Here is a 93,634-nt window from a genome sequence, read left to right as displayed (position 1 = left end):
CGGGGATGTGGCGGCGTTCGTGCGGACCGCACAGTGTCTCGGCGATATTCTGGGAACAGGGCCCGTGCCGGCCGATAAAGCGGCGCCCGGAAAAAATAAAGTACGCGCGCACGGCGCGAAGGGGGATGGCGGATGAAGGATATCAAGGGTAAATATGAAGGGCGAATACCGGGCTAAAACGTTTTCCGTGGGGATCATGGCGGCCGGCGCCGATTTCTTCACACACCACTTTTTCGGCCCCGGGCGCTGGGAAGGGAAGGCGTTTTTTCCTTTCGAGAAGGCGAAGGGCTGGGGGTATAATCTTTTCAGGCTCAATGGCCGTGACGGGAAAGACTCCCTTTCGCGAACGAGGAAGATGAATACCTTCGTCGGTCCATCGCTCCTCGACGGAAAGCCCTCGTTCCACCTGGATTACGGTCCGTATAACGGCGGGGCCGTCGGATCCATGCGCGACGAAATCCGCATGATCAACCACAATCTGTATATCGGGATGGGGCACATGGCGCTTGGCGGCGGTTCGATAAATCCCGCCCCGTTTCTGCTTATCGGGCCGCCCGAAAAATGGATTGGGCTTGACAGGGTGGAATAACTTATGAGTGGTGTTTATATAAATAATACTATTCATTGAGTCCGCGGAGTGATGATGAAGGACGAGCACTGAGGAATCGTCCCTCATCTTAACATGGATGAGGCAGGGGGCGTATTATGGCAAGCAAGTACGGGGGATATACGGGCAGGCTGTTGCAGGTCGACCTCGGCACGAACCAGGTTTCGGAGTACCATGTTTCGGACGACGACCGGGAGCGATTTCTCGGCGGGCGCTTTCTTTCAACCAAAATTTTGTGGGACACGCTCGCGCCCGGGATTGACCCGCTTTCTCCGGAGAACGTGCTCGTGGTGATGACCGCTCCGCTTACGGGAACGGGGGCGCCCTGCACCAGCCGCTATGATATCTCGGCGAGAAGCCCGCTTACCGGCGCGATCGGCCATTCGAACAGCGGCGGTAATTTTGGCATATACCTCAAGCGCTGCGGCCTCGACGGCCTGATCGTCCGCGGGCGCGCCGCAAGGCCTGTGTACCTTGCGATCGACGAAAGCGGTGTTACGATAAAGGACGCTGCGGGGTTGTGGGGCATGGATACCGAAAAGGCCCAGCACGCGCTTATCGAACGTCACGGCAAGGGGGGCGCCCTGGCGATCGGACCGGCGGGGGAAAACCTCGTCAAATTCGCGGCGATCGTCTCACAGGAGCGCCTGCACGGCCGTACCGGGATGGGTGCCGTGATGGGATCGAAAAACCTAAAGGGGATGGTGGCGGTCGGGAACAAAAAGGTCGAGCTCGATCGCCCTGAGGAATACAGGGGGCTTGTCAAAAAATGGACAAGGATGCTCATGGAGCATCCCGCCACCGGGGAGGCCGCACCGCGGTATGGCACCGCGGGTTTCCTCACGGCGCTCTCCATCCGTAACGCCCTGCCGACTAAAAATTTCAGCGCGGGGAGCTACGCCGACGCCGTCATGATCGGCGGCGAGCGGCTTGCCGACGAATTTCTGGTGAAGAACACCGGTTGTCTTTCGTGCCCGATCCGCTGCGGGCGCGTAGTAATGGTCGACGGCCGCGAGGTGAAAGGTCCCGAGTACGAGATCCTCTGCCTGCTTGGCTCGAATATGCTTATAAACGACATAGAGGCCATCTTCCGCTGGAATTACGAACTCGACCTGCTCGGCATGGATTCGATAAGCACTGGTACGGTTATGGGTTTCGCCGCCGAGCTGAACGAGCGGGGCTTGTGGCAAAACGGCATCGAGTTCGGGAAAAAGGAAAACATCTCCGAAGTTTTGCGAAGCATGGCCTACCGGGAGGGGATCGGCGCCGACCTCGCCGAGGGAGTGCGCTTTCTCGCGAACAAGTACGGCGGTGAGGAATACGCGCCGCACGTAAAGGGCCTCGAGATGGCGGCGTACGAGCCGCGCGGCGCGGTGGGGCACGGGCTTGGCTATGCCACGGCGAGCCGCGGCGCCTGCCACCTGGACGGCGGCTACCTCATCTATTTCGAGGCCACGGGGCCGGTGACCCTGGACCCGTTTCACCACCGTTCCAAGCCGGGATGGGTGGTGCTCGACCAGAACCTGCTGGCGGCGATCAGCGCCGGCGGGAGCTGCCTGTTTACCTCGTGGACTTTCGTTCCCCCGATCGCCTTCAAGGTGCCCGGCAGCAAGCTTCTTTCGTCGATCATCACCGGGGTTCTCACGCATTCGTGGGCGCTGGTCGACGCGCTGCTGCGTTATCCTAAAATCCTGAAATTGCATATCCCGATGCTGCCGCACACGAGGGCGATTGAATATGCGACGGGCATGAAAATGGACTTCGGAACCTATTTCAGGGTCGGGGAGCGCGGTTATACGCTTGAGAGGCTGTATAATCTTCGCGAAGGGATAGGCGGCTCTGAGGACAGATTGCCGAAGCGGTTCACCGAAGAGCAGCTGCTTCCGGGGAATAAACACTCGGTGGTGCCGATGGGTAAAATGCTGCCGAAATATTACCGGCTGCGCGGCTGGGACCGCTCGGGCGTACCCACGAAGAAAACGCTCCGCAGGCTCGGCCTGGATGGACTTTGATTATTTTGGGGACTTTATATCCGCGATGGCATCGTAATCCGAGCTGAATGTGTTGACGAAGTCCGATATCCCGACGATGTCCATGACCTTCTGGAAATGGCCCGTAAGGCCCACAAAGCTGACCTTGCCGCCGACCTCGTTGATGTTCTGGATGATGTTGATCAGCGTGGCGATGCCGGCCGAGTTGATATAGTTGGTCTTCTCGAAATTTATGACAAGGTACTTCGGGTGATATTTATCCTTCAGCTTTCCGAAGACCCGCATTACCTCGGCATCGGCCTCGGACGTCATGTCACCCTCGATAATCAGGATGGGGACGTCTTCGGTGTATTCGAAAGTTACCTTGTGTGCGATGCCCATTGCGCTCTCCTGCAGTATGATATTTCCGGGTTCAAGTCCTCTGTGTGGTCGCGTGAAAACCGCGTAATAATCGGACCATTTCCGGGGGAATGTCAAGTATTATTCTGTGATTAAATCTTCTGAAGCGGTGTATATTTTTCGAGAAAGGTTTTCTTTTCGCCGTTTCCGAAGACTATCGTGATTTTTACGTTGTCCCCGCCGCCCTCGATGGTCAGAATCCTGCCCCTTCCGTATTTCGGATGAAGCACCGCGTCCCTCGTCCTGAAGCGGGACCCGCTATCGGCGGTCATGACTTCGGCGACGGCGTGAGTATCGGTGCCGCCGGATGGGCTTTTGAAGCGCGTGCCGTCGCGCACCGGCGCGCTGTAGCCGCCCTCGCCGTACTGGCGCATGTCAAGGGTTTCCGCCGGTATCTCGGCGATGAAGCGCGAGGGCTCTTTGTAGGAAAGGCCGCTGTAGCTTCGGCGCATCTCGGCGCTGGTGAGGAATACGCGGTCCATGGCCCGCGTTATGCCCACGTAACACAGCCGGCGCTCTTCCTCGATGCCGGCGTCGGTGTCGCTGGAGTTGAAATGAGGGAAAATGCCTTCTTCCATCCCCGTGAGGAAGACGACGGGAAACTCGAGTCCCTTGGCGTTGTGCACCGTCATGAGCGTGATCGAGTTCGCCGGGTCGGGGCCATCGGCATCGGGCGATTCCTCCGAGGTGAGCAATGAAATCTCCTGTAAAAAACGGTCAAGCGTGGCGTCGGGGTTGCGCGCTTCGTACTCGTAGACGCTGTTGATGAATTCCTCGATGTTCTCGAGCCTGGAGCGGCTCTCGATCGAGTTCTCTTCCTCGAGCGCTTCACAGTAGGAGGTTGCCACGACCAGGCCGCGCACCATGGCCGAGAGTTTGATTGTTTCGGGCACCCCCGCGGCGGAGGCCATACCGCTTTCGATCAGCCTTCTAAATGAAACAATGCCCGCGGGAACCTTCCCCTTGATGGCGATTCCCCCCGCTATGACCTCCCATTCGGAGATGTTTTCGGTATAGGCGGTGTCGCGAAGCCGCTCAACGGTCGCCGCTCCTATGCCGCGCGCCGGAACGTTGATGACGCGCATGAGCGATACGCCGTCGGAGGGGTTCGCGATGAGCCTGAGGTAGGCCAGTATGTCTTTGACCTCTTTACGGTCATAAAATTTCAGTCCCCCGAGCACGCGGTAGGGCATGTTCTCCCTGCGGAGCATCTCTTCGAATACGCGTGACTGGGCGTTGGTGCGGTAAAACACCGCGAAGTCGCGGTTGCGAAGCGCCTCCAGTTTCTTGAGGGAGAGTATCGTGCTTACGGCGTACTCCGCCTCGCCGTATTCGTTGTTGGCCCGGCACCAGGTGACCGGTTCGCCGTCGCCGCGGACGGCGCGCAGGCGTTTCTCCTTGCGGTTGACGTTGTTGCGGATGACGCGCCATGCAGCGTCGAGTATCGGCACGGTGGAACGATAGTTCTCCTCGAGCTTTACGACCTTCGTTTCGTCGAAATCGCGCTCGAAATCGAGGATGTTGCGGATATCGGCGCCGCGCCAGGAGTAGATGGACTGGTCGTCGTCGCCGACCACACAGAGGTTCCGCGTGGCGGACGAGAGGTATTTGCAGATGAGGTACTGCGCGTGGTTGGTGTCCTGGTACTCATCGATCATGAAGTAGCGCCAGCGCCGCTGCAGCTCGGCGAGCGCTTCGGGGCTCCTGCGCATCAGCACGACGGTTTTTATGAGCAGGTCGTTGAAGTCGAGCGCGCCCGAGCGGGCGAGGCGCTCCTGGTATTCCCGGTACAGGTCGGGGAAACTGAGCCCCGGATATTTCGGCATGAGATGCGTAAGATCTGCGCCGTCGATCATCTCGGAGCGGTCCTTGATCTCGGAGATCTTCGAGGCGAGCGCGGAAGGCTTTATTTTTTTCGGATCAAGCCTCATCCCCATGAGTATGTCCTTGACGAGGGTCTCCTGGTCCTTCGCGTCGTAGATCGTGAAGGCGCGCGGCACGCCTATGCGGTCGCCGTAGCGGCGCAGGATGTACACCGCGGCCGAATGAAAGGTCCGTACGAACACGTTCTCGCCGATGGGCCCGATGAGATCGATGACGCGGCGCTTCATCTCTTCGGCGGCCTTGTTGGTGAAGGTGACGGCGAATATCTCGAACGGCGGGACGCGTTTCGCCCTGATGAGATGGGCGATGCGGTAGGTTATAACGCGCGTTTTGCCGGAACCGGCCCCGGCGAGGATAAGGAGCGGGCCCTCGGTGTGGGTGACCGCCTCGCGCTGGCCGGAGTTGAGGTCATCGAGTGGGTCGCGCTGTGTCATGGTCGTTACCGGTTTCATAGGGGTAGGGTACTATTCGCCGCATAGGGGCATGCGGGCAAGCAATTTTTGGGGATGAGGGCGGACGAGATGCGCCGCCCCGGCCTCAGCGCGCGCGTGCGGCGGGTTTTAAGCAGAGGTACGTGGCGATGAAGAAATCGCCGTAGTCCGCGCGTTCAATATGGAAGCCGGCCCTGTAGAGCATTTCCTCCATTATCCAGTCGTAGGTCGAATACTCCTCGCGCACGTGACGCTCGTAGTCGAGCGCCGCCTCCTCGCCGGCGGATTCGCGCATACGCTCGACAGTCCGCCCGATCGAGGCCGCGGCCTTCCCGGGTTGTACGGCAAAGACGACATCGCACATGAAAAACCTGCCCCCCGGGGCGAGAAGATCGTGTACGCGGGAAAGCGCCACGAGCTTCCAGAAATCGGGGAGGTGGTGAAGGGCGAGCTGGGAGACGACGGCCGCGGGCGGCGTATCGTCGTGGGTGTAGCCGAGGAAGCCCGAATGAACAAAGGAGATATCGCCCGCTCCGCGGCGTTCCGCCTTCCCGCGCGCGTAATCGAGCATCGTCCTCGAGACATCCAGCGCATAGACCCTGCGGCAGCGGCGCGAGGCCTCGATGGCGAACTCGCCGGTGCCCGCGCCGAACTCCACCAGCACGTCACTGTTTTTCAGGTCGAGATCGTCGAGGATGGCGTTCGCCTCGGCGCTGACATCGCGAAGCGCGCACATCCGCTCGTCATATTCGCGCACCCTTTCGAGGCTATCGTAGTCGGTGCCGACCTGTTTCATCTCGTCGTATGTCCAGCCCACGTTGGTGTCCATGGTCCTCCTGTCCGGTCCGCGCCGGACGAATGCCTCAGGCGCGTTCGCCTTTTAGTCCGTTATTTCGATCCTGTCGCCCGGTCGCACGTAGCGTATCCTCCCAGGCCCGGTCTTTTTATTTTGTTTCAGGTGTGTACCGTAAAAGACGACATCATCGCCGCATCGCGGGAGTGCTTTTTCCGCGAGGTCCGCCTCCGACAGGTGCACCTTGTGCGCCTCGCCGGGCTCGCCGTTGAGGTCGATCAGGACGGCTTTCCCGCCGTCCTGGATATGCGGAAGGAGGTCCTCGCTCCACAGCGTGTCGGGCATGTAGGTGAAAAGCGGCGTCTGGAATCTTTTCAGGGTGAAGCCGAGGGTCTCGACGGGGTGCGCCATCGGGATGGTCCTGATCGAGAGCCCGTCCCCGAGGTCGAGTTCGCTGTCGGGGCCGGTTTCGATGAATCGCATCGCGCCTCCCAGCCATTCGCGCAGGGGATGGCCCGGGCCGAAGGCGAGCGTGCACAGTTCCAGCATCCGCGCCTTGAGTCCGCCCGGGCCGAAGGTCGTCATCACGTCATCCGTGCCGTCATAAAAAAGGCGCAGGGCGAAAAAAGGGAACCCGAAGCAGTGGTCGGCATGAAAATGGGAGATGAAGATGTTCCGGATAGAGCCGAGTTTTATCCGCTCCCTGAAGAGGCTCGACATGATGTCGGGCGGCGTTTCGGCGAGCAGCCGGTCGTCGACCAAAAACGCGTTATAGGGGAGGCCGTCGCTGATGCCGCCGCCGTTACCGAGAATCGTAAGTCGCATGATGTTCTCCCTGTGCCATCTCCATGTTCGCCGCGTAAATGAACCCGGCGGCGCGGGTGTGCGGTGCGAAATAATCATGGTTCTGTAACCGGCCGGTGCCGTCTACGGCCTCCGGGTGTGGCGGAGTTAAGCCGGTGTACCCGCGAACAACAATAAGCCTACTATACCATAGAGAAATTAATTACATCCGTTTTTTTATTGACTTTAAAGGTCCGGGAATTATATTGATAATCATTCCGAATATGATGGATATTGGGTTAGGATGCGGGATTCGACATGCCGGGACGGGGTTTTTGCCGTAACCCGGGCGGTCGCGCTGTCGGAAGGATACTGTGTTTAGGGCGATTCATTTTATGGCCAGGGAACCGATGGAGACGCGGTATAAAAAAAGCAGACAGCGCGAGAAAATACTTGAATTGCTGCAGGGTACCCAATCGCATCCGTCGGCTGACTGGATATACGAGAGGCTGAAAAAGGATTTCAAAAACCTGAGCATGGGCACCGTGTATCGCAACCTCGGTATTCTGATCGACCAGGGGTTCGTCAGGAAAATCGATTTCGGGAGCACCTTTGATAGATTCGACGCCAATATGGCGAAACACTACCACTTTCTCTGTGAGAGATGCGGGGCGATTTCGGATATTGAGATGCCCTTCGACGATTTATTGAACCGGAAGGCGGCCCGGGCGGGACGCTTAGAGGTGCGGCACCACAGGATAGAGTTTTTCGGAGTTTGCGGAAAATGCGGGAAGTGATCGTCTAAAGTCGTTTCGACCGGAACAGGTGTCATTATCATGCGATCTGAGTGTGAGGATTTATTCTCCGACGATGGCGGGATGTGGATGTGTTCGCTGTTCGTAACAAGTAAAATTTGGGTATAAGGAGGTTGTCCATGGCGCAGGCGTCACGTGAGGAACGGAAAAAAAAGGTAGTCGACGTATTGAACCAGGCCAGGTCGATGGAGCTCCAGGCGATATGCCAGTACATGAACCAGCACTACAATCTCGACAACATGGATTACGGCGAGCTGGCGAAGAACATCAAGCTGATCGCGATCGACGAAATGCGCCACGCGGAGGAGTTCGCCGAGCGCATCAAGGAGCTCGGTGGTGAACCCACGAGCGAGATGGCGGGCAAGGTTGAGAAGGGCCAGCCCGTGGAAAAGATTTACCCGTCCGACTCGAAGGCCGAGGAGGATGCAATCGAGGCTTACAACCGGTTTTTAAGCGTATGCACGGAGAATGGCGACAGTATTACGGCCAAGATTTTCGAAACGATCATCGACCAGGAGCAGAAGCACCTCAATTATTTCGACAATGTCAATGACCACCTCGAACGGCTGGGTTCCGCGTACCTCGCAAAGATAGCCGGCACCTCCGCCTCGACAGGACCCGCCACGAAGGGATTCGCTACCGGCGTCGGGGAATAGGTTTATCCGTTCACTAAACGTCGCTTTAAGCGGCGTTCGTCTTTCGGCGGGTGCATGACGTCCGGTGTGCCCGCCGCCCCGGTTTATCAGGTCAAACAATGCTTGACAAATGACGCCCTCCATGCGAATTCATATCGGTTTTGTATTACAATATTCTTGGTGTTCTGTGCAATGGCTTTAAAAGGTCCCGGATGCGCCTGATTTCATCTCCGCGGGCGCAGGGGTGGGCCGCTTTCGTTTCCGGTTGTGCCGCTGATCGTTTGCGTCAATTTTAATCCTTGGAGATACACATGAGAGAATCGAAGACCGTGCCACACACATTCCCCCGGGCGGTCCCACTTATCGGCGGAGTGCTCGGGAGCACCACCTGCGGGGCGCTGTTGTACGCGTGGAGCGTTTTCATCCGCCCCCTCAACGCCGAGTTCGGATGGAGCAGGGCCGACATCGCCCTTGCGTTCGCCATAGCCTGCCTTATATTCGGGCTTATGACCTTCCCGGCCGGGAAGCTGTCGGACAGGTTCGGTCCGCGGATCGTGGTGCTTGTCGGCGCAGTTATCCTCGGAATCGGCTTTACGATCTCCGGATTCATCACGGAGAAATGGCACCTGTACATCACCTACGGGGTGATAGCGGGTTTCGGCGGCGGGCTGATCTATCTCCCACCGATCGCAACGGCGCCGAAATGGTGGCCCGACCGGCGGGCTCTGGCTACGGGCTTCTCGGTGGTGGGGCTCGGACTCGGCTCCTTCATCATGGCGCCGCTTGCGACCTATATCATCCAGAATATCGGATGGCGTTACGTCTTCATTTACGCGGGTATCGTTATGTTCGTTATGGCGGCCATAGCCTCGCTCTGCCTGAAAAATCCCCCGGCAGGATGGAAGCCCGTCGGCTGGACCCCTGTTGAGAAGGCGGGAGCGGGATCCGCCGCCTACCGCGACTTCACCCACAGGGAAACGTACCACACTGTGCAGTTCTGGTTGATGTATCTGGCGTATTTCGGCGGTTCATTCGCGGGCCTCATGGTTATCGGGCATATCGCGGGCCACGGGATCGACAGCGGCCTCGCCCCCATGACAGCCGCCGGAGCCGCAAGCTGGCTGGCCGTCATGAACGCGGCTTCCCGTGTGCTGATAGGGCAGGTGGCGGATAAAGTCGGAACGAGGATCAGCTTTACCATCGTCTTTGCCCTGCAGGCGGTCGCGATGCTGCTGCTCTTCCCTTCGGGGGGAATGTACTGGGCCCTGTGGGCGGTGGCGGCGCTTATCGGCTGGAATTACGGTTCGATGTTTACGCTGTTTCCGGCCACCTGTCTGCAGTATTTCGGGCCAACGGCGCAGGGCTCCAATTACGGACTTCTGTTTACGGCCTGGGGTTTCGCGGGTTTTGCCGGTCCCTGGGTGGGCGGATGGCTGAAGGACGCCAGCGGAACGTATCTGGCGCCCTTCGCGGTCGCCGCCGGTATGGTGGCCATGGCCGTTGTGATCCTGGCGCTGGTAAGGCCGCCTGAACGGAAAAACAGTTGAGGGCCGGGGGCTTACCAGCCCCCTCCCCCACCTCCGCCTCCTCCTCCACCGGAAGAACCGCCGCCTCCTCCGCCGGAGCTCGAGCCCGGCGCGGTAGAGGAAGACGAGATGGCGCTGCTGAAGGAGTTTCCCAGCGACGAGGCGAATTCCCCGGCACCAATGCGTGCAAGGGACGCCCCGCCGTACCAGGAGGGCGAGTAGGCTCCGGCCGCGGCCGATGCCGCGAGTACGCCTGAAAAATATTCCGCCCATCGGTTTTCAACGCCGAGGGCGATTGCGTACGGAAGGAATCGTTCGAATGTCTCCGGCGTTTTCTCGGGCGGCGTTGCCGCGTTGAGGCGGTCGCGCTCGGCAACGTTCAGGAACAGTCTGAATCCCTCGATTTTATCCATGAGGCCGCGCCCGGTCCGGGTGGGGGCCTTCAGGAGATGATAAAACAGGAAGTTGACAAGGGACAGGCAGATCGTTGTGAGCAAAATCCACGGGCTCCCCGATTGCAGATACACCACAAGAACAACGATCTCGGCGCCTACAAACGGCAGCGCGAAGAGCGTCAGGAATACGGCCCCGCCCGAGGCGAAGATCTTTTTGATGCCCACCCTCATTCGCATTGCCCCGCGCCAGGCGGTCGCCGCCTTCCAGAGGAGAAACACAACTCCGATGCTCCAGAAAGCGAGCCAGATCAGTACGAACGTCTCCGAAGATTCGAGGAAGCCAAAGATGAGTGAGATGATGATGGCGGTGGCGGAGAGGAAAAGCCCCGGTACGAAATATCCCACATTTTTAAGGAAATACTGTTTTTCATAGTTGAGTGAAAGCGCCCGTTGCGCCGCCTTGATGGCGCCGGAGATGCGGGCGTGATTAGCGGTTTCCAGGGTGATGCTTTTATTCTTCCCGAACAGTTTTTCGAGTATCTTCTTTTCCTCCGGGGCCAGGTCAAAGCCGTCCTTGTCGGTTTTTCGGAGGGTGTATTCGCCATCGTCGTCGCTGATTGTGCAATGGCCCCTGACCGCCATCCCCACGATGGCAGCGGCAAAGGCGCGGTCATCGTAGCCCATGCACGATATGAACCGCAGGGCGGCGGGGGAGAGCCGGTCGGGCGCTTCGTAGAGCGGTATGACGACCCCCTTGCGTGGATTGCGCCCTGCGATCACCCAGGCTGTCAGATAATATAAAAGAACAAGTAGGAATCCCACCATGCCCGTGACCGCCCCCATGTTGTCACGAAGGAAGCGCTCGCGATCGTGTCGTAGATCCGGAGGCGCAATCAGGTCCGCCGGCCAGCGGACCGCGATGGTGAGCCCCTCGCGGGGAGCCAATATTTTCGAAGAAGAGAAGTAGACCGCGCCGGATGCATTGATCGCTGAGGAATAGCTCCGGCCCTTTTCGCCCTCCATGCCCGTATAGGCCTCGTGGGAGATGACCCGCCCCCGGGCGCCATGGGGCAGGATAACCTCGGCAGTCGTCGAATCGATTATGAATTCCCATTGGTTTCCGGTAACATTCCAGTACAGCTCGGTAAACTCGTCGAAAAAACCGAGCTGAAAATCGGTCGAATATGTCAGGGAGTAGGTGTAAATATTCGGCGTCAGGTAAACGTTTTCGCCGCCGATATAGACACGCTTTCCGCGATCGACGCTCTGGATGTGGAAAGGCTCGGGACTTCCGTCCCTCCGCACCTCGATGATATCGAATGGTACGGCCTTGTTGAAGCCGTATTCCCCCCTGTATATGGTCGGGAAGTCGCGGTAGATGCCGCGCTTGATGCGCTCACCCGCGCTGCGGACGGTGATGATCTCTGTCACCCTGAGGCTGCCGTCCTCGCGCACCACGATGGTGCTGTCGAAACGCAGGATTCGCTCGTGGCCCTGGCCGCGGGCGGCTGCGCCGGCAAGCGTTACCACGGCGGCAAGGAAGAGAATCAATAATACTTTTCCTCTAATAACCGGTGTCCCCGCTTCAGAACTTGACCTGTGGCGCCTGCCGCTCGACCGCCGATTCGATTTCGAAGAAAGCCGCCGGCTGGAAGGCGAACTTTTTCCCGACGAGCGAACTGGGGAAAGACTCGAGCAGGATGTTGAAGTCGCGGGCGGCGCCGTTGTAATAGCGGCGTGCCAGCTGCAAATGGTCCTCTATTTCCGAGAGAGAGTTTTGAAGGCCGCTGAAATTTTCACTTGCGCGAAGCTGCGGATAGGCCTCGGCGACGGCGAGGAGCTTCCGGAGCCCGAGCGAAAGTGCGTTTTCCGCGTCGACCTTTGCGTCCGGTCCCTCCGCGCCCATGCATCGGCTTCGAAGGGCGGCGACTTCTTCCATGAGCTTTTTCTCGTGGGAGGCATAGCCTTTCACCGTCTCGACCAGGTTGGGGATGAGGTCATAGCGACGTTTGAGCTGAACGTCGATACCGCTCCATGCCTCACGGAGCATGTTGCGAAGTGCGACGAAGCGGTTGTAGGTAATGATGATCCAGAGAACGAGGACGGCGAGAGCGCCCGCCGCTATGATGGCGTACATTGGTTTCCCCCTTGGCGATTGTATCCCAGCATGTTAGCACGGGCCGGTGCCGGGGGCAAGGTTTAATCCAAAAAATATATTGCGCGGAAGCGGCCATGGCGGCGATACTGCGCGGTGACGGTGACGATCAACGCCAATGGAAGAGCGAATCAACGAAACGGCGGTACCTCGAGAACATGAACGGGAGAGGATCGATGTCTACCTCGCCAGGCGATTCACCTACCTCAGCCGGTCGGCATGGCGCAGGGAGATAGAGCGGGGAAGCGTATTCCTGAACGCCGCCAGGGTCGAATTCCCGAATACCCGCGTACGCGGCGGCGATATCGTACGCTTCGATGGCAGAGGATACGCCGAGCCCGAAGTGGACGACCGCATAACGGTGCTTTACGAGGACGAGCACCTGGTATGCGTCGACAAGCCGGGGAACCTTCCCGTGCACCCGGCGGGAAGGTATTTTAACAACACCCTGGTGCGCATACTTGAGGAGCGGCACGGCGGAACGTATTTGCCGGCCCACCGGCTCGACCGCGAGACGTCGGGGGTGATTCTGCTCGCGAAGCGTCGCGAGGTCGCCTCGAAGATACAGCGGGCGTTCGGGAACGTGACGAAGAGCTATATCGCGATTGTTCACGGAAGACCGGCCGAGTTGGAATTCGAAATTGATGTTCCGATAGGCGACGACCCCGCGGCGGCGATTAAAAAAAAGCGCATCGCCTCCCCGGGCGCAGCCGAGAGGGCGAGCACTCGTTTCAGGACACTCTTCTCCTTCGGGAATTACACGCTGGTGCGGGCGTTTCCCGAGACGGGCAGGCTTCACCAGATTCGCGTGCATCTGCTGTACGCGGGTCATCCGATCGTCGGGGACAAGCTGTACGGCCGGGACGACCGGCTCTTCGGCCGTTTTGTGGAGGAGGGGCTGACCGATGAGCTCCTGGCCCTGCTCGAGATGCCGCGCTCGGCGCTTCATTCCCGTTCGCTCCGGTTCTATCATCCCATGCTACAAAAGGATCTCATGATTAAAGCGCCGGTGCCGCGGGATTTCAGGGAATTTCTTTTATCGAAGGGCGTGCAACCATGGCCGAGCCGGTAATACCGCACAGGGCGAAACTGTTCGCCGGTATCATCACCTCCTCGGGCGAGCTCGCGCAGTCGGCCGAGGCGGCGCTGGTGAAAAAATACGGCGAAATAGATTTCAAGACGGCGAAGATTCCCTTTACGCACACCGAATACTACGGCGGCATGGGGCGGGATCTTTTCAGGGTGTTTCTTTCGTTTAGAAAGCTCATCCGACGCGAGGACATCGTGGAGATCAAACTTTTCAGCAACCGGATGGAAAAAAAACTTTCGGGGCGGGATAAGCGAATCATCAACATCGATCCGGGATATCTCACCCTGTCGAACGTCTTTCTCGCCTCGTGCAAGGAGTATTTCCACCGGGCCTATCTTCGCGAAGGGGTCTATCTTGAAAATGAATACAGGTTCGTGGCCCGGCACTACGAGCCGTGGGACTGGACATATCCCGATTACCGGTCGCGGGAGTATCTCGAGTTTTTTCACGGCGTGCGGGGATTGTACGTTCAGCAGCTAAAGAAGTAAGAATCTTGCCGGGCCGTCATTATGACGAAAATATATATCTTGACTAAAAATCGCGGCTCCCATTTACTTTACCCTGAAAATTCCGACACCGTCCGGTGAGCGTTACAGGTGACGCTTCCGGAAAAAACGGAAAGCCGCGACGATCGGCACACGAAACTCGTACGGGCTACAACAGCAACCCATGATCCTATCTGAATATCTCAAGAAGAGCAACATCATCATCGGCTCGCGGTCGAAGACGCGCTGGGATCTGATCCAGGAGATGCTCGACTTCGCGGTCAGGAACAAGGACGTCAGGGAAGAAGACAGCGAGATCGTAAAAAAGGCCCTGGTAGAGCGCGAAAAGTCCATGAGTACCGGGATCGGCAAGGGAGTGGCGATACCGCACTGCACCTCGGCGCGGGTGGAGGACATCATCATCGTCCTCGCGCTCTGCGAGCACGGCATCGATTTCGACGCCATCGACAACCAGCCGGTGAAGATCGCGATACTGTTGCTCGTCCCCAAGAACAAGCTGACCCAGCACATCAAGACGCTCGCCAATATAGCCCGCATCATGAACAACGACGTAATACGCGATGAGCTCCTCGCCCAGAAGACCGCCGACACCGTGCTGAGGACGATCAAGAAGTACGAAACCGCCAAGAAATAGCGCCAATATGGAAAACCTTTCACGTCTCGTGAATGCGGACAGGCTCTCCGAGGACAAGGAAGAGCGGTCCCTGCGCCCGTCAAGCCTCGGTGAGTTCGTGGGCCAGCGGAAAATCGTCGACAACCTCCGCGTTTTCATACAGTCGGCCCGTATGCGTAAAACCCCGCTCGACCATGTGCTCCTCGCGGGGCCGCCGGGACTGGGGAAGACCACGCTCGCATTTATAATAGCGAAGGAACTGGGAGTCAGCCTGCGCGCTACCTCCGCTCCGGTCATCGACAAGGCGGGCGACCTCGCGTCCATCCTCACGGGACTCGAGGAGAACGACGTCCTCTTCCTCGACGAGATACACCGACTTTCGCCCGCAATAGAGGAGATACTCTATCCCGCGATGGAGGACCGCTCGCTCGATATCATTATCGGGCAGGGCGTGGGCGCGAAGACCATCAAGATCAACCTGGCGCCGTTCACGCTGGTGGGCGCGACGACCCGAACGGGTCTTCTCACCTCGGCGCTGCGCGACCGCTTCGGTATCCCGCTGCGGCTCAATTACTACGAAATCGAAGATCTTGAAAAGATCGCCGACCGTTCGGCCCGCATCCTCGGCTGTCCCATCCGGGATGACGCCGCCGCGGAACTGGCGAAGCGCTCGCGACGCACGCCGCGCATCGTAAACCGCCTTCTAAAGCGCGTGGCGGACTTTGCCGTCGTCGAGACGCGGGACACGATCGACCTCGGGATAACCAGGTTCGCGCTCGACAGGCTCGACATCGACGTGCTGGGTCTTGACGACATGGATCGGAAAATCCTCTCGGTCATCATTGACAAGTACGACGGCGGCCCGGTGGGAGTCAAAACAATCGCGATTTCCGTTGGAGAGGAAATCGATACGCTGGAGGACTTTTACGAGCCCTTCCTGGTGCAGAGCGGCCTCCTGAACCGTACGCCCAGGGGCAGGGTCGCCACTCGGGGCGCGTACGAACACCTGGGGAAAAAATACACAGGCGCATGCGGCGACGCGGCCCAGGGCGGACTGTTCCAGGAAGAGGAGGAGTGACAGTGTGATGACATACGTGTTGGCCGTTTGTATAGGTATTCTGGCGGGGATTGCCGGCGGCCTTATGGGTATCGGGGGAGGACTTATCATAATCCCGGCGCTGGCCTTCATTCTTCATTTCGACCAGCACATGGCCCAGGGGACATCGCTCGCCGCCATGGTGCCGCCGATCGGCCTGCTGGCGGCGTACGTGTATTACAAGAACGGCCATGTCAACATACCGGTCGCGGCGTTTATCGCGGGTGGGTTCATCCTGGGCGGTGTTGTCGGGGCGAAGACAGTCGTGAATATCGATGCCGGTATTCTCAGAAAGGCATTCGGAGTCATACTGTTTCTGATCTCCCTGCGGATGATCCTTGGGAAGTGATCCCTCAGTGCGGACGAACTGCGACGGTTTTTTTCGACGTCGTGCCCTTCGGCGCCACGGGAAAGGGCGCAAGCCCCCGTATGAAGTGGTCGGCCGCATAGCGATACAGTTCCTCGAAGTTTTCGTGGCGGTACATGGTGTTCTTGAGCTTCCTGAGCTGTATCAGTCCGTGAAGTGAGCCCCAGAAATAGAGCGCCGAGTTCTTGACATTCACCTCCGCGAAATCGCCGTCGGCGATGCCCTGTTTTATCGCATCTTCCACCATCACGAGAATCATGTTGCCGTGCCTGTCGATCCTGTTTTTCAAATTCGGGGGAAAGATAACGTCGGGCGACGAGATGAAATAATTGAAGATGTCGAAATACTTTTTGTGTTCGCGCGAGAAGTCGAGATATGCCTGCGCCATCCTGGCGAGTCTTTCGGCCGCGCGGTCGCCGTTTTTCCCGGCCTCTTCCACCTTCGCGTACAGAATGTCCAGCCCCTCCTCCTGCAGTGTGGCGAATATCTCCTCTTTGCTGGAAAAATACAGGTAGATCGTGCCGACCGAGAGCTCGGTGAGTTTCGCTATCTGGTGCACCGAGGTGGACGCGATTCCTTCCCGGAAAAGCAGTGTGCGCGCGGCGTCGAGGATCGCGATCCGCCGCTCCTCTTTTTCGCGGATTTTTCTTTCTTTAATTCCCATGATGGAAAAACCTTAACGGCCCTCGGCCCTCGGCCGTTGGCCGTGTTCTTTATTTATTCACATATTCTATCAGCTGTATGAACTCACCGTCCGGCCCCTGGATGAACGATGTCCAGCGATCGGGCCTTGGCTGGAGCGGATCGAAGGCGACGGTTACGCCCCGTTCCCTCAGCATGGCCACAAGCCCCTTGATGTCGTCCACCGTGAGGCTGAAGTGGTACAATCCGGTCTGGACGCTCGCATTGGCCTGGACATCGCCGGGATTGCCCGGCTCGATCTCAATGCTGAAGTCGTCGTTGCCGACAAAGTAGAATTTCTTGCCGAGGATGTCAACTTCATCTACGATCCGAAGGCCGAGCATATCGCAGTAAAACCCGAGCGATTTTGAGAGATCGGCCGTCTTTATTCCGAGGTGGTTCCAGTTCATCGTCAGCCCCCTATCTTTTTTTTCACCAGCGCGAGGCATTCGGCGGCCACGTCGATGGTCTTTTTGATGTCCGTATCGGTTATGGCCGCGCAGACGAACCAGTTGTGATGCGGATGGAAGAATATCCCCCTTCTGGCCGCCTCCCCGCAAAAGTATCGGTTGGTCTCGAAGGTCGCGTCGTTTTCAAAGGTCATATAGGGCATGGCAGGAGGACCCGAAAGGGCTACTTTGACGCCTGCGGCCGCGGCCGCCTCTTCCAGGCCCTTCATGAGCTTTTTGCCCATGGTGTCGATCCTCTCAATGGCGCCGCTCGACTTGATCTCGTCTATAGTGGCGATGGCCGCGGCAAACGGGACCCCCGAGAAGAAATGTGTGCCGGAAAAGAAGACCTTCTCGGCGGAGGGCTTGAGCTCGAAACGCCCGGACGCCACCGCTATCGGATAGCCGTTGGCCATTGCCTTGCCGAAAGTTTGCAGATCGGCGTTGAATCCGTAATGCTTCGCGCTTCCCGCCAGGTTGAGGCGGAATCCGCAGCGGATGTCGTCGATGATGATGTCGAAGCCCTCGCTCTTCGCGGTCGCATTGACGGCGTCGACGAATTCTTTCGCGGGGAGGTCCTGGTCGCGAAGGGCGTCGTGGCGGTGCGGTGTGAGGATGACGGCCGCGACCTTCCCCTTGTTCTCGTTGACGACGCGCTTGAAATCGGCGACGTCGTTGTATTCGAAATAGGCCAGGTGGGTCTTCCACTCGGCCGGGACGCCTTCCCCATGTGGCTGACACCAGAAGTGCGAGCCGTGGTAGGAGCCCTTCGCGATGAGGATGACCGTTTTCCCGGTGTGTACGCGCGCGACGGTGATCGCGTACGAGGTTACATCCGAACCGTTCTTGCCGAAAACGCACCAGTCGGCCCCCTCAATGGTATCCACCATCTTCTTCGCCAGTGGAAGCCAGAGGTCCGAGGGCAGCGTGAAGCAATCGGCGTTCTCCTGCTGTTTGCGGGCGGCCGCGTCGATTTTAGGGTGCTTGAGCCCGAGAAGGTTCGTTCCGAACGAGCACATGTAGTCGATATATTCATTGCCGTCGACGTCCCAGATGCGACATCCCTCGCCGTGTTTAACGAACGCCGGATATGAACCGAAGGTGAGGAACATCGGGCTTCTGGGGCCATAGATGCCGTTGGGAACGTATTTTTTCGCCTCCTCGAACATCTCGTACGATTTAATAAATTCATAGAGCTTCATAATGACAACCTCCACAGGGTAAACGCCCCACGCCGTGCCGTTCATGCCGCGGTGTGTGAACGGGAATACTACGGATGAGGCATTTTACTAAATGGGCACTATTTATTTAATGAATACCGTTCATGTATTGTGTCAAGAGTTTTTTCCGGACCTGTATGCCCCGGGCGTAAAGCGCTTCAGGAGGAGTGAGAAGCCCACCACGGTGACGGAGCTTGCGGCCATGGCGAGTCCGGCGAGTTCCGGCTTGAACGTGATGCCGTAAACGGGATGAAGAAGCCCGGCCGCGACAGGCACCAGGAGTATGTTATAGGCGAAGGCCCAAAAGATGTTCCGCCTGATGCGCGTCATCACGGCGCGGCTTAGCTGGAGAGCGGCGGGCACGTCGAGCAGGCGCTCCCTCATGAGTACGATTCGTCCGCTTTCCACGGCAATGTCGGTGCCGCCTCCGAGCGCGATACCGACATCGGCGGCGGCGAGGGCCGGGGCATCGTTGATGCCGTCTCCCGCGAAGGCGACCGAGCGTCCGTCCTCCTGAAGGCGCCGGACCTCTTCCGCCTTGCGCTCCGGAAGCACTCCGGCGATAACATCGTCAATACCCACCTCGCGGGCCACCGCTTCGGCGGTGCGACGGTTGTCTCCGGTGATCATGGCGACCTGTATTCCCATGCGGCGAAGCTCGTCTATGGCGGCCGACGCGTCTTCGCGCGGGGAATCGGAGATTCCGGCGATGCCGATAACGCGCCCGTCGAAGGCGCAGACGACAACGGTTCTGCCGGCTCCTTCAAGTTTTTTGATGCCCGCGTATGCCTCAGCGCCGATGGCGATGCCCTTTTCGATGAGGAAGTCCCCGCTTCCGGCCAGGACCGGTGCGCCCGAGAGAAGGCCGCTTACCCCCCTGCCGGCGTGCGTATCGAAAGAGCCGACATCGCGAGCCGCGATCCCGCGCCGGTGCGCCTCGGCGACGATTGCGGCGGCGAGGGGATGGAGCGAGTCCTTTTCGACGCCCGAGAGAATTTCGAGCAGTTCGATCTCATCCACGTCGAACGGAACCAGGTCGGTTACGGCCGGCCGGCCGCGCGTGATGGTTCCGGTTTTGTCGAGGAGGACGGTGTTGACGCGCGAGGCGGTCTCGAGCGCCTCGCCGTCGCGTATGAGGATGCCGAGTTCGGCCCCTCTGCCGATGCCCACGGTGACGGCCGTGGGGGTCGCAAGCCCGAGCGCGCAGGGGCAGGCGATAACCAGGATCGAGACCAGCGTGGTGAAGGCGAAGAGGAGCGATTCGCCCGCGATGAAATACCAGCCAGCGAAGGAAATCACCGCGATGGTGAGGATGACGGGGATGAACCATCCGACGACGACGTCGGCGATGCGCTGAACGGGCGGGTGTGAACCCTGCGCCTCCTTTACGAGGCGGATGATGCCGGCAACGACGGTGTCGCCGCCGGTCCTCGCCGCCTTTATGCGCAGTACGCTGTTCAGGTTGACCGTGCCTCCGGTAACCGGGTCGCCCTGTTTGCGGAAAACGGGAATGGATTCGCCCGTTAGCATGGATTCGTCAACGGAGCTCTCGCCCGAGAGCACCTCGCCATCCACCGGCACGCGCTCGCCGGGGCGCACAAGAAGTGTGTCATTCGGGACGATCGTGTCGAGCGGCACCTCGGTTTCGAGTCCGTCGCGGACCACGATGGCGGTATCGGGATTGAGGGCCATGAGCTTTTTTATGGTGTCCGATGTCCGGCCGCGCGCGCGCCCCTCGAGATAGCGTCCCAGCATGAGGAAGCCGGCGAGCATAAGCGCCGTTTCGTAGAACATGAAGTCGTGCGGCAGCACCCTGAAGGTGCCGAGGAGGCTTGCGCCATAGGCCGCGCCGATTCCCATGGAGTACATGACGTCCATGGTCAGGTTCCGGTTTCGCAGCGCGCGAGCGGCCGCGGAAAAAATGGGGGCGCTCACGTAGACGAAGAGCGGGGTGGCGACAACGAGCATGATCCATGAAATCGGAAGCGCGTGCAGTGCGGGCACATACATCATTCCCATCAGGATAAAACCCGAAACAAGCCCGATGATGAAGCGCGTCCGCTTGGCGGAGAGGTCCCGCTCGCGCCATTCCTCTCCGCGTTGCCGGTCCCCCCCGGAGTCCGTGCCGAGGAACTCGTACCCGGATTCCCGGATCGCCGCGGCCATGAGGCCCAGTTGTGCGACGTCTGCGGCGCTCACGCGGGCGACACCGGTGGCGTGGTTGACCGAAACGCCGCTGACCCCGTCAACCTTCGAAAGCGCGTTCTCCACCGTGCGGGAACACATCACGCAGCTCATCCCGCCGATATGAAGATCGATGGTTTTCTTTTCGCTCATCACGCTTCCATTCGCCGTTGCCAATGGAACAATATAGCCCGTCCGGAAGGAAAAATCAAGCGGCGAGCGATGGATCGTAGAAGCTTCCGGCATTTCGCCATTTTTATCGTACAGTGGTTGATTTTTTATCCATATACCTGTATGCGGAGAGTGGGCGGACGCCGATGGATCCGTTCGAAATACCGGGAGTCAGGAGGCCGTATGATAAAAATGACGAACGAGATCAGGGTGGGGCTGCTCATCACCGTGAGTTTTACCCTCTTTCTCCTGCTCGTGGGGATACTCGCCAAAGTGAACATAGCACAGAGCGGTTACCGTCTCAGGGTTTACTATGGATTTTTGAACGATCTGCGTATCGGGGCGCCGGTAAAGATCGCCGGCGGTATCCGGATCGGCCAGGTCGGGGCCATTCGCCAGTCGTCCGAGAAGACCGAGGTGACGGTCTGGATCGACAAAAAGTTCCGCCTGATCCGACCCAGTCAGTTCGCCATCTTCACCACAGGGATCATCGGTGAGAAATATATCAACGTCTTCGTGCCCCCCTCGCGCGATATGGACGATTATCTGAAAGACGGGGACAGGGTATACGGCATCGACCCGCCCAGCTTCGACCAGATGATGCTGACATTCCAGGGGTTCATGCAGGACAAAAGCGGCGGCCAAATACTGGCCGAGATATTCCAGAACTCCAACGCCTTCGTCGCAAACCTCAACAAGATGGTCGAGGAAAACCGTTACGACGTGCGCCAGACCGTTTCGGTGAGCCGCGCAACCGTCGCCACGCTCTCGGTCCAGAGCAAAATACTGGTCGACCAGCTTAACCTGCTTACCAGAAACCTCGCCCAGATTTCCGAGACCAACAAGGAGGACATCAACATCACCCTTAAAAACCTCTCCGAGACATCGAGCCAGCTCAACAAGGTTATGTTCCGGCTCGAAAACGGGCGGGGAACGCTCGGCAAACTACTGACCGACGAGGAGGTGTACAACAATATCCGCGACGCTTCGATCCTCGCCAAGGACCTTTTCTATACGCTGAAGATGGATCCGTCCAAGCTCCTCTTCAGGCCCAAGCAGTAATGGCGCGAAAACCGAGTCCCTTCGTCTGTTCCTCGTGCGGCGCCCCCACGCCCAAATGGGCCGGGCGCTGCTCCTCCTGCGGGGAATGGAACACGATCGTGACGGCGCGGCCCGCGGCGGGGGAAAAGCGGGAGGCCGCGCCGGTTGTAGCGCTTTCGGATGTGGGCGAGGACGGGTTTGCCCGCATCGCCACCGGCATAACCGAGTTCGACATGGTGACCGGCGGAGGGATCGTCCCCGGATCGGTGATACTCGTGGGGGGCGACCCGGGCATCGGCAAGTCGACCCTCGCGCTCCAGGTGGCGAACTCGTTCCGGACCTTTTATTTTTCGGGCGAGGAGTCGCCCGCGCAGATACGGCACCGCGCCGAGCGGCTGGGGGTGGACACCGGGAGGATATCGGTCTCCACCGTCACCTCGGTGGAGGAGATCATCGCGGCGGCGGAATCCGCACGGCCCGACTGCGTGGTCGTCGACTCGGTGCAGACGCTTTATTTTTCCGATGTTCCCGGATACGCGGGTTCCGTAAGCCAGATACGCGAGGCAAGCTCGCGCCTGGTCGACATGGCCAAGCGCACGGGCATACCCGTCATTCTCATCGGCCACATCACCAAGGACGGGGCCATCGCCGGGCCGAAGCTCCTCGAGCACCTGGTCGACACGGTACTGTATTTTGAGGGGGATTTTTCGAAGGACTACCGGGTGCTGCGCGCCTTCAAGAACCGTTACGGCTCGGTGAACGAGATCGGCCTCTTCCGCATGGAAAAAAAAGGCCTCGTCGAGGTGAAGGACAAGAACAGCCTGTTTCTCAACCCTTATCTTTCATCCTCTCCCGGCAACGCCGTCTCGGCATCGCTCGAGGGCAGTCGCATCATCCTCTTCGAGGTGCAGTCGCTGGTAAGCTTCACCAGCTTCTCGAACCCGCGCCGGATGGCCGACGGCTTCGACCTCAACCGCCTCATCCTCCTCGTGGCGGTGCTCGAAAAGCACGGGCTTCTCAAGCTCGGCACCTTCGATGTTTTCGTCAACGTCGCCGGAGGATTTCATATAACGGAGACGGCGTCGGACCTCGCCGTCGCCATGTCGATCGCCTCGAGCCTTAAAAGCAGGGAGATACCGCCATCCACCGGATTTATCGGCGAGATCGCCCTTTCGGGCGAGGTGCGTCACGTGGCGCAGTGCCATCGGAGGATCCAGGAGTTTGCGCGCTCGGGTTTTGAGAGGATCGTGCTGCCCAAGGGCGAGCTTGACGAGGCGCGCCGGGCGGGCTTCGCCGGCGAGGTCGTAGAGGTCGGCACTATCGCCCAGGCGATGGATCGTCTGTTTTAAAGGCCCCTCCGGCGATAAACTCGTCCATCATGATGGTGAGCACGCCGTTCACCTCGATCGAGGGGTCCACCTTGCCTGCGATCTTCTGCACCAGTATCCGGAAGAGCTTTTCGGCGTCGGCAAGCAGGGGGAGCTCGGCGACGTTACGTACCGGCCGGCTGCAGTGTTCGGGGTCTTCGAGCGAATGATAGATGCGGCACGAAAGGGGCCGCCCGTCATACACCGTGCAGAGGTCGTTTTCGAGAAAGGGGCATGGTATGCTTTTCTCGAACCAGACGGCGTTTTCATCGCCCGCCTCGCTCCGCTCGTCCAGAAAGGCCCGTAAAAGCGCGGCGTGTTCGGCGATGCGGCGGTTGAGATCATCGCGGTCGAAATCCGTGAAGGCGTAGAGATAGTCGATGAGCGCCAGCGCCTCGGCGCGGCTGGCGACGACAATGCGGGAACAGCAGCGCGAACAGCCCTTGAAGCATGAAACGCCCCCCCGCGCTTCGCCGAGTATTCCCTGAAGGGGGGCATAGAGCGCGTAATGAAGCAGGGGAAAGTACGAGTCGAATTTTTCGAAGGCCTCGTCGATTCGCTTTTCGAGCATGCTGAACAGGTCGTCGGACATTGGCCGCTCCTTTCCTGGGGATCACTCCCGTTTATGGCTACACAATCGGGCGGTGCCATGGCTCTGGCAAGTATTATTCCCGGTCGGATTCCGGTCGGCGGGTGAGGAAAAAAGAGTTGCATTTAGGGTTCCGCTTCTCGATAATTATTGCAATGCGGGAGGAAGCCGGAATTAAGACGTTATTCTCGTTTTTGTGCAGATACTCTTTTCCGTCGTTCCGTTCAAGAATCGCGCGCCTCGCGCCGCTTCGCTGGGAGCGCATCGTTTGACCGTAAGCCTGATATTTATTACCGGAAAGGAATGATGAAGTTCAAAATACGACAGTACCAGAGCGGCTTTAAGATGCGCTTTTCCGAAAGCTATCATGTCTGGAAGAAGAAATACGGAAAATGGTGGGATGGATTCCGCGAAAAGGGACACGAGCGGATGACGGTCATGTTCATCCCCCATAACGAAAAAAAGATTTTTAATTTCCAGATTTCCAAGTTCACCATATCGTTTTTCGTGCTGCTCTTCATGGTCGTGGTTGTCACATCGTCCTATGCGGTCATTAAAAACGCGAGTTCCAAGCGCGAGGAAGCACGGCTGATGATGAACTACAAGGACGTCAAGTCCAGCCTCCTGCGTTTCGAGAAGCTTACGAACAACATCGCCGATCTGGTGGAGGAGATGAAGCCCGATATCGAGGCGCTTTACGAGCTTTCCGCCGGAGAAAACGGCGATGTTGACAAAATATGGAAGCTCGAGATCGGGGCGCTGGAGGCCGTGGTCGAGGACAAGAGCATGAAGCCGCTTCTGCCCGAGGAGATCGAGACGCTCAGGGAGCTTCAGAAAAACCTTATCTGCACCACCAACACGATCAAGACCGTGAAGAATTTTGTCGACGTGCGGAGCAAGGTGATCAACGATACCCCGTCGATCGTTCCGACGCAGGGACACATCACGTCGCTCTTCGGATGGAGGCGCTCGCCCTTTGGTTTCGGCAGGGACTTCCATACGGGGATTGATATAGCGGCGTCCCACGGCGCGGAGATACGGGTGACGGCCCCCGGCGTTGTTCTCTCGACCGGCTGGGGCGGTGGTTATGGCTACATGGTGAGGGTGCGTCACAAGTACGGTTTTGAGACGATATACGGGCACTGCTCGCGTATCGTTGTCGGTGTCGGCGAAAACGTTCGCAAGGGCCAGGTTGTCGCCCACGTTGGCCAGACGGGCTCGGCGACCGGAAACCACTGCCATTACGAGATACGCCTCGGTACCGTCGCAATCAATCCATACCCCTATATGAGCAGGATCTGGTAGCGGCGCCGGTGCGTACCGGTCGTCCGTCGAGGACCCCGGAGATACGGCTTTCAGATAAAAACTGGTAATAAACCGAAACCACACCCATGTTCCCGCGGCTTTCTCTCTATTGCAAGGTCGTCGCCGTGGGCGCCTCCCTCTATGTGATCACCGCGGCGCTTTCGCAGGGGTTCGATGAGAACGCCGGGTTCCGCGAATCCCTCTTAAAGTATATCGGATCGCACGAGAAGGGTGAAGCTTCGCGTGTCTATGTTGAGCGGGACGCTTCCGCGGAAACGGATGAGGATCGGGAAAGCGCGCCGCTGACGTACCGGAAGGGCGACTGGGAAAAGTACATCATCGCCCCGCGTTACCGCCTCCTCACGGAGGACGGCCGTTACGAGGATTTCCACATCGAGGAGCGCGACGAGGTGGACATCAACTCTTACGGCTCGTCGAAACTCAACCTCAATTACGGCAAGTCCAGTTTTACCAGATCGCGGTACAAACAGTTCGACCAGGACAAGCCCGTTTCGCGCGTGATCACAAGCGGTTACAGCCCCGAACACGAAACACAGCTCCACGTGGAGGGCCGCGTCGGCCGGCGCGTTTCGATTTACATAGACCACGACAGCGCCAAGGCCGACAATACCTACCGCATGCAGTACCGGGCCGTGCGCGACGACGAGGTGATCCGCGAGATCAACGCCGGCCAGATCGACATCAAAATGAACAATTCGAAGTACGCCGTGTACGACGACACCGACGCCAAGGGGATGGGGATGGACACCACCATCCGCAAGGACAATTTGCAGGTGAAGGCGTTTGGGAGCGTCACGCGCGGGGAAACGGAGGTTGAATATTTCCGCGGCAACTCCTCTGCGGGGAGCGTCACCCTCAGGGAATACCAGTTCGTACGAAAGACCCATTTTCAGCTCGAACCTTTCAGGCGTTATGATGGGATGACGGTCCCCCCTCTTCCGGCAACCATCCCTTCCACGATTACCATGACCTCGGCGCCCGTGGATGCCCAGGCCTATCTTCCCTACCCGGTGAACATCGATGCGTCCGGATTCGAACTGTACATGGACGACCAGAATCCGCTCAACAACCTGAGCGCGATCCAGCTTTCGTTCGAGGACGGTTATTATACCAGGATGGTCGCGGGTTCCGATTACACGATCAACTTCAACACCGGCACGATAAGCTTCCTGCGTGCGGTGCCGCACAACGCGCGCATCTTCGCCGTATATACCATCGGCGGCGGTACGGCCACCTCGGATCCGGCGGCGCTCGTCCCCGGAGACGCCGCCCACCCGACCGCACAGTTCCCGGGGAAGATATTCGTTTTCATCAAGTATGGGTATTCGATCCATGAGGAGATTGGCGACGACAGGAACAACGATGGGAAGCGGAACCTCGACATCTACGAGGTGAGGTCCGTTTATTACATTGGCCAGAGGCAGGTGTTGCAGGATAATTTCAAGCTTCAGTTTTTCGGCCACAACCAGCTCCTTACAAAAGGAGAAACCCTGAAGCTCGGAAAGTACACGGTCGATTATTCGAAAGGGACCGTGAACTTTCACCTGCGCGAGCCGTTCAAACAGGTGCTGGCCGATCCGCCCGATACGATCCAGTCGGTTGTTTACGCCGAAAGCCAGTCGGCCCTGGTGGCCGACCGCTCGATTTTCAGCATGCGCGTCGATTACTACCGCGAGGCACGCAGCTTCCAGCTCAAACATTTCAATATCATCCCCGACAGCGTGCGCATCAAGGTGGACGGGCGCGAGATCGCCAGGTCCCTCTATGCGATCGACCATACGTCGGGCTATCTGAGTTTTGCCAGTCCGAACAATCCGCTCATAGGCCCCGAGACGAACATCGAGGTGAAGTACGAATACCTGCCATTCACGGCGGAGTCGCAGTCCTTCATCGGCGGGCTGAGGGCCGATTACCGGCTGAGCAGGGACCTGGGCGTCGGCGGCACCTTTCTTTACACGCGCTCGTCCGGCGGGGAGATCATACCGATGGTTGGGAGCGAGCCCTCTCAGACGATGGTCTTCGAGGGAGACGCATCGCTCAAGCTCTCCGAGGGACGGATAAAGGATATGCTCAACGCCGTGCCCGGCGTATCGGTGAATGAGGCGCCGTTCGACCTAAAGGCGTATGCCGAGTACGCGCGCAGCTATAAAAACATCAACACCTTCGGCAAGGGCCTTGTCGACGACATGGAATCTTCGGAGGAAATAACGGGCATTTCCCTCTCGGACAAGGACTGGATACTCGCTTCCATGCCCGATCTCGTGCCTCAGTCCGGGCGGGGGAGGCTGGACTACAAATATTACCGCGATCCCTCGAACGCGGGTTCTCTGAAGGGGACCGGATTTACGCCGTATTCCATTCCCTACGAGAAAAAGCCCGGACCCTACAATGTCGCGACCGGCCACGTGGAGAATTCGGTGCGCGACCTTGATACCCAGCGCTCGCTGGTGTTGGAGTTCGAGTTTGCGGGTGTCGAGTCGCGCGCTCCGATCGTGACCAGACGCCTCTCTTCGGAGGCGGTGGACTTCTCGGCCCTTCAGTATGTGGAGGTCTGGTACCGCGGGGAGGCGCTCAGTGCGCCGGTCGATCTGTACATCGATCTGGGGAAAATCGATGAGGATTCCGACGGGGATGATTCGCTCGATACCGAGGATCTCAATCGCAACGGTTTCCTCGATTTCGATCCCTCGGCAGGGATCCAGGAGGACCGCGGCTACCAGTTCAATCCGACCGGAGGTTACAATACCTGGATCGGCACCGGGCCGCAGCTCGGCGATTCCACGCTGGGTGACGGTGTGCTCAACAGCGAGGACATAAACGGCAACGGCGTGCTCGATCGTTACGAGAACGTCGTGCGCTTTCCAGGTGCGTCGACCCAGGGCGGACCAATCTCAGTCGCCGCGGGCACCGGCGACTGGCAAATGGTCAGGATATACCTCGCGCGAAACACCATCGCCGCCGACCAGATCGAAATATTGAAACAGGTCGAGGCTGTGCGGCTTTTCGTGAGCTCCGCGTCGCCGGCAACGGGCAGAATCTATATCGACAGCCTCAAATTCGTCTCATCGCGCTGGCGGAATGTGAAGATAAACGGGGTCGCCGACGAGGACCCGGCGCGATTGAAGATCACCATGGTCGACACTCAGAACGATCCGGATTACAGGTTGAACGCATTCGCATTTCTCAGAAGCGATATCTATCAGTCCCTGCACGGCGATAAAAGCGATAAAGAACTCAGGGCCGAGATCGAGACTGCGCTGCAGATCGACTACAACCCGGCGGGCAACGGCTCGGTGACGCGCAAGTTTTCAAAGCCGATGGACCTGAGGTTCTATAAGAAGATGAACGTATGGATCAATGCGCGAACTTCCACACCTGGAGACGCAATCAGGGTGCGTATAGGGTCAACCGAAAACGACTATTATGAATACCAGTTTCTGAACGATTACGGCCCCGTGTGGCGCGAAGTGGTGCTCAACCTGCGCAACGACTCGGGAGGCATCAATAAAACGCTGGTCGAGGGGAACCCCGATCTTAAGCGCGTTGCCTACATGGAGGTAATCGTCGAGAGTACCGGAACCGGAAAGCTCTGGGTGAACGATATGTACGCGAGCGACCCGGATACGCTTACCGACAGCGCTCACTGGTACGAGGTCGAGATCCGCGGTAAGCGACCGCTCTTCCGTACGAAATCGGGAGTTCCCGTAATCTCCGATCTGTACATCAAATATATCGAAAAGGGGCACGGATCGCAGTTCAGCACCGTGGGTAAAACCGCGACTGACATCGCCGAAAAATACCGTCAGCTTTTCACATCGGTGAACATCCTTCCCGAGTGGCGCATGCGCCTGGACCTTACCCAGGAAAAATCAGAAACCGATTCGCTCAACAACGAGGTCGCGGAAAACAGGCGCGGACGCGCCGAAAAGCGCAGCTTCTATCTCGAATCCGATTACGCGCCTACCGCGTCCATGGTGCCGAAGATAAAGCTCGTCTATAAAAACGATGCGTATGAAAACGAGCGGGGCGAGGATATAACCGTGGGCACGGATACATATCGGGTTCAGCACCTGGTAAGAAACAGCGCTCACAGTCCGACTATCCTGGTAAAAGAGGATATCGCCGAACTCCTGGGCGGAAAGCTTTCGACGAGCCTCCAGATGGACATGACTTTCAAGAAGGAAACCGTTTCAAGAAGTGCGAACGGGCTTGACGCTCCCACGCTTGAGACATATCTGCCGCTCCATGAAAGCGAAAAACGTCAGAAGGGGACAACGGAGCTCAGCATCGACTACCAGTCCAGCAAGTTCCATATGCGGCCGACCTTTCTTGTCGGTTCGCACGAGATCGTGGAGCTTTCGGGCAAGTCGGGGCTCAGCGACACGGAGGTGCTCGGGGACGTGCGCGGCGACTATCACCTGCCTTTTGTGTACGGCGGTGACCATAAATTCGTTGAGAGAAACAACAAGACCACGCTCTACGCGGGCTTTCGAAAGCTCTGGATTTTTTCCCCTTCGGTCCGCACCGAGTTTCAGTATTTCGAAAACCGGTTTCGCGACTACCAGGATGCCGAGCGCGTCACCTCCGGTCATTTCGAGCGGTCAAAAGACGCCCGGGGATTCGTATCGAACGGATTTACGCTGCCGATCGATTTTCACGGGATACCCGCTCTGTCTTTTGTAAAGGGCTGCAACTTCTCCTACACCAGGTCCCTCCTCCTTCAGGAGGCCGCCATCCCCTACGAGGGCGAGGGGGTGGGGGCCTTTCGTGAAGAATACGGCATCAACAGGGCGTTTCGGGGCCTTTCCGATGCCGGCTTCGACATGTTCTCCTATCCTCCATGGCATTTTTTTTCCGGTCGTGGGAATTTCGCCAATGGCAGGGATTTTGCGTACGGCCGCCTCAACAGGAAAATCCGCTATCCCGGCGGAGAGGAGGCCGGCAATTATACGAACAGCCTAAAGCTCGTCGACAGCTATTCGCTGAATACGACCATGGATTTCGAAAAAGTCATCGTGACCGGCGGCGGCAACCTGAGTCAGGTGAGCGAGCGGCAGACGGTCGAAGGCATCCCGCAGCAGGTGGTGACGCTCAGCGCGAACTCAAACATCAACTTCGACCTCATGCGCATTTTCTCGTTCGGTTTCTTTCGGCCCAATACGCCGGGACTGCCCCACCACGCCGCCACGTTTTTCATAGGTTACGATTACGGGCGCAACATGCTTGTTACCTACAATATAGAGGAGAACGTCAATACTCCCAGGGTGGGGTTGACGCTCAAGCGCGACCGCTCCAGCCTCAGTCTGCGCTCGGGCGTCGATTACCGCCACAGGAAACACAAGGAGTACATTGATTACGACGAATCGAAACGCAACCGCAGGGACGATATTTTTGTCGCGAACATGGCGATATCGCCGCCGTTCAGGGAGGTCGACAGAGGCTACAGCTTTTCGGCATTATATGAAACGGACGTGCTGTGGCTCTACAACGCCTTTTCGAGTCTCTACAAGCTGGTGGCCTTCCCGATTTTCAGCATTGAATACTCGCTTTTACTCAACCGTTACGACTATACACGCACCGTATCGCCGGAGCCCTACGATCAGCATCTGGTATCGGCGAAGCTGACTTTAGACCTTCATAAAAACGTCCAGGGGGGGCTCGTCGCGCGCTGGGCGCTGGAGCGCTACCGCAACAGGGAAACCGAAGGGATCGCCCGCGAGATACTATCATACCAGGTGGGTCTTAATTTTACCCTGGTATTTTAACTGCCGAAAAGGCTTTCTATTTTTCCCTTTACTCTCCGGTAGAAGCCCCGCAGCTCGATGAACCGCACGTTGTCGCGGGCCGCCTTTAATGTCTCAATCGTCGTAAGCCGAACGGCCTTCCAGAGCAGTTCCCTGTCGGGGCAGGAGGCGAAATAATCCAGGTTCACCTGGTAGGCGCCCTTGTAGGCGCGTCCGCCCCCATCGGGTGTTATGTTCTTGATGAGACCGTTAAGATCGAGATCGGAGTTCGAGGTGCGAAATGAGACGTCGAGGGAGAGGCCTCCCGGATGTTTTTTTTCAACGATGGCGAAGACCGCGACGGTTTCGGCCTCCCCGCTTCCCAGCAGGAAATCGGCGACGATGGCGATATTGTCCCTTTCCGATTCATCGATGAACGAAAGGCCGGCGAAAAACCAGTCGCGGTATGTTTCGTGGTCGAACATGGCGGTGCTGATGAGCCTGAGTGCGTTCTCCGAAAGCGGCAGGTTTGATATTTTTTGAACGATCCGTTCGTCGACCATTACGGAAAGGAACTGCAGCGCCTCGTAATCAAGTTTTGTCGCATGGCGCAGATTGTCCGTATCGGTCTGTATGCCGAGCAGAAGCGCCGTGGCCACGCCGGTGCGCATGGGTCCGCGCGGCGGCAGGTCGAGTTCGCGGAGGATGAGGGCCATGTAGGTGCTTGCCGCGCCCGCCTCGTCCGAGACCATGTAAAAATCGGCCTTAATATCGTCTTCCGCTTTGGCGTGATGATCGATATGCACGGCGCACGGCAGCTTTTCCGAAACGCCCTTTGTATAGGCGGACTGGAAGTCGAGCACCGCATACGCGTCGTAACCGTGCGGCGAAGGCGTACCCTTTTCGATGGTCAGAGGTATGTCGAGGCTTTTGACGATCGCCCTGTTCTGAGGATGCGAAATTTCGGCAAGCGCCACGATCGACGATTTAAGGCCGACATGGTCGCAAACCGCCATGAGGGCGAAGGATGAGGCGATAACGTCGGGGTCGGGCGACCCCTTGATGAGGATGAGGAGATTGCGGTAGCGGCGAAGCGCCCCGAGCAGCCGCTTTGATGATTCCCCTGGATTCATGGCGTAAACGCGGATTTTTACCGCCGTTTCAATCGCACCTGAACGCGATCAGGCTGACGTCGTTGGTGAGCGTGCTCCCCTTGGTAAAGTTCCTGAAATCGTCATAGATTTTTCGGATGAGCACCGCCGGGGTGTCTCCCCGGTTAAGGCGGATAATATCCTTGATCCTGCCGGTTGAGTAGGCGGCGCCGGAGGCGTTAAGGGCCGACTCGAGGCCGTCTGAGTGGAGTATGCCGATGCTGCCCGGGACGACGGGAATGGTCCGCGTCTCGTACGTGAAATTTTTGTCGATACCGACCGGTATCCCCCTGGTGTCGAGGTCGGTGAAGGATTCGCGCGCGGCGTCGAAGAAAATAAGCGGGCGCATCGCAGCGTTCGAGTACGCGAGCGCCCGCGAGGCGGAGGAATAGATGGCGTAAAAGGCCGGCGTGTAGTGATCGGAAAATCGCGAGGAGGCGATCACCCAGTTCATGATGTTCAGGAGCTTCTCGGGGCTTTCATGGGAGGCCGGTTGCGTACGGAGCACCGTAAAGAGCTCCAGGGCCAGGACGACGGAGTCCACGCCCGCATCGGAGGTGTCGGCGATGAAAATTCCCAGGCGGTCGGGCCGCACGATGACCGAGTCGAAATAGTCGCCTCCGTACTCCGAGTTGTTGAGGTAAAAGGAGCTGATACGGATTCCCTCGATCTGCTTCATACTGGAGGGGATGATCTTCTTTTTTACGCTCCCCACCAGCATGCGGTCGTGCCCGGAAACCTGGGTGGCCTTGATCTCATCGAGATAGATCGAGTTGGCAAGCGTCACTCCGAAGTGAATGCGATAGAGGTCGAGAGCTGAAACGAGGTTGACCGGGTAGGGTTTGCCGTCCAGGAGCTCACCCAGCAGCAGGATGGCTATCAGCCGTTTTTCATGGTTAAAAAACGGCAGCGCCACCCTTATCCGATGTTCGCGGAAAAATGGAAGCAGCCGTTCCCTGTATCCCGCAAGCCTGAAGTCGGTGAAAAGCACCGACCGCTCGAGGAGCCCCGGGAAGCTCTTCAGGCAGGCCGCGAGGTCGTGGCTTTCTTCGAGTGATCGTATATCGATCCCATCGCCGAACCCGTACTTATAGTGGTAGGCGCCGTCGTCCCCGCGGTGCATGTAGAGGGATGCCGTTCCTATGCCGAAACGCGGTCCGAGCGCGTCGATCGTGTTGTTGAAAAAATTGTCCCAGAAACCGCTCTGGTCCTTGAAATCGGACAGCGTTGTAATGCCCTGGAAGAACTCGTTGACGTTTCGTTCGAAACCGAGGTGCCGCCTGCGAAACATGGTGGCGATCGACGGCGCTAATAATCGGAAAAAGAGAATGAAATAAACGAACAATAAAACCGTGAAACCGGCGATGGGGATTTTCTGCCCTCCGAAAACTATCCTGCCCCCGTAATGAAGAATGACGATCGCGGGCACGGCGAGCCCGAAAAATACCACCACCCAGTACGCGGCGCGCGAATAGAATTTCTTGAAGTCGATCAGACGGTCGTCGGAAATCGCGTAGTTATTGATGATGAGCAGGAGGATGGAGGCGAGCGGAATGCCCATCATGTGGTAATCCTGAATGTTTAAAAAATACGGCATGACGATGAAGGTAACAACGATCAGGAGCGCCCCGGCATGGTCTCCGATACTGCGATAGAAAAGCTGACTTCTGAACGAGTCGTTCTCGAGCACCCGCGTTTTATACTGGTTGGTGAGGAAGGTCCCCAGGATGTTGAAACCGAAAACCGCCAGGTACATCCAGAAAAACCGGCCGAACTCGTACAGTACGATGCCGTCGAATCGGGCGCCGGCGATGATGCCGTCCCAGGCGAGCGTTATAAGGACTATCGCAAGCCCGGGGAGAGCGGAGAGGAATATGAACCATCCCGGCGGGCGCTTCTCCCAGCGGGGGAATATCTGCATGTAATGGAAAAAGAGCTGGTTGATCAGCGAGACGGTCGCGAAATAGGCACGCGCGGATTCGAGCAGGTAAGGTGAATCAGGATACAGTAGCTGGTAGAGCAGGGTTGCGTTCATCAGCCCCGTTATGAACGCGATGGCCGCGAACAGGCGGTTGACGGCGAAGCCGAAGCGCCGGATGATGTTGTTGGAAAAGACATACAATGCGATTATGATGCCGAACGCGCAGAAGACTATCTTGAAATATAACACTATTTCACCAACGATTGTCCTGTATTAATGACACGACCGTCGCGCAATTATAATCGTATGACGTTAATTTACAAGCACTTATTGCCACGACTGTTCTCAGCGCTTTCCATCCTTCCGGGCGGGAGGATGGAAAGCGGTCGGCACCATAAGGAGAAAACGGCACCCTGTACGTCAAACAGAATTAATTGCTTGACATAAAGAGTGCCGCGTACTACTTTTGCCACGCAATTTTCGGTGGTCCCAGTAATCCTTGGAAAGCAAAGCATTCGCCAAGATCAACCTGCACCTCGAAGTTCTTAATAAGAGACAGGACGGATATCATGAAATACTCAGCCTGATGGCCGAGATTGGCGTTTTTGATCTTTTAAAACTCGCGGAAATAAAACCTCACGGCGAAATCGTTATCGGGATAACTCCCGCGGGAGGAACTTTTCCGGGTGTGATAGAGGGCATTCCGCTCGAAGACAACCTCATCGCGCGGGCCACCAGGGCATATTGCCGGGCGGTGAAGGAAGCCGGTGTATTTGAATATACCATCGAGAAGAACATCCCGGCCGGATCGGGAATGGGCGGGGGAAGCGCGGACGCGGCCGCCGCACTACGGCTCCTCAACTTCCATTATAAAAGGCTTGCCCAAGGAGAGCTTGCGCGTCTTGCCGGCGAGATCGGGGCGGATGTTCCTTTTTGCCTGGCCGGTGGCGTGGCGCTTTGCCGAGGGATCGGCGAAAGGGTCGAGCCGATCGAGGGAAGGCCTGAATGGACCGTGCTTGTGGCCGATATGGGAATTCACGTGGATACTGGTGCCGCCTACGCGATGCTCGGCAGGGGCTTCAAGCCAGTACGGAGCGAAGAGGAGCTTATTGATAGGGGAGAGCGCCTCAGGGCGGCCATGCGTTCCGGACGGCTGGAAGAACTTTCGGGTATTGTCGCGAACGATTTCGAAGCGGTGGTGTTCGAAAAGCATCCCGTTCTGCGCCAGGCCAAAGATCGTCTTGTGCAGTGCGGTTCTCCCTGTGCGTTTATGACCGGGTCGGGTTCGGCGATAGTCGGCCTTTTCGGTTCGCCGGGGGACGCGCGGCGCGCGGAAAATGAAATGAACGGCATTGCACGCACGGTAATCACCACCAGTCTCGCGCGTGGGAATGACGGTACGCAATCATAAATGAATAATAATTAAACGCGGTGATAGAGAGAATTCGTGCGGCTATACTGGAGATGTAATTCGCTTTACCTTTGAGGCGTCGCCAAGTGGTAAGGCACCGGGTTTTGGTCTCGGCATACCTAGGTTCGAATCCTAGCGCCTCAGATAGTGCCTCGCGGTAAAGGAGAAGGGAGATCGGTTCGTTCAAGGCAGTCATACTGGCGGCGGGCAAAGGGGTTCGAATGGGTTCCGACCTGCCGAAGGTGCTCCATGTCCTCGACGGGAGGCCGCTTGTCGCGCACGTCGTGGAATCGTTAAGGCGGGCCGGAGCGGACGAGATCATCGCGGTGGTGGGATACCGCGGCGACGATGTCGAGCGGGCGCTGGGGCCGGGCGTACGGTGCGTGTGGCAGCACGAACAAAAAGGCACCGGACACGCGGTGATGCAGGCTGAGCCCGCGTTGAGCGGGTACGACGGCCCGGTGCTGATAGCATGCGGGGATGTGCCGCTTATACGCCCTCGGGCATTCGCCGCAATGACCGAGGAGGCATCGCTGCCGGGAGTGCGGGGCGTGGTGCTGGGCATGGTACCCAAGAGCCCGACCGGCTATGGTCGGCTGGTAAGGGACGCGAACGGCCGCCTCGAGCGGATAGTCGAGGAGCGGGACGCCACCGATGAGGAGCGACGGATCGCCGAGGTCAACACCGGCACGTATGTTTTTTTCGGCGGGGATCTGTTCAACGGCTTGAGGACGATAACGACCGACAACGCCCAGGGAGAGTATTATCTCCCCGATCTGGTCGCTTATTTAAGCAAAACGGGCGGAGAGGTCCGTACGATAATCCTGGAAGACGCGACGGAAGGAAGCGGGGTCAATACTCCCGCGGAGCTCCAGAGGCTGGAGGGATTTCTCGGGCGGACGGCGGACGGCACTTTTTCGAATCGACAAGGCTAATGACAATATGAAGATAATTTCGGGGTCATCCAACCTGCCACTGGCGGAGGAGATAGCAAGATATCTCAATATCAATCTTTCCGAGGTCGAGATCAAGAAGTTCAAGGACAACGAGATCTCGGTGAAGATCGGGGAGAATATCCGGGAAGTCGACCTGTTTATCCTGCAGTCGACCTGTAATCCGGCCAATGACCACCTGCTGGAGCTGCTCCTGATGATCGACGCGGCGTTTCGCGCATCGGCCCGGCGCATAACCGCCGTCATTCCCTATTTCGGGTATGCGCGGCAGGACCGCAAGGTGGAGCCCCGCGTGCCCATCTCGGCGAAGGTGGTGGCGAACATCCTCCAAGCGGTCGGGGTAAAACGGGTCCTTACCGTGGAATTGCATTCCGAGCAGATACAGGGGTTTTTCGATGTGCCGGTCGACAATCTGATCTCGACGCCGATTATGGTGGATTATCTCAGGAGGCTCAATACATCCGACGCCGTGATCGTGTCGCCCGACACCGGCGGGGTGGAGAGGGCGCGGTTTCTAGCCAAGCGCCTTAAGGCGGGGTTGGCCATTATCGACAAGCGCCGCCCCGAGGCGAACGTCAGCAAGGTGATGCATGTGATCGGCGACGTTAAAGGGAAAAACTGTATTTTACTGGACGACATGATCGATACCGGAGGTTCAATTTCCGGTGCGGCGCGCGCCCTCAGGGAGGAGGGTGCACGCGATATATTTTGCGTGGCGACGCACCCGGTGCTGTCGGCCGATGCGGCCGAGAAGCTCAGGAGCGCCGATTTCAAGGAAATCGTGGTTACCAACACGATCCCGATATCGCCCGAAAAAAAACTGCCGAACATGACGGTGCTGTCCATCGCCCCGCTTTTCGGCGAGGCGATCCGGCGAATCCACAACGGGGAGTCGGTAAGCTCGCTATTCATTTAGCACAGACTGGGAATACCCGGCCATTACGATACCAATAGAGAGGACCAGGACAATGAAGACTCACAAATTGACGGCGCAGATACGAAAGGAAACCGGCAAGAACGCGTGCAGCCGGCTTCGACGAAGCGGCTTTATTCCGGCCATTATTTATACGCACGGAAAATCCGAGGCGGTGCAGGTTCCCAGGCACGAGTTTATAAAGCTGTTCAAGGGTAACATATCGGAAAGTGTGGTTATAGACCTCGAGGTGGCCGGCGGCTCGGCCGAGCCCGAGCAGAAGGTCATCGTCAAGGACTATCAGCTCAACCCCGTCACCGACGAGGTAACGCATCTCGATTTTTACAAGGTCGACCTCTCCGAGAAGCTCCAGACGGTTGTGCCGGTAACGACAATCGGGACCTCGAAGGGAGAGCGTATGGGCGGAATGCTCGATGTTATAGAGCGGGAGCTCCAGATAGAAGCGCTGCCCGGAGACCTTCCCGAGAAGATCGAGATCGATGTAACAAATCTCGACCTTGGGCACTCAATACAGGTGAAAGACCTCCCCGTGTCCGGATCGCTGCGTTTCCTCGCCGACGCAAACAGGGTGGTTGTGACGGTGCTTATACCCAAGGCGGTGAAGGAAGAGGTTTCCGAGGAAGCCCCTGTCGATGCGGAGGCCGCCGCGGATGGGAAGGAAAAGTCCGAGGAGTAGTACTTCAATCAGAATAAAGCAGGAGTGAAATATCGTTGAAATTGATAGTTGGTTTCGGGAACCCGGGAGAGAAATTTTTCAACAACAGGCAGAATATAGGCTTTAAGGTTGTTGATATCCTGGGGAACAACGAGAATATCGAAGTTAAAGTCAAGAAGAAGAAATCCGTCATCGGAAGGGGTAAGATCCGCGACACCGACGTCGTTTTATTGAAGCCGCAGACATTCGTCAATCTGATCGGCGAGTCGGTTCTTTATATAGCGTCGTTTTTGCGAATTAATGTGCGCGATATAGTGTGCGTCGTTGAAGACACCGAACTTTCGATCGGAGAGCTTCGCGTGGATTACCTTATGTCCTCGATGCGACATGCGGGGATTGAATCCATGACCAAAGCGCTCAAGTCGGACCGATTCGCCAAGGTGCGGGTCGGCGTGGGCCGCCCTCCGTCAGGGACCTCGATGGAGAGCTACCTTCTTCAGGATTTTACCGACGAGGAAAACCTCATTCTTATCGATGTACTCAACAAGGCCGAGAAGGTCGTGAAGATGCTCGTAAACCAGAGCATAGAGGAAGTCCAGAACAAGTACAACCCGGAAGGTGCCGTCAAGCTCGAGAAGAGAAAGATACGGAAGATACGGGTGCGCCGGTAGACTAGAACTGCAGATCGAAAAGAAGCCCCCTGATCTCCTCGACCGCCTTTAACAAGTCGAATGCCTTGTTGTTCCGCGTGACCGCATCGGACATGGAAAACAGTTTCGAATTGATTTCTTCGATGATCGCGAAGTCCGCCCTGTCGCGCCGCTGGCGTTTCAGCGGGGTGACCTTCAGGGAACCCTCCAGGATGGTTTTTAATATTTCTTTCACCAGGGACTTGTATCGGTTGAGTTCATAGGGCGTCTGCCGGTCGAGGAAGCGCTTTTCCTGTTCGCCCAGGTCGGACATAAGGCCCTCTATCGTGTCATGAAACTCGAAGTGCAGCGCGTTCTGCAGGCTTGCGTCGAATGTCTTGGGCGGTCCCGACGATGAAAAAGCGGAGCGTTTTTTGGTTTTGATCCTAAGCTTTTCGTCTTTTTTAAGGTCGGTCGAGGTTTTCTCTATCATAGCGGCTCACCGAGGTGCTCCGGCCGGGCGTGCTGCAATTCGGCGAGCTGGTCAGGCCGCTTGTTGATAACGCAGTTGCCGTCGAAGATCACCCCATCCTCCATAACCAGGCTTGGCGTTATTATGTTGCCGTGAAGCTTGCCGGTCGCAAGCATTATAACCCGTTCCGTCGCGAAGATGTTGCCGCGTACAACGCCGCCGATCACCACAACGCGCGCATGGATGTCCGTGGTCGCTTCGCCGCTCTGGCCGATGAGCACCTTGCCGTCGGTCTCGATTGTACCCTTGAAGCGGCCGTCGATTCGGAGCAGTCCGTTGACCGTAAATTCCCCCTTGAACTCCGAGCCCTCTCCAATGATGCTGTTGACGATATTGTCTTCTATCTGCTTGCTTGTACGCGCCATTGTCTTCCTTTCCGGCCTGTTGATTGACTTCCGAGTGTCATAAAAACCCGGTTTGCGGGTTTTTCAAGGAAGTTTTTCCAGACCCGTCATTTAAACGATATCACCGGCGCCACCCTTCGGCAAGAATAAAAAGACGGCCCCGGAGGGCCGTCTTTCCGCCTGAATGGAGATATAGCCAACGAAAATGAACGTAATAGATCTAAGTGTTATAAGACAGAAGATTTCACAAAACCTTTACAAAAATTAAATTTTAATTAATTAAGTGATTGAAATTAATCGCAACACGGGAATAATAACCCCAACGGAGTGATATAAACACAGCTCAGGGAGGAAAAATGAGGAAATCCATTCTCAGACTTCTCGAGTACGGGTGGCCTGACAGGATAATAGCGAACTATCTCATGATCAAGCCCACCATTGTGAAGTATTACCGCAAGAAATACAGGATTGCCCGAAACGAGTATCAGGGTTTTTACTGAGCTACCCCTTCGTTTTAAAGAAACAGTATCTTGACGTATGCGGGCTCCGTTTACCGGGAGGATTTCCAGTCCTCCCGGGCAGCTTCCCCGAACCGCGGATTCCCCACCGGGGGTAAATGTTTCGGCCGTGACTTCCGATATTATTAAAGCGGATGAAGGGAGTGCCCCGGGGGCCTTCCGGCAATCGAGCCGGCTTCATGGAGTAAATAAAGTGAACACGGGTGTATTTATTGACGGATGGGACCAACACCACCCTCCTGTTGCCCGACCGGTGCAGGGACGTGTATTCGTTCGAGGACATCATCAGTCTTGGTGAAAAGATATCACGCGAACGCGTTGCAACGCTCGACTTTTCGGCCATAAGCTTCATCGAACCCTACTCGATGCTGGCGCTTCTGCTTTTGGGCCGCAACCATCTTCGGTACACAGGCGGGCGCCTGCGCCTCGCCAACATCCCGCTCAATATACATCAATACCTGGCCCGCATGGATTTTTTATCAAAGGGGGCTTTTGTGGTTCTGGACAGGCTTGACGAAAAGCTCCTGTACCGCCGCAGCTCATTCAGCAACAGGGTTGTCGAGATTACCGATATCCCGGGCAGGGAACGGGAAAGCATTCGCGCGATAGCGGGCGTAATAGCGGTTTTCCGCAGACGCGCCGGGCATATACTCAAATACTGGCTGAACGCGGCGATCATAGACTATTTCGTTACGGTAATATCGGAGGTGTGCCAGAATATCTTCGAGCACAGCCTCGACTCGGGTTATTGCGCAATGCAAACCTACTCCATCGGCAGCGAACACGTGGTGCGCCTGGTTATTATGGACTCGGGGATCGGCATAAAGGAGAGCTTCGGCGGGCGAAGCGAGTTCGCCTCGGAACCCGGGTCGCGAATAATCGAGAAGGCGCTGACCACGCCGATATCGAGCAAGCGCAGGTTCGGTTACGGGCTATGCCAGGTAAACTCCATTATCGAAAAACTGAAGGGCAGCATTTATATTCGTTCGGCCGACAGTTCGGCCGCGGTGCTCTACAACCGCAGGCAGAGCGGCTCATCGCATCTGTTTTTACGGGACGACCTGACATCTTTTCCGGGCACCCAGATTTCCATCTCTCTTTTCGGATAAAAAGGAGCGCTCGATCGAATGGTGATACAGATTAGAAACACCGCCAGGGATTTGAAGATACGGCTGCCCGACCTTATAACGAGGCCGGTCGGCAGAAGGATGTACGAGAAGACGCGTAAAAACATGTCGCACATGACCGATGGCGAGGTGATGCTCGTCGACTTCTCGGGAGTGCAGGTCATAGACTCGTCGTTCATTGACGAGTTTCTTCTCAGGCTTGTCGAAGATTCGCGCGAAGGGGCTCTGGTTTTCTTCGTTAAGCTGGCGAACATCACGCCGATCATCGAAATGAATATCGATTCGGTTTTAAACTCGTACCATGCGTATAACGAACGCAGAATTGCCGTGGTGACCGAAAGCCTGACGGCAATGAACTCGTATTGTATCGGCACCATCTCCGATTCAGAGCGCGACGTGCTGGATTATCTCCGGATAAACAGGATCGCCGCCCTGGGCGATATTGCCGCGTTCATCGGAATGAGGGAGGAGGATGCAGCGCCGATTGTGGAAGGGCTGTACACGCTCCGGGTGGTGAGAAGAGAGTCGGTTGGACCGCCGGGGCGCTACCAGTCGGTATAGGCGCGTCGATATTTTGTCCGGAACGCATGACAAAATGGTTGCATTAACACCCCCGTCCCGCGTATTCTATCCCACGAACAGCGGCGACCATGAAGATACCCCTTAAAAAGACCCGGGAGGCGCGCAAGTGTGATGACGACAGCCTGTTCGGGCTTTTGTCGTCGTATAAATCCTACAATACGTATATAAGCCTCTTTATATCGGAAACCGAAAACTCCGTGATCGTATTCGTCACCGACAATCCGAAGAAATGGAGCCTGATGACCGATGAGAAGTACGCTTCCTTCCGGCCCCTCAAGCGGCTGGAAGCGGGCCTGCCCAGGCTCTCCGTCAAGTACATGCTGCCGGAGCATCTCATAAAATCGATCGGCCCAATGCTGGGGATGAAGCTCCCCACGAACCGGGTGACGATTATCAACAACATCGACAGCGACGGGTACTTCATCATCGAGACCTCGTCGAAATTTCTTGCGGAAGTCATACAGAACATGAAAAAAATCGTCACCATGCCGCCCCAGAAGAAATACGAAATGCTCGAAAAATGCCTGGCTGAGAACGCGTGAGGGGTGGCGGATGACACCGGACGGCGCTTCATCGGATGCCCTGGGCGAACAGGCGAGGCTTTTCAACATCGCGATGAAGCACACCGGGGGCGACATGGAAAAGGCGCGCCTCATGGTGGCCGGGCAGTATGACGACGTTGCGGCGATAAAAGGCAAATTCTCGCTACCCTCGTCCGGGACGCACGGCATCTTTCTCATTTTCCTTAACATCTCCACCCGGCGTCTTGTAAGCGTCAATTCGCTTGTGCTCCCCGACAGCGGTTTTGCCGACAGGGCGCGGATCTTCGACAGCTGGAAGCTGTTCTACGCGGACTTTGGCTCGGCCGTGCGCTCTTCGGGCGAAAACTCCACCGGATCTTTTGAGTTTTCAAACCACCTTACGGACTCACTGGACGGATATGATATTTACGAAACAGTGGACTCGTGGGACCTCGACGCCGCCTCCAACGTTATCGCCGAGATCGTGGAAAAGTATTATCGCGCCGAGCCCCCTCGGTGCCAGATAGAAATGGAGAAGACGAGTTCGCTCGCACTGGAGCTCGAGGGCGTCCAGATCGAGGGCGCGGACGACGCCCGGCGCGTAGCGGCGGCGGGTGCGGATGACCGCCTGGCCGAGATCGAGCGGCAGGCGCAATATGTCGTGCCGGGAAAGGTGATAGTTTCGCCGGTGCGGGGGAAATACATCAATGATGTGCGCACGGGCGAGAATATTCGCGTGCTCCTGACGGCGAAAGACGCAATCTCGGTCAAGGTGGCGAAGCTCCTCAACGCCTACACGGAGGAGGGCGAGATTCTGCCGATCAAAGGGAGAGTAAAGGAGAAGGTATCGCAGGGGAAATTCGGTTATATCATCTACGCGCTTGTGGCGAAGAATGTGATGGCCAAAATTATCGAAGAGGAAAACGTCAAGATCGAGATGGACGCCGCCCCGTTGGAGGAGCCGGCCGACAGGGGAGAAGGCCGCTTGGTACTCTACCTCGCGCTCCTGCTTGGGCTTGTGATCCTGGCGCTTATCATTATATTCTCTTTGATTTAGAAGACGTATTCAGCCGATTTCGTATTTCCTGATCTTGGCCTTGAGGGTGTTGCGCGCGATATCGAGAACCCTGCTCGTTTTCTGCAAGTTCCAGTTGGTAAGCTCGAGCGTGCGGCGTATATGTTCGTTTTCGACCCTGTCGATCACTTCCTGAAGGGTTTCATGGCCCTCCGGGAGCTTTACGGGTCTCTTTCTGCCTTTTGCAGAAGCCGTTCGGACGCCCTCCTGCGGGCTGCTCCTTCTGATGTTGGTTTCGAGGTTGTCTTTCATAGCTTTTGAAAATCCGTGGCAAATGGGTGTCGGGTCCTGATCTGCCGGAATCGCTCCGCACTTCCCCCGCCGGTATGATAAAACGACCGGCCGTCGAACAGGATATCGATCCTATAGTATAGTATAAATTTAATGCATAATAAGTTGACAAATAAATATTATTATTTAAAATATTCAATAACAATTTCAAATATTTTTTAAAAAACAATGATTTTATTGACGTTTCAAGATGGATTATCGTTAGCATAAGATATTGTCACAGCGCCGTGAATCCGGGCTCTTCCGGACTCGAAAGCGCCGGCACATGCCGGGCGGGCGCAAGGGGCCGGAATCGAACCTGCATTTCGATAAAAGATACGGTGATAGATACGGAAACAAATCATGCGGAAGAAATTCTCAGCAGTCGTGCTGGCGCTCCTCGTTCACTCGGGCGCTCTGGCGCAGATGCCCGACTGGATAATGGTCCGCGACGGGGACGGCAACCGGTACTACGCCGATCCCAACGGGAAGATATACACATCGGGCAAGCCGGAATTCGATTACAGGGCGGTTTCTGAGTCGGGGATCGCGTTTTACTTCAACCAGGGTGTGGAGCTGGTGAAGGGTGGGTATAAATTTGAAGGGCTTACTCTTCTAAAGTCAATACTGGCGATGCCCGCCGGCGGCGGTAAGACTTCCGATTACCGGTCGAAAGCCTCCTCCGAGATAAACCGGCTCATAAAAAAAGAGGGTGACCGCTATGCGGAGCTTGATCAAAACGCTTCGATATTGCTGTACCGCCAGGAAGGGGCTGTTGTTCTTGTCAATGATCTGATGCGCTATCGCCTGGAATTTCCCGGCGAGGCGACAGTACTGCGCCGGCGAATGCGCGAATATGGACAATACCGTTATTACGGGCTTCTGGCGGGAGTGCGTTTTTCAGGCTCCACCGCAGGGCCGGACGCCTCCGCCTACGACGTGCTCATCGCGATCGACAGCGAGCGGTTTCCGTCGAAAATAAGCAACATGACCGCGCTTAAAAAGAACTGGGCGAAAAACCTCGGCGCGGATTCTTTTCGTCGGACGCCGCTTCGTGCGGGGGAACGCGAAGACCTCTCGCGTTTCGACGACGGCACGGCCTATGGCGGGTACGAGGCGTTTTATTTGCGCGGCCGGTACGGTTATTGCGTCCGTATAATATCCGCCGGTTCCGAAAGGGCCCGGAACGAAGCGCTTATGGAAAAAGTGATGCAGAGTTTCCGGCTGTCCTTCTCCGATTAGTCGATGTCGAAAATATTTCGCATTTCGTCACCGTCCGAATCCTGCGACGCGTCGCCGGGCATGCGCAACAATCCGCCCTTCCTTGCGGTACTCTTAAAGAGAATCGGGTATTCTTCGTTAAATGTGTCGACGAATGCCTTTATTTCATCTTCGCCGTTGGCGAATCTGACCGCCACCTCGCGTCCGTCTATCCGGACAATCTGCCCGTTCAGGATAACTTTTCTGGTTTTGAAAGGGAACTTGACAAGCAGCTGGTCGTCACGGGTGATGATGGAATTGCGCAGAAAGCACATCCCCCCGGCGCCGAGATTGATGAGCTCGGCCTGGTAGACGGGATCGCGACCCTTGATCTTGTATTCGACGACGAACTTGTGCATTTTGATTCGGTCGAAGGTGCGTTTGTCTATGGATTTTTTCATCGGCATCCGTCCCGAACAAAGACCAGCGCGGTCTCTCCGCAATTCTCCCTGTTTTTGCAGTGGTCGCAGTCCTTCCATATTTTTTCCGGCAGGGTCTCCCTCGGCACTTCGATGAAACCGAGTCTGCCGAAGAATCCGGGCGAATAAGTGAGAACAAATATTTTCGCGCCTGGAAAGCGCTCCAGGAGCATGGCCAAGAGGCCCCTCACCAGTGCGGAGCCGGTCCCTGATCCCCCGGAGTCCTTTTTCACGGCCAGCGACCGGACCTCCTTGAGCGCCGTGCCGTAATCATAATAGGATACCGCGCCTACTATATCTGTAGTATAGGCAGCTACAAGGAATTTGTCAATAGACTTCGCTATCTCCTCGCGGCTTCTCTCAAGGATGATGTTCTCCTGGGCGTAGGGGTACAGCAGGCGGTATATCGACTCTACGTCCGCGGGACCGGCCTCTCTGATTTCTGTGTGCATGTCATCGTTTTACGATCTGGGCGTTCTGAAACCATGTCTTGTTAGAATAGCCGGTTATTTTTTTCAAGGAAATTTCAGCCTCACCCCTGGTCTTGAAAGGGCCGGTGAACAGCCGATACCCGGCCCCGGTCCGGGATAGAATCACCGTGTGGCCGCCGGAACTCAGGAAGCCGGCGATCTCCTGTGATTTTTCCCTGCTCAGATCTTTCCCTATCGGGATTATGAAAGGGTATTCGCTCCGGGGGAAGACGTCGCTCGCGGATTTTCCGGCTTTGTCCTTGTTGCGGACTTCGGCGACGGCGTTTTCGTTCAGGAGGCCGGACACCTTTTTGATTGTGCTCGACATCGCCTGCCTGGTCGATTTGTCCACGATCTCTTTCTGGGAGCCGCCGGCGAACTTGATGCCGATAACCAGTCCGGCGGTAAACGATATTATGCAGAGCGCTATGACGAACGACATGAGCCCGGTTGCCTTTTTGCGAATCCGCTCGTTCTCCCGGTGGTTCATTTCGCTCATGCGCGCGAAATATTCCGGATCGGTTGTGTCGAGATGATACGGGTGGTTCCGTGCGCCGCTCCGGCTGTAATAGTCCATATTCTGCATAGTATTCATTCCCTGCGTGAAGATATGCCGCCGGTGAGGACGGCACAGCCGGGGGCGCATGAGCATTCGCCGCGTTTGTATGGCTTTGTTGTACTTTTCGACGGGGAGGACTGATTATTTTAAAGAAAAATTGGCGGCGCCGGGTTGAAGCCCCACGGATTTTTTAAGCGCCTTGACCTCGGCGGGTCTCAGGGCGCGGTATGATCGTGCGTTGACGCCCGTAAGCCTGACGGGACCGAAGGCGACCCGCCGAAGTCTTTTGACCCTGTAGCCGAGCGTCGCAAGGGATACGCGTATCTGCCGCTTCTTTCCCTCGGTGATGATCATCTTGATCGTGTCGCCCGATTCGGAAACAGGGCTTACCAGGGCCGGGTTGGTCTTGTACTCCTTAAGACGAACCCCTTTCTCCAGGCGCGCATGGTCCCGGTCGTTGAGCGGGCGGTCGAGGTCTATGATATACTCTTTGGGTATCTCGTACCGGGGATGGGTGAGCCTGAACGCGAGGTCGCCGTCATTGGTAAGCAGAAGAAGCCCCTCGGTGTCGCGATCGAGCCTTCCTACGGGCATCACGCCTTTTTCACGGAAGTGTCCGGGGATGAGGTCAAGCACGATTGCGCGGTTTTGAATATCTTCAGCGGTCGTAATATATCCTTTCGGCTTATTCAACATGAGGTAAAACAAACGCGTTTCGGCGGCGAGCGTTCGACCGTCGAGGCGTACCTCGTCTGATTCGCCGTCGACCAGCCGGGACAGGTCGGTTGTCACCTGTCCGTTGACCCGCACCCGGCCCTCGGCCACCAGCTGCTCGACCTTTCGACGCGATCCCAGTCCGCAATCGGCGAGAAACCGGTTAATTCGAAGCTTTGCCATCCTCCTCCTTCGGCGGGACCGGGGGACTTGCGGCCTCCGCTTCATCTTCGGGCGGCGGCTCGGCCATCCCCTCGGTTATTTTTTTGAAACGGATATCGTATTTTCCATCCCTGGTTTCAAGATGGTACATGTTTCCCCGGTTGACGTATTTCAGGTTTTGTCCGAATGATGTTCCGCTCAGAAAAACTATCGTTTCGTCATTGAAGTTGAAGTTGTATTCTCCTTCTATCTCTTTTCCGCCACGGGCATAGGACTTGTATTTTCCGTTTTCATAAATCTCCACGCAGAGGTTGGTAAAGTCACCGCTTTTATTTACGCTCCACCATTTCCCCGAAAGGTCCTTCCGAAGTGTCTCCTCCTCGTGCTCGCGCAGGTTGGAAACATAGCCGTCGATCGATCCGGATTGTGATCCTGCGAATATCCTGATAGTCGATCCGTAAGCCCAGCCCGTCAGGCCGTTTTCGAGGCGGACCTTGTACCAGAAACCGTGGTCCTTCCCGACCCAGCTTTTTTCTTTTGACTGATCCAGAACAGCCAGGCGGGTCCCCTTCCTCATGAGGGTTATACGGGCGGAATAGATCATGGGGTCGATACGAAGGGCGGTATTGTCGCTTACCACCACGGCATATTCCGATATCCTTTCGGGGCGCGATTTTTCGTTCCGCCCGTTATCCCCGCAACCCGCGGGAAGAAGGGATGCGGCGACTATGGCGGCGAGTATCAGAACTCTGTACGCTGACATGGACAACCTCTTTGCCGGAAATCTGGACAGTGCGCGCCGCAGGCGGCGCATCCTCTGCTTGTATGGCCCGGGCCGTACAAGCGTCAACAAACTTTTAAACGGGAATCTCGGCCGAGATCACCTGCGTGCGGAGAATACAGGCGGCCGCCGTTAAAAGCGCCACCCAGCGGGCGACAATGACCGGGGCGGCGCCGAGGAGGCGCGGCTCGCGGCAGGCGTAGTAGAGGGTGAGGGCGACGACCCTCAGCGCGGCGGTTCTCCGTCTACATCGCTCCGGAAGTCGTTTCCTGGGCTCCTTCCGATTTACGATGAGGGTATCATCCGCCCCCCCGAATTCTTTATGAGCTGAATGAAAAATCTGACCGCCTGTTCGTAGTTAGCCACGGAGATGCGCTCGTTGGTGCCGTGTATCCGCTTGAGGTCCTCGTTTTTAATCGATAATGGTGTGAATCGATATACATTGCCGCTCAATCCCGTGTAATATCGGGAGTCTGTCGCACCAAGCACCAGATAAGGCGAGACGATCGCGCCGGGGAACATCTGGTGTATCGTTTTCTGGAGCATGGCGAACGAGGCGCTTCCCGTATCCGATACGGGCGATGGATCGCTTCCTTCGTCGAGTGCGCGTATTTTTACGCGATTGTCGTCGATTATATTCTCAACCCGTTTAATTGAGCTCTCAATGGTGTCGCCCGGCAGCAGCCGATAATTGACGACCGCGGTCGCTTTTATGGGCAGTATATTTTCCTTCACGCTTCCCTGTAGCATCGTGGGGGCGGTGGTCGTCCGTATCGCGGCCGCCATCGTTGGGGATTTGAGAAGCTGGGATTTCAGCACGCCGCCGAGGAGCCACATGTTGCCCAGTATCAGCCTGTTCGCGAACGACATCTCGGGTCCAAGGTAACGAAACATCTGGAGCGCGGCGCCCTCGATCCGGGTCGGGAACTGGTTTTTTTCGAGCTTCGCGATGGTCGCGCAGAGTATGCCCGCCGTCGTCTGTCGCGGGGGCATCGACGAGTGGCCGCCCTCTCCTTCCACGCTGAACTCAAGGCTCAGGTATCCTTTTTCCGCTATGCCGATCAGCGCTGCGGGCGCTGCAAGGCCCGCGATGACCCCTTCCACGACGAAACCGCCTTCATCGAGCGTGTAATCCAGCGAGACGCCGCGCTCTTTAAGCAGCGCCGAGATTTTCTTCGCGCCGTTGAGTCCATGGACCTCTTCGTCATGGCCGAAGGCGAGGAAGATGGTCTGCTGCGGCTTGAATCCGGAAGCAAGCAGGTATTCAACCGCCTCAAGTGTTCCCATTACATTGAGCTTTATATCAAGCGCCCCGCGGCCCCAGATGTAACCGTCGGCAATGGCGCCCGAAAACGGCGGGTGGGTCCAGTCCTTCTCCGTGCCGCTTTCAACCGGGACCACGTCGATGTGGCCGAGGAGAAGGATGGGCTTGCGTTTCGGATCGGTCCCTTTCCAGGTATAGAGAAGGCTGTACTTGCTTATGGTTTCCCTTGTGAGGCTTTTATGCGCGCGTGGAAACGTCCTTTCAAGCAGACGATGAAAGGTGAGAAATGTCGTGCCGTCAAACTTGGCAGGGTCCTGGTGCGAAACAGTCCTCAATTGTATCGCTTTGGACAGGTTTTCGGCGATCGCGCGCTGGTTGATGCCGGAGACGACGGCGGGTTCGACAGCAATCTGCTTCGATTTGAACAGCGCCGCCCGAACGAGGCAGATGGCGACAATAATGACCGCGAGCGCCGCGGCAGCCGACAGTATCTTTTTTTTCACGATAGTGTCTCCGTTATTGTGATAGTGAGCCGGGCGGGTATTGGCGTGCGTACCGTCCGGCTGGCCTGACGTTTATGGTAAACCTACTTGAAGCAGCCCAGTTGACATCCCTTGATCTTGATCTTCATTTCGTCGGCGGTTTTGCCGACGATCGCGGCGCTGATTTCGAGCTCCTCGGCGATGCCGAGCGCATCCTTGCAGTTGATTTTTCCGTCTCTCGCCTTTTCGGTGATCAATTCCTTAACCTTGTCCATGCGGTGTAACCCCCGGTTTGGTACCCTTCGACGACAGGGTGCCGCAAAATTCCGAAAATCGCCGGATTTCCGGTTTTACGACAGCCCCAGTGCAAATTCACTCCCGCAAACGCCGGTCGGTCCTTCGCTCTGTTGATATAGGGAATTGTCGCCGGCGATAAGTAAATAATAATTTGCCGCCCCGCATGACGGGAGTGAATTAAATTCCGGGTACTTCTCGCCCTTGGTTAAGCCGCTTGTTCTCCATAACTAGGGATTCTATTTAAATACTCCGAGAGGGATATATTCTTCCAGAAATTATCCCAATCGTTTTCACAATACTTGCAGCGCGCCCATAGTATCGCATTGGCGCATATTTTTGACCATTTCATTCCACTCCGTTTCAAACGATGATTTACGATGTAGTTATTGGCGCTTTCAACAGGGCCGCTGCCGATGTACCATCCCTTCTCCCTGTACTCATCATATTTCATACAGGCGCGATTTGAATGATAATACCCTCGCAATTCGATTAGCGGTTGCTGGCTCTTTGTTCGATTGTGGATCTCATTTTCAAGAAAACGAATCACCTCATCCACTTTGCCCATCCATAAAAGTTCCTTCAACGGCTCGGCCCACGCCCGGCATTTCGCCTCGTTCTTTTCCCCGAATAACGACCGTGCGGTTTCCCATAAATGCTCAAGTGCATGATACCAATCCAATATTCTCACCGCGTTCGGGAACAATTCTTCTTTGCATTTTCCCAGCCACACCGCTCCATCACTCAGAAAAATGACTGTCCTTGCCAAATGGAATCCTTTTTTAACCGCTGCCGCAAAAAGCATCCTTTTAAACGGCTCAACACCCTCCGCCAGGCTGCTTACGAGTCTTTTACCCATAATCCGGGTGGTCATTTTCCCCTTTTTATCGGTTTTCTGCACCAAATCCTTGTTATTGAACACTATACCAAGCTTGTTTTCCTTATATTCGACCTTCCCATCCCCCACCAAAGGAACCATCGCACCATCCGGACAGATATAGAGAAGGTCAACATCCTTCTCCCGTTCTTCGATGGCATAGGGCCGCCGGGATTCCTTTTCCGCCTTCTCCCAGAGCGTATCACCCACACGAACCGCCACCTGTTCGATAAAGGTAGCGCTCACAGTTACCCCAAGTAATCCACTTAAAATCTTCTTCACCTCATTGAAGGGCATGAACACCGAAAGCCACGTTATCGCCTTCGCCAGATGCATGCTCGCTTTGCTCCGGCTCAGTCCCAACTTTTCATCCAGTGGGTAATACTCGGTTCCACACTTCTCGCAGCGGCACCGTAGTCGAAATAGGTGTACCCTGCCTATTAACCCCATTACCGTTTTCTTTTCGTATCCTTTTTCTTCGGGCCTGCCGCCGCATTGTGGGCAGTTTTTTTTTGCTCCTTTGTACCTGAAACCACTTTATCGGTCGCCGCCTGCATCATGCAGTTCCCTATCCTTTGTCGGCATAACAACATCGCTTCTTCCATATCCTCAAAGGTTATATCTTTCCCCGCTTTCCTCGCGTTTTCCTCCAGTTCTTTAATCACTTCATCCGCAAGCTTTTCTATGATTTCTTTCGGTATTTCCATCGGTACCTCCTCCTTTCGTTGGAGGATACCTACTATATCCCGATAAAAATTAATACTCTTTTTCCCCGAAAATTAATTCACTCCCCGCATGACGGGGATTAATTTTCCTATTTTTATTGACAAAATAACGCCGCGATAATAGCGTTGCGCTCTAACTGTTTGAGCCCCAATCGGCGGTTACCATCATAACAATGAATGAATTCCGGCCTGAAGGCAGAGGCGCTTCGGGTATAGTGGTGAGGATATAATGATCATACGACAGAAGACGTATTCCATGAAGGCCTCGGAGATCGACAAGAAGTGGTACATCGTCGATGCCGAGGGCAAGGTACTTGGAAGGCTCGCCACCGAGATCGCGTCGATACTCAGGGGCAAAAAGAAACCGGGCTTCACCCCGCATCTGGACATGGGCGATAACGTGATCGTTATCAACGCCGAGAAGGTGCTGCTTACCGGACGCAAGTCCGAGGAAAAGGAGTATTTCTCGCACAGCAAATATCCCGGTGGCGAAAGGTTCACCAACATCAGGAAGATCATGAGGGAAAAGCCCGAGTTCGTTATCGAAACGGCCGTTAAGGGTATGCTTCCCAAGAGCAGGCTGGGCAAAAAGATCGGGGGCAACCTCAAGGTGTACGCCGGAGCGGAGCATCCGCACCAGGCCCAGATGCCGGAAGTGTTGGCCGTAGGCTAAGCAATTTATCGCATATTCAAGGAGAATATCAATGGCGGAGCAGTATTACGCGACCGGAAGAAGAAAGGCGTCGGTAGCGCGGGTATATTTGAAGCCCGGTTCCGGCAGAATCCATATCAACGATCAGGACATAGCCAGGTATTTCCGCAGAAAAACGCTCGAGCTCATCGTCCGTCAGCCGCTTGAGCTTTTAAGCCAGGTGACAGCGTTCGACGTATTCGCGCGCGTTGACGGCGGCGGATGGTCGGGACAGGCTGGGGCTGTTCGGCTGGGTATCGCGCGCTGTCTCAACATTGTCGACGAGCGAAACAAGAAGCAGCTTCGCGAAGCCGGTTTTCTCACGCGCGATTCGCGCGCGGTCGAGCGAAAAAAATACGGCCGGAAAAAGGCGCGCAAGCGTTTCCAGTTCTCGAAACGTTAAAGCACGCGCTTTTCGGCGGGATCGGAAAAAGGAGGGTGTTTCCCGGGCGGGGGCATCCTCTTTTTATTTTGTTACGAAGGTTGGACGGAATTGGAGCATCCATTCGGGGTATGCGTAATCGGCAATGGAATGTCGGCCGGCTTATGATCGAAATAACGGGAATACAGTTCAGGGAGAACCACGCCCTCGTTGCGCTGTCCACGGGGGAATCGCTCTTGCTTCCGCACGAGGGAGTGAAAATATATGCGCTCGCCACGGGAAAAGTAATTGACCATGACGAATACGGGCGGCTAAAGGAAGAGTCGGATCGTTTCTCCTGCTATCGCAGGGCTCTTTACTATCTTTCACTGCGAAGCAGGTCGGTGTTCGAACTCGAACGCTATCTTAACGGGAAGGGCTTCTCGAAGGACGGCGTAAGGGAGGCGGTCGCCAGGCTCCTGGAGCGCGGCTATCTGGATGATTACGCCTACGCCATGGACCATGTCCGCAGGAAGCGGGGGCGCAGGGCGGTAGGGAAAAACAGGCTTCTCTCCGAGCTGTTTCGAAAGGGAGTGCCCGGCGATATCGCAAAAAGGGCGATCGCCGAGTACGGCGCCGAACTGGTCGATCAGGATGAACTGTACCGACTAGCCGCGGAGAAGTTCGAGCGCCTGAAGGGGGGAAAAGACAGCGTGCGCAAACTGGTTTTTTTTCTCAGGCAGAGGGGATTCGAGAGTGACGAAATACGGAGAGTCGTCGGGCGGCTCTCCGGTGAAGATACCATGCCGGCGTAAAGGCGTCTGCGCGAGAGGTTGGCGATGCTCAGGGTTAAAGATCTGCGTGAATCCTTCACGAATTTTTTCAGGGAGCGTGAGCACAGGATAATTCCGTCGAGTTCCCTCGTTCCGAAGGACGATCCGACGCTGCTTTTCACGACGGCCGGCATGGTGCAGTTCAAATCCATGTTCGCCGGCACGGTCAGGCTCGATTACACCAGGGCGGCGACCGTTCAGAAGTGCTTCCGAACCAGCGATCTGGAGCGGGTGGGCAAGACCAAGCGCCATTGTACTTTTTTCGAGATGCTCGGGAATTTCTCGTTCGGCGATTATTTCAAGAAGGAGGCCATCGAATACGCGTGGGAGTACTCCACAAAGGTGGTCGGATTTCCCGTGGAGGACGTCTGGATATCGATCTTCGAGAGCGATGACGAGGCATTCGATATATGGCATCGCCACATCGGCGTGCATGAACGCAAGATCGTGCGCCTGGGGCGTGAGGACAACTTCTGGGGGCCGGCGGGCGATTCGGGAGCGTGCGGGCCCTGTTCCGAACTGTATCTCGACAGGGGGCCGGCGTTCGGGTGCGGTTCCGCCGACTGCAGGCCTGGCTGCGACTGCGAGCGTTTCCTGGAATTCTGGAACCTCGTTTTCAATCAGTTTTACCAGGATAAAACCGGCAAGCAGACGCCGCTGCCCCGCCCCGGTATCGACACCGGCATGGGTCTTGAGCGCCTTGCCACCCTGGTACAGAACGTCGATTCCATATACGGGACCGACGAGCTGCGCGGAATGGTGGATTTCGTGTGCCGCGAGGCGACGGTGCAATACGAGGGCGATATCGTCGCCCCCGTGAACGTGCTGGTTGAGCACGCCAGGGCGCTCACTTTCGCCATCTCCGACGGAGCGTATCCCTCCAATGAGGGACGCGGCTACGTGCTTCGAAGAATCCTGCGCCGGGCCCTTCGTTTCGCCCGGCAGATCGGCATAACCGGGCCCTTTCTGTATAAAATGATCGACCCCCTGGTTGAAAAGATGGGCCCGTATTATCCTGAAATTGTTTCGGGTGCGCCCAACGTCAAAAACGTGCTCGAGGGCGAGGAGAAGCGCTTTCTCGAAACCCTGGAAAACGGGATGGATCGCCTTGAGGAGGCGATTAAAGCGGCGAAGAGCGATGGCGGGAATACTCTTTCGGGCAAGGATGCCTTTATGCTGTACGATACGTTCGGCTTTCCGCTCGAGATGACGGTTGAGATGGCCGGAGAAAACGGAATCGTCGTAGACACCGGGGAGTTCGACCGCGAGATGGAGAAACAGCGCGAGCGCGGCAAGCAAAGCTGGAAGAGCGGCGAGGCCGGCAGCGAGAAGATACTGGAGGCGCTCTCGGCCGATGCCGGCCCCAGCGGTTTCCTGGGATACGACGAGAATGTAACGAGTTCGGAGATTCTCGCTCTTGCCGGTGTATGCGGCGCGGTTAAAAAGCTCGACACCGGCGAGAGGGGATTCCTTGTGGCGAGGGAAAGCACCTTTTACGGCGAATCGGGAGGCCAGACCGGGGACCGTGGGGCGATCACCGGCTATAACGGGGCGGTCTTCAGGGTGGACGACACCAAAAAACTGAACGGTACGATCATCCATCTCGGCGAAGTGATACAGGGCGCGTTCGCCGTCGGGGACAGGGTGACCATGGAAATCGACCTCCTGCGCCGCAACCTGACCCGGGCGAACCACACGGCCACGCACCTGCTGCAGGCGGCGCTCCGAAAAGTGCTCGGTGCCCACGTGCACCAGACCGGTTCGCTCGTGGAGCCCGAGCGCATGCGCTTCGACTTCACCCACTTCAGGGCCCTCGACGCTGCGGAAATCGCCGAGATCGAGCGCATCGTCAACGATGTGATCTGGGCATGGCGGCCGGTCGAAACGTCGGTTCGTCCGCTCGACGAGGCGGTGAAGATGGGGGCCATGGCGGTCTTCGACGAGAAGTATGAGGATGTGGTGCGCGTTGTGAGCGTGAAGGGCTTCAGTATGGAGCTGTGCGGCGGCACGCACGCGGACAATACCGGAAAGCTCGGCGTCTTCAAGATATTGCGCGAGGCCTCGCCCGGAGCGGGGATGCGGCGCATCGAGGCCGTCACGCTTCGTGGGGTCCTCGAGAGATTCGGAACTCAGTCGGAGATACTCTCCTCAATCGCGGCGGAGCTCAACGCGACCGAGCAGGATATCCCCAGAAAGGTCCACGACGCGCTGGAGCGCGCGCGCTCGCTCGAAAAGCAACTTGAGAAGATGAAGACCGAAAGCCTTGCGTCGAACTTCGATGATATACTGACGGGGGCTGTTGTTGTGAAAGATACCTCCGTGGTGCAGTATCAGTTAAAAGGACCGGACATCGACGAATTGCGAAGGACCGCCGACCTGGTACGCTCAAAATTACAAAATTCCGTCGTTTGCCTCGGCTCGGAGCACGAAGGCAGGGCGATACTTTTATGCGCCGCCACCTCCGCGGCTGTTGCAACGGGAGTCGACTGCGGCGCCATCATTAAAAAGGCGTCGCCGCTGGTCGGCGGAGGCGGTGGCGGAAGAAAAGATATGGCCCAGGCGGGCGGGAAATCGCCAGATGGATTGCCAAGGGCGCTCAAGGAGGCCGTCGAGACCGCAAAGAAAATGATCGGAGGTTGAATATACAGGCGCCATAAAGAAGAAATCCCTTAGTTCAGGCAGTGGCCCCCCACACGCGCGGCAGGAAAACCCCTGAAAACTTAACGGCCGTACTGACACGGCCGCCGGGGCAATAAAAAATGGTTGAATTATGCCGATTCGGATTGTAGTCTGAAAGCGTCCGTTGCATGGAAAGATTTTTGATCTTTCGGGGGGAGAGTATGAGAAAAATACTGGTCGTTGAAGACGAACAACATCAGCGGGAACTCTACACGATGGAGCTTCAGGACGAAGGATACGAGGTTGACCAAGCGGCCAACGGGAGAGAGGCTGTCGACAAGGTGAAGGCCAATAAGTACGACCTCGTGGTGCTGGACATCCGCATGCCGGAGATGGACGGTATCGAGGCGCTCGGGAAAATCCTGTCGCGCGATAAAAAGATACCCATCATCATCTACACGGCGTATTCGAATTACAAGAGCAACTTCATGACGTGGACCGCCGACGCCTATATCACGAAGTCGTCGAATCTTGACGAGCTGAAGGGCAAGATCCAGGAGATACTTACCAGTAAATCGAAATAATGGATAATGAATATCTCAAGCGCACGCTCGTTTTTCTGCTCTCCGGAGGTCAGGGGGAACGCCTCTACCCGCTGACGAAGGACCGCTCCAAGCCGGCGGTACCTTTCGGAGGCATTTACCGCATTATCGATTTCTCCCTCTCCAACTGCCTGAACTCCGATTTGACGAGGATCATCGTTCTCACGCAGTATAAATCGCTCTCGCTCGACCGTCATATCAAAACTGCCTGGAACCTCTTCCCCCGCGAGCTCGGCAGCTTCATCGACGTGGTGCCGCCGCAGCAGCGCATCGACAATAACTGGTACAGGGGCACCGCCGACGCGATTTTTCAGAACATCTACATCATAGAGATGGAGCGTCCCGAATACGTCCTGATACTTTCTGGGGACCATGTTTATAAAATGGATTATCGTAAAATGATACGCTACCACGTCGAGAGGGACGCGGACATGACGATCGCGGCGATCGAGACGCCGGTGGCGGAGGCCGCGCGCTTCGGCGTTCTCGAGGTCGATGCGGCGAGCCGCGTCACCGGCTTCAGCGAGAAGCCTGAAAAACCGAAGTCCATCCCCGGCAGGGACGATTCGTCCTTCGTTTCGATGGGGATCTACGTTTTCAAGACCGAAAAGCTGGTGCAGTACCTCTCGGAAAACCATCGCCTTGAGGGCGATAACGATTTCGGCAAGGACATCATTCCGCGCATCTACGGCAGCGAGCGGGTGGTCGCCTACGATTATGTGAAGTATGAGGACGATCGCGCATACTGGAGAGATATAGGGACCCTTAATTCGTTTTTCGACGCCAACATGGACCTCATCGCCATAAGCCCGCAGCTCAACATGTACGACCGTACATGGACGATCCGCTCGAACCTGGAGCAGTATCCTCCGGCGAAGCTGCTGTTCGACGCCGACGACCGCCGGGGGATGGCGGTGGATTCGATTATATCCCACGGGGCGATCATCAGCGGCTCCCGCGTTTACCGATCGGTGGTATCCCCCGGAGTGAAGGTGAACAGTTACGCCGAGATACTGGACTCTATCATCATGAACGGAGTTAAAATAGGAAGACATGCCAGGATCAGGCGGGCGATCGTCGACAAGTATGTCGAGATACCGGCTAACGAATCGATAGGCTACGACCTCGAGCGCGATGCCGCGCGTTTCACCGTAACGAGCGACGGAATAGTGGTCATCCCCAAGCGTTTTATTTTCTGAATCCACCATCGACCCACAGGAAGCCATGACAAAATGCAGGTTTATTTTCTGCCTCCACAACCATCAGCCGGTCGGAAATTTCGACCATGTCTTCGAATGGGGGTTCCGGGATTGCTATGATAAGACGCTTCGGGTGCTGAAGGAATATCCTGAGTTCAGATTCGCCGTACATCACTCCGGCCCGCTCCTGGAATGGATAGAGGAGCGACATCCCGAGTACATGGAGACACTCTCCGGGATGCGCGATCGGGGCCAGGTGGAGATAATCGGCGGCGGTTTCTACGAGCCGATTTTTTCAATAATTTCCGAGGACGACATCCGCGGGCAGATCACGATGATGCAGAAGTACTGCGAGAAGCGTTTCGGCGCCAAGCCTAAAGGTTTCTGGACTGCGGAGCGCGTATGGGATCCGGAGATACCGCGACTTGTGTCGGACCTGGGGGTCGATTACACCATCCTCGACGACAATCACTTTCGCTACGCGGGGATCGAAGAGGACGAGCTGTACGGCTATTACATCACCGAACGGCTCGACCGGCAGCTCAAGGTATTTCCGATCGACCGTTTCCTCCGGTACTCCATTCCGTTCAGGCTTCCGGCCGAGACCGTCGATTACTTCAAATCGGTGGCCGACCGTCGCGGTGAATGCGCCTTCCTGTACGGCGACGACGGCGAAAAATTCGGCATGTGGCCGGGCACATTCAAGTGGGTGTTCGAGGAGAAGTGGCTGATAAATTTCGTTGAAGCGGTGCTCCGGGAGGACTGGATAGATATGACCCTTCCTTCCGAATACGTTCGGGAGAACGCTCCCCTCGGACGGGTGTATCTCACCCAGGGCAGTTATTACGAGCTGTCCGAATGGGCGCTCCCTTCGCCGGTCGCGTCCCGGCTGATCGACCTGCACAAGGAGATAAAGGGCTGGGACCGGGAGAAGGATTTTTACCCATTCCTGAAGGGAGGGGTATGGAATAATTTTCTGAATAAGTATCCCGAATCCAACGCGCTCAACAAGCGTACCCTTCTCCTGAGCGGCGAGATACGGGCGCTGGAGCGCGAAAAACGAATTGTGCTCGATGATGCGAAAAGGGATCTTTATAAAAGCGAGTGTAACTGCGCCTACTGGCACGGCCTTTTCGGGGGCATATATCTTTCAAGCCTGCGTCATGCGCTTCATCACAATGTCCTCGCGGCCGAAGAGCGGTATATCAAAGCGCTCGGGCGCAAGGGCGTCGAAGTGATCGACAGAGACATATGGAACGAAGGGCGGAACCAGGTGCTGTTGCGCGGAAATGATATGGCGGCGCTCATCGCTCCCGCCCACGGCGGCGCCATCGCTGAATTGGGCGTGTATTCCAGACGCTTCGATATCCTGGCGGTTATACCGCGCCGCCATGAAGCGTACCACGAAACCCTGAGACACTTTAACGAAGACGAGGAACAGAGCGGCGACGTAAAGTCGATCCACGACATGGTCGTGGTCAGGGAAAAGGGGCTTAAAGACCGACTGGTGTACGACGCATGCAGGCGGTATTCGTTTAAAGACCTTTTTCTGCGCGTGCTCCCGTCCGCGGAAGACCTCATGTCCGGGCGGGCGGATATGGTTGAGTGCGGAGGCCTGCCGTACTCGTACACCGTCGAGAAAAAGGCCAGGGATATCCAGGTGCCGCTGCAGCGCGAGGTTTGTTTTGACGGGCGGTCGATCGTCATCCGCAAGCGTTACTCGTTCAGCGCGGCGCTCACGGGCGTAAAAGCGGGATATTCCGTGGCCGGCGCCGCCGGAACGCTTTTCGGGGTCGAGCTGAACATAAACCTGCTCGCGGCGCATGATGAAGACCGTTTTTATGAAATACCCGGACTGGCAAGGGGGGAATCCTTTCTCGACACGGCGGGCCTGACGGAGGGCGTCGATTCGTTCGCGCTCGTAGACCGCTATTCAGATATCAGGGTCTCGGTCGGATCATCGCGCGTTTTTAGGCTGGTGCGGTATCCGATATATACGGTATCGCAGTCCGACCGCGGATTCGAGAAGAACTATCAGGGCTCGTCGCTGCTGCTTGTATACGCGATGAACGACGATCCGGAAAACTTCGAGTTGACATTATCCGCGGAAGGCGTGCCGAAACTTTAAAAATATTTCAGTCCCCTGCGGGATGCGTAAGGTGCTTGTGGACGGCCTTGTAATGCAGGGGGCACTGCATTACCATGGTGGTGTAGACGTATTCATCCTTCTGCTGCATCATCGAGTTGATGTGGGCGACCAGATCGCGCAGTTCGAAATCCCCCCTGAGGGTTCCCCGTTTAATGTCGTGGCCGACGATTTCCTTGATGAATTCAACGTAGGAATTGATAAATTCCACGGCGATTTCCTTCTCCGGGGTTGCGGCGGCCGAGTTTTTAAGGGCCGAGATGATGTTTTCATGCGCAAGAAGCGTTACCGCCTCTTCGGTTACCGCGGCGCGATTGGGGTTTCCATCCATTTTCTGGCTGCTCCGTAAAGCTACCGATGCGTGTGCTCAACACTTCGGTAAAATATCCATGAGGGCAGGCGTGTTTAAGATTATATCAACCCGGTGAATTAACAAGCTTTTTGTATGGAAATTAAGAAAAAAAGGGGGCGTCCGATGAACACCCCCTTTCTTCCGGAATAAAGAAAAAATTACTTCTTTACTTCGGCAGGAGCGGCCGCTTCGTCTTTAACTTCTTCGGTAACGGCGGGAGCGGGCGCTTCTTCCTTCTTGCAGCCTACGAACGAGAAGCTGAACGCAAAGGCAAGAACCATTGCGAGCGTTAGAACGAGAACATTCTTCTTCATTTGGTATATCTCCTAAATGATTTTTATTGCGACAACAAAACCACTCCCGGAATACGTAAAAAAATCAAGCAAAAAAAATGTCCCTTATTCGGAATCGGTGTCGGTACCTTGCGGTCCCGGGTCGCCGGGAACGGCTTTCGCGTAAAAGCGTATTCGCGGCGGCGAGGGTGGTTCAGCGCTGCGGGATGTAGGTGCAGCGGGATGTGTCCGATTCCCAGACCGTCAGGGACTCGAGTGCCAGCGGGCCGGGCAGGGCGGCAAGTTCGACGTCGAAGCGTCGTGCAATATGGGCGGCGATATTTTCAGAGCTCGGATTGGGCGATAAAAATCCGGGATGCTCGTTCAGATTGCGGTGATCGAGCTCTCCGATGATGGTGCGCAGTATTTTCTTGAGTTCGCCGAAATCCACGAGCAGGCCGGTTTCGTTCAGCGTATCCCCCTTAACACTCGCCACGACCTTCCAGTTGTGGCCGTGCAGGTTTTCGCATTTGCCGCTGTAACCTCTTAGCTGATGGGCCGAGGAGAAGCTGTCTTCAACCGTCAGAATATACATTATTTCCTCCCTTAGATCAGGCGATTCTGCCGTTGCCTCAGACGAAACGACCGAGCGCGCGGGTGATTTTTTCGATCTCTTTTTTCGTAAGCGTCGGAAAAATCGGAAGCGCGTAGAGTTTTTTTGAAAGTCGGTCGCTATGGGGATAGTCCGGTCCCCGAAGCGAGAGGTGGTGGTGAAGCGCCTTCGGATATGGCCTCTGTACCTCGATTCCGCTCTTTTTCCAGTATTTTTCGAGCTTTTCAGCCGGGGCGTCGAAAAACACCGGAAACGATTGATAAACGAACGAATCCCCATAGGAGTACGGGGCGCGGTGCGGCGTTGTTTTGAGCGCATCGTAGTAGACGCGGGCGATCTCCCTGCGTCTTCGAATAAAATCAGGGAGGCGTGAGAGCTGGGAGAGCCCCATGGCGGCCTGGAAGTCGGTCATTGTGTAGTCGAAGCCAATGCGCTCCGGCGACGGACCGCCGCGCAGGTCGCGCATCGCCGAAAAAAAGCGTGAATTATCCGTAAGGACCATGCCGCCGTTACCGGTTGTGATGACCATCGACGGCGCGAACGAAACCACGCTGATGGCGCCGTTCTGCCCGGCCGGGCGCTCGTCGCACTCCGAGCCGATCGCATGGGACGCGTCCTCGATGAGCGGAACGCCGATATCCCCAAGCTCTCCAATGGGTCCGTGGAAGCCGAATGTATGCCCGGCGACTATCGCGCGCGTTTTATCGGTTTTTCTCGCCCTGATGTTGTCAATTGACGGGAACAAAGACCCTTCGCCGGCATCAGCCAGCACAGGGACGCCGCCGGCCTGCCGCAAAGCGCTGAGAGCGGCGGAGTCGAAATAGGAGGGGATGATGACCTCGTCCCCGGGCTTGATGTCAAGGGCCAGAAAGGAGAGGTGGTATGCGGCGGTAAGCGAATTGACGGCCAGGGCGTGCCGTACGCCGGCGAGGTTCGCGATCTCGATCTCGAGATTTTTTACCGCTTCTCCGGGCTCAAGGCGCTCGCTTATCAGGCAGTCGAGTACGCTCTCGAGCTCTTTGCGGGTAATGGTGGGTTTGCTTGAAACAATGCTCATCCTTCACCTCTGTTATTTCGCAGCAGGAATCAAGCAGATCGCGCACGGAGCACTTCGGTCAAGAAGGATTTTTTATATATAAAGGCATTTTTCGAAGCATCCGATAATTCAATCAGATGAAGGTCTGGAGGTATGATACAATGATGATGACACGCCGGGTTGCGTTTGTGCTGGGGATCGCGGCGGCGATTTCGATCGGTGCGTGCGCACCCAATAAAGCACTGACCAGGGACAGTATCTTCGGGAGAGAGACGCCGCAAAGGCAAAGCGGCGATGAGTATGTCTATAAATATGATAATGTCGATGATGCCGCCTACGAACCGGCCCGTAGTGCAAAGGGGCCGACCGTAAAACCGGCCGACAGGACGGGTAAGGAATTCGGTATTCGCGAGGAAGAAGGCGCGGATTCCGGTTTAAAAAAGGAAAAATTCTTTCAGACCGGCATGGCCTCATGGTACGGCAGGGAATTCCATGGTCGAATGACCGCTTCGGGCGAGCGTTTTGACATGAAAGCGCTCACGGCGGCCCACAGGACCCTCCCTTTTGGAACGACGGTGACGGTCAGGAACCTGGACAATGGGGAGATCGTCAAGGTGCGGATCAACGATCGTGGACCTTATAGGAAAAACCGCATTCTGGACCTTTCCTACGCCGCGGCAAAGCAGCTGAACATGCTTCCCGAAGGGGAGGCAAAGGTCGGGATCGTCGTCCTTGGAAAAGACGGCGCCTCGAGGGTGGCGGCCCGGATGGACGACGAGGTGGAGCCCGTATCGGGAAAAGAGTATGATGCCGGATTGGAGGATGATTACTCGGACAGTCGGAGCCCGGGCGCGGACGGGGAATCGGGCAAGTTCGCTCTGCAGGCCGGGGCGTTCTATTCCCGGCGCAAGGCCGAAAACCTTAAGGAACTGCTATCGTCCCAGGTGAAGCGGTCCGTGGTGGTGGTTCACGAGGACGATTTCTATAAGGTGCGAATAGAGGGAATCCCCAGCAGGAAGGAAGCCGAGAACCATAAGCGGCGGCTGATGAAGGATGATATTTCGGCCTATGTAATAGAGGCCCGGGAATAACAATTTTCCCCCGGGCGGAGACTGCCGGGCTCCGCCCGCTCAACCCCTTTTCACCCTGTATTTTCAAAATTTATTATTGACAAAAACGGCCTGTTTTTAATAATAGTGTGCCTCTGTCGCCCACGTAGCTCAGTCGGTAGAGCATTTGCATGGTAAGCAAAAGGTCACCAGTTCGATTCTGGTCGTGGGCTGATCGAAGCACATGACAAGCGTCCGCATGCTGCATTCACGGCTAATCCCAGATCAACTTCCGGGGAAGGGGTGGTTTCGTAATTAATGCTTGACGTTGAAAGGGCGGCGAATAGTTTGCTCTTATTTTTATTATATACGGGTTGAGATATGCGCGAGATAATTTTATTGTCATGCAAGGACTGTAAAAACCGCAATTATTCGCAGACCAAAAACAAGAAGACCCAGACGGGCAAGCTTGAGGTCAGGAAATTCTGCAAGTTCTGCAACAGACACACGCCGCACAAAGAGACAAAGGCGTAATTCCGGCAGCATATCAGGGCATTGGAAGGTGGTGCGTGTTTAAAAAGATTGTGGCCTATATCAAAGAGGCGCGCGAAGAGCTCAAAAAAGTGACCTGGCCGGACAGGGACGAGGTTACGAGCTTCACCATGGTGGTGATCGTTTCGGTCATTATCGTTTCTCTTTTCCTGTGGCTTGTCGATTCGGCGCTCATGGCGATTATCCAACTGGTGATCAGCTGATCATGGCAAAGGAATGGTATGTTATCCATACGTATTCGGGGCACGAGAACAAGGTAAAGCTTGCACTGGAGAAGAAGGTCCAGAATCTCGGCCTGCTGGAGAAGGTCTTCCAGGTGAAGGTCCCGACCGTAGAGGTCCCCGAAATAAAAGACGGGAAAAAGCGCATTAAGTCGCGCAAATTTTTCCCGGGATACGTACTGATCGAAATGGAGCTGGACGACGAGACCTGGGTTCTGGTCAAGAACACTCCAGGCGTAACCAGTTTTGTGGGGGCGTACGGCGCCAACAAGCCGAAGCCGCTGTCGAGAAACGAGGTGCATGCGCTTTTCGACCAGATGGGGGAACAGAAAGCCAAGGAGAAGGTCTCCGTGGTAATGGACTTCTCGGTCGGCGAGCATGTGAAGGTCATAGACGGGCCGTTCAACAACTTCAGCGGGGTGATCGAAGAGGTCTATCCCGACAAAGGGCGACTGCGGGTAAAGGTTGAGATTTTCGGACGAGGCACGCCGGTCGAGCTTGATTTTCTTCAAGTCGGCAAGATCTGACAATACGCCGTAGCGGCGATCATTCTAACGTATGCAAGGATATGACGATGGCACCTGTAGCGGTAAAAAAGAAGAAAAAGATAGTAACCGAGATAAAACTGCAGATACCCGGCGGCAAGGCGAATCCCGCACCTCCGGTCGGTCCCGCGCTCGGCCAGCATGGGCTCAATATCATGGAGTTCTGCAAGGCCTTCAATGAGCGCACCAAGGACCATGACGGGACCATCCTTCCGGTGGTCATCACGGTGTATGAGGACCGTACCTATACCTTCGTCATCAAAACGCCTCCGGCGTCGGTGCTGATTAAAAAGACGCTCGGCCTCGAGAAGGGTTCTAGCGAGCCCAACAAAACTAAGGTCGGCAAGATCACCCGCAGGCAGATAGAGGAGATCGCCAAAATCAAGATGCCCGACCTCAACGCCAATACGGTCGACGCCGCAGCGAACATCATCGCGGGGACGGCGCGCTCGATGGGCGTAGAGGTGGTGGACTAAACGGAAAACCGGCGGGGCGCGGCGGCAGCCGCCGCTCCGGATAGGACCAAGCATAAAGAATCGACGAGGAAGCACAATGGATCGCGGCAAGAAAATAACCGATGCGCGCAAAAAGATCGACAAGTCGACCCTGTATTCGCTGGACGATGCGGTTAAAAGGGTGAAGGAGCTTAAGTTCGCCAAATTCGACGAAACGGTCGAGGCTTCAATGAAGCTTGTTCATAAGAGCTACCAGAACGTTCGGGGCTCGGTAACACTTCCCGGCGGCACCGGCAAGCAGGTCAAGGTGCTCGTTATCTGCAAGGGCGACAAGCAGAAGGAGGCGCGCGATGCGGGGGCGGACCATGTCGGCGCAGAGGACGTCATAGAGAAGATCAAGGAAGGATGGATCGACTTCCAGGCGGTTGTCGCCACTCCCGACATGATGAAAGAGGTCGGCAAGCTCGGTCCGGTGCTCGGCAAGAAAGGGCTGATGCCGAAACCAAAGGCCGGGACCGTGACGGAAGACGTCAAGGGGATCATCAGGGAGCTGAAGGGCGGTCGCGTGGAATACAAGGCCGATAAAACCGGCGTTGTAAACCTCGGCATCGGGAAAATATCGTTCGAAACGGAAATCCTTGTCGAGAATATCAAGACCTTCTACAATCAGATAGTGAAAGACAAGCCCTCCGATGCGAAGGGAAATTATATCAGGTCGCTTCATATATCATCGACCATGGGGCCCGGTGTCAAAATCAATCACAAGGGGATCGAAAAGTAATGGTCAAGCAATATAAGATCGACGAGGTCGCAAGCCTTGTGCGGAAGCTCCAGGAAAGGAAGAACATCATCCTTACCAATTATTCGGGAATCAAGGTTAAGAGCCTTTCGGATCTGCGCAGGAGGATACGCGAAAAGGGCGGCGAGTATAAGGTTGTAAAGAACAACCTTTTCAAGCGCGCCATGAAAGAGGTCGGCGCGATCCAGATCGATGAACACCTGAGGGGGCCGATCGGCGTCGTTTTCCTGAAGGATGAGGTTGGCGATGTTGCCAAGGTGCTGAGGGACTTCGCGAAGGAGCAGGAGAAGTTCGCTTTCTCGCTGGGGCTGCTCGACAATGTCGTTTACAGCGCCGATCAGGTGAAACAAATCGCGGACCTTCCCGCCAAGGAAGTACTGCTTTCCCAGATGATGTCACTCGTAAACGGTCCGGGGACAAAGATTGCGATCGGAATAAATCAGATCATGGCCTCCCTCGCGAGGGGCATAAACGCTGTTGCGGAAAAAAACGCTCGGTAGAGCTTTTTTTATACAGACGTTAAGGGTTACAAGGGGTTTGTGATTTCATGGTATCAGCCCTGTGCTGACGACGGGTTATTACACAACTTGGCTTTACCCTTATAGGTTTCTACGGATTCACCGTATTAACTTGAATCTTTTCACTAAGTATAAGGAGTAAAACAATGGCAAAACTTTCTATTCAGGAGCTGCTTGATGCTATAGGCGGCCTAACGCTTATCGAAGCGGCTGAGCTCGTAAAAGCGATGGAAGAAAAATTCGGCATCTCCGCCGCCGCTCCGGTGGCGATTGCGGCGGCCGGCGCGGGCGCTCAGGCCGCGGAAGCGGTCGAGGAAAAGACCGAGTTCGACGTTATCCTTACCGGTTTCGGCGACAACAAGATCAACGTGATCAAGGAGATCCGCGCGATCACCGGACTGGGACTCAAAGAGGCGAAGGACCTCGTGGAGGCCGGCGGAAAGGCGGTCAAGGAGAAGGTAACAAAGGAAGAGGCCGCTAAGATCAAAGAGCAGCTGGTTGCGGCCGGCGCCTCGGTCGATATAAAGTAAACACGGCGCCGCCCATCGTTGCAACGGCTTTTAGCGGCGGTTTAACAATTCAGGCGAAACCGATAGGTTTGATTGTCCACCAGTCAAGCCTATCGGCGTCTGTATTTGAACAGGAAAATATTTGGTTTTTAAGTAAAAAATCTGGACGGAGCGCTCAGAGGACGGGGATTGTATGTATTTATCGCGCGCTTGTCCGTGTCGAGTCGACTGAGTCCGGAGTAATATTCTTCAGAAAGCAGCACCCGATCGTTGATTTCAGATCATGGTAATCGAGGATAGTCCGTCCATGCAAAAAGCAAAAAACGTATTGAATTTCGGTAAAATCGGCTCGAAGCTCGACCTGCCGAATCTCATCGAAATACAGTTGAAATCCTACGAGTGGTTTCTACAGGACAGGATTCCCTCGAATAAAAGGAAAAGCCAGGGCCTCCAGGCGGTTTTCGAGGAGGTCTTTCCCATAGAGAGCCCGCACGAGGACGTCGTGCTGGAGTTCCTGAATTACGAAATCGGGATGCCAAAATACCTGGAAATCGAATGCAAGGAAAGAGACGCGACCTTCGCCGCCCCACTCAAGGCCACCATACGTCTGATTAAAAAGGACAGTATGGAGGTGCGCGAACAGACCGTTTATATGGGCGACATCCCGCTCATGACTCCGCGCGGAACCTTCATTATCAACGGCGCCGAGCGCGTCGTCGTAAACCAGCTACACCGTTCGCCCGGCATCTTTTTCTCGTACGAGGAAGTCGAGCGCATCTATACCGTGCGCGTAATCCCCGACAGGGGGTCGTGGCTCGAATTCGAGATGGATTCGAAGGGATATCTGATCGCCCGGATCGACCGTAAAAAGAAGTTTCCCATCACCCAGCTTGTCAAGTCGCTCGGCTACGAGTCGAACGACGAGGTGGTGGGGCTTTTCTATGATACGAAAACAGTCAAGCTTACGAGCGAAGAGGCCTTCGAGAACCTTATCGGAAGGCGTGTCGCCAAAGACGTGGTGAGCAAGGAAACGGGCGAGATCATCATAGAGGCTGCGGGCCGGATCAACATCGACATCATCGACCGACTCAGGGAAGAGAAGATTAAGGAAGTCAGTCTCATCGAGTTCCCGAACAACAAGGACGACGCCTATCTCTATAATTCGCTGGAGAAGGACGAGTGCAAGAGTTCGGAGGAAGCCATTCTCAAGATGCACTCGAACCTCAGGCCGGGCGAACCCTCAAATATCGACAATGCCCGCAACGAGATAAACAGGCTTTTCTTCAATCCGCGCACCTACAGCCTGGGGGCCGTTGGTCGGTATAAAATCAACAAGAAATTCGACCACATGAAAGAGTTCGGCTACGGCGGGCCCAATGCGACGAAGGTCGAAACGCTTGTCAGGGAAGATATCGTCGCCACGGTCAAGTATCTGCTTTTTCTCATTGCGGAAGCGGACGGATACCACGTCGACGACATCGACCACCTCGGCAACCGCAGGGTGCGCTCGGTCGGCGAACTTATCATGAACCAGATAAAGGTGGGATTTCAGCGCATGGAGCGCGTCATCAAGGAGAGGATGACCATACAGGACCTCGACCAGGTGACGCCTCAGGCGCTGATCAGCATCAAGCCTATCACGGCCGTGATCAACGAGTTTTTCGGATCGAGCCAGCTTTCCCAGTTCATGGACCAGACAAATCCGCTCGCCGAGCTCACTCACAAACGCCGCCTCAACGCGCTCGGACCAGGAGGCCTTTCGCGCGAACGCGCCGGCTTCGAAGTGCGTGACGTACACCCGTCCCATTATGGGAGGATGTGCCCTATCGAAACACCGGAGGGACCGAACATCGGCCTGATCGTTTCCATGAGCACCTATGCGCGCATCAATGACTACGGTTTTCTCGAAACACCGTACAAGGCCGTGGAGAAGGGGAAGCTGAGCGACCGCGTCGACTACCTTACGGCCGACGAAGAGGACAGGTACTTTATAGCACAGGCGAACGCCCCTCTCGACGGTCACGGCAACCTGATGAAGGGGCTTACGCCGGCGCGAAACAGGGGTAACTTCCCCTACAAGAAGGCGAACGAGATCCAGTATATGGACGTCTCGCCCTCGCAGGTGTTCTCGATTTCGACATGCCTTATACCTTTTCTTGAGCACGATGACGCCAACCGCGCGCTCATGGGATCGAATATGCAGCGCCAGGCGGTGCCGCTTCTGACCTCCGAGACGCCGCTGGTGGGGACCGGAGTCGAACCGGCCGCCGCGTATGACTCGGGCGTGCTTCTCATCGCGGCGAGAGGGGGGGAGGTCCTGTACTCCGACGCGAAAATGATCAAAATCAAGACCTCCAACGGCGAGATCGACGAATATCCGCTGTTAAAATTCAAACGGACCAACCAGGGGACCTGCTTCAACCAGACGCCGATTGTCCGGGAGGGGCAAAAGATAAAGTCCGGCGACGTTATTGCCGACGGTCCGGCCACCGACAATGGAAGGCTCGCTCTGGGTAAAAACATCCTTGTGGCGTTCATGCCGTGGATGGGATACAACTTCGAGGACGCCATCCTGATTTCCGAGCGCCTGGTCAAGGAGGATATATTCACCTCGGTCCATGTCGAGCAGTTCGAGATCGAGGCGCGCGAGACGAAACTGGGCCGCGAGGTGTTAACGCGCGACATCCCGAACCTTTCGGAAAAGGCTTTCCGGGATCTCGATCCAGACGGAGTGGTCAGGGTGGGAGCCTACGTTAATCCCGACGATATCCTTGTGGGCAAGGTGACACCGAAGGGCGAACAGGACCTTACTCCGGAATACAAACTGTTGCATTCCATTTTCGGCGAGAAGGCGCGCGAGGTGCGCGACACTTCCCTGCGCGTGCCCAACGGCATTGAGGGAATCATTCTCGACATAAAACGTTTTTCGCGCGAAAACGGCGACGAACTGTCGCCCGGCGTTGAAGAACTGGTAAAGGTGTATATTGCGACCAAGCGGAAAATCTCCGTGGGCGACAAAATGGCGGGGCGCCACGGGAACAAAGGAGTCATCTCGCGCGTTGTGCCCGAGTATGATATGCCCTATCTCCCGGACGGAACGCCTGTCGACATTTTAATAAATCCGCTTTCCGTACCTTCTCGTATGAACCTGGGGCAGCTCCTCGAAACGGAGCTCGGATGGGCCGCGAAGGAGCTCAACCTGATCGTTGAGACCCCGATTTTTGACGGGGCCGAGGAGGGGGACATCCGCGAATATCTGAAGAAGGCGGGATTGCCCGAAGACTCCAAAAGCGTGCTCTACGACGGAAGAACGGGCCAGCCATTCGAGAACCGCGTGATGGTCGGCCAGATTTACATGTTGAAGCTTGCGCATATGGTCGATGACAAGATCCACGCGCGTTCCACGGGCCCGTACTCGCTGGTCACCCAGCAGCCCCTGGGCGGCAAGGCACAGTTCGGTGGTCAGCGGCTTGGCGAGATGGAGGTATGGGCGCTGGAGGCGTATGGCGCGGCCTATACACTGCAGGAGCTCCTTACGGTAAAGTCGGACGACATGCTTGGGCGCGCCAGGATTTATGAGGCGATTGTGAAGGGGATCAACACCACGGCGCCGGGAATCCCGGAATCGTTCAACGTGCTGGTGCAGGAACTCCGCGGCCTCGCCCTCGACGTAAAGATTTACGACGAGAATGGAAACGAGATCAGCCTTTCCGAGTGGAGCGAGGGCTTCAGCAAACCGAAGAGGAAGATAAAAATCGATACGTTGCAGAACATATAACCGACACGCGCTTTTACTGCGAACACCTTTAAAGTAAAAGGATGAACCATGAGGGATTTTAACGATTTCAACTCGATGCAGATACGACTTGCCTCTCCGGACCTTATTCGAGACTGGTCGTATGGAGAGGTAAAAAAACCTGAAACGATCAACTACCGCACGCTCAAACCCGAGCGCGACGGGCTTTTCTGCGAGAAAATATTCGGCACCACCAAGGAGTGGGAGTGCTATTGCGGCAAATTCAAGTCGATCCGCTACAAGGGGGTCGTGTGCGACCGTTGCGGCGTAGAGGTGACCCACTACAAGGTGCGGCGCGAGAGGGGCGGGCATATCGAGCTGGCCTGTCCGGTCGCCCACATCTGGTACTACCGCTCGGTGCCTTCGCGCATGGGTCTTTTCCTCAATATGACGGTGAATTCGCTCAAGTCCGTCCTGTATTATGAGAAGTATATTGTTATCGAGCCCGGAGAGGCGGATGCTGACAACATAAAGAGGGGTGATGTTCTCGACGAAGAGAGCTTCAATTTCTATTACGAAAAATACGGTGACACCTTCATCGCCGAGATGGGGGCATCCGCCATAAAGGAACTTCTGCTCAGGATCGATCTTGATGAGGAATCGAGGCTGCTCCGGGCCGAGATCATCAACAAGGAATCCAGGGTCGACAAAAAGCTCATCAAAAGGCTCGAGATCATCGAGGCCTTCCGCGATTCGGGAAACAAGCCCGACTGGATGATACTCGAAGTGATACCGGTAATCCCTCCGGAGCTGCGCCCGATGGTACAGCTGGACGGCGGACGTTTCGCAACCTCCGACCTTAACGACCTATACCGCCGGGTCATCAACCGCAACAACCGCCTGAAGAGGCTCCTCATGCTCAGAGCGCCCGAGATCATCGTTCGCAATGAGAAGCGGATGCTCCAGGAGGCCGTGGATGCGCTCTTCGACAACAGTCGCAGAAAGCGCGCGGTGAAAGGCAAGGGAAATCGTCCGTTGAAGTCGATCTCGGACATGCTGAAAGGCAAACAGGGCCGCTTCCGCCAGAACCTCCTCGGCAAGCGCGTGGACTATTCCGGCCGCTCGGTTATCGTCATAGGCCCCGAGCTGAAACTATACCAGTGCGGTCTTCCCAAGAAAATGGCCATTGAGCTTTTCAAGCCGTTTATAATGAAGCGGCTGGTCGATAAAGACTATGTACAGAATATAAAATCCGCCAAAAAGATGGTGGAAAACGAGCGCCCGGAAGTCTGGGAAGTGCTCGAAGAGGTGATTTCCGAGCATCCGGTGCTTCTCAACCGGGCGCCGACGCTTCACAGGCTCGGCATACAGGCCTTCGAGCCCATAATAGTTGAGGGGAAGGCCATACGCCTGCATCCGCTTGTGTGCCACGCGTATAACGCCGACTTCGACGGCGACCAGATGGCCGTTCACGTTCCGCTGTCGCCCAAAGCCCAGCTCGAGTGCTGGACGCTCATGCTATCCGCCAACAACCTGCTTTCGCCGGCGAACGGCCAGCCTATCGTAACGCCGACCCAGGACATCGTTCTGGGGATCTTTTACCTTACGATGGAACTGCCCGAAGCGGCCGGTACCGGCAGCTATTTCGACGAGGAGAGCGAGATGCTTCGCTCGATCGATTGCGGGCAGATCAACATACGCTCCAAGATCAAGTACTGGACGGACGGGCGATTTGTCGAGACCACGGCGGGCCGGCTGCTTTTTAACAACATCCTTCCCGACGGTTACCCCTTTGTCAATACTGTGGTGAACGACAAAGACCTTTCAAAAATCATCTCGAACATTTTTCGCACTTACGGACCGACCGCGACGGTCAAGGTCCTTGACGACATCAAGGAGGCGGGTTACAAATACGCGACTCTTTTCGCGCCGACCATAAGCGTGTCCGATATCGTCGTTCCGTCCAAAAAGCCCGAGATCATCGCCGAGGCGGACAAGAAGGTGGAGGAAATCGAGAACGAGTACCGGAACGGTTACATCACCAATGAAGAGCGCTACAACAGGGTGATCAACGTCTGGACCAATACGAATGAAATAATCGCCGACAACATGCTCGAAGAGCTCGAAAAGGACCGCAATGGTTTAAATCCCATTTATCTCATGGCGCAGTCCGGGGCAAGGGGCTCCAGGCAGCAGATTCGCCAGCTGGCCGGGATGCGCGGCCTTATGGCGAAACCATCCGGCGAGATTATCGACGTTCCCATCCGCGCGAACTTCCGCGAGGGACTCACGGTGCTCGAATACTTCATCTCCACCAACGGCGCCCGAAAGGGACTGGCGGATACCGCGCTCAAGACGGCCGACGCGGGTTATCTGACGAGGAGGCTGGTAGACATCGCGCAGGACGTCGTGACAACAATGGACGACTGCGGCACCACGGTCGGCATCGATCTAATACCGATCAAGGAAGGGGACGAGGTGATCGAATCCCTGGGCTCGCGCGCTCTCGGAAGGACCCTTCTCTACGATCTTGAGAATCCGGTTACCGGAGAGTTGATCTACAAGGCCGATGAGATCATCACCGAGGAAGTGGCCGCGAAGATCGATGAGCTCAACATCGATTCGATCGAGATACGATCCGTCCTTACCTGCGAGGCGCGCCATGGCGCGTGCTCGAAGTGTTACGGCCGAAATCTCGCGACCGCGCGCCCCGTCGATATCGGCGAGGCGGTAGGGATCATCGCGGCCCAGTCTATCGGCCAGCCCGGCACGCAGCTCACCATGAGAACCTTCCATATCGGCGGCATCGCGTCGCGCTCTGTGGAAGAAAGCGAGGTCAAGCTCAACTACGCCGTTTACCTGAAGAACCTGACGTTCCGCACCATTCGTACAGAGGACAAAAAAACCATATCGGTACGGCGCGGCTACTTGGTTGTACAGCGGGTGGTCGCCGAGATTCACCTGAAGGGGGATGCCGAGCCAGTGGTCAACGAAGGCGACAAGATTTATGCCGGTTCGATCGTTGCCAGAGATCCGTCAGGCGAGGGTATTGCCGCGAAAAATGCGGGGCTGATTAAAATAGAGAGGAAAAAGATATACGTTCTCGGGGATCCGCACTCGATTCCCGTTAATGTCGGTACCGAGATATACGCGAAAGAGGGCAGGTTCTACGATCGCAATGAGATGCTGGCGTCGTTCGACCCGTGGCTGGAGCCGATCATCACAGAGGGATCCGGACGCGTGGAGTTCGTCGACATCGAGCTGAACAAGAGTCTCAGGGAGGAGATGGACCACCTCACCGGCAACATGAAGCGTGTCATCGTCGAGTACAAGACCGAGAAACTTCAGCCACGCTTCGACATTTTTCCGTCGTCGGGAGAGCCAACGACGTACCTTCTGCCCAAGGGCGCGCACCTCATGGTGAACAACGGCGAAACCGTAAAAGCCGGTGCCATTCTCGCGAAGATACCGCGCGAGGTTGAGAAGACAAAGGACATTACCGGTGGTCTTCCCAGGGTGGCCGAGCTGTTCGAGGCGCGCACCCCGCGCGACGCGGCGACCCTTTCGGAGATCGACGGCACAGTCACCATCGGTGATACGGTGAAGAACAAGCGCAAGATTATCATTGCCGGCGAGGACAGGGGCGAGAAGGAATATTCGATTCCTTCGTCGAAATTCCTGCGAGTGCTCGACGGCGATTGGATAGGGAAAGGGGAAAAGATCGACGACGGTCCGATCGATCCGCACGATATTCTCGCCATTAAAGGGCCGAGAGATCTGCAGAAGTTCCTCGTTAACGAGATACAGGGCGTTTACCGCCTACAGGGCGTGGCGATCAACGACAAGCATATCGAGATCATCGTGCGGCAGATGCTCCGCAAGGTGAGGATAACGGAGCCGGGAGACACAACTTTCGTAATCGAGCAGATTATAGACAAATTCGATTTCATCGATGAAAACGAACGGGTCTTGAGCGAGGGCGGAAAGCCGGCCACTGCGATCCCGGTTCTGATGGGTATAACCAAGGCGGCGCTCAATACCGAGTCGTTTATCTCCGCGGCATCCTTCCAGGAGACAACCCGTGTGCTTACGGACGCTGCGATAAAGGGGAAGGTGGACCGGCTCCGCGGGCTTAAGGAGAACGTTATCATTGGCCACCTTATCCCGGCGGGGACCGGTGTGAGGGAATACAACAGAATCGATGTTTACCAGAACGAACCCGGAGACCTCGATGGCGCACAACCGGAAAAACCGGTCGAGGTTGAGGAGCTGCCTGTCGAACAATAAAATTCTTGACAAAAGAGGGCTATAATTTCAAGGGTTAAGCTCTCGCCGAGTGAGATTCTCTCTGTCTGCGTTTCGCCGGGCATCTCGCCCGGCCGCCGGAAGCGGAGATCATATACGGTCATTATAGAGGAGCAACGATGCCAACTATCAATCAGCTTATTCGTATTGGAAGGGAGAGCAAAAAGAATAAGTCCAAATCTCCCGCCCTGAAGTCGTGTCCGCAGAAACGGGGGGTTTGTACCCGCGTAATGACCGTCACCCCCAAGAAGCCGAATTCGGCGCTTCGCAAGGTTGCCCGGGTGCGTCTCACCAACGGTATCGAGGTGACCGCATATATTCCCGGTATCGGGCACAACCTGCAGGAACACTCGGCGGTGCTGGTGCGCGGCGGCAGGGTCAAGGACCTTCCAGGCGTTCGATACCATATCGTCCGCGGGACACTGGATTCACTCGGGGTAGACTCACGAAGGAAGAGCCGGTCGAAATACGGTTCAAAGCGGCCGAAGGCCTGACGGTCATGATGAAATCATAGAAGAGCGAGCAAAGAGGAAACAATGCCACGGAGAAGAAGACCCATAAAGCGCGAGGTGCTGCCCGATCCCAAGTTCGGCAGCGTCCTTATCACCAAGTTCATCAACTGCATGATGTTCGAGGGGAAAAAGGGAGTTTCGGAGACGATATTCTACAAGGCGATGGATATACTCGAACAGAGGGCCAAGAAGGATCCCGTCGAGGTGTTCATGCAGGCGCTTGAAAACGTAAAGCCCGTCGTCGAGGTCAAGTCGCGGAGGGTCGGCGGCGCCACCTATCAGGTTCCGATTGAGATACGTCCCGAACGTCGGCAGGCGCTGGGCATACGCTGGATAATCAATTATTCGCGTTCGCGCTCCGAAAAGACAATGTTTCAGAAGCTTGCGGGCGAGCTGATGGACGCCTATAACAATACGGGCACGACCATCAAGAAAAAAGAAGATACGCATAAGATGGCCGAGGCCAACAAGGCCTTCTCGCATTACAAGTTCTGATTTGAAAAGCATATTAGTGCGGAATAAATACCAGGGAGAACCCCTGGTATTTATTTATAGCGATACCGAGTGAAGGCGGCACATGGGAAGGGAGCTTCCATTAAGTCGAACAAGAAACATCGGCATCATGGCACACATCGATGCAGGTAAGACCACGCTTACCGAGCGCATGCTCTATTACACCGGAAAAACGTACAAACTGGGGGAGGTGCACGAGGGTACGGCGGAGATGGACTGGATGATCCAGGAAAAGGAGCGGGGTATCACCATTACAGCGGCCGCCACAACGACCATGTGGAAAAATACCCGTATCAATATTATAGATACCCCGGGACACGTCGATTTCACCATGGAGGTAGAGCGGTCACTCAGAGTGCTCGACTCCGCGATCGCAGTGTTCGACGGTGTCGCTGGTGTCGAGCCCCAGTCGGAAACGGTATGGCGCCAGGCCGACCGGTATAACATCCCGAGGATTTGCTTCGTCAACAAGATGGACCGAATCGGAGCCGACTATGATCGCTGCCTGTCGATGATACGGGAAAAGCTGTACGCCCGGCCCTTGCCCCTTCAGATGCCGATGGGTTCCGAGGACCGTTTCGCCGGGGTTGTTGACCTTGTACGGATGAAGAGTATCGTGTGGACAGACCAGCTCGGTGAACACTTTGAGGAGCGGGAAATCCCGTCCGAGTTCGCGGAAAAGGCAGGGGCATACCGCGAGCAGATGATTGAAGGCCTGGCCGAATACAGCGATGAGATAATGGAGGCCTTTCTTGAGGGCGGCGACATAGGCGAGCCCGTTGTCCGCAAGGCCATACGGGAGGTGACGCTGGCGTCGAATTTCTTTCCGGTGTTTTGCGGGAGCGCGCTTAAAAACCGCGGCGTCCAGCCGCTTCTCGACGCCATCGTCGAATACCTCCCTTCTCCAAAGGATGTCAAACCGGTGGAGGGGCATAATCCCAATAAGCGTGACGAAGTGTTAATGTACGAGGCGAACGACAGGGGGCCGTTCTCCGCGCTCGTTTTTAAAATAATGTCGGACCCCTACGTTGGAAGGCTGTCGTATGTGCGTGTTTACTCGGGGCATATGAAGACCGGGGATGTGCTCCTGAATGTATCGGACAATAAAAAGGAACGTATTGGAAGAATCCTCCGAATGCATGCCAACGACAGGGAGGAGGTTTCCGAAGTGTATACGGGGGACATCGTCGCCCTCGTGGGGCTGAAGGCGGCGCGCACCGGCGACACTCTCTGTGACGAGAAGTCGCCGATACTACTGGAAAAAATGCAGTTCCCGGATCCGGTTATATCCATCGCCATAGAACCCCGAACAAGGGCCGATCAGGATAAAATGAACGCGGCGCTCAGGCGGCTCGAGGACGAGGACCCGACATTCAGGGCTAAAATTGATGAAGACACCGGCCAGAACCTTATTTCCGGCATGGGTGAGCTCCACCTCGAAATAATCATAGACCGGTTGACGCGCGAATTCAATGTAAGCGCCAATATCGGCACGCCTCAGGTGGCCTACAAGGAAACCATCACCCGGAAAGTGGAGATGGAGAACCGCTACGAACGGCAGATCGGCGGGAAAAACCAGTTCGGCCATGTCGCGCTTGTACTGGAGCCCGCAAAACCCGGCTCCGGGATACAGTTCGAAAGCAGGCTTAAGCCGGGCATTATCCCGGACTCATTTATCGCGGTTATAGAGAACGGAGTGCGCGACGCCATGGAGGCGGGAGTTCTTGCCGGCTACCGGATGGTCGATGTAAAGACGACGCTGGTGGGCGGATCGTTCGATGAGACGGATTCGGTCGATATGGCGTACAGGATCGCGGCGACCATGGCGGTGAAGGACGGCTCGAGGAAGGCGGAACCAACCCTTCTTGAGCCGATAATGAAGCTCGAAGTGGTGGTTCCCGACGAATACATGGGAGACATCATCAGCGATATCAACGGCCGGCGGGGGAAGATCGACGGAATTCACATGCAGGGGCAGCTGAGGGTTATAGGTGCCCACGTACCGCTCTCCGAGGTCTTCGGTTATGCCACGGGCGTACGCTCGTTGAGCCAGGGAAGGGCCTCCCATACGCTGCAGTTCAGCCACTATGACCAGGTGCCAAAGACCATTACCGATACCATCGTGGCACGGCTCGTGGGAAGGCTCTATTAAGTCAGGTTTATAAGGCCGGGGGGGGGCGACGGCGCCGGCCTTAAAATAATATTAATTAGAATTAATTTGTTGACAGAATAGGCTCATATTTTTTAAATTCATACACTCGGTTTTCGTATTCACGGGCGAGGATGTCCTGTTCGTTTTCTGGACCCCTATCCTCTTTTACTAGTAAATAGCACAATACCACCGGTATTCGGATTGCGCGGAGGACCGGTTGAATGCCGTGTATAGCGCGGGTATCATCTATCGACGAATAATTTTTAAGGAGAATTACAATGGGAAAGGAAAAATTCGACAGGTCAAAACCCCATGTTAATGTAGGGACGATTGGGCATATCGACCATGGCAAGACCACATTGACATCCGCCATCACCAAGTGTCTTACCGCGGCGATTGGTGGAAAGAACAAGGCGGTCAATTATGACCAGATCGATAACGCTCCCGAAGAAAAGGCGCGCGGAATAACGATCGCCACTTCGCACCAGGAATATGAAACCAAGAACAGGCACTATGCCCATGTCGACTGCCCGGGCCACGCCGACTATATCAAGAACATGATCACCGGCGCCGCCCAGATGGATGCGGCCATTCTGGTGGTTGCGGCCACCGACGGCCCCATGCCCCAGACAAAGGAACATGTTCTTCTCGCACGTCAGGTTAACGTTCCCTATATTATCGTCTTTCTCAACAAGGTCGACCAGCTCGATCCGGCCGACCGCGCCGAACTCATCGAACTCGTCGAGCTTGAAGTCCGCGAGCTTTTGAGCAAGTACGAATATCCCGGCGAAGAGGTTCCGATAGTGCCCGGCTCGGCGCTTAAAGCCATGGAGTGCGGTTGTGGAAAAGCGGACTGCGAGGCCTGCGGGCCGATTCTAAAGCTCGCCGATGCGCTTGATAACTATATTCCGACACCGGAGCGCGCGAAAGACAAACCCTTCCTTATGCCGATCGAAGACGTTTTTTCGATTACCGGCCGCGGTACGGTCGTAACGGGAAGGATCGAGCGCGGCATAGTGAAGACCGGCGAGGAAGTCGAGATCGTCGGATTTGTCGATACGAAAAAGACGGTTTGCACGGGAGTTGAGATGTTCCGTAAGATCCTCGACGAGGGGATGGCCGGAGATAACGTTGGATGCCTTCTTCGCGGCACCGCGAAAGAGGATGTTGAACGCGGCCAGGTGCTCGCGAAGCCCGGTTCGATCACTCCCCACAAGAAATTCCTTGGAGAAGTTTATGTTCTCTCGAAAGAGGAAGGCGGCCGCCACACTCCTTTCTTCAACAATTATCGTCCCCAGTTCTATTTCCGGACAACGGACGTGACCGGTATGATATACCTGCCTGAAGGCGTGGAGATGGTTATGCCTGGTGATAACATCACGATGACGGTGGAGCTCCTTACGCCGATCGCGATGGAAGAGACCCTCCGGTTTGCCATCCGCGAGGGAGGTCGGACTGTCGGTGCAGGGGTTGTGACCAAGATACTTGAATAAATTGTAAAAATAACTTGAATAAATAGGCCTGTGCCTGAATAGTTGTCCGGCCGCGTCTTATTGCGGCCGGCAGTTGTTATGATGCACGCCTTTACGTTTCGATCTGACAAAACAAGCTAAGTTAGGACAGGATACTACAGTGGCGAAGATTACAGGGCAAAAAATTAGGGTCAAGTTGCGGTCTTTCGATGCCAAGCTGCTGGATCAGTCAGCGGCAAAGATAGTCGCGACGACGAACAGGAGCGGTGCGCGGGTAGCGGGGCCGATTCCGCTACCTACCAAGATCGAGAAGTTCTGCGTTTTACGGTCGCCGCACGTCAATAAAAAGTCGCGTGAGCAATTTGAGATACGCACTCACAAGCGCCTGATCGACATCATCGACCCGAACTCCGATACGGTTGAGGCGCTGATGAAGCTCGAACTCCCCGCCGGTGTCTCTGTTGATATAAAATCCTGAACCCGGGCTTGCGATTTTCACATATCGGGTATGTTTCTGTGAAGCTGATAGGGAACAATTCTCTTAAGAGTATGGGTTAGTGCGATGAAAAAGGCGCTTATTGGAAGAAAGATCGGGATGAGTCAGTATATAGCCGAGGACGGTACCATGGTACCGGTTACGGTCTGTGAGCTGGGCCCCTGCGTAGTCGTGCAAAAGAAGACACCTGAAAAGGACGGTTATTCCGCGCTCAAGCTTGGGTTCAAAGAGATTAAGGAGCGCAAGGTGACCAGGCCGATTTTAGGAGATTTCAAAAAGAGAAACATCATCCCCGTGAGCGTTATGGGTGAGGTCGAGGTTTTCGACGATTCCCTTGACGTGGGAAGCGTCCTGACCTGCGAGATCTTCGCCGAGAACCAGGTGGTAAATGTTACTGGAATAACGAAAGGGAAGGGCTTTGCCGGCGTCATGAAGCGGCACGGGTTCAGCGGTGGCCGTAAGACGCATGGTTCCGATTTCCATCGCGCTCCCGGTTCCATCGGTGCGCATACTTTTCCGGGAGAAGTCTGGAAAGGGCAGAAGATGCCCGGCAGGGACGGCGGAGAGAGGGTAACGGTTAAGAACCTGAAAATCGTCAAGGTACTAAAGGAAAAAAATATCGTTCTCATCTCCGGGGCGGTACCGGGGCGCAAGGATTCCCTGATCACAGTCAAAGAGAAGTAGGCAGGCGCGTAATGATCCTCGATAAATTATCAAAAGACGGAAAGGTGGTCGGACAGGTTGAGCTGGACGACCGCGTTTTCAACGCAAAGATTAATGATGTCCTTATATACGAGCTTGTGAAGGCGGCGAACGCGAACCTTCGCCAGGGCACGCACTGTACGAAAGAGCGTTCGTTTGTAAGAGGCGGAGGCGCCAAGCCGTACAAGCAGAAAGGCACCGGAAGGGCGCGCCAGGGAAGCATCAGGGCGCCGCAGTGGAAGGGGGGGGGCACTATTTTCGGTCCCCATCAGCGTGATTACAGGATAGAACTCCCGAAGGGCATGAGGGGCGCCGCTTACCGTGCGCTGCTCTCGCTCAAGGCAAAAGAGGGCTCCATAAAGGTTGTCGAGGATTTAAAGGTCGAGAGCGGCAAGACCAGAGAGATCGCGGTGATTGGCAAGGCGCTGAACGTCCAGAAGGGTGTACTGATCACCGACAGCGAAGACGCGATGCTGAAGCGAGCCTTGCGCAACATCCCATGGTTTGTTTATAATAATGTTCAGAGGATCTCCGGAAGGGACATCTTTTATTCGAAAACGCTCATTCTTACCGAGGGCGCCGTGAAGTACCTGAACGAGAAGTACACAAAAGGTGAATAGCAATGGATTATAACGACGTAATTATACGGCCGGTTCTTTCAGAAAAGAGTACCGAGCTTTCCGAGAGCGCAAAGTACGTTTTTCGGGTGTCACTAAAGGCCAACAAGCACATGATCAAAAAGGCGGTTAAGGAAATATTCAACGTTACCGCCGAGAGGGTAAACGTGATGATTGTGCGGGGAAAACAGAAGAGGGTTCGCCACCAGTACGGCATAACGACCGCGTGGAAAAAGGCGATAGTGACGCTTAAAGAAGGCGAGAAGATAGACCTCTTCGAAAACCAGTGACGCCGGGTGCCGCAAACGAAAGAACAGGAAAACTGACATGGGAATTAAAAAATTTAAGCCGGTTACGAATACAAGGCGTTTTCAGACGGTTCTGACCAAGGAGGAGATCACCTCCGACAGTCCGTACAAACCGCTCTGCGTCGGGAAGAAAGAGTTTGCGGGCAGGGGCCACAACGGAAAGATATCCGTACGCAGACGCGGCGGCGGACACAAGCAAAAATACCGAATTATCGATTTCAAACGGAATAAATACGATATCGAAGGACGCGTGGCAACAATAGAGTACGATCCCAACAGATCGGCGAACATCGCGCTTATCGCATACGCTGACGGGGAAAAACGGTATATAATTGCGCCGATGTCGCTCAAGGTTGGAGATGCGATTGTCTCGGGCGAGAACGCCGAGTTCAAGGTGGGCAACTGCCTCCCGCTCAAGAACATTCCGGTCGGCACGAATATTTACAATATTGAACTTCACCGAGGCAAGGGCGGCCAGATAGTCAGATCGGCCGGAACGAGTGCGCAGATAGCCGCGCGTGAAGGCGATTATTGCATGGTGAAGCTCCCCTCCGGCGAAATCCGGAAGATCAATAAAGAGTGCTATGCAACTATAGGTGAGGTCGGCAATAAGGACCATGTAAACGTAACGATCGGAAAGGCGGGAAGGTCGCGCTGGCTGAACAAGAGGCCGAAAGTACGCGGCGTTGCAATGAATCCGATTGACCACCCGCTTGGTGGCGGCGAGGGCAAGTCTTCGGGCGGACGTCATCCGGTGTCGCCCACCGGCATGCCGACGAAGGGGTATAAGACGAGAAAGAAGAAAAAGTACAGCAATTCCATGATCATAAAGAGAAGGAAGTAAGCCATGGCTCGTTCTATCAAGAAAGGCCCGTATATTGACATCAAACTCTTCAAGAAGGTAGAAGAGATGAATTCAACCAATACGAAGAAGGCCCTGAAAACCTGGTCCCGGCGTTCGACGATTTTTCCTGAAATGATCGGGCATACGCTGATGGTACACAACGGGAAAAATTTTATCCCGGTATATGTCACCGAGCAGATGGTGGGGCACAAGCTTGGCGAATTCGCGCCGACCCGTACCTACCGGGGACATACGAGCAGGGACGACAAGGTAGCGAAGAAGAAGAAATAGGCGAGGAATTATGATGGAAGCCAAGGCAATATCAAAATATCAGAGGATTTCGTCCCAGAAGGCACGCCTCGTTGCCGATGAGATCAGGGGTTACTCGTTTCCTGAGGCTGTCGACGTGCTCAAGGCGGTTCCCCGCAAGGCGTCAAAGCTTATCTTAAAGGCCCTGTATTCCGCGGGTGCCAATGCGAAGTACAAGAAACCGGATCTTCTCGAGAAGGATCTCTTCATAAAGAAAATAACCGTGGACGAAGGGCCCACGATGAAGCGTTTCCGCGCCCGCGCCCGCGGACGGGCTTCCAGGCTCAGGAAGCGGACAAGCAGCATCGTTGTCATTTTATCGAACGAAAACTAAGAGGTACGGAAGGACGCTATGGGTCAGAAAGTTAATCCGACGGGTTTTAGAGTCGGCGTCAACCGCACGTGGGATTCTGTATGGTACGAGGAAAAGAAGCTGTATGCGAAGAATTTGCACGAAGACCTCGCCATCCAGCGCCATGTTCAGGCGAAGCATAAAAACGCCGGGATATACAAGGTGGCGATAGAACGCTACCCGGACAGGGTGAATATAAATATACACGCTTCCAGACCGGGACTTCTCATAGGAAAGAAAGGTTCGGACATTGAGATACTGAAGGGTGAGCTCCAGAAGATATCCTCGAGAAACATCTATATCAATATCAACGAAGTCAAAAAGCCCGAAAAGAACGCGAAGATTGTAGCCGAGCAGGTGGCGTCGCAGGTAGTAGGACGATTTCCATACAGACGCGCGGTCAAGCAGGCGATCGCCGGCGCGATCCGCGGCGGCGCCCTCGGCATCAAGGTCGCAATTTCGGGACGATTGAACGGGGCGGAGATTTCGAGAGCGGAGTCTTACAAAGAAGGAAGGATACCGCTTCATACGCTTCGCGCGGATATCGACTACGGAACGGCGGAGGCCCTTACGACCTTCGGGCTGATCGGAATAAAGGTATGGATATATAACGGCGATATACTTTCCAAGAAAGAGGAATCGGACGAGGACAAGTATACCGTTAAAAGGAAGACGAAGTAAGCGAGGATGTTGCCATGTTAATGCCCAAAAGGACTAAATTCAGGAAGTTGCAGCGCGGCAGGATGAAGGGCAAGGCCTTTCGCGGATCGACGATCTCCTTCGGGGAGTTCGCACTGAAATCCATGGAGTGCGGCAAGATTTCGAGCAAGCAGATAGAGGCCGCCCGTGTGGCCATTTCGAGAAAAGTTAAACGCGGCGGAAAACTCTGGATCAGGATTTTCCCGGATTATCCGGTCACCAAAAAACCCGCCGAGACCCGTATGGGCAAGGGGAAGGGCAATCCCGAGGGTTGGGTGGCGATCATCAAACCTGGAAGAATCCTGTTCGAGATTGCCGGGGTAAACGAAGATCTGGCGAAAGACGCATTAAGGCTGGCGGCTTTCAAGCTTTCGGTAAAAACGAAGATAATAGGGATCGAAAAGTAACAGGCACAGGGATAGAAACATGAAGGGAAAAATCGAGGAACTCAACATGGGAGAGCTCGACAAAAGCATGCGCGAGGCGAAGGAAGAAATACGCAAGCAGCGCTTTAAAAGTGTTACCAGCAAGGTCGATAATCCCAAGAGGGTGAGCACGCTCAGGAAACATATCGCGCGGATTTTGACGCTCAAGAGGGAATACGTGCTCGGCTTACGGACGCCGAAAGGGAAATAACAATTCATCAGGAGCGTTAGTGTTTCATGGAGACCGCGAAAAAAAACAAGAAGCAGATCGTCGGTAAAGTGGTGAGCAACAAGATGGACAAGACCATCGTTGTTGAGATAAAAAGGCTCATGATGCACTCACTTTACAAGAAATCGGTCAGGATGACGAAAAGGATCAAGGGCCACGATGCGAAAAATGAGTGTTCCATCGGCGACCTTGTGAGAATAGAGGAAACGAGGCCGCTTTCGAAGGACAAGCGGTATCGTCTGGTCGAGATAATCGAGAAGGTGAAGTAGGGGTTTGTCATGATCCAGGTACAAACGATGTTGAATGTCGCCGACAACAGCGGCGTGAAAAAAGTGCAGTGTATAAAGATACTCGGCGGCACGCGAAGACGCTATGCCACGGTCGGCGACATCATCGTGGTGGCCGTGAAGGACTCTCAGCCTTCTTACGGATTGAAGGATTCGACCGGCAAAAAGGTGCACACGAAGGCGGTTCTTCGCGCGGTTGTCGTCCGGACGAGCAAGCCGGTAAGAAGAAAAGACGGATCGTATATTCGTTTTGATGACAACGCGGTGGCGATAATCGATGCCAAGAACGAGCCCAAGGGTTCGCGTATTTTCGGGCCGGTGGCCAGGGAGCTTCGGGATCGGAATTTTCTGAAGATCGTTTCCCTTGCTCCGGAAGTACTATAAGAGGCAATGAGCAATGGCAAGCACGAAGTTAAAGAAGAACGATAATGTCGTTGTGATATCGGGCGCTGACAGGGGTAAAAAAGGGAAAATACTCTTCGTCGACATATCAAAGGGGCGCGCGGTGATAGAGGGCATAAACAAGAAGAAGAAGTTTGTCCGCCCGTCGCAGGAAAATCCCAAAGGCGGGGCCATCAATCTCGAATATCCGGTTAATATCTCGAAGGTGATGATATTTTGCGAAAAATGCAAAAAGGGCGTTCGGGTGGGAATGGAGATAAAGGATTCCGGCAAAAACCGGGTATGTAAAAAATGCGGTAAGAGTCTGGACAAGTAGGGTGAATGCGATGGCTGCACGGCTTAAGGTCGATTACGACACGAACGTAAAAAAGCGGCTTATGGACCGCTTAAAGTATAAATCGGTGATGCAGGTGCCGAGGCTCGAGAAGATCGTTCTTAACGTCGGCATGGGCGACGCCCATGCGAATCAGAACGCCATCAATGCCGCAATAGAGGAGCTTACGAAAATCTCCGGTCAGCGGGCGGTGAAGACCGTGGCCAAGAAATCGATCGCCAACTTTAAAATAAGGGAAGGATACGATGTCGGATGCCGAGTGACGCTGCGCGGTGCCGTGATGTTCGAATTCCTGGACAGGCTTATCAATATTGCGCTGCCAAGGGTCAGGGACTTCAAGGGGCTTTCGGCGAAATCCTTCGACAATTTCGGCAATTATAATTTTTCTATCAGGGAACAGATCATTTTTCCGGAAATTGATTTCGACAAGGTTGACAAGATTCACGGAATTAACATCACAATTGTGACTACATCCAAGTCCAAAGAAGAAACGAAGGCATTGCTCGACGAGTTTAAAATGCCGTTCAGGGAACAGGGGTGATAGACGTGGCCAAAACATGCATGATCGCTAAAAGCATTAAGACTCCGAAGTACGACGTGCGCAAGCACAACAGGTGCAAGATTTGCGGAAGGCCCCGCGCATACATGAGGAGATTTGATATGTGCAGGCTGTGCTTCCGTAAGCTTGCCAACCAGGGGAAGGTCCCGGGTGTTACCAAATCGTCATGGTAAAAAATCTATTTAGTGGAGCAGTGGTATTATGAGCAGCGTTTCCGACCCCATTTCCGATATGCTGACAAGGATGCGCAACGCTGTAAAGGCGGGGCATCTGAAGGTCGATATTCCGTCATCAAAGATGAAGGTCGCGATTGCGAGGATACTTAAAGACGAGGGTTTTATAAAGAACTTCAAGCTGATCGATGATAATAAACAGAAACTCTTGAGGGTATACCTCAAGTACGGTACGAGCAGCCAGTCGGCTATGCTCAGCCTTAAACGGATCAGCAAGCCCGGGCGGAGAGTATACATAGGCGCCGAAGATTTGCGTCCTGTTTATAACAATGTGGGCATATGGATTCTTTCAACCTCGAAAGGAATTATAACGAACAAGGCCGCCAAGAAGCTTAATGTGGGCGGCGAAGTGGTGTGCGAGATTTCATAACGCGAGACAGTGAGTGAGCTGACATGTCAAGAATAGGGAAAAAGATCATTCCGATCCCCGGCGGCGTTACCGTGGATGTAAAGGATCGCAGCGTAACAATCAAAGGCCCGCTTGGGACTGAGGCGATGGAGCTTATGCAGGGGATCGAGCTGAAGCTGCAGGCTCAGGAGGTGGAGGTCCTGACGAATCCTAATTCGGGAGTGGAGAAGCTGGACGCCATTCACGGGCTTTCGAGGGCGCTCCTTGCCAATATGGTAATCGGTGTTTCGAAGGGATTCGAAAAGGATCTCGAGATCGTTGGTGTGGGCTACCGCGCCAGCCAGCAGGACAAAAATGTCGTTCTCCAGCTGGGATATTCGCACAATATAACGTACACTCCTCCGGCGGGTATAACCGTCCAGGTACTGGAACCGACAAAGCTGAAAGTTACGGGAATCAACAAACAGGTTGTCGGGCAGGTGGCGGCGAACATCAGGGAGCTGCGGTCGCCGGAACCCTATAAAGGCAAGGGAATCCGCTATAAAAACGAAAAGGTGCGGAAAAAAGCCGGTAAGACAGGTAAAAAATAATGGATAAAATACGACTTAAAAAAAAGCGATATGCCCGCAGGCGGTTGAGCGTTAAAAGAAAAATCCGCATTGTCGCCGGCCGCAAGCGGATTTGCATATCGAGGAGTAACAAGGGGTTTTACGCACAGATTATCGACGATGTTGCAGGGCATACCGTCCTGGGTATGTCGACTTTGAGTCCGGAATTCCCCCAGATGAAAAACCGCGGCAACAAGGAGGCGGCAACGACGCTCGGTAAACTTATTGCAGGCAAGGCGGTAGAGCTCGGCGTTAAGAAGGTCGTGTTCGACCGCAACGGCTATCTGTATCACGGCAAGGTAAAGGCATTCGCCGACGCCATGCGTGAAAATGGTCTGGAATTTTAAGGGTGGTTTCTGATGAAGGTGCTTAGGAAGAAAATCAAGAACGACGGTCTGGAACTCGTTGAGAAAGTCGTCACAATCAACCGCGTAGCGAAGGTGGTGAAAGGTGGAAGGCGTTTTTCTTTCAGCGCGCTGTCGGTGGTAGGAGACGGCCAGGGACATATCGGAGTCGGTTTCGGCAAGGCCAATGAGGTTCCCGACGCGATACGAAAGAGCGTGGAAGCGGCAAAGAAAAACGTATATAAAGTCAACAGAACAAAGAACACCATTCCTCATCAGGTAATTGGCAAATTTAAATCTGCGCGCGTCATTCTAAAGCCCGCATCGCCCGGTACAGGAATTATTGCGGGTGCGTCGGTGCGTGCGGTCATCGAACGAGCGGGAATACACGACGTACTTGCAAAAGTTCAGGGCTCGCGCAACCCGCTCAACGTGGTGAAGGCCACAATTGATGGGTTGATTCAGTTAAGGAGCCTCAGAGAGGCCGCCGATCTGCGTGAAATCCCGTTGAACAAATTATGGGAAGCCTGACGAGGTGGAGCACATGGCGAAAAAGATAGAAGTAAAACAGGTAAGAAGCAGGAACGGAAAAAAGCCGGACCAGCGCAAGACTCTGACCGCGCTTGGCCTGAGAAGGATGAATGCGGCAAGGATTCACGACGACAACCCGGTGATTCGGGGGATGATCATGAAGGTGAACCACCTCGTTGAAGTCAGGGAAATAAAAAAGTAGAGAGCACGTGAGACATGGAAGAGCGTTATACACTGAAAAAGCCCGCATCGATTAAAAGCAGAAAAAGAGTGGGGCGTGGAATGAGCAGCGGCCATGGCAAAACGAGCTGCCGGGGTCACAAAGGCCAGATGAGCAGATCCGGGGCGAAACGGCGCGCATGGTTCGAGGGCGGCCAGATGCCTCTGCAGCGCAGGGTCCCCAAGCGCGGTTTCAATAATCTGTTCAGGCTGGAGTTTGTCGTGGTCAACCTGACGGAACTGGGAAAGATCGACGCCGCGGAAATAGACCGTGAATTGCTTCAGAAGCGCGGACTTGTCAAGGGAAAGAACAGTGCAATCAAAATCCTGGGAAATGGATCGATCGACAAAGCCATGACCGTTTACGCCGATGCGTTTTCCGCCACGGCCAGAGAAAAGATAGAAAAAGCGGGCGGCAAGGCTATTGTCGGCCAGCCGGCAGCGCAAAAGCAGGAAAGCTAAGGGGTCCCAATGGCCAGCGCGATAGTCAATGTATTCAAAATTCCGGAACTCCGCAGAAGGATACTTTTTACTTTGTTCATACTTATCGTATACCGGATAGGCGCGCATATTCCCATACCCGGCATAAATGTTGACGCGCTGAAATCGTATTTCGACCAGGCCGCGAAGAGCAGCCAGGCGGGAGGACTTGTCGATTTCTTCGATCTGTTCGCAGGGGGAGCGCTCAAGCGGTTTACGATTTTTGCGCTTGGAATAATGCCATACATTTCCGCTTCGATCATAATGCAGCTTTTAACGGTAGTCATACCTCAGCTTGAGCGGTTTTCCAAAGAAGGCCCCGAAGGCCGCAAAAAGATCAATCAATATACCCGGTACGGGACTGTTCTGTTATGCGCCATTCAGTCCATGGGGCTTACTTTCTGGATGAAATCGATGGTGTCGGCGAAGGGCGCGGTGGTGCCGAAGGACGCGGGGATCGGTTTTATTATTGTGACCGTTATGGCGATTACCACGGGCACCATGGTACTCATGTGGCTCGGCGAGGTGATTACCGAGCGCGGGATAGGAAACGGAATTTCCTTGATAATATTTGCCGGTATTGTCGTAAGGGTGCCTGCCGCCGTGATGGACACATGGCAGCGGGTAGTGGATCGCAGCGATCCTATTATCGGCATCGTACTGATGGGAATTTTCGTGATGGTGGTGGCGGCGTCGATTCTTCTGACACTGGGCATACGTAAAATCCCGGTTAATTATGGCAAACGAGTGGTCGGACGGCGCATGGTGCAGATGTCGTCTCAGGCGATCCCGCTGAGGGTGAATGCGGCTGGAGTGATACCGATCATTTTCGCTTCCTCCATCATTTTGTTCCCGGCGCAGATAAGCAATATGCTGGGTGGCAGTGAGTATGCGATATTACAGAGGCTGCAGTACTGGCTTTCGCCCGGCCACGGCGTTTATATGTTCATGTACGCCATTCTTATAATTTTCTTCTGCTATTTTTACACGGCGATACAGTTCAATCCGGTGGATATTGCGGATAATCTTAAAAAATACGGTGGATTCATCCCCGGGATCAGGCCGGGTCCGAACACTGTGGATTACATTACGCGTATACTGAACCGCATCACGCTTTCCGGGGCGATTTTTCTCGCGCTGATCGCCATTTTCCCGGACTTTATTATCCGGATATGGCCGGAGGAAGTATCGCATGAGATGGCCTATCTTTTCGGTGGAACGTCGCTGCTTATTATTGTCGGCGTTGCGCTGGACACGCTCAAGCAGATAGAGTCGCAGCTGCTTATGCGTCATTACGACGGCTTTATAAAAAAAGGACGGATCCGCGGGAGGTACCAGTAAAGGCTTCTTCGACGGGTATGCGGGCGGGCATTGGGTATTTATATTTATAACAAAGAGCAGATAAAAAGGATTGAAAACGCCTGTCTGATAGCCGCAAGCGTGCTTGACGAAATAGAGACGATCATCGGCGCCGGCGTTTCAACCCACGAAATCGACACCCTTGCTCGAAGCGCAATCAGGAAATCCGGTGCGTCCCCCGCGTTTCTCGGATACAAGGGATTTCCCGCGGCCGTATGCACCTCGATAAACGAGGTGGTGGTTCACGGGATTCCGAGCAGGGATACACGGCTTAAAAGCGGCGATATCATCGGAATTGATATCGGTGTTTATTATAAAGATTACTATGGAGATACGGCGCGAAGTTACGCGATCGGTTCGGTCGGCGAGGATATCGAAAGCCTCCTCAATGTAACGCGGGAATCTCTGTACAGGGGCATCGAAAAAGCGGTGGCGGGCAACAGAGTTTCGGATGTGTCCCATGCCGTTGAGGCCCATGTTACCCGTTTCGGGTTCGCACCTGTTGAGGAGTTTGTCGGACACGGCATTGGAAAGAATCTCCACGAGGAGCCGTCGATTCCGAATTTCGGTGATGCCGGGAAGGGGCCGAGAATCAGGGAGGGGATGGTCTTCGCGATTGAGCCGATGATAAACGCTGGGGGTCGCGATGTTGAGGTACTGGGCGACGGTTGGACGGTGATTACGAGGGATCGCAGGTTTTCGGCGCATTTCGAGCACACGGTCGCGATCGTTGACGGAAAAGCTCAAATTTTGACGAGTGGTAAAAATTTTAATTGAAATAGAGTGGATATATGCCAAAAGAAGAACCCATAGAAGTTGAAGGCGTTGTGGTTGAGCCGCTTCCCAACGCGATGTTCAGGGTTAAGCTTCAAAACGGGCATGTAGTGCTCGCGCACATATCCGGCAAGATGCGGATGCATTATATTCGGATCCTTCCCGGCGATCGGGTTACGGTTGAATTGTCGCCGTACGACCTGAGCAGAGGGAGAATTACCTACCGGGCGAAGTAGTCCGGGGGTTCTTTTTACGCGTTCTATACAGCGATTTACACGAGGTCAGTGATGAAGGTTCGCGTTTCGGTCAAGAAGGTATGTTCTGAATGCAAGGTGATAAAGCGTCATGGGGTTGTAATGGTTATTTGCGCAAACCCCAGGCACAAGCAGCGTCAGAAGAAGAGAACGGCAAAATAAGAGGTTATATATGGCACGTATTTCAGGCGTAGATTTGCCCAACAACAAACGGATCGAAGTGGCGCTTACTTATATTTTTGGCATAGGCGATGCCGGTGCCGGAAAGATACTGAAGGCCGCGAAGATCAATCCCGATACGAGGGTGAAAGACCTTACCGACGAGGAAATCAACGTGCTCAGACAGACGATTGAAAAAAACTTCAAGGTGGAGGGTGATCTTCGGACCGAGGTGGCGATGAATGTCAAGCGATTGATGGACATCGGCTGTTACCGGGGGATTCGCCATCGAAGAGGGCTGCCGGTCCGGGGCCAGAACACAAAAAACAACGCAAGGACCCGAAAGGGTAACAGGAAGCCGTTGATGGGCAAAAAGAAGAAATAGCGATATTGTACGCGCAAAAGGAGAATATCCGTGAAGCAAAAAAGAACGAAGAAGAAAGAAAAGAAAAACGTGCCGGTCGGAAAGGCGTTTATCCGGGCCACGTATAACAACACCATTATCACCCTGACCGATATGCAGGGAAATGTAATATCGTGGGCGTCATCGGGCGGCGAGGGTTTCAAAGGTTCGCGTAAATCGACTCCTTTCGCGGCGCAGATGGCGGCAAAGGTTGCTGCTCAGAAAGCGATCGATACGGCGGGCCTTCGCACTGTCGAGGTGCTGGTGAAGGGGCCGGGAATCGGCAGGGAGGCGGCGATTCGTTCCCTCTCGCAGTCGGGCCTTTCGGTGACGAAGATCAAGGACATTACGCCGATTCCGCATAATGGGTGCCGCCCGCCGAAAAGGCGCAGAGTCTGAGAGGATCGAGAGGAGCAATATGGCAAAGTATACCGGACCATCGTGCAAGCTGTGCAGAAGGGAGATGACCCCGCTCATGCTGAAGGGGCAGCGCTGTCTTACGGACAAGTGTGCGATCAAGAAAAAGAAATATCCTCCAGGGCCTCCCCGTAAAAGAAGGGGGAAGCTGTCGGAATACGGCGTACAGCTGCGTGAAAAACAGAAGATCAAAAGAAGCTACGGTCTCCTTGAAAAGCAGTTCCGGCTGATATTCGAAGAGGCGAACAGGATGAAGGGGGTCACCGGCGACAACATGCTGTCCCTGCTCGAGAGAAGACTCGACAATGTGGTCTACCGTATCGGGTTTGCGTCATCACGGATGCAGGCCCGCCAGCTGATACAGCACGGGCATATTCTCGTAAACGGGGAGAGGGTGGACATACCGTCGTTCAGGATTAGAGAGGGAAACCTGGTTGAAATAGCCGAGAAATACAAGGCCAATGTGACGGTGGAAGATTCGATTAAGCTGTCCAAGGCTTTGAGTTCGCTCCCGGAGTGGGTTGAAGTTGATTTTGATGGCAAGAAGGGAAAGATATTGAGATTGCCGGCACGCCAGGACGTTGCCGCTCCGTTTAATGAGCAGCTGGTTATTGAATTGTATTCCAAGTGATTCTGTGCCCCGTAGCGCGGATATCCTGTTGTGCGGCTGAACACCGGAGGTTATAATGGCCCCAAAGAACCTTTTAAAAGGTTTTAAGAGACCGAGCAAAATTGTCTTTGAACATGATGAACTGGAGAAAGATTACGGGCGCTTTATCGCGGAGCCGTTTGAGAAGGGGTACGGCCTGACGGTCGGCAACTCGCTTCGCAGGGTGCTTTTGTCTTCCATAGAAGGTTCGGCGATTACCGCGATTAAAGTCGAGGGGGTCCCGCACGAGTTTCACGCGATCGAAGGAGTTTACGAGGACGTTGCAAAAGTAATCCTTAATCTCAAGAAGCTGCGGCTGAAATACCACGGCGAACTTCCGAAAGTGATGCACGTGATCAAACAGGGTCCCGGGGAGCTTACAGGAGCGGATTTCAATGTAGATTCAGACATTGAGATAATGAGCCAGGATCTTAAAATCGCGACGCTCAATGAAAAAGCGAAGATCGACCTCGAGATACAGGTTGAGAGGGGAAGGGGGTATGTCCCCGCCGAGTTGAATAAGGGCAACACGGAAACGATCGGCGTCATTCCGATAGACGCGATTTTTACGCCGGTTAAAAAAGTGAACGTTAAGATCGAGGACACACGAGTCGGGCAGCGAACGGATTACGACAAGCTGATACTCGAGGTTTGGACTGACGGCTCCATATCCCCGGAAGACGCGCTGGCCCAGGCGGCGAAGATCATCAAAGACCACATGACCATCTTCATCAACTTCGAGGAGGAGATCGAGGAAGAGGCC

General features: G+C 55.5%; 103 protein-coding genes, 2 tRNA genes and 1 pseudogene (1 of these 106 running past the window's edge). 77 read left to right on the top strand and 29 right to left on the bottom strand.

Annotated elements, in window-relative coordinates:
• Positions 1-154: 154 nt before the first annotated feature.
• Together VLM75_13760 and VLM75_13755 are read left to right on the top strand one after the other, a co-directional pair.
• Complete coding sequence (locus VLM75_13760; protein ID HSV97981.1) at positions 155-589, top strand: hypothetical protein; 435 nt, start codon at positions 155-157, stop codon at positions 587-589.
• 116 nt (positions 590-705) lie between these two features.
• Complete coding sequence (locus tag VLM75_13755) at positions 706-2,619, top strand: aldehyde ferredoxin oxidoreductase family protein (GenBank protein ID HSV97980.1); 1,914 nt, start codon at positions 706-708, stop codon at positions 2,617-2,619.
• Here VLM75_13755 and VLM75_13750 read toward each other — a convergent pair whose 3' ends face one another.
• From VLM75_13750 to VLM75_13735, 4 genes are all read right to left on the bottom strand, one after another.
• On the bottom strand, positions 2,620-2,979 hold the full coding sequence (locus tag VLM75_13750) for an STAS domain-containing protein (GenBank protein HSV97979.1): 360 nt from the start codon (positions 2,977-2,979) through the stop codon (positions 2,620-2,622). It lies immediately after the preceding gene.
• A 110-nt stretch (positions 2,980-3,089) separates the two neighbouring features.
• Entirely contained in the window at positions 3,090-5,315 is a 2,226-nt protein-coding gene (locus tag VLM75_13745; GenBank protein HSV97978.1) for a UvrD-helicase domain-containing protein, read from the bottom strand.
• A 103-nt stretch (positions 5,316-5,418) separates the two neighbouring features.
• Positions 5,419-6,141 (bottom strand): class I SAM-dependent methyltransferase, encoded by a 723-nt coding sequence (locus VLM75_13740; GenBank protein ID HSV97977.1) that lies wholly within the window; start codon positions 6,139-6,141, stop codon positions 5,419-5,421.
• Between the two features lie 51 nt (positions 6,142-6,192).
• Positions 6,193-6,930 (bottom strand): MBL fold metallo-hydrolase, encoded by a 738-nt coding sequence (locus tag VLM75_13735; protein ID HSV97976.1) that lies wholly within the window; start codon positions 6,928-6,930, stop codon positions 6,193-6,195.
• A 353-nt stretch (positions 6,931-7,283) separates the two neighbouring features.
• Between VLM75_13735 and VLM75_13730 the strand changes: the two genes are divergently transcribed.
• The 3 genes from VLM75_13730 (at position 7,284) to VLM75_13720 (ending at position 9,885) form a co-directional block, all read left to right on the top strand.
• Positions 7,284-7,685, top strand: a complete 402-nt coding sequence (locus VLM75_13730; protein HSV97975.1) for a transcriptional repressor — start codon at positions 7,284-7,286, stop codon at positions 7,683-7,685.
• Positions 7,686-7,822: 137 nt separating this feature from the next.
• On the top strand, positions 7,823-8,359 hold the full coding sequence (locus VLM75_13725; GenBank protein HSV97974.1) for a bacterioferritin: 537 nt from the start codon (positions 7,823-7,825) through the stop codon (positions 8,357-8,359).
• Between the two features lie 290 nt (positions 8,360-8,649).
• Positions 8,650-9,885, top strand: a complete 1,236-nt coding sequence (locus VLM75_13720) for an OFA family MFS transporter (protein HSV97973.1) — start codon at positions 8,650-8,652, stop codon at positions 9,883-9,885.
• Between the two features lie 11 nt (positions 9,886-9,896).
• Here the strand turns inward: VLM75_13720 and VLM75_13715 are convergent, their stop codons facing one another.
• Both VLM75_13715 and VLM75_13710 read right to left on the bottom strand, forming a co-directional pair.
• Positions 9,897-11,810, bottom strand: coding sequence for a DUF2207 domain-containing protein (locus tag VLM75_13715; protein HSV97972.1), 1,914 nt, complete (start codon positions 11,808-11,810; stop codon positions 9,897-9,899).
• Between the two features lie 34 nt (positions 11,811-11,844).
• On the bottom strand, positions 11,845-12,396 hold the full coding sequence (locus VLM75_13710; protein HSV97971.1) for a LemA family protein: 552 nt from the start codon (positions 12,394-12,396) through the stop codon (positions 11,845-11,847).
• A 136-nt stretch (positions 12,397-12,532) separates the two neighbouring features.
• Here VLM75_13710 and VLM75_13705 point away from each other — a divergent pair, with 136 nt between their 5' ends.
• The 5 genes from VLM75_13705 to VLM75_13685 all read left to right on the top strand — a co-directional run bounded on the left by VLM75_13705 (position 12,533) and on the right by VLM75_13685 (position 16,068).
• On the top strand, positions 12,533-13,486 hold the full coding sequence (locus VLM75_13705) for an RluA family pseudouridine synthase (GenBank protein ID HSV97970.1): 954 nt from the start codon (positions 12,533-12,535) through the stop codon (positions 13,484-13,486).
• Positions 13,471-13,992 carry a DUF4416 family protein gene (locus VLM75_13700; protein ID HSV97969.1) on the top strand — a complete coding sequence of 174 codons (522 nt, stop codon included), beginning with the start codon at positions 13,471-13,473 and terminating at the stop codon, positions 13,990-13,992. Before VLM75_13705 ends, VLM75_13700 begins: the two co-directional genes overlap by 16 nt.
• A gap of 181 nt (positions 13,993-14,173) precedes the next feature.
• Positions 14,174-14,644 (top strand): PTS sugar transporter subunit IIA, encoded by a 471-nt coding sequence (locus VLM75_13695; GenBank protein HSV97968.1) that lies wholly within the window; start codon positions 14,174-14,176, stop codon positions 14,642-14,644.
• 7 nt (positions 14,645-14,651) lie between these two features.
• Complete coding sequence (gene ruvB / locus VLM75_13690; GenBank protein ID HSV97967.1) at positions 14,652-15,701, top strand: Holliday junction branch migration DNA helicase RuvB; 1,050 nt, start codon at positions 14,652-14,654, stop codon at positions 15,699-15,701.
• A 7-nt stretch (positions 15,702-15,708) separates the two neighbouring features.
• Positions 15,709-16,068: a TSUP family transporter gene (locus tag VLM75_13685; protein ID HSV97966.1), complete on the top strand. Its 360-nt coding sequence runs from the start codon at positions 15,709-15,711 to the stop codon at positions 16,066-16,068.
• Between the two features lie 4 nt (positions 16,069-16,072).
• Here VLM75_13685 and VLM75_13680 read toward each other — a convergent pair whose 3' ends face one another.
• The 4 genes from VLM75_13680 to VLM75_13665 form a co-directional block, all read right to left on the bottom strand.
• Complete coding sequence (locus tag VLM75_13680; GenBank protein HSV97965.1) at positions 16,073-16,750, bottom strand: TetR/AcrR family transcriptional regulator; 678 nt, start codon at positions 16,748-16,750, stop codon at positions 16,073-16,075.
• A 49-nt stretch (positions 16,751-16,799) separates the two neighbouring features.
• Positions 16,800-17,177, bottom strand: coding sequence for a VOC family protein (locus tag VLM75_13675; protein ID HSV97964.1), 378 nt, complete (start codon positions 17,175-17,177; stop codon positions 16,800-16,802).
• Positions 17,178-17,179: 2 nt separating this feature from the next.
• Complete coding sequence (locus VLM75_13670) at positions 17,180-18,418, bottom strand: aminotransferase class III-fold pyridoxal phosphate-dependent enzyme (GenBank protein ID HSV97963.1); 1,239 nt, start codon at positions 18,416-18,418, stop codon at positions 17,180-17,182.
• Positions 18,419-18,550: 132 nt separating this feature from the next.
• Positions 18,551-20,773 (bottom strand): heavy metal translocating P-type ATPase, encoded by a 2,223-nt coding sequence (locus VLM75_13665; GenBank protein HSV97962.1) that lies wholly within the window; start codon positions 20,771-20,773, stop codon positions 18,551-18,553.
• 201 nt (positions 20,774-20,974) lie between these two features.
• On the opposite strand from VLM75_13665, the gene VLM75_13660 reads away from it, so the two are divergent.
• Together VLM75_13660 and radA are read left to right on the top strand one after the other, a co-directional pair.
• Entirely contained in the window at positions 20,975-21,853 is an 879-nt protein-coding gene (locus tag VLM75_13660) for an MlaD family protein (GenBank protein HSV97961.1), read from the top strand.
• Positions 21,853-23,181, top strand: a complete 1,329-nt coding sequence (gene radA, locus VLM75_13655) for a DNA repair protein RadA (protein HSV97960.1) — start codon at positions 21,853-21,855, stop codon at positions 23,179-23,181. Before VLM75_13660 ends, radA begins: the two co-directional genes overlap by 1 nt.
• Here the strand turns inward: radA and VLM75_13650 are convergent.
• Positions 23,150-23,791: a YkgJ family cysteine cluster protein gene (locus tag VLM75_13650; protein HSV97959.1), complete on the bottom strand. Its 642-nt coding sequence runs from the start codon at positions 23,789-23,791 to the stop codon at positions 23,150-23,152. The two genes, radA and VLM75_13650, sit on opposite strands and share 32 nt — an antisense overlap.
• A gap of 303 nt (positions 23,792-24,094) precedes the next feature.
• Here VLM75_13650 and VLM75_13645 point away from each other — a divergent pair, with 303 nt between their 5' ends.
• Positions 24,095-25,093 carry a M23 family metallopeptidase gene (locus VLM75_13645; GenBank protein HSV97958.1) on the top strand — a complete coding sequence of 333 codons (999 nt, stop codon included), beginning with the start codon at positions 24,095-24,097 and terminating at the stop codon, positions 25,091-25,093.
• Positions 25,094-25,179: 86 nt separating this feature from the next.
• On the top strand, positions 25,180-30,879 hold the full coding sequence (locus tag VLM75_13640; GenBank protein HSV97957.1) for a hypothetical protein: 5,700 nt from the start codon (positions 25,180-25,182) through the stop codon (positions 30,877-30,879).
• Here VLM75_13640 and VLM75_13635 read toward each other — a convergent pair.
• Together VLM75_13635 and VLM75_13630 are read right to left on the bottom strand one after the other, a co-directional pair.
• Positions 30,876-31,970, bottom strand: coding sequence for a DHH family phosphoesterase (locus VLM75_13635; GenBank protein ID HSV97956.1), 1,095 nt, complete (start codon positions 31,968-31,970; stop codon positions 30,876-30,878). The genes VLM75_13640 and VLM75_13635 overlap by 4 nt on opposite strands.
• Before the next feature lie 28 nt (positions 31,971-31,998).
• Positions 31,999-34,158: a SpoIIE family protein phosphatase gene (locus tag VLM75_13630; protein ID HSV97955.1), complete on the bottom strand. Its 2,160-nt coding sequence runs from the start codon at positions 34,156-34,158 to the stop codon at positions 31,999-32,001.
• Between the two features lie 250 nt (positions 34,159-34,408).
• Here VLM75_13630 and ispE point away from each other — a divergent pair, with 250 nt between their 5' ends.
• The 6 genes from ispE to pth all read left to right on the top strand — a co-directional run bounded on the left by ispE (position 34,409) and on the right by pth (position 38,533).
• Positions 34,409-35,320, top strand: coding sequence for a 4-(cytidine 5'-diphospho)-2-C-methyl-D-erythritol kinase (ispE, locus tag VLM75_13625; protein ID HSV97954.1), 912 nt, complete (start codon positions 34,409-34,411; stop codon positions 35,318-35,320).
• 72 nt (positions 35,321-35,392) lie between these two features.
• A tRNA-Gln gene (locus tag VLM75_13620) sits at positions 35,393-35,464 on the top strand.
• A 29-nt stretch (positions 35,465-35,493) separates the two neighbouring features.
• Positions 35,494-36,255 carry an NTP transferase domain-containing protein gene (locus VLM75_13615; protein ID HSV97953.1) on the top strand — a complete coding sequence of 254 codons (762 nt, stop codon included), beginning with the start codon at positions 35,494-35,496 and terminating at the stop codon, positions 36,253-36,255.
• Between the two features lie 7 nt (positions 36,256-36,262).
• Positions 36,263-37,189 carry a ribose-phosphate pyrophosphokinase gene (locus tag VLM75_13610; GenBank protein HSV97952.1) on the top strand — a complete coding sequence of 309 codons (927 nt, stop codon included), beginning with the start codon at positions 36,263-36,265 and terminating at the stop codon, positions 37,187-37,189.
• Positions 37,190-37,241: 52 nt separating this feature from the next.
• On the top strand, positions 37,242-37,883 hold the full coding sequence (locus VLM75_13605) for a 50S ribosomal protein L25 (GenBank protein HSV97951.1): 642 nt from the start codon (positions 37,242-37,244) through the stop codon (positions 37,881-37,883).
• 35 nt (positions 37,884-37,918) lie between these two features.
• Positions 37,919-38,533: an aminoacyl-tRNA hydrolase gene (gene pth / locus VLM75_13600; GenBank protein HSV97950.1), complete on the top strand. Its 615-nt coding sequence runs from the start codon at positions 37,919-37,921 to the stop codon at positions 38,531-38,533.
• A 1-nt stretch (position 38,534) separates the two neighbouring features.
• Here the strand turns inward: pth and VLM75_13595 are convergent, their stop codons facing one another.
• Together VLM75_13595 and VLM75_13590 are read right to left on the bottom strand one after the other, a co-directional pair.
• On the bottom strand, positions 38,535-38,984 hold the full coding sequence (locus VLM75_13595) for a DUF327 family protein (GenBank protein HSV97949.1): 450 nt from the start codon (positions 38,982-38,984) through the stop codon (positions 38,535-38,537).
• Positions 38,981-39,388, bottom strand: coding sequence for a polymer-forming cytoskeletal protein (locus VLM75_13590; protein HSV97948.1), 408 nt, complete (start codon positions 39,386-39,388; stop codon positions 38,981-38,983). The genes VLM75_13595 and VLM75_13590 overlap by 4 nt, the downstream gene beginning before the upstream one ends.
• A gap of 335 nt (positions 39,389-39,723) precedes the next feature.
• Here VLM75_13590 and VLM75_13585 point away from each other — a divergent pair, with 335 nt between their 5' ends.
• The 5 genes from VLM75_13585 to VLM75_13565 all read left to right on the top strand — a co-directional run bounded on the left by VLM75_13585 (position 39,724) and on the right by VLM75_13565 (position 43,172).
• Positions 39,724-39,867 carry a hypothetical protein gene (locus VLM75_13585; GenBank protein ID HSV97947.1) on the top strand — a complete coding sequence of 48 codons (144 nt, stop codon included), beginning with the start codon at positions 39,724-39,726 and terminating at the stop codon, positions 39,865-39,867.
• Between the two features lie 230 nt (positions 39,868-40,097).
• Positions 40,098-40,994, top strand: coding sequence for an ATP-binding protein (locus VLM75_13580; protein ID HSV97946.1), 897 nt, complete (start codon positions 40,098-40,100; stop codon positions 40,992-40,994).
• A gap of 18 nt (positions 40,995-41,012) precedes the next feature.
• The gene (locus VLM75_13575; protein HSV97945.1) at positions 41,013-41,573 is read left to right on the top strand and encodes a hypothetical protein; all 561 of its coding nucleotides are present in this window, start codon (positions 41,013-41,015) and stop codon (positions 41,571-41,573) included.
• Between the two features lie 89 nt (positions 41,574-41,662).
• Entirely contained in the window at positions 41,663-42,136 is a 474-nt protein-coding gene (locus VLM75_13570) for a hypothetical protein (GenBank protein ID HSV97944.1), read from the top strand.
• A 10-nt stretch (positions 42,137-42,146) separates the two neighbouring features.
• The gene (locus VLM75_13565) at positions 42,147-43,172 is read left to right on the top strand and encodes a hypothetical protein (protein ID HSV97943.1); all 1,026 of its coding nucleotides are present in this window, start codon (positions 42,147-42,149) and stop codon (positions 43,170-43,172) included.
• 9 nt (positions 43,173-43,181) lie between these two features.
• Here VLM75_13565 and VLM75_13560 read toward each other — a convergent pair whose 3' ends face one another.
• A complete protein-coding gene (locus VLM75_13560) occupies positions 43,182-43,442 on the bottom strand; it encodes a helix-turn-helix domain-containing protein (GenBank protein ID HSV97942.1) in 261 nt (86 codons plus the stop codon).
• A gap of 381 nt (positions 43,443-43,823) precedes the next feature.
• On the opposite strand from VLM75_13560, the gene VLM75_13555 reads away from it, so the two are divergent.
• Positions 43,824-44,702, top strand: a complete 879-nt coding sequence (locus VLM75_13555; GenBank protein ID HSV97941.1) for a hypothetical protein — start codon at positions 43,824-43,826, stop codon at positions 44,700-44,702.
• Here the strand turns inward: VLM75_13555 and VLM75_13550 are convergent.
• The 9 genes and pseudogenes from VLM75_13550 to VLM75_13510 form a co-directional block, all read right to left on the bottom strand.
• On the bottom strand, positions 44,699-45,121 hold the full coding sequence (locus tag VLM75_13550) for a PilZ domain-containing protein (protein HSV97940.1): 423 nt from the start codon (positions 45,119-45,121) through the stop codon (positions 44,699-44,701). The two genes, VLM75_13555 and VLM75_13550, sit on opposite strands and share 4 nt — an antisense overlap.
• Positions 45,118-45,591, bottom strand: coding sequence for a GNAT family N-acetyltransferase (locus VLM75_13545; GenBank protein ID HSV97939.1), 474 nt, complete (start codon positions 45,589-45,591; stop codon positions 45,118-45,120). Before VLM75_13545 ends, VLM75_13550 begins: the two co-directional genes overlap by 4 nt.
• A gap of 1 nt (position 45,592) precedes the next feature.
• On the bottom strand, positions 45,593-46,195 hold the full coding sequence (locus tag VLM75_13540) for a hypothetical protein (protein HSV97938.1): 603 nt from the start codon (positions 46,193-46,195) through the stop codon (positions 45,593-45,595).
• Positions 46,196-46,309: 114 nt separating this feature from the next.
• Entirely contained in the window at positions 46,310-47,065 is a 756-nt protein-coding gene (locus tag VLM75_13535) for a pseudouridine synthase (GenBank protein HSV97937.1), read from the bottom strand.
• Complete coding sequence (locus VLM75_13530; protein ID HSV97936.1) at positions 47,046-47,807, bottom strand: SH3 domain-containing protein; 762 nt, start codon at positions 47,805-47,807, stop codon at positions 47,046-47,048. Before VLM75_13530 ends, VLM75_13535 begins: the two co-directional genes overlap by 20 nt.
• A 303-nt stretch (positions 47,808-48,110) precedes the next feature.
• Positions 48,111-49,592 carry a M20 family peptidase gene (locus VLM75_13525; GenBank protein HSV97935.1) on the bottom strand — a complete coding sequence of 494 codons (1,482 nt, stop codon included), beginning with the start codon at positions 49,590-49,592 and terminating at the stop codon, positions 48,111-48,113.
• An 83-nt stretch (positions 49,593-49,675) separates the two neighbouring features.
• Positions 49,676-49,846, bottom strand: a complete 171-nt coding sequence (locus VLM75_13520; GenBank protein HSV97934.1) for a hypothetical protein — start codon at positions 49,844-49,846, stop codon at positions 49,676-49,678.
• Between the two features lie 227 nt (positions 49,847-50,073).
• Positions 50,074-51,207, bottom strand: a pseudogene (locus VLM75_13515) (ISKra4 family transposase).
• Positions 51,192-51,449: a hypothetical protein gene (locus VLM75_13510; GenBank protein HSV97933.1), complete on the bottom strand. Its 258-nt coding sequence runs from the start codon at positions 51,447-51,449 to the stop codon at positions 51,192-51,194. The pseudogene VLM75_13515 and the gene VLM75_13510 overlap by 16 nt, the downstream one beginning before the upstream one ends.
• A 247-nt stretch (positions 51,450-51,696) precedes the next feature.
• Between VLM75_13510 and rplM the strand changes: the two genes are divergently transcribed.
• The 7 genes from rplM (at position 51,697) to VLM75_13475 (ending at position 59,900) form a co-directional block, all read left to right on the top strand.
• Positions 51,697-52,140 carry a 50S ribosomal protein L13 gene (gene rplM, locus VLM75_13505; protein HSV97932.1) on the top strand — a complete coding sequence of 148 codons (444 nt, stop codon included), beginning with the start codon at positions 51,697-51,699 and terminating at the stop codon, positions 52,138-52,140.
• 31 nt (positions 52,141-52,171) lie between these two features.
• Positions 52,172-52,561 (top strand): 30S ribosomal protein S9, encoded by a 390-nt coding sequence (gene rpsI / locus VLM75_13500; protein ID HSV97931.1) that lies wholly within the window; start codon positions 52,172-52,174, stop codon positions 52,559-52,561.
• Positions 52,562-52,671: 110 nt separating this feature from the next.
• The gene (locus VLM75_13495; GenBank protein HSV97930.1) at positions 52,672-53,334 is read left to right on the top strand and encodes a regulatory protein RecX; all 663 of its coding nucleotides are present in this window, start codon (positions 52,672-52,674) and stop codon (positions 53,332-53,334) included.
• Positions 53,335-53,358: 24 nt separating this feature from the next.
• Positions 53,359-55,992 carry an alanine--tRNA ligase gene (gene alaS, locus VLM75_13490; protein ID HSV97929.1) on the top strand — a complete coding sequence of 878 codons (2,634 nt, stop codon included), beginning with the start codon at positions 53,359-53,361 and terminating at the stop codon, positions 55,990-55,992.
• A 200-nt stretch (positions 55,993-56,192) separates the two neighbouring features.
• The gene (locus VLM75_13485; GenBank protein HSV97928.1) at positions 56,193-56,555 is read left to right on the top strand and encodes a response regulator; all 363 of its coding nucleotides are present in this window, start codon (positions 56,193-56,195) and stop codon (positions 56,553-56,555) included.
• Positions 56,555-57,772 (top strand): glucose-1-phosphate adenylyltransferase, encoded by a 1,218-nt coding sequence (gene glgC, locus VLM75_13480; GenBank protein HSV97927.1) that lies wholly within the window; start codon positions 56,555-56,557, stop codon positions 57,770-57,772. Before VLM75_13485 ends, glgC begins: the two co-directional genes overlap by 1 nt.
• A 25-nt stretch (positions 57,773-57,797) precedes the next feature.
• Positions 57,798-59,900 (top strand): alpha-amylase/4-alpha-glucanotransferase domain-containing protein, encoded by a 2,103-nt coding sequence (locus VLM75_13475; GenBank protein ID HSV97926.1) that lies wholly within the window; start codon positions 57,798-57,800, stop codon positions 59,898-59,900.
• A 7-nt stretch (positions 59,901-59,907) separates the two neighbouring features.
• On the opposite strand, the gene VLM75_13470 is transcribed toward VLM75_13475, so the two are convergent.
• The 4 genes from VLM75_13470 to VLM75_13455 all read right to left on the bottom strand — a co-directional run bounded on the left by VLM75_13470 (position 59,908) and on the right by VLM75_13455 (position 62,212).
• Positions 59,908-60,249: a hypothetical protein gene (locus tag VLM75_13470; GenBank protein HSV97925.1), complete on the bottom strand. Its 342-nt coding sequence runs from the start codon at positions 60,247-60,249 to the stop codon at positions 59,908-59,910.
• A gap of 179 nt (positions 60,250-60,428) precedes the next feature.
• Positions 60,429-60,584: a hypothetical protein gene (locus VLM75_13465; protein ID HSV97924.1), complete on the bottom strand. Its 156-nt coding sequence runs from the start codon at positions 60,582-60,584 to the stop codon at positions 60,429-60,431.
• 172 nt (positions 60,585-60,756) lie between these two features.
• Entirely contained in the window at positions 60,757-61,137 is a 381-nt protein-coding gene (queD, locus tag VLM75_13460; protein HSV97923.1) for a 6-carboxytetrahydropterin synthase QueD, read from the bottom strand.
• Between the two features lie 37 nt (positions 61,138-61,174).
• Positions 61,175-62,212: a DegT/DnrJ/EryC1/StrS family aminotransferase gene (locus VLM75_13455; protein HSV97922.1), complete on the bottom strand. Its 1,038-nt coding sequence runs from the start codon at positions 62,210-62,212 to the stop codon at positions 61,175-61,177.
• 140 nt (positions 62,213-62,352) lie between these two features.
• On the opposite strand from VLM75_13455, the gene VLM75_13450 reads away from it, so the two are divergent.
• The 44 genes from VLM75_13450 to VLM75_13235 all read left to right on the top strand — a co-directional run.
• Positions 62,353-63,282 carry a septal ring lytic transglycosylase RlpA family protein gene (locus VLM75_13450; protein ID HSV97921.1) on the top strand — a complete coding sequence of 310 codons (930 nt, stop codon included), beginning with the start codon at positions 62,353-62,355 and terminating at the stop codon, positions 63,280-63,282.
• Positions 63,283-63,400: 118 nt separating this feature from the next.
• Positions 63,401-63,473: transfer RNA gene (locus VLM75_13445), tRNA-Thr, on the top strand.
• 148 nt (positions 63,474-63,621) lie between these two features.
• On the top strand, positions 63,622-63,774 hold the full coding sequence (gene rpmG, locus VLM75_13440; GenBank protein ID HSV97920.1) for a 50S ribosomal protein L33: 153 nt from the start codon (positions 63,622-63,624) through the stop codon (positions 63,772-63,774).
• Positions 63,775-63,809: 35 nt separating this feature from the next.
• On the top strand, positions 63,810-63,995 hold the full coding sequence (gene secE, locus VLM75_13435) for a preprotein translocase subunit SecE (protein HSV97919.1): 186 nt from the start codon (positions 63,810-63,812) through the stop codon (positions 63,993-63,995).
• Complete coding sequence (gene nusG, locus VLM75_13430) at positions 63,995-64,540, top strand: transcription termination/antitermination protein NusG (GenBank protein HSV97918.1); 546 nt, start codon at positions 63,995-63,997, stop codon at positions 64,538-64,540. The genes secE and nusG overlap by 1 nt, the downstream gene beginning before the upstream one ends.
• A gap of 47 nt (positions 64,541-64,587) precedes the next feature.
• Positions 64,588-65,034: a 50S ribosomal protein L11 gene (gene rplK / locus VLM75_13425; GenBank protein ID HSV97917.1), complete on the top strand. Its 447-nt coding sequence runs from the start codon at positions 64,588-64,590 to the stop codon at positions 65,032-65,034.
• Positions 65,035-65,110: 76 nt separating this feature from the next.
• Positions 65,111-65,794: a 50S ribosomal protein L1 gene (gene rplA / locus VLM75_13420; protein HSV97916.1), complete on the top strand. Its 684-nt coding sequence runs from the start codon at positions 65,111-65,113 to the stop codon at positions 65,792-65,794.
• Complete coding sequence (rplJ, locus tag VLM75_13415) at positions 65,794-66,312, top strand: 50S ribosomal protein L10 (protein HSV97915.1); 519 nt, start codon at positions 65,794-65,796, stop codon at positions 66,310-66,312. The genes rplA and rplJ overlap by 1 nt, the downstream gene beginning before the upstream one ends.
• A gap of 164 nt (positions 66,313-66,476) precedes the next feature.
• Complete coding sequence (rplL, locus tag VLM75_13410; GenBank protein ID HSV97914.1) at positions 66,477-66,860, top strand: 50S ribosomal protein L7/L12; 384 nt, start codon at positions 66,477-66,479, stop codon at positions 66,858-66,860.
• A 286-nt stretch (positions 66,861-67,146) separates the two neighbouring features.
• The gene (gene rpoB / locus VLM75_13405; GenBank protein HSV97913.1) at positions 67,147-70,617 is read left to right on the top strand and encodes a DNA-directed RNA polymerase subunit beta; all 3,471 of its coding nucleotides are present in this window, start codon (positions 67,147-67,149) and stop codon (positions 70,615-70,617) included.
• A gap of 48 nt (positions 70,618-70,665) precedes the next feature.
• Complete coding sequence (rpoC, locus tag VLM75_13400) at positions 70,666-74,862, top strand: DNA-directed RNA polymerase subunit beta' (GenBank protein HSV97912.1); 4,197 nt, start codon at positions 70,666-70,668, stop codon at positions 74,860-74,862.
• 137 nt (positions 74,863-74,999) lie between these two features.
• Entirely contained in the window at positions 75,000-75,374 is a 375-nt protein-coding gene (gene rpsL / locus VLM75_13395; protein ID HSV97911.1) for a 30S ribosomal protein S12, read from the top strand.
• Positions 75,375-75,416: 42 nt separating this feature from the next.
• A complete protein-coding gene (rpsG, locus tag VLM75_13390) occupies positions 75,417-75,887 on the top strand; it encodes a 30S ribosomal protein S7 (protein ID HSV97910.1) in 471 nt (156 codons plus the stop codon).
• Between the two features lie 82 nt (positions 75,888-75,969).
• Positions 75,970-78,057, top strand: coding sequence for an elongation factor G (gene fusA, locus VLM75_13385; protein ID HSV97909.1), 2,088 nt, complete (start codon positions 75,970-75,972; stop codon positions 78,055-78,057).
• Positions 78,058-78,335: 278 nt separating this feature from the next.
• Positions 78,336-79,550 (top strand): elongation factor Tu, encoded by a 1,215-nt coding sequence (gene tuf, locus VLM75_13380; protein HSV97908.1) that lies wholly within the window; start codon positions 78,336-78,338, stop codon positions 79,548-79,550.
• A gap of 148 nt (positions 79,551-79,698) precedes the next feature.
• A complete protein-coding gene (rpsJ, locus tag VLM75_13375) occupies positions 79,699-80,007 on the top strand; it encodes a 30S ribosomal protein S10 (protein ID HSV97907.1) in 309 nt (102 codons plus the stop codon).
• An 84-nt stretch (positions 80,008-80,091) separates the two neighbouring features.
• Positions 80,092-80,709 carry a 50S ribosomal protein L3 gene (gene rplC / locus VLM75_13370; GenBank protein ID HSV97906.1) on the top strand — a complete coding sequence of 206 codons (618 nt, stop codon included), beginning with the start codon at positions 80,092-80,094 and terminating at the stop codon, positions 80,707-80,709.
• Positions 80,710-80,720: 11 nt separating this feature from the next.
• The gene (gene rplD / locus VLM75_13365) at positions 80,721-81,347 is read left to right on the top strand and encodes a 50S ribosomal protein L4 (protein ID HSV97905.1); all 627 of its coding nucleotides are present in this window, start codon (positions 80,721-80,723) and stop codon (positions 81,345-81,347) included.
• A 2-nt stretch (positions 81,348-81,349) separates the two neighbouring features.
• Positions 81,350-81,634, top strand: a complete 285-nt coding sequence (gene rplW / locus VLM75_13360; protein ID HSV97904.1) for a 50S ribosomal protein L23 — start codon at positions 81,350-81,352, stop codon at positions 81,632-81,634.
• 37 nt (positions 81,635-81,671) lie between these two features.
• Positions 81,672-82,496, top strand: a complete 825-nt coding sequence (gene rplB / locus VLM75_13355) for a 50S ribosomal protein L2 (protein HSV97903.1) — start codon at positions 81,672-81,674, stop codon at positions 82,494-82,496.
• Positions 82,497-82,499: 3 nt separating this feature from the next.
• Positions 82,500-82,787, top strand: a complete 288-nt coding sequence (gene rpsS / locus VLM75_13350; GenBank protein HSV97902.1) for a 30S ribosomal protein S19 — start codon at positions 82,500-82,502, stop codon at positions 82,785-82,787.
• Positions 82,788-82,800: 13 nt separating this feature from the next.
• The gene (gene rplV / locus VLM75_13345) at positions 82,801-83,139 is read left to right on the top strand and encodes a 50S ribosomal protein L22 (protein ID HSV97901.1); all 339 of its coding nucleotides are present in this window, start codon (positions 82,801-82,803) and stop codon (positions 83,137-83,139) included.
• A gap of 18 nt (positions 83,140-83,157) precedes the next feature.
• Entirely contained in the window at positions 83,158-83,838 is a 681-nt protein-coding gene (rpsC, locus tag VLM75_13340) for a 30S ribosomal protein S3 (protein HSV97900.1), read from the top strand.
• Positions 83,839-83,852: 14 nt separating this feature from the next.
• Entirely contained in the window at positions 83,853-84,263 is a 411-nt protein-coding gene (gene rplP / locus VLM75_13335) for a 50S ribosomal protein L16 (GenBank protein HSV97899.1), read from the top strand.
• A gap of 19 nt (positions 84,264-84,282) precedes the next feature.
• Entirely contained in the window at positions 84,283-84,492 is a 210-nt protein-coding gene (rpmC, locus tag VLM75_13330) for a 50S ribosomal protein L29 (GenBank protein HSV97898.1), read from the top strand.
• Positions 84,493-84,518: 26 nt separating this feature from the next.
• A complete protein-coding gene (gene rpsQ / locus VLM75_13325) occupies positions 84,519-84,779 on the top strand; it encodes a 30S ribosomal protein S17 (protein HSV97897.1) in 261 nt (86 codons plus the stop codon).
• 9 nt (positions 84,780-84,788) lie between these two features.
• Positions 84,789-85,181 (top strand): 50S ribosomal protein L14, encoded by a 393-nt coding sequence (gene rplN, locus VLM75_13320; GenBank protein HSV97896.1) that lies wholly within the window; start codon positions 84,789-84,791, stop codon positions 85,179-85,181.
• 13 nt (positions 85,182-85,194) lie between these two features.
• The gene (rplX, locus tag VLM75_13315; GenBank protein ID HSV97895.1) at positions 85,195-85,515 is read left to right on the top strand and encodes a 50S ribosomal protein L24; all 321 of its coding nucleotides are present in this window, start codon (positions 85,195-85,197) and stop codon (positions 85,513-85,515) included.
• Positions 85,516-85,525: 10 nt separating this feature from the next.
• Positions 85,526-86,074: a 50S ribosomal protein L5 gene (gene rplE, locus VLM75_13310; GenBank protein HSV97894.1), complete on the top strand. Its 549-nt coding sequence runs from the start codon at positions 85,526-85,528 to the stop codon at positions 86,072-86,074.
• Positions 86,075-86,079: 5 nt separating this feature from the next.
• Positions 86,080-86,265, top strand: a complete 186-nt coding sequence (locus VLM75_13305) for a type Z 30S ribosomal protein S14 (protein ID HSV97893.1) — start codon at positions 86,080-86,082, stop codon at positions 86,263-86,265.
• Positions 86,266-86,293: 28 nt separating this feature from the next.
• A complete protein-coding gene (gene rpsH / locus VLM75_13300) occupies positions 86,294-86,695 on the top strand; it encodes a 30S ribosomal protein S8 (protein HSV97892.1) in 402 nt (133 codons plus the stop codon).
• Positions 86,696-86,718: 23 nt separating this feature from the next.
• Positions 86,719-87,264 carry a 50S ribosomal protein L6 gene (rplF, locus tag VLM75_13295; protein ID HSV97891.1) on the top strand — a complete coding sequence of 182 codons (546 nt, stop codon included), beginning with the start codon at positions 86,719-86,721 and terminating at the stop codon, positions 87,262-87,264.
• On the top strand, positions 87,264-87,629 hold the full coding sequence (gene rplR / locus VLM75_13290) for a 50S ribosomal protein L18 (protein HSV97890.1): 366 nt from the start codon (positions 87,264-87,266) through the stop codon (positions 87,627-87,629). The genes rplF and rplR overlap by 1 nt, the downstream gene beginning before the upstream one ends.
• Before the next feature lie 12 nt (positions 87,630-87,641).
• On the top strand, positions 87,642-88,157 hold the full coding sequence (gene rpsE, locus VLM75_13285; GenBank protein HSV97889.1) for a 30S ribosomal protein S5: 516 nt from the start codon (positions 87,642-87,644) through the stop codon (positions 88,155-88,157).
• A 13-nt stretch (positions 88,158-88,170) separates the two neighbouring features.
• Positions 88,171-88,359, top strand: a complete 189-nt coding sequence (rpmD, locus tag VLM75_13280) for a 50S ribosomal protein L30 (protein HSV97888.1) — start codon at positions 88,171-88,173, stop codon at positions 88,357-88,359.
• Positions 88,360-88,373: 14 nt separating this feature from the next.
• Entirely contained in the window at positions 88,374-88,838 is a 465-nt protein-coding gene (gene rplO / locus VLM75_13275) for a 50S ribosomal protein L15 (GenBank protein ID HSV97887.1), read from the top strand.
• Positions 88,839-88,847: 9 nt separating this feature from the next.
• Complete coding sequence (gene secY, locus VLM75_13270; GenBank protein ID HSV97886.1) at positions 88,848-90,197, top strand: preprotein translocase subunit SecY; 1,350 nt, start codon at positions 88,848-88,850, stop codon at positions 90,195-90,197.
• Positions 90,198-90,227: 30 nt separating this feature from the next.
• Complete coding sequence (gene map, locus VLM75_13265; GenBank protein ID HSV97885.1) at positions 90,228-90,992, top strand: type I methionyl aminopeptidase; 765 nt, start codon at positions 90,228-90,230, stop codon at positions 90,990-90,992.
• Positions 90,993-91,006: 14 nt separating this feature from the next.
• On the top strand, positions 91,007-91,225 hold the full coding sequence (infA, locus tag VLM75_13260) for a translation initiation factor IF-1 (protein ID HSV97884.1): 219 nt from the start codon (positions 91,007-91,009) through the stop codon (positions 91,223-91,225).
• A gap of 51 nt (positions 91,226-91,276) precedes the next feature.
• Positions 91,277-91,405 carry a 50S ribosomal protein L36 gene (gene rpmJ, locus VLM75_13255; GenBank protein HSV97883.1) on the top strand — a complete coding sequence of 43 codons (129 nt, stop codon included), beginning with the start codon at positions 91,277-91,279 and terminating at the stop codon, positions 91,403-91,405.
• Positions 91,406-91,415: 10 nt separating this feature from the next.
• Complete coding sequence (rpsM, locus tag VLM75_13250; protein HSV97882.1) at positions 91,416-91,787, top strand: 30S ribosomal protein S13; 372 nt, start codon at positions 91,416-91,418, stop codon at positions 91,785-91,787.
• A 24-nt stretch (positions 91,788-91,811) separates the two neighbouring features.
• Positions 91,812-92,204, top strand: coding sequence for a 30S ribosomal protein S11 (gene rpsK / locus VLM75_13245; GenBank protein HSV97881.1), 393 nt, complete (start codon positions 91,812-91,814; stop codon positions 92,202-92,204).
• A 19-nt stretch (positions 92,205-92,223) separates the two neighbouring features.
• On the top strand, positions 92,224-92,853 hold the full coding sequence (rpsD, locus tag VLM75_13240; GenBank protein ID HSV97880.1) for a 30S ribosomal protein S4: 630 nt from the start codon (positions 92,224-92,226) through the stop codon (positions 92,851-92,853).
• Positions 92,854-92,908: 55 nt separating this feature from the next.
• Positions 92,909-93,634: the 5' portion of a DNA-directed RNA polymerase subunit alpha gene (locus VLM75_13235; protein ID HSV97879.1), read on the top strand. It continues 240 nt past the right edge of the window; the window shows 726 of its 966 coding nt (coding positions 1-726); it begins with the start codon at positions 92,909-92,911; the stop codon falls past the right edge of the window.

It is taken from the genome of Spirochaetota bacterium, assembly GCA_035477215.1.
In the GTDB taxonomy this organism is placed as follows: domain Bacteria; phylum Spirochaetota; class UBA4802; order UBA4802; family UBA5368; genus MVZN01.
Note: the sequence above shows the minus strand (reverse complement) of the source record. Positions and strands in the feature narration are given on the sequence as shown.

Coding starts and splice junctions, on each gene's coding strand:
- VLM75_13760 (HSV97981.1), top strand. CDS start 155: ATGAAGGGCGAATACCGGGCTAAAACGTTTTCCGTGGGGATCATGGCG.
- VLM75_13755 (HSV97980.1), top strand. CDS start 706: ATGGCAAGCAAGTACGGGGGATATACGGGCAGGCTGTTGCAGGTCGAC.
- VLM75_13750 (HSV97979.1), bottom strand. CDS start 2,979: ATGGGCATCGCACACAAGGTAACTTTCGAATACACCGAAGACGTCCCC.
- VLM75_13745 (HSV97978.1), bottom strand. CDS start 5,315: ATGACACAGCGCGACCCACTCGATGACCTCAACTCCGGCCAGCGCGAG.
- VLM75_13740 (HSV97977.1), bottom strand. CDS start 6,141: ATGGACACCAACGTGGGCTGGACATACGACGAGATGAAACAGGTCGGC.
- VLM75_13735 (HSV97976.1), bottom strand. CDS start 6,930: ATGCGACTTACGATTCTCGGTAACGGCGGCGGCATCAGCGACGGCCTC.
- VLM75_13730 (HSV97975.1), top strand. CDS start 7,284: ATGGCCAGGGAACCGATGGAGACGCGGTATAAAAAAAGCAGACAGCGC.
- VLM75_13725 (HSV97974.1), top strand. CDS start 7,823: ATGGCGCAGGCGTCACGTGAGGAACGGAAAAAAAAGGTAGTCGACGTA.
- VLM75_13720 (HSV97973.1), top strand. CDS start 8,650: ATGAGAGAATCGAAGACCGTGCCACACACATTCCCCCGGGCGGTCCCA.
- VLM75_13710 (HSV97971.1), bottom strand. CDS start 12,396: ATGTACGCCATCATAGCGGCGGGCGCTCTCGCCGTCCTCGTTCTCTGG.
- VLM75_13705 (HSV97970.1), top strand. CDS start 12,533: ATGGAAGAGCGAATCAACGAAACGGCGGTACCTCGAGAACATGAACGG.
- VLM75_13700 (HSV97969.1), top strand. CDS start 13,471: ATGGCCGAGCCGGTAATACCGCACAGGGCGAAACTGTTCGCCGGTATC.
- VLM75_13695 (HSV97968.1), top strand. CDS start 14,174: ATGATCCTATCTGAATATCTCAAGAAGAGCAACATCATCATCGGCTCG.
- ruvB (HSV97967.1), top strand. CDS start 14,652: ATGGAAAACCTTTCACGTCTCGTGAATGCGGACAGGCTCTCCGAGGAC.
- VLM75_13685 (HSV97966.1), top strand. CDS start 15,709: ATGACATACGTGTTGGCCGTTTGTATAGGTATTCTGGCGGGGATTGCC.
- VLM75_13680 (HSV97965.1), bottom strand. CDS start 16,750: ATGGGAATTAAAGAAAGAAAAATCCGCGAAAAAGAGGAGCGGCGGATC.
- VLM75_13675 (HSV97964.1), bottom strand. CDS start 17,177: ATGAACTGGAACCACCTCGGAATAAAGACGGCCGATCTCTCAAAATCG.
- VLM75_13670 (HSV97963.1), bottom strand. CDS start 18,418: ATGAAGCTCTATGAATTTATTAAATCGTACGAGATGTTCGAGGAGGCG.
- VLM75_13665 (HSV97962.1), bottom strand. CDS start 20,773: ATGAGCGAAAAGAAAACCATCGATCTTCATATCGGCGGGATGAGCTGC.
- VLM75_13660 (HSV97961.1), top strand. CDS start 20,975: ATGATAAAAATGACGAACGAGATCAGGGTGGGGCTGCTCATCACCGTG.
- radA (HSV97960.1), top strand. CDS start 21,853: ATGGCGCGAAAACCGAGTCCCTTCGTCTGTTCCTCGTGCGGCGCCCCC.
- VLM75_13650 (HSV97959.1), bottom strand. CDS start 23,791: ATGTCCGACGACCTGTTCAGCATGCTCGAAAAGCGAATCGACGAGGCC.
- VLM75_13645 (HSV97958.1), top strand. CDS start 24,095: ATGAAGTTCAAAATACGACAGTACCAGAGCGGCTTTAAGATGCGCTTT.
- VLM75_13640 (HSV97957.1), top strand. CDS start 25,180: ATGTTCCCGCGGCTTTCTCTCTATTGCAAGGTCGTCGCCGTGGGCGCC.
- VLM75_13635 (HSV97956.1), bottom strand. CDS start 31,970: ATGAATCCAGGGGAATCATCAAAGCGGCTGCTCGGGGCGCTTCGCCGC.
- VLM75_13610 (HSV97952.1), top strand. CDS start 36,263: ATGAAGATAATTTCGGGGTCATCCAACCTGCCACTGGCGGAGGAGATA.
- VLM75_13605 (HSV97951.1), top strand. CDS start 37,242: ATGAAGACTCACAAATTGACGGCGCAGATACGAAAGGAAACCGGCAAG.
- VLM75_13595 (HSV97949.1), bottom strand. CDS start 38,984: ATGATAGAGAAAACCTCGACCGACCTTAAAAAAGACGAAAAGCTTAGG.
- VLM75_13590 (HSV97948.1), bottom strand. CDS start 39,388: ATGGCGCGTACAAGCAAGCAGATAGAAGACAATATCGTCAACAGCATC.
- VLM75_13585 (HSV97947.1), top strand. CDS start 39,724: ATGAGGAAATCCATTCTCAGACTTCTCGAGTACGGGTGGCCTGACAGG.
- VLM75_13575 (HSV97945.1), top strand. CDS start 41,013: ATGGTGATACAGATTAGAAACACCGCCAGGGATTTGAAGATACGGCTG.
- VLM75_13570 (HSV97944.1), top strand. CDS start 41,663: ATGAAGATACCCCTTAAAAAGACCCGGGAGGCGCGCAAGTGTGATGAC.
- VLM75_13565 (HSV97943.1), top strand. CDS start 42,147: ATGACACCGGACGGCGCTTCATCGGATGCCCTGGGCGAACAGGCGAGG.
- VLM75_13560 (HSV97942.1), bottom strand. CDS start 43,442: ATGAAAGACAACCTCGAAACCAACATCAGAAGGAGCAGCCCGCAGGAG.
- VLM75_13555 (HSV97941.1), top strand. CDS start 43,824: ATGCGGAAGAAATTCTCAGCAGTCGTGCTGGCGCTCCTCGTTCACTCG.
- VLM75_13550 (HSV97940.1), bottom strand. CDS start 45,121: ATGAAAAAATCCATAGACAAACGCACCTTCGACCGAATCAAAATGCAC.
- VLM75_13545 (HSV97939.1), bottom strand. CDS start 45,591: ATGCACACAGAAATCAGAGAGGCCGGTCCCGCGGACGTAGAGTCGATA.
- VLM75_13540 (HSV97938.1), bottom strand. CDS start 46,195: ATGCAGAATATGGACTATTACAGCCGGAGCGGCGCACGGAACCACCCG.
- VLM75_13535 (HSV97937.1), bottom strand. CDS start 47,065: ATGGCAAAGCTTCGAATTAACCGGTTTCTCGCCGATTGCGGACTGGGA.
- VLM75_13530 (HSV97936.1), bottom strand. CDS start 47,807: ATGTCAGCGTACAGAGTTCTGATACTCGCCGCCATAGTCGCCGCATCC.
- VLM75_13520 (HSV97934.1), bottom strand. CDS start 49,846: ATGGACAAGGTTAAGGAATTGATCACCGAAAAGGCGAGAGACGGAAAA.
- VLM75_13510 (HSV97933.1), bottom strand. CDS start 51,449: ATGGAAATACCGAAAGAAATCATAGAAAAGCTTGCGGATGAAGTGATT.
- rplM (HSV97932.1), top strand. CDS start 51,697: ATGATCATACGACAGAAGACGTATTCCATGAAGGCCTCGGAGATCGAC.
- rpsI (HSV97931.1), top strand. CDS start 52,172: ATGGCGGAGCAGTATTACGCGACCGGAAGAAGAAAGGCGTCGGTAGCG.
- VLM75_13495 (HSV97930.1), top strand. CDS start 52,672: ATGCGTAATCGGCAATGGAATGTCGGCCGGCTTATGATCGAAATAACG.
- alaS (HSV97929.1), top strand. CDS start 53,359: ATGCTCAGGGTTAAAGATCTGCGTGAATCCTTCACGAATTTTTTCAGG.
- VLM75_13485 (HSV97928.1), top strand. CDS start 56,193: ATGAGAAAAATACTGGTCGTTGAAGACGAACAACATCAGCGGGAACTC.
- glgC (HSV97927.1), top strand. CDS start 56,555: ATGGATAATGAATATCTCAAGCGCACGCTCGTTTTTCTGCTCTCCGGA.
- VLM75_13475 (HSV97926.1), top strand. CDS start 57,798: ATGACAAAATGCAGGTTTATTTTCTGCCTCCACAACCATCAGCCGGTC.
- VLM75_13470 (HSV97925.1), bottom strand. CDS start 60,249: ATGGATGGAAACCCCAATCGCGCCGCGGTAACCGAAGAGGCGGTAACG.
- VLM75_13465 (HSV97924.1), bottom strand. CDS start 60,584: ATGAAGAAGAATGTTCTCGTTCTAACGCTCGCAATGGTTCTTGCCTTT.
- queD (HSV97923.1), bottom strand. CDS start 61,137: ATGTATATTCTGACGGTTGAAGACAGCTTCTCCTCGGCCCATCAGCTA.
- VLM75_13455 (HSV97922.1), bottom strand. CDS start 62,212: ATGAGCATTGTTTCAAGCAAACCCACCATTACCCGCAAAGAGCTCGAG.
- VLM75_13450 (HSV97921.1), top strand. CDS start 62,353: ATGATGATGACACGCCGGGTTGCGTTTGTGCTGGGGATCGCGGCGGCG.
- rpmG (HSV97920.1), top strand. CDS start 63,622: ATGCGCGAGATAATTTTATTGTCATGCAAGGACTGTAAAAACCGCAAT.
- rplK (HSV97917.1), top strand. CDS start 64,588: ATGGCACCTGTAGCGGTAAAAAAGAAGAAAAAGATAGTAACCGAGATA.
- rplA (HSV97916.1), top strand. CDS start 65,111: ATGGATCGCGGCAAGAAAATAACCGATGCGCGCAAAAAGATCGACAAG.
- rplJ (HSV97915.1), top strand. CDS start 65,794: ATGGTCAAGCAATATAAGATCGACGAGGTCGCAAGCCTTGTGCGGAAG.
- rplL (HSV97914.1), top strand. CDS start 66,477: ATGGCAAAACTTTCTATTCAGGAGCTGCTTGATGCTATAGGCGGCCTA.
- rpoB (HSV97913.1), top strand. CDS start 67,147: ATGCAAAAAGCAAAAAACGTATTGAATTTCGGTAAAATCGGCTCGAAG.
- rpoC (HSV97912.1), top strand. CDS start 70,666: ATGAGGGATTTTAACGATTTCAACTCGATGCAGATACGACTTGCCTCT.
- rpsL (HSV97911.1), top strand. CDS start 75,000: ATGCCAACTATCAATCAGCTTATTCGTATTGGAAGGGAGAGCAAAAAG.
- rpsG (HSV97910.1), top strand. CDS start 75,417: ATGCCACGGAGAAGAAGACCCATAAAGCGCGAGGTGCTGCCCGATCCC.
- fusA (HSV97909.1), top strand. CDS start 75,970: ATGGGAAGGGAGCTTCCATTAAGTCGAACAAGAAACATCGGCATCATG.
- tuf (HSV97908.1), top strand. CDS start 78,336: ATGGGAAAGGAAAAATTCGACAGGTCAAAACCCCATGTTAATGTAGGG.
- rplC (HSV97906.1), top strand. CDS start 80,092: ATGAAAAAGGCGCTTATTGGAAGAAAGATCGGGATGAGTCAGTATATA.
- rplD (HSV97905.1), top strand. CDS start 80,721: ATGATCCTCGATAAATTATCAAAAGACGGAAAGGTGGTCGGACAGGTT.
- rplW (HSV97904.1), top strand. CDS start 81,350: ATGGATTATAACGACGTAATTATACGGCCGGTTCTTTCAGAAAAGAGT.
- rplB (HSV97903.1), top strand. CDS start 81,672: ATGGGAATTAAAAAATTTAAGCCGGTTACGAATACAAGGCGTTTTCAG.
- rpsS (HSV97902.1), top strand. CDS start 82,500: ATGGCTCGTTCTATCAAGAAAGGCCCGTATATTGACATCAAACTCTTC.
- rplV (HSV97901.1), top strand. CDS start 82,801: ATGGAAGCCAAGGCAATATCAAAATATCAGAGGATTTCGTCCCAGAAG.
- rpsC (HSV97900.1), top strand. CDS start 83,158: ATGGGTCAGAAAGTTAATCCGACGGGTTTTAGAGTCGGCGTCAACCGC.
- rplP (HSV97899.1), top strand. CDS start 83,853: ATGTTAATGCCCAAAAGGACTAAATTCAGGAAGTTGCAGCGCGGCAGG.
- rpmC (HSV97898.1), top strand. CDS start 84,283: ATGAAGGGAAAAATCGAGGAACTCAACATGGGAGAGCTCGACAAAAGC.
- rpsQ (HSV97897.1), top strand. CDS start 84,519: ATGGAGACCGCGAAAAAAAACAAGAAGCAGATCGTCGGTAAAGTGGTG.
- rplN (HSV97896.1), top strand. CDS start 84,789: ATGATCCAGGTACAAACGATGTTGAATGTCGCCGACAACAGCGGCGTG.
- rplX (HSV97895.1), top strand. CDS start 85,195: ATGGCAAGCACGAAGTTAAAGAAGAACGATAATGTCGTTGTGATATCG.
- rplE (HSV97894.1), top strand. CDS start 85,526: ATGGCTGCACGGCTTAAGGTCGATTACGACACGAACGTAAAAAAGCGG.
- rpsH (HSV97892.1), top strand. CDS start 86,294: ATGAGCAGCGTTTCCGACCCCATTTCCGATATGCTGACAAGGATGCGC.
- rplF (HSV97891.1), top strand. CDS start 86,719: ATGTCAAGAATAGGGAAAAAGATCATTCCGATCCCCGGCGGCGTTACC.
- rplR (HSV97890.1), top strand. CDS start 87,264: ATGGATAAAATACGACTTAAAAAAAAGCGATATGCCCGCAGGCGGTTG.
- rpsE (HSV97889.1), top strand. CDS start 87,642: ATGAAGGTGCTTAGGAAGAAAATCAAGAACGACGGTCTGGAACTCGTT.
- rpmD (HSV97888.1), top strand. CDS start 88,171: ATGGCGAAAAAGATAGAAGTAAAACAGGTAAGAAGCAGGAACGGAAAA.
- rplO (HSV97887.1), top strand. CDS start 88,374: ATGGAAGAGCGTTATACACTGAAAAAGCCCGCATCGATTAAAAGCAGA.
- secY (HSV97886.1), top strand. CDS start 88,848: ATGGCCAGCGCGATAGTCAATGTATTCAAAATTCCGGAACTCCGCAGA.
- infA (HSV97884.1), top strand. CDS start 91,007: ATGCCAAAAGAAGAACCCATAGAAGTTGAAGGCGTTGTGGTTGAGCCG.
- rpmJ (HSV97883.1), top strand. CDS start 91,277: ATGAAGGTTCGCGTTTCGGTCAAGAAGGTATGTTCTGAATGCAAGGTG.
- rpsM (HSV97882.1), top strand. CDS start 91,416: ATGGCACGTATTTCAGGCGTAGATTTGCCCAACAACAAACGGATCGAA.
- rpsD (HSV97880.1), top strand. CDS start 92,224: ATGGCAAAGTATACCGGACCATCGTGCAAGCTGTGCAGAAGGGAGATG.